This is a genomic window from Streptomyces fumanus (assembly GCF_014655295.1).
Taxonomy (GTDB): domain Bacteria; phylum Actinomycetota; class Actinomycetes; order Streptomycetales; family Streptomycetaceae; genus Streptomyces; species Streptomyces fumanus.
This window is the reverse complement of sequence record NZ_BNBI01000007.1, coordinates 1-113817: the sequence shown is the minus strand read 5'-3', so window position 1 is coordinate 113817 and position 113817 is coordinate 1. Positions and strand designations below refer to the sequence as shown.

Genomic DNA, 113817 nt, shown 5'->3' with positions numbered 1-113817 from the left:
TGCGGTCGGTGCCCCGCGCTTCGGTTCTCACGCCGCCTCCTCGAAGAAGTCGGGGAGGACGTCGCGGGACCGGCCCAGCGCGTCGAGCGCGGCGCCCGCCGCACCGACACCGCTGCGGACCGCACTCTCCATGGTCGCGGGCCACCCGGTGGCGGTCCACGCTCCGGCCAGGTACAGGCCGGGTGCCTTGGTGCGGGCGCCGGGCCTCAGCCGTCCGACGCCGGGGGCGGGGGCGAACGTCGCGGTGCGCTCCCTGGTCACGAAGAAGTCCCTCACCTCGGCGCCCCGGGCGCGGGGCAGCAGCCTCTCCAGTTCGGGCAGGTAGCGCTCGCGCAGCACGGCCACGGGTTCGTCGATCTCGTCCTGGGCGGCCGACTGCGACACCGCCAGGTACTGGCCCTCGGTCAGGCCGGAGGCCCCGGTGCGGTCGAACACCCATTGCAGGGGGGTGCCCAGCGCGGTGAGGAACGGCGTGTTGAGCACCTGGCGGTCGTAGACCACGTGGACGTTGAGGATCGGCGCGTCGCCCATCCGCAGCAGCCGATCGGGGTCGTCCAGGACGCCGTCGGGGAGCAGTCCGTGCGCCTCGCGCTGGGGGACGGCGAGGACGACGGCGTCCGCGTCGATCCGCTCGCCGGGAACCTGAACGCTCCATCCGCCGTTCTCGTTGCGGGAGACGGAGGTGACGCGTGTACGGACCTCGGTACGGACGCCCGCGGAGTCGAGCGCCTTGCGGGCCAGCCGGTCGTGCAGTTCGCCCAGGGGTACGCGGGCCCAGCCGATGTCGGCCGCGCCCGGGTCGGACAGCAGACCGGTCTTGAACACCATCGCGGCGAGCCCCAGGGAGGCGTCGCCCGCGACCGCGTTGAGGGTGGCGACCCCGACCAGGTCCCACAGGGCCTCCACGGCCCGCGGCGACTGGCCGTGCGCGGCCAGCCAACCGCCGAAGTCCTGGGTGTCCAGGTCCGGATCGGCGAGGTCGAGCCCCTTCAGCGCGAGCGCGGCCCGGCCCACCCGGGCCCGGTCGGCGAGCGACAGGTGCGGATACGTGGCGAGGCTGCGCCCCAGGTGCAGGGGGACCGGCAGCGCGTCCCGGCGCAGCCGGCCCAGCCGCCGGCCCTCGGGCCGGGTCACGTCGACCACCGGCACGTCGAGCCGGTCCTGCAGCGGAGCGAGCGCGGTGCCCTCGATGCGGTCGAGGAACCAGCGGTAGGCGGTGCAGCAGCGCAGGTAGACGTGCTGGCCGTTGTCGACGGTCAGCTCGCCGCGCCGGAAGGAGAAGGCGAGCCCGCCGAGGCGGGGCCGGCCCTCCAGGAGGGTGACGCGGACGCCCGCGTCGGCGAGCGCGAGGGCGGCGGTGACGCCGGCCAGCCCGCCGCCGACGACGACGGCGTGTGCGCCGGGGCGCGCGGTGACGTCCGAGAGCGCTCTCCCGGGCCGCGTGCCGTTGTCGTGGGTCATCGTGCGCCCTTCCCCGCTCGGCGGCCGTGGTGAGTGAGCGTCGCCCGGTCGGCCGTCTCCGTCAGGGACGCGGGCGACCGGCGGAGGGTTGCCCGAGGTGTGTCCCCGGTTGTGTCGTCCTGGGCCGGATTGTCCATCAAGCGCGCCTCCTGACCGTCCGGCGCGTCACATGCCGGGCGTCCAGGCCGGACAGGCCGCGCACGGCGACGTACGCCTTCTCGCGGCCGGGCAGCGAGACCCGGCCGCGCAGCACGGCCTCCGGGTCGCGTTCGATGCGGTCCAGGAGTCGGCGGTAGATGCCGGCCATGGCGGCGACACAGGCGCCGCTGCGCCGGTCGAGCATGGGCAGCAGCCGGTAGCCCTCGGCGAACAGGGCGCGGGCCCGGCGCACTTCGAAGTGCACGAGGCCCGCGAAGTCGGAGCCCTCCGGTGGCCTCGGCCCGCTGAACCCGGCCGAGCAGCCGAATTTGGCGAGGTCGTCGGCGGGCAGATAGGTACGCCCGCCCTCGGCGTCCTCGCGGACGTCCCGCAGGATGTTGGTGAGCTGGAGGGCGAGGCCGAGCGTGTCGGCGTACTCGGGGGCGCGCTCGGCGCCGCGCGCTCCCGGTTCGGTGCCGAAGACGCCGAGCGAGAGCCGGCCGATGGCACCGGCCACGCAGCGGCAGTAGACCTTCAGGTCGTCCCAGGTCTCGTAGGTCTCGCCGCGCAGGTCCATCTCGACGCCGTCGATGAGTTCGTCCAGGCCGCCGAGCGGGATCGGGAAGCGCCGGGCGGCGTCCGTGAGGGCGACCGCGACCGGGTCGGTGTCGTCCTCCTCGACCGCGCCCTCGCGGATCCGGCCCAGCAGCGCCCGGGTCTCCTCCAGCCGGGCCGTCTTGACGTCGGCGGCGAGCGGGCCGTCGCCGATGTCGTCGACGCGGCGGGAGAAGGCGTACAGCGCCGACATCGCCCGCCGCTTGGGCGTGGGCAGCAGCCTGATGCCGTACGCGAAGTTCCGGGCCTGCTGTCCGGTGACGGTCTCGCAGTAGCCGTAGGCGGCGAGTACCGGCGCGGACGCGGGTTCTGACTCCACCGTCCGGATCACCCCTCTCCTCGCAGAATCAGGCCCGTCTCGCGCAGCAACTGCACCTTGCCGGGCTTGGGCGGGCCGGGAAGTACGTCGAAACCGGCGGCGGCGATCGCCCGGAGCGCCGCCCTGCCGCCCGCCACGAACCCCGCGAGCAGCAGCCGGAGCCTGCCGTGGACGCTCCCCACCAGGGGGGCGCCCTCGTCCAGGAGATCGCGGGCGCGTTGCGCTTCGTAGGCAATCAGGGCGCGCACCGACGCGCCAGCGCTTTTCGCGGCAAGGTCCGCCTCCCGGACGTGGAATCGCTTCATGTCCTCGGCGGGCAGGTAGATGCGGTCCCGGCCCAGGTCCTCGGCGACGTCCTGAAGGTGCTCGACGATCTGCAGGGCCGTGCAGATCGCGTCGGAGCGGCGGACCCGCTCGGGCGTCGAGGTGCCGGTGACGGCGAGGACCAGCCGGCCGACCGGGTTGGCCGACAGCTCGCAGTAGGCGAGCAGGTCGCCGTAGGTCTGATAGCGCCGGACCGACTGGTCCTGGCGGTTGGCGGCGATCAGACCGAGGAAGGGCTCGGGGGTCAGCGCGCGGCGGCGCACGGTGGGCCGCAGGCGCCGCAGGATCGGGTGGTGCGGGGTGCCGTCGAAGACCCGGCGCAGGTCGGCCTCGAAGGCGTCGAGGAGGGCGAGGCGGTCCTCGGCGCGGGTGTCGGGGACGCCGAGGAGGCGGGCGTCGGCGCCGCCGGGGGCCAGGTCGCCGTCGCCGATGTCGTCGACCAGACGGGCGAACCCGTAGACGGCCATGAGGTCGGCGCGCCAGTCGCGCGGGAGGAAGAAGGGGGCCACCGGGAAGTTCTCTCCGGCGGCCTTGTCGAGCGTGCCGCGCTCGGTGTCGGCGGCGCTCGCCGCGGGGGTGAGGGTCACGGGCGGCCGCCCGGGACGTGACCGGCACATGCTTCTCGGAGGTGGGGAGTTTCCGTAGCCATTGCCGTCACATCTCCCGTTCTACACTGCCTACCCAATACACACTATTTCGGACACGCCGCCCGGTGGCCCGCGCGGCAGCCCTGGCTGAGGGTGTCGGGCATTATCGCCCCATGTGCCGCGTTTCGGGACCGGTACAGCTTACGTTGTACAGCTCATCGAGCGACGCGGGGGGCGTTCGCACATCACAACAACACACCGATTGACTCCAAGATTCCTGTGCCGGACCGGAGTTGACGGTTCCTTTGCGCTAGCGCGGCTACCTGGCCGTGAACTTCTCGTACTCCTTGAGCACCTCGTCGGTGGGCCCGTCCATCCGCAGTTCGCCGCGCTCCAGCCACAGGACGCGGTTGCAGGTGTCACGGATCGACTTGTTGTTGTGACTGACCAGGAAGACCGTGCCGGCCTCCTTGCGCAGCTCGCGGATGCGGTTCTCGGAGCGCTTCTGGAACTTGCGGTCGCCGGTGGCCAGCGCCTCGTCGATCATGAGGACGTCGTGGTCCTTGGCGGCGGCGATGGAGAAGCGCAGCCGGGCCGCCATGCCGGAGGAGTAGGTGCGCATCGGCAGGGTGATGAAGTCGCCCTTCTCGTTGATGCCGGAGAAGTCGACGATGTCCTGGTAGCGCTCCTTGATCTGCTCGCGGGACATGCCCATGGCGAGGCCGCCGAGGATGACGTTGCGCTCGCCGGTCAGGTCGTTCATCAGCGCCGCGTTCACACCGAGCAGCGAGGGCTGGCCGTCGGTGTAGACCCTGCCCCGCTCCGCCGGGAGCAGGCCGGCGATGGCCCGCAGCAGGGTGGACTTGCCGGAGCCGTTGGAGCCGATCAGGCCGATGGCCTCACCCCGGTAGGCGACGAAGGAGACGCCCCGTACGGCGTGCACCTTGCGCACCCCGCGCTCCTCGCCCCGCTTGAGGATCCGGCTCAGGGCGGCGGTGGCGCTGCCCCTGCCGGTGCGGGCGCCGTTGACTCGGTAGACGATGTGCAGGTCGTCGGCGATGACGGTGGGGATGCGCTCGCCCCCGGGGCGCTCCTCCTGGGGCTGCTCAGCCACGGCCGTACCTCTCCTCCGCCTTCCAGAAGTACACGAAGCCGACCACCCCGGACAGCACCGCCCAGCCCAGGGCGAAGGCCCACACGTGCGGGGGCAGGTAGGAGGAGCCGTAGTCGTCGATCAGGGCGAAGCGGACCAGGTCCATGTAGATCGCGGCGGGGTTCCACTGCAGGACGTCGGCGAGCCAGCCCGGCACGTCCTTGCCGGCCAGCATGGCGGGGATGCTGAACATCACGCCGGAGGCGTACATCCAGGTGCGCATCACGAACGGCATCAACTGGGCCAGGTCGGGGGTCTTGCTGCCGGCCCGGGCGAAGATCAGCGCCAGGCCGGTGTTGAAGACGAACTGGAGCGCCAGGGCGGGCAGCACCAGCAGCCAGGACAGGCCCGGATAGCTGCCGAACGCGATCATGACGATGACCAGCACGATCATCGAGAACAGCAGTTGCTGGAGCTGCTGGAGGGCGAAGGAGACCGGCAGCGAGGCCCGGGGGAAGTGCAGCGCCCGCACCAGGCCGAGGTTGCCGGAGATGGCCCGCACGCCGGCCAGCACCGAGGACTGGGTGAAGGTGAAGACGAACACGCCGGTCACCAGGAACGGCACGTAGACCTCGTGCGGGATGCCGCGGCGGGCGCCGAGCAGCAGGCCGAAGATGAAGAAGTACACCGCCGCGTTCAGCAGCGGGGTGGCCACCTGCCAGAGCTGGCCCAGCTTGGCCTGGCTGTACTGGGCGGTCAGCTTCGCCTGGGAGAAGGCGATGATGAAGTGCCGCCGCCCCCAGAGCTGACGGACGTACTCGACGAGGGAGGGGCGGGCGCCGCTCACGGACAGCCCGTACTTGGCGGCGAGCTCGGCCGCCGTCAGGCCCTCGTCGGGTGACACGGGCTTGGTCAGGGCGACCGTGCCGTCGTGCGTTGTCTCACTCACTGGTGGAAACTTTCGTCTTCGGGAGGCTCGGCCCGTACGGGCCTGGGCGTGAGCGCCGTGGCCCGTGCCCGGGCCGCCCGGACGCTCGGGTACGAGCTTGTCAGATCACCGGGGGCCGGCCCAGTCGGGTCAGCCGCCACACCGTACGCCACTTCATCGGGCGGCGGGGTCCGCAGGGGGTGGCCCAGCCTTCCCGGAAGCCGCCGAACCAGGCTTTCAGCGCCGGGCGGGAGGGGCGGCGGGCCAGGGTGAGCAGCAGCCAGACGCCGAGGTAGACGGGGACCAGGGGGGCGGGCAGGTTGCGGCGGGCCAGCCAGACCCGGTTGCGGGCGACCATGCGGTGGTACACCGCGTGCCGGGAGGGCGCGGTCGTCGGGTGGTACAGCACCATGTCGGACCGGTAGTCGATCATCCAGCCCGCGTCCAGGGCCCGCCAGGCCAGGTCGGTCTCCTCGTGCGCGTAGAAGAACGCGTCCGGCAGGCCCCCGACCTCCTGGAAGACCCGGGTACGGACCGCGTTGGCGCCGCCGAGGAAGGTGGTGACCCGGGAGGAGCGCATCGGGTCGGCGGCGCGCAGCCGGGGCACGTGGCGGCGCTGGGTGACGCCGGTGTCCGGGTCGGCGATGCGGAAGCTGACGATGCCCAGCTCCGGGTCGGCGGCGAACGCCTCCCGGCACAGTTCGGCGGTGTCGGTGCGGGCGAGCAGGCCGTCGTCGTCGAGGAAGAGCAGGATGTCGACGTCCTGGCCGCCGGGGCCGAACGCCTCGATGCCGACGTTGCGACCGCCGGGGATGCCGAGGTTCTCGGGGACCTCGACGGTGCGCACGCCGTCGGGGACGTCGGGGACGGGCGAGCCGTTGCCGACGACGACGATCTGGACCGGGTCGCCGTCCTGCTTGGCGACGGAGTCGATCAGGGCGCGCAGCTCGTCGGGGCGGTTGCCCATGGTGATGATGACGGCGCCGACCTTCATGGGGCGGCTCATTTCAGCCTGCTGGAGGCGAGGACGGACACCAGGTGCAGCAGGGTCTGGAGCAGGGCGATGCCGGCCAGGACGGCGGTGCCCAGGCGGGTGAAGAACAGGTCGCCGCGGGCCGCGTCCACGATCGCCAGGACCAGGATCAGCAGGGACGCCTCGATGCCGAGGATGAGGCGGTGGAACTTCAGCGCGGCGGCGGCCCGGCGGGCCAGCGCCATGCCGGAGGAGCGCATCTCGGCGGCGGCCTCCTTGACCGGCTCCTTGCCGGCCTGGTGCCGGGCGACCTGGACCAGGTCGGTCTCGGCCTTGATCAATATGGCGCCGAGGGCGGCGAGGGTGCCGAGGAAGGCCCACAGCCAGTCGATCCGCCCGGTGCCCCACAGGTCGGCGGCGCGCAGGCCGAGGCCGACCAGGACGGCCGCGTCGGTGAGGTAGGCGCCGACCCGGTCCAGGTAGACCCCGCCGAGGGAGTACTGCTTCTTCCAGCGGGCCACCTCGCCGTCGACGCAGTCCAGCAGCAGGTACATCTGCACGCAGACCACGCCGAGCACGGCACCCGCGATCCCCGGCACCAGCAGGGCCGGGGCCGCGAGCACACCGAAGACGGTCATCAGGTACGTGAGCTGGTTGGGCGTGACCCGGGTGTTCACCAGGTAGCGGTCGACCCGCAGGGACACCTCACGCATGTAGAGGCGTCCCATCCAGTGCTCACCGCTGCGCCGGTCCTTCACCCCCGCGGGGTGCACGACCGGACGGAGTTCAGCTACCGATGGCCTTGACATAGTCGGCGTAGATGTCCTTGATCTGTGGGGTCTTGAGGTCGAGGTGTTCGAGGATCGTGTACCGGCCGGGGCGGGTCTGGGGAGCGAACTCCACCGCCCGGACGAACTCCTCCTGGGTGAAGCCGATCTCCTCCGGCAGCACCGGCAGTCCGTGCCGGCGCAGCACCGAGGCCATGCGGGCCGCTTCCTCGTGGGCGCCGCGCAGGTACATCGCGAAGGCCGCGCCGATCCCGCACTGCTCTCCGTGGGCGGCGGCGCGCTTGGGGTAGAGCAGGTCGAAGGCGTGGTTGATCTCGTGGCAGGCGCCGGAGGAGGGGCGCGAGTCGCCGGAGACGGACATGGCGATGCCGGTGAGGACCAGGGCCTCGGCCAGGACCTGGAGGAAGGCGTCGTCGCCGACGCCGCCGGGGTGGCGCAGCACCGCCTCGCCGGCCTGCCGGGCCATCGCGGCGGCGAGGCCGTCGACCTTCTCGCCCTTGACGCGGTGGGCGAGTTCCCAGTCGGCGACCGCGGAGATGTTGGAGATGGCGTCGCCGATGCCGGAGCGGACGAAGCGGACGGGCGCCTCCCGGATCACGTTGAGGTCGATGACGACCGCGATCGGGTTGGGCACGCCGTACGAGCCGCGGCCCGCGTCGTTGTCGAGGGTGGCGACCGGCGAGCACAGGCCGTCGTGCGCGAGGTTGGTGGCGACGGCGACCAGCGGCAGGCCGACCCGGGCCGCCGCGAACTTGGCACAGTCGATGATCTTGCCGCCGCCCAGGCCCACGACGGCGTCGTAGTGGCCGGCCTTTATGTCGCCGGCCAGCCGGACCGCGTCGTCGAGGGTGCCGCCGCCGACCTCGTACCAGGTGGCGCCGGGCAGCGAGGGGGCGAGGCGCTCGCGCAGCCTGGCCCCGGAGCCGTTGCTGACGGCGATGGCGAGCTTGCCGGACTGGGAGATCCGCTCGTCGGCGAGGACGCCCGCGAGGTCGTCGAGGGCGCCCGCGCGGATGTCCACGACGACCGGCGAGGGGATGAGCCGGGTCAGTACTGGCACGCGATCTCCCGTCCCCGGGCGAGATCGTCGTGGTTGTCGATCTCCACCCACGCGACCTCGCCGATCGGCGCCACGTCGATCCGGAAGCCGCGGTCGACCAGCTCCTGGTAGCCGTGCTCGTAGAACTGCTGGGGGTCGGTCTGCCAGACGGTCTTCAGCGCGTCGGCCAGCTCGGGCGCGGCGTCGCCCTCGATGAGGGTGACGCCGATGTACTCGCCGGTGGCCTCGGCGGGGTCCATCAGCTTGGTGATCTTCGTCATGTTCCCCTTGGCGGGGTCGACGACGACCTTCATCTCCTCGTCGGCCAGGGACTTCACCGTGTCCAGGGCGAGGATGATCTTCTTGCCGTCGCCGCGGGCGGCGAGCAGCGTCTTCTCGACGGAGACGGGGTGGACGGTGTCGCCGTTGGCGAGGATCACGCCGTCCTTGAGGGCGTCCCGGCCGCACCACAGGGAGTAGGCGTTGTTCCACTCCTCGGCCTTGTCGTTGTCGATGAGGGTGAGCTTGAGGCCGTACTTGGCCTCCAGCGCCGCCTTGCGCTCGTACACGGCCTCCTTGCGGTAGCCGACGATGACCGCGACCTCGGTCAGGCCGATCTCGGCGAAGTTGCCGAGGGTGAGGTCGAGGACGGTCGGTTCGCCTTCTATGCCCGCGGGCCCCACCGGCACCAGCGCCTTGGGCAGGCTGTCGGTGTAGGGGCGCAGGCGCCGTCCGGCGCCGGCCGCGAGCACGAGGCCGATCATGCGGTTTCTCCTTCATCGTGTACGGCGGGTGATCCGGCCCGGTGGGCGGAGACCCAGTAGCGGATGCTCTCGAAGAGCACCAGCAGGGCCACGGCCACGGCGAGCACCGTGAGCGCGGCCGTGAACCGCGGGGCGGTCAGCACCGCGGCCAGAACGGTGACGAGCAGGGTCCGCCCCTCGTGTCCCCCGATGGCCCGCACCAGCCAGGCCGGGGGTGCCCCGGCGCCGCCCCGGATGCGGTAGACCGTGTCGTAGTGATGGTAGGCGACGGCCGCCACCAGCCCGAAAGCCGCCGGAAGGGCTCCGTTCACGTCCGCCCGGGCCGCCAGCAGCAGGACGGTGAGGTACTCGGCGGCGCGGAAGAACGGCGGGACCAGCCAGTCGAGGGCGCCCTTGAGGGGCCGGGCGACGGCGGCGGCCGAGGTCAGGGCGTAGACGGCGGCGGCGAGGACCGGCCAGGGGGTGCCGAAGCCGGTGGCCGCGGCCGTGGCGACCACGGCGGCGCCGCCCGCCAGGGCCACTACCGGGGCGAGGCCGCCGGGCAGCCGGCGCGTCACCCGGGCCAGCCCTTCGGCGACGGGCCCGCTGTCCGCGAGGTCGGCCAGCGCGCGGGCGGCCCGGTCGGTGCGGCGGGCCTTGCTGTTCAGCGAGCGCAGGACCCGGCCGGCCGTGGTGTACGCGGCGGCGAAGGCGCAGCCGATCAGCAGCACCCAGAAGGTGATCCGGGGGGTGGTGACGGCGGTGAGGACGGCGATCAGCGCCCAGCGTTCGCCGATCGGCAGGACGATCATGCGGCGGACCCAGACCGTCCAGCCGACGCTGTCGAGCCTGCCGGACAGGGCGGCGGTGGGGCTGGCGTTGGCGGGGGCGTCGGTGCCCGTGACATGTGCCTCGTTGAAGGCGAAGTCGACCACGTGCCGGCAGGTCTGGAGGACCATCGCGCCGAGGGCGAGGGCCCATACGTCGTCGCCGCCGCGGGCCGCGCCGAGGGCGAGGCCGGCGTAGTAGGCGTACTCCTTGGCGCGGTCGAAGGTCGCGTCGAGCCAGGCGCCGAGGGTGGAGTACTGCAGCGAGTAGCGGGCGAGCTGGCCGTCGGTGCAGTCCAGCACGAAGGAGGCGATGAGCAGCACGCCGGCCGCGACGAAGCCGCCGCGGGTGCCGGTGGCCGCGCAGGCCGCCGCTATCAGGGCGGTGAGCAGGGAGGCGGTGGTGACCTGGTTCGGGGTCAGGCCGCGGCGGGCGCACCAGCGGGCGATGTAGCGGGAGTACGGGCTGATGCAGAAGGTGGTGAAGAAGCCGTCGCGGGCCTTGACCGCGGACTTCAGGCGGACTGCCTCGTCGTCGACGGCGGCGACGGCCTGCCGGGCCTCGTTGGCGGCCTGCGGGTCGGCGGGGACGCGGGCGACCAGGCTGCCCAGCTCGGGCCGGTGGACGGCGGCGCCGTCGGCGTCCAGGGCGGTGACGATCCGGTCGGTGAGGCTGCCGACCAGGGTGGTGCCCCCGGACGTCTCCTGGCGGGCGAGCGCGCGGGCCAGGGCCGGGCGGGCGGCCGGCTGGGCGGTCACGGCGCCGGGGATCGCGGCGAGCGGGAAGCGGGGGTCGGTGAGGCCGAGGCGCAGGGCGTGCACATGGCCGACGAAGCGGGCGTCGACCACGGCGACGCGCTCACCCCCGGGCACCGCGGCGAGGAGGGTCCCGGCGCCGGCGGCGTCGGCCGCGTGGCGGACCTCGAAGCCGAGCGCCCGCAGATCGGCCTCGATCGGCGAACCGGGCACCGGCTGACCGGTGAGGATGGCGGTCGACAACCGAACTCACTCCCTGGATGCCGACGCCGTGCGCGCCGGGCCTGTGCATGGTGGGGCGCCCGTGCCTGCGACACCCGGGCGGCATGTCGGCAGAGGCTATCGGATGACCACAACGTCGCGTTCACCGCCCGTTTGGCGGCCGGTCGACGCGGATTGCACGCACCTTTGCCGCGATCATCATCGGGGATCGGAGGCCCGGCCTCCAAACCGCGCGCCCAGAACGGGCATCGGGGGACATCGCGCCCCCGCGGACCGTGACGTGACCGGCGGCCGGCCGTGGTGGGGCCGCGGCGCGGTGCGGGCGGTCGCGTCGGCCGCGCGGGCGGCCGGGACGCTCGGGCGGCGGGCCCGGCGGGTGAGCGCCCGGCGCTCTGACCTGCGTAACGTTTTCGCAGGTCAGAGCAGATGACAACGGTGTTCAGCGTCGCGTTGCCGGATACCCCCCACCCGTAGTTGACTGGGCCACCCGGACGGACAGGGAAAGGCGGCGGCCATGGGGGCTGGGCACGATCACGGGCACGCGCACGGCGGGCCCCCGGGCGGTACGGCGACCGCCGCCTACCGGGGCAGGCTGCGGGCGGCGCTGGGGATCACGCTCACCGTGATGGTCGTGGAGATCGTCGGCGGGGTGCTGGCCGACTCCCTGGCGCTGGTGGCCGACGCCGCGCACATGGCGACGGACGCGCTGGGCCTGGGCATGGCCCTGCTGGCGATCCACTTCGCGGGCCGGCCGGCCACCGGGCGGCGCACCTTCGGATACGCCCGCGCCGAGATCCTCGCGGCGCTGGCCAACTGTCTGCTGCTGCTCGGGGTGGGCGGCTATGTGCTCTTCGAGGCCGTCGACCGGTTCGTCACCCCGGCCGGTACCGAGGGCGGGCTGGCCGTCTGGTTCGGCGTGGTCGGCCTGGTGGCGAACACGGTGTCGCTGGGGCTGCTGATGCGGGGCCAGGCCGAGAGCCTGAACGTGCGGGGCGCGTTCCTGGAGGTCGCGGCGGACGCGCTGGGCTCGGTGGCGGTGATCGTGGCGGCGCTGGTGATCGTGACCACCGGCTGGCAGGCGGCCGACCCGATCGCCTCGCTGGTGATCGGCCTGATGATCGTGCCGCGGACCGTGAGGCTGCTGCGGGAGACATTGGACGTGCTGCTGGAGGCGGCGCCCAAGGGCGTCGACATGGAGGAGGTGCGCTCGCACATCCTGGCGCTGGACGGGGTGGAGGACGTGCACGACCTGCACGCCTGGACGATCACCTCGGGGATGCCGGTGCTCTCCGCGCACGTGGTGGTCAGCTCCGAGGCGCTGAACGCGATCGGCCACGAGAAGATGCTGCACGAGTTGCAGGGCTGCCTGGGCGTCCACTTCGACGTGGAGCACTGCACCTTCCAGTTGGAGCCCGGCGGCCACGCGGAGCACGAGGCACGGCTCTGCCACTGAGACCGGCCCGCCCCGGACGGTTCCCGGACCGCGGCACCGGGCACGATTCACCTTCGGGGCCCTGGCCCGCGCGCCGCCCGGTGCCCTCCGCGCGCCGCCCGCGCGGGACATGCGGGCACCGTGAAGTGCCGGGGCCGCCGGGATCGTGCGGCACACTGGGGACGCGAGGACCGATGCGAAGGATGGGTATGCCGATCACACCTGCCACCGTGACGCACACCGCGTCGAACGGCTCCGCGGACGCGATTCTGCTGGAGCTGGTCGACGAGAACGGCGTGACGATCGGCACCGAGGAGAAGCTCGCCGCGCACCAGCCGCCGGGACGACTGCACCGCGCCTTCTCCGTGTTCCTGTTCGACGAGCGCGGCAGGCTGCTGCTCCAGCAGCGGGCGCTGGGCAAGTACCACTCCCCCGGTGTCTGGTCGAACACCTGCTGCGGTCACCCCTACCCCGGCGAGGCGCCCTTCGCGGCGGCGGCCCGGCGCACCCACGAGGAGCTGGGGATCTCCCCGTCGCTGCTCGCCGAGGCGGGCACGGTGCGCTACAACCACCCGGACCCCGCCTCGGGGCTGGTGGAGCAGGAGTACAACCACCTCTTCGTGGGCCTGGCGCAGGCCCCGCCGCGGCCCGACCCGCAGGAGGTCGCCGAGACGGTCTTCGTCACCCCCGCCGAGCTGGCCGAGCGGCACGAGCGGGACACCTTCTCCGCGTGGTTCATGACGGTGCTGGACGCGGCCCGTCCCGCGGTCCGCGAGCTGACCGGCCCGTCCGCCGGCTGGTGAGGGGACCCGGCTGGGGCTCGCCGGGCTTGAGCGGCAGGACGGCCCGGACCGCCTTGCCGCCGCCGGCGGTGCGGGCCACCTCGAAGGCCCCGCCGGCCTCCCGGGTGATCTCCCGGACCAGCAGCAGGCCCCGGCCGCCGGTCCGGCCGTGGTCCGCCTCCAGGGCGGCCGGCCGGTAGGGGTGGCCGTCCTCCACGGACACCCGCAGCCAGTCGGCGCCGACGGCGACCTCCACGGCGAGCTCCGGAGAGAGCACCGCCGCGTGCCGGACGGCGTTCGTGACCAGCTCCGAGACGATCAGGAGCAGCCCCTGCACCAGGTCGTCCGGGGCCGGCACGCCCTGCCGGCGCAGCAGGTCCCGCACGGTGTGCCGGGCCCGGGGGACGGAGGCGTCGACGGCGGGGGCGGTGAACCGCCACACGCCCTCGTAGGGCCCCGGAACCGCGGGTCCGGGGCCGCCGGGTCCGCGCCCGTCGTCGTGCATCGTCCGGTCGCCGCCCTCGCGCTCGCTCGCCGCCACAGCACCGAGTGTCGGTACCGCCTCGCTCCGCCCCGGCCCGCTGAGCACAAGTCGGCGCCTATCGAACGCTTCTGATCGTTGCGGTGTGCCAGGGCCGGTTGCCGGACCGATCCTGTCCCGGACGCGCCGGTCCGGCGGACTACTCCGGGGGTACGGATCCGGCGGCCCGGCCGCCCGGTTCCTCCCCCGGGCCGCCTTCCGCGGCGAGCCGGTCGGAGACCATCCCGACGATCCGCCGCCCGCCGAAGCCGGTCGCGATCAGCCCCAGCCCGTCGAAGAGCAGCGCCAGCGAGAAGAACGTACCGATGACGTACTGGCTGCCGCTCGGCCAGGAGATCAGCACCAGGACGCCGAGGAGCAGGTCGAAGGCGCCCAGCAGCAGCGTCCAGCCGAACTGCGGGCCGCGCACGATCACGCTGCCGACCAGCCGGAACAGCCCCGCGGTGAGGAACAGCAGGGCGGCGAACATGGTCAGCGCGGAGGCCGCCGCGTGCGGCTTGGTGACGACCACCACGCCGGCGGCGAGGTTGAGCGCCGCGACCACGGCGCCGAGCCAGAAGAAGCTGCCGCCGCGCGACTCGACGGCGTGCAGCAGCCCGACCACCCCGCCGACCAGCAGCAGCCAGCCGAACAGCAGCATCGAGGTGAGCGTGGCGACCCCGGTGTAGACGAGGCCGACCAGGCCGGCGAGCACCAGCAGCACGCCGAGGGCGGTGAGCCGGCCGAAGCCCCGGCTGAGCCGCGCGGCGCCGGGCGAGGACTTGGCGGACGTGGTCATGGGCTGCGCCTCCTCGGACGTCGTCCCCCACGGGGTACCCTCTGCGTTCCCTTCTGCCCGCGCTGCCCGGCGGCTACCGGCCCCGGCTTCCCGACCGGCCGGTAACATCCCGGCGCATGGAGCCCGAGCTGCGGCATCACCTCACCGGCGCGGTGGCCACCGTCGTCATCGACCGTCCGGCCAAGCGCAACGCCATGACGGCCGCGATGTGGCGGGCGCTGCCGCCGCTGCTCGACGCCCTGGCGGCCGACCCGGCGGTGCGGGCGCTGGTGCTCACCGGCGCGGGCGGGACCTTCTGCGCCGGGGCCGACATCGCCACGCTGCGCGAGGGGCCCGAGGAGGCGCAGCGCCTGGCGGTGGCCGCGGAGGAGGCGCTGGCCGCCTTCCCCAAGCCGACGCTGGCCGCGATCCGCGGGCACTGCGTGGGCGGCGGCACCCAGCTCGCCGCCGCCTGCGATCTGCGGTTCGCCGAGGAGGGCGCGCTGTTCGGGGTGACCCCGGCCAGGCTGGGCGTCGTCTATCCGGCCTCCGCCACCCGGCGGCTGGCCGCCCTGGTGGGCCCGGCCGCCACGAAGTACCTGCTGTTCTCCGGCGAGTTGATAGGCACCGGGCGGGCGCTGCGCACCGGGCTGGTCGACGAGGTGCTGCCCGCCGGGGAACTGGCGGAACGGGTCGAGGAGTTCACCCGGGTCCTGGTCTCCCGCTCGGCGCTGACCCAGGCCGCGGCGAAGGAGTTCGCGGACGGGCGCACCGGCCGGGACGCGTACTGGGCCGCCCAGGCGCGCGGCAGCGGCGACACCGCCGAGGGCGTGGCCGCCTTCCTGGAGTGCCGGGCGCCGCGCTTCACCTGGAACGGGCCGGTCTGATCCCGGCCAGGGCGTCGCGCACATACTGAGCGGTTGCTAACGTGCCCGGCATGACGACTGCCGCGATCGACCGGCGCCCGGGCCGCCGCTGCCACAACGCCCTCAACACGCTGCACTCGACGCACTACTTCTCCCCCGACCTCGACCGCGAACTGGGCGCGCTCGGGATCACCGACCCGCGGGCCGTGAACTTCGCGGCGCGGGCCGCCGCGCTGGGCCCGGTCGGCCCGGGCACGGTGACGGCGACCTTCTACAACTACAAGTACGACCTGGTCGCCCGGCACGTACCGGCCGTCTGGGAGACCGCCCGCCCGCCGGAGGTGCTGGCGGCACGCGCGCGTGCCGTCGACGCGACCCTGCGCCGCCTGCTGGGCGCGCGGGTCCTGGCCTCGGCGGAGCTGGCGGAGGCCGCCGAGCTGGCGCTGCGGGCCTGCGAAGCCTGTGCGCGCCCGGCCCGGCCGCTGTACTCCGCCCACGCCGACCTGCCGGTGCCCGAGGAGCCGCACCTGGCGTACTGGCACGCCGCCACCCTGCTGCGCGAGCACCGCGGCGACGGGCACCTCGCCGTGCTGACGGCCGCCGGACTGGACGGCCTGGAGGCGCTGGTGACGCACACCGCGACCGGCCGGGGTCTGGCCCCCAAGTGGGTGCTGCGCACCCGGGGCTGGTCCGCCGGCGAGTGGGACGCGGCGGCCGGGAGGCTGCGCGAACGCGGGCTGCTCGACGCCGACGGGGAGCTGACCGAGCGGGGCGCGGCGCTGCGCGCGGAGATCGAGGAGGAGACGGACCGGCTGGACACGGCCCCCTACGAGCACCTCGGCGCGGCGGGCGTGGCCCGGCTGACCGAACTCGCGACGGCCTTCGCGCGCACCGCGGTCGCCGCCGGCGCCTTCCCCGCGGACCTGTTCGGCAAGGGCTGACGGCGGGGCGGCGCGGGCCGGCCGGGCATGCCGGGCCGTTCCCGAGGTACCCGTACTGTGCCGGCCGACCGGCCGGCCAAGGACAAGGGAGGCTCTCGTGTTCCGTGCCATCGCAGACGTGCTGCGTCAGATCGGCGGCGCCGTCGCCACCGTCGTCACCCTGCCGTTCCGCGCCCTGGCCCGGCTGTTCGGCGGGGCGTCCGGTTCGGCCCGCGGCCACCGCGCCTGACCCGCCGGGCCCCCGTCCCGACCTGATCCCCGGTTGTCGGTGCGACCTGCCACAATTGCCGCGCAACCTCAGTGAGAAGGCGGTACGGGATCGTGACGACACCCGAGTCGATCGACACCAGGTCCATCGAAGGCAGGATCGCCGGGGAACTCGGCGTACGGGAGCGGCAGGTGAAGGCCGCGGTGGAGCTGCTCGACGGCGGCTCGACGGTGCCCTTCATCGCCCGCTACCGCAAGGAAGCGACCGAGATGCTCGACGACGCGCAACTGCGCGCGATCGAGGAGCGGCTGCGCTACCTGCGGGAGCTGGAGGACCGGCGGACGGCCGTGCTCGACTCGGTGCGCGAGCAGGGCAAGCTCACCGCGGAGCTGGAGGCCCGGATCCGCGGCGCGCAGACCAAGGCCCGCTTGGAGGACATCTACCTCCCCTACAAGCCCAAGCGGCGTACGAAGGCGCAGATCGCCCGGGAGGCCGGGCTGGAGCCGCTGGCCGAGGGGCTGCTCACCGACCCGTCCGTCCAGCCCCTCGCCGCGGCCGCCGCGTTCGTCGACGCGAGCAAGGGCGTGGCCGATCCGCAGGCGGCCCTGGACGGAGCCCGGGCGATCCTCACCGAGCGGTTCGCCGAGGACGCCGACCTGATCGGTGAGCTGCGCGAGCGGATGTGGCAGCGCGGGCGGCTGACCGCCAAGGTGAAGGAGGGCAAGGAGGAGGCGGGCGCCAAGTTCGCCGACTACTTCGACTTCTCCGAGCCGTTCACCGCGCTGCCCTCGCACCGCGTCCTGGCGATGCTGCGCGGCGAGAAGGAGGACGTCCTCGACCTGGTCCTGGAGCCCGAGGAGCCCACCGACGGGCCCTCCTCGTACGAGGGGATCGTCGCGCACCGGTTCGGCATCGGCGACCGCGGCCGGCCCGGCGACAAGTGGCTGCTGGACACGGTCCGCTGGGCCTGGCGCACCCGCATCCTGGTTCACCTCGGCATCGACCTGCGGCTGCGGCTGCGCACGGCCGCCGAGGACGAGGCGGTCGAGGTGTTCGCGGCCAACCTGCGCGACCTGCTGCTGGCCGCCCCGGCCGGCACCCGCGCCACGCTCGGCCTGGACCCCGGCTTCCGTACGGGCGTGAAGGTGGCCGTCGTGGACGCCACCGGCAAGGTCGTCGCCACCGATGTGATCCACCCGCACGTCCCCGCCAACCGGTGGGACGAGGCGATCGCCAAGCTCGCCAAGCTGGCGAAGGAGCACGCGGTCGAGCTGATCGCGATCGGCAACGGCACGGCCTCCCGCGAGACCGACAAGCTCGCCGGGGAACTGATCGCCAAGCACCCGGAGCTGAAGCTGACGAAGGTGATGGTCTCCGAGGCGGGCGCGTCCGTGTACTCGGCCTCCGCCTTCGCCTCCCAGGAGCTGCCCGACATGGACGTGTCGCTGCGCGGCGCGGTCTCCATCGCCCGCCGGCTCCAGGACCCGCTGGCCGAACTGGTCAAGATCGACCCCAAGTCGATCGGGGTCGGCCAGTACCAGCACGACCTGTCCGAGGTGAAGCTGTCCCGGTCGCTGGACGCGGTGGTCGAGGACTGTGTGAACGGCGTCGGGGTGGACGTCAACACCGCCTCCGCGCCGCTGCTCGCCCGGGTCTCCGGCATCACCTCCGGGCTCGCCGAGAACATCGTGGCGCACCGCGACGCGCACGGGCCGTTCCGGTCCCGCGGCGAGCTGAAGAAGGTCTCCCGGCTCGGTCCGAAGGCGTACGAGCAGTGCGCGGGCTTCCTGCGGATCCGGGGCGGCGACGACCCGCTGGACGCCTCCAGCGTGCACCCCGAGGCGTACCCGGTGGTCCGGCGGATGGTGAAGACCACCGGGCAGGAGGTCGCCTCGCTGATCGGGAACACCTCGGTGCTGCGGTCGCTGCGGCCGGCGGACTTCGTGGACGACACCTTCGGTCTGCCCACGGTCACGGACATCCTCAAGGAGCTGGAGAAGCCGGGGCGCGACCCCCGGCCGGCGTTCCGGACGGCCACCTTCAAGGAGGGCGTGGAGAAGATCTCCGACCTCGCGGCCGGGATGGTGCTGGAGGGGGTCGTGACCAACGTCGCGGCGTTCGGGGCGTTCGTGGACGTCGGTGTGCACCAGGACGGGCTGGTGCACGTGTCCGCGATGTCGAAGACGTTCGTGAAGGACCCCCGGGACGTGGTGAAGCCCGGGGACATCGTGAAGGTGAAGGTGCTGGACGTCGACATCCCGCGCAAGCGGATCTCGCTGACGCTGCGCCTGGACGACGAGGCGGCGGCCCGGGAGCAGCCCCGGGAGGGCCGGGGCAAGCGGGCCCCCAGGCAGCGGCCGGCCCCCGGCGGCAAGGGCAAGCCGGCGGCGCCCGCGGGCAGCGGGGCGATGGCCGACGCGCTGCGCCGGGCCGGGCTGGCCTAGCCGGGCCCGGGGGTCAGCGTTCCGTCACCTTGCCGTCGGTCACGTCGAGGTGGCGGGTCAGGCGGACCGTGCCGAGCATCCGGCGGTCGTGGGTGACGAGGAGGAGCGTGCCCTCGTAGGCGTCGAGGGCCGACTCCAGTTGTTCGATGGCCGGCAGGTCGAGGTGGTTGGTCGGCTCGTCCAGGACGAGGAGGTTGACGCCCCGGCCCTGGAGGAGGGCGAGCGCGGCGCGGGTGCGTTCGCCCGGGGAGAGGGTGGCCGCCGGGCGCAGCACATGGTGCGCCTTCAGGCCGAACTTGGCCAGCAGGGTGCGGATCTCGGCCGGTTCGGTCTCCGGGGTGGCCCGCTGGAACGCGTCGAGCAGCGCCTCGGGGCCGTGGAACAGCCGCCGCGCCTGGTCGACCTCGCCGAGCAGGACGCCCGAGCCGAGCGAGGCGTGCCCGGCGTCCAGCGGGACCCGGCCCAGCAGCGCGCCGAGCAGGGTGGACTTGCCCGAGCCGTTGGCGCCGGTGACCGCGATCCGGTCGGCCCAGTCGACCTGGAGGGAGACCGGGCCGAGCGTGAAGCCGCCGCGCCGCACCTCGGCGTCCCGCAGCGTGGCGACGACGGCGCCGGAGCGCGGGGCCGCCGCGATCTCCATCCGCAGCTCCCACTCCTTGCGGGGCTCCTCCACGGTCTCCAGGCGTTCGATCATGCGCTGGGTCTGGCGGGCCTTGGCGGCCTGCTTCTCGCTGGCCTCGCTGCGGAACTTGCGGCCGATCTTGTCGTTGTCGTCGCCCGCCTTGCGCCGGGCGTTCTTGACGCCCTTGTCCATCCAGGAGCGCTGCATCTGGGCGCGGTCCTGGAGGGCGGCGCGCTTGTCGGCGTACTCCTCGTACTCGTCCCGGGCGTGCCGGCGGGCCACCTCGCGTTCCTCCAGGTAGGCGTCGTAGCCGCCGCCGTAGAGGTTGATCCGCTGCTGGGCGAGGTCGAGTTCGAGGACCTTGGTGACGGTGCGGGCGAGGAACTCGCGGTCGTGGCTGACGACGACCGTGCCGGCGCGCAGGCCGGTGACGAACCGTTCGAGGCGTTCCAGGCCGTCCAGGTCGAGGTCGTTGGTCGGCTCGTCGATGAGGAAGACGTCGTAGCGGGACAGGAGCAGGGAGGCGAGGCCGGCCCGGGCCGCCTGGCCGCCGGAGAGGGCGGTCATCGGCTGGTCGAGGCCGACGGTGAGGCCGAGGGCGCCGGCCACCTCCTCGGCGCGCTCGTCGAGGTCGGCGCCGCCGAGCGCCAGCCAGCGTTCCAGGCTGGTGGCGTAGGCGTCGTCGGCGCCGGGCGCGCCGTCGACCAGGGCCTGGGTCGCGTCGTCCATCGTCCGCTGGGCCTCGGCGACGCCGGTGCGGCGGGCGAGGAACGCGCGGACCGTCTCGCCGGGCCTGCGCTCGGGCTCCTGCGGGAGGTGGCCGACGGTGGCGGCGGGCGGGGACAGGCGCAGCTCGCCCTGTTCCGGCGGGGTGAGCCCGGCGAGCATCCGCAGCAGCGTGGACTTGCCGGCGCCGTTGGCCCCGACCAGGCCGATCACGTCACCGGGGGCGACGACGAGGTCGAGCCCGGCGAACAGGGAGCGGTCGCCGTGGCCGGCGGCGAGGTTCTTGGCGACGAGGGTGGCAGTCATCAGGGCGTCGATCCTAGTGGGCGGCGCGGGGCCGGAGCGGACCGAGGCCGACCGGGCCGGGCCGGGTTGCCGTGCGGCGTCTTCCGCTACGGTCCGCGTGTGGAGAACGGACGGGACAGTGACGTCGTCGTGGTCGGCGGCGGGGTGATCGGGCTGACCACGGCCGTGGTCCTCGCCGAGCGCGGGGCCCGGGTGCGGGTGTGGACGCGCGAGCCCGCGGAGCGCACCACCTCGGCGGTGGCGGGCGCGCTGTGGTGGCCCTACCGGATAGCACCGCTGGAAGCGGCGCGGGCGTGGGCGCTGCGCTCGCTCGACGTGTACGAGGAGCTGGCCGGGCGGCCGGAGCGGACCGGTGTCCGTCTGGTCGAGGGGGTGCTGGGCGAGACCGGCCGGGACGAGGTCGACGGGTGGGCGGCGGCCCGGCTGCCGGGGCTGCGGGCGGCGACGGCCGGGGAGTACCGCGGGTCGGGGCTGTGGGCGCAACTGCCGCTGATCGACATGTCGATTCATCTGCCGTGGCTGCGGGAGCAACTGGCGGCGGCGGGCGGCTCGGTCGGGATCCGGGCGGTCGAGCGGCTCACGGAGCCGGCCGCGCCGGTCGTGGTCAACTGCACGGGGACCGGCGCGCGGGGTCTCGTACCGGACCCGTCGGTGCGGTCGGTGCGCGGGCAGGTGGTGGTGGTCGAGAACCCCGGCATCCGCACCTGGGCCGTCTCCACCGACCCCGCGAGCGGGGAGATGGCGTACGTCTTCCCGCACGGTGACCGTCTGCTGCTGGGCGGCACGGCGGAGGAGGACGTGTGGTCGCCGGAGCCGGACCCGGCGCGGTCGGCGGCGATCGTCCGGCGGTGCGCGGCACTGTGGCCGCAGATCGCCGGGGCGCGGGTGCTGGAGCACCGGGTGGGTCTGCGTCCGGTCCGGCACGCGGTACGGCTGGAGCGCGAGGTGCTGCCCGACGGGCGCCTCCTGGTCCACAACTACGGCCACGGCGGCGCGGGCGTCACGGTGGCCTGGGGCTGCGCGCGGGAGGCAGCGGGGCTGATCACCGGCTGACCCGGCGTGCGGTCGCGGCCGGCCGAGGCGGGGGGCCGGTCCGGTCGACGGCGTCGGGGACGGGGAGGGCCCGCTCCCCCGGCGGGTGGTCCGGCGGCCCCCGGGCGCCCCGGACCCGGTACGGGGCGGCGCGGGAGGCCGGTGGTCACCGGCTTTCCTGCGGGGGCGGTGGCCGCCGTGCCGGGAGGTGGCCCGGTCAGGGGTGGCCGTCCCGCGCGTCAGACTGACAGGCACGGGACCCTACGGTGCCCGGCTGTCCCGCAGCAGGGGGCCGCCCCCGGGGGCTACCGCGCGGACTTGCCGACCCGGTGCCGGATGCCGTACCAGCCGGCCACCAGCATCACCGCGACGACCGGGATGAGCAGCAGGGTCTTGCGGCCGACGTCGGGGTCGTTCCACATCATGCCGAGGCAGGCCAGCAGGAAGGCGACGGTGGCCAGCTCCGTGACCGGGCTGCCGCGCAGACGGAAGCGCGGGCGGGTGAGCAGGCCGGCCCGGGCGCGGCGGACGAAGACCAGGTGGCAGAGCATGATGATCACCCAGGTGGCGACGATGCCGAGGCAGGCCACGTTCAGCACGATCTCGAACGCCTGGCTGGGCACCAGGTAGTTCAGGCCGACGCCCAGGACGCAGATCCCGCAGGTCAGCAGGATGCCGCCGTAGGGGACCTGGCTGCGGTTCATCACCCGGGTGAACTTGGGCGCGGAGCCCGCCATCGCCATGGAGCGCAGGATGCGGCCGGTGGAGTACAGGCCGGAGTTCAGCGAGGACATCGCGGCGGTGAGCACGACCAGGTTCATCACATCGCCGGCCGCCGGGACGCCGATCTTCGACAGGACGGTGACGAAGGGGCTCTGGTCGCCCGAGTAGAGCGAGCCGGGCAGCAGCAGGGCCAGCAGGACGACCGAGCCGACGTAGAACAGGGCGACGCGCCACATGATGGAGTTCACCGCGCGCGGGACGACCTTGTGCGGCTCGGCGGTCTCGCCCGCGGCGACGCCGACCAGCTCCAGGGCGGCGTACGCGAAGATCACGCCCTGCATGACCAGGACGACCGGCATCACGCCGTGCGGGAAGACGCCGCCGTGGTCGGTGATCATGGCCAGGCCGGGGGTGTGGCCGCCCACCTCGTGCTGGGTGGCCAGCAGGAAGACGCCGACCAGCATGAAGGCGACCAGGGTGGCGACCTTGATGATCGCGAACCAGAACTCCATCTCGCCGAAGATCTTCACCGAGATGAGGTTCACGGCCAGCACCACGGCGAGCGCGATCAGGGCCAGCACCCACTGCGGGACCGGCGTGAACAGGCTCCAGTAGTGCGTGTAGAGGGCGATCGCGGTGATGTCGGCGATCCCGGTCGTCGACCAGTTCAGGAAGTACATCCAGCCGGCGACGTACGCGCCCTTCTCGCCGAGGAACTCGCGGGCGTAGGACACGAAGGAGCCGGAGGACGGCCGGTAGAGCACCAGCTCGCCCAGGGCCCGGACGACGAAGAAGGCGAAGACGCCGCAGACGAGGTAGGCCAGCGCGAGCGCGGGGCCCGCGTCGTGCAGGCGTCCGCCCGCGCCGAGGAAGAGGCCGGTGCCGATCGCGCCGCCGATGGCGATCATGTTGATGTGGCGGGCCTTGAGGTCCTTGCTGTAACCGGCGTCGCCCGCGTCCGCGGGCGTCCCGGTCGCCTGGGGGTGGTCGGCGACCTGTGCCGTGTCGACGGCGTCCTTGCTCACGGGTGGTTCCACTCTCTGGTGCGCCCGGGCGGGGTGCGCCCAGATCGTCCGTTCAGTGCCGTGACCCGTACCGCGTTCGACGGCACAGGCCACGGCAGCACCTTCCCACGGCGCGGCGTCCCCACGCGGTGGCCCATGTCACAGAGCGTGACTTCTCACATGATCCGCCGCCCGCCTTCACGCGGTGCACAAGTGGTGTCACAGCACTGGTGGTACAGCGATACTGCTGCACATGACGACCGACGCCGCGGAGAACACCGAGCCGGCCCTCACCATCGACGAACTGGCCGCGCGGGCCGGCGTCACGGTGCGCACGGTCCGCTTCTACGGCACCCGGGGCCTGCTGCCCCCGCCGGTGATCGGTCCGCGCCGGGTGGGGCGCTACGGCCGGGAGCACCTGGCCCGGCTGGCGCTGATCGAGGAACTCCAGCGCCAGGGCATGACGCTGGCCGGGATCGAACGCCACCTGGGGCGGCTCCCGCCCGGTCTGAGCGCGCACGACCTGGCGATCCACCGCGCGGTGGTCGCCTCCTGGGCGCCGGAGACGGTGGAGGCGGTCGACCGGGCGGAACTGGAGCGGCGGGCGGGCCGGCCGCTGTCCGGGGAGGACGTGGCGCGGCTCGCCGCGATGGAGGTGCTCACCCGCGACGGGGACGTCTTCCACGTCGACACCGGGCTGCTCGGGCTCGGTGTCGAACTGCTCGACGTCCCCCTGTCCCACGAGACGCTGCTCGCCGCCCGCGCCGCGCTCCTGGAGCACTCCCGGGCCGCCGCCCGGGAGCTGTCGCGGCTGCTGCGCGACGCGGTCGCCGAGCGGGACACCCGGGACGTGAGGTCCCTGTCCGCGCACATGCACCCGCTGGTGGTGCAGGCGCTGCTGACGAGCTTCCAGCGGTCGCTGCGCCAGGAGCTGCGGGAGTGGCTCGACGAGAGCGAGTGAGCGGCCTCAGCGGCCGTCGGTGAAGACCTCCCCGCGCTCGGCCTTCGCCACCAGCAGCGCGGGCGGCGCGAACCGCTCGCCGTAGCGGTCGGCCAGCTCCCGCGCGCGGGCGACGAAGCCCGGCAGCCCGCCCTCGTAGCCGTTGATGTACTGCAGGACGCCGCCGGTCCAGCCCGGGAAGCCGATGCCGAAGAGCGACCCGATGTTGGCGTCGGCGACGGAGGTGAGCACGCCCTCCTCCAGCAGCCGTACGGTGTCCAGCGCCTCGGCGAACAGCATCCGCTCCTGCATGTCCCGGAACGGGATCTCGTGGCCGGGCCGGGTGAAGTGCTCGCGCAGCCCGGGCCACAGGCCCGCCCGCTTGCCGTCCTCGTCGTACGCGTAGAAGCCGGCGCCGCCGCTGCGGCCGGGGCGGCCGAACTCGTCGACCATGCGGTCGATGACCGCCTCGGCGGGGTGCGCGGTCCAGGTGCCGCCCGCCTCCTCGACGGCCCGGCGGGTCTCCTGGCGGATCTTGCGCGGGAGGGTGAGCGTCAGCTCGTCCATCAGGCTGAGCACCTTGGCCGGGTAGCCCGCCTGGGCCGCCGCCTGCTCCACCGAGGCGGGCTCGATGCCCTCGCCGACCATGGCGACGCCCTCGTTGAGGAAGTGGCCGATCACCCGGGAGGTGAAGAAGCCGCGGCTGTCGTTGACGACGATCGGCGTCTTGTTGATCTGCCGCACCAGGTCGAAGGCGCGGGCGAGGGCCTCGTCACCGGTCCGCTCGCCCTTGATGATCTCGACCAGCGGCATCTTGTCGACGGGCGAGAAGAAGTGCAGCCCGATGAAGTCGGCCTGGCGTTCGACGCCCTCGGCGAGGGCGGTGATGGGCAGGGTGGAGGTGTTGGAGCAGAGCAGCGCGTCGGGCGCGACGACCTGCTCGATCTCCTGGAACACCTTGTGCTTGAGCGAGGTGTCCTCGAACACCGCCTCGATCACCGCGTCGCAGTTGGCCAGGTCGGCGGCCTCGGCGGTCGGGGTGATCCGGGCGAGCAGCGCGTCGGCCTTCTCCCGGGTGGTACGTCCCTTGGCGACGGCCTTGGCGCACAGCTTCTCGGAGTACGCCCTGCCCTTGACGGCGGCCTCCAGCGACACGTCCTTCAGGACGACGTCGATGCCCGCGCGGGCGCACGCGTAGGCGATGCCGGCGCCCATCATCCCGGCGCCGAGGACGGCTACCTTGCGGACCTGGCGGGGCTCGACGCCCTGGGGGCGGTTGGCGCCGGAGTTGACGGCCTGGAGGTCGAAGAAGAACGCCTGGATCATGTTCTTGGAGATCTGGCCGGCGGCCAGCTCCACGAAGTACCGGGCCTCGATGACCTGGGCGGTGTCGAAGTCGACCTGGGCGCCCTCGACGGCGGCGGCCATGATGCGGCGCGGCGCCGGGTAGGGGGCGCCGTTCGTCTGCTTGCGCAGGGTGGCCGGGAAGGCGGGCAGGTTGGCGGCGAACCGGGGGTCGCTGGGGGTGCCGCCGGGGATGCGGTAGCCGGGCCGGTCCCAGGGCTGGGCGGACTCGGGGTGGGCGTCGATGAAGGCGCGGGCCCTGGCCAGCAGGTCCTCGGGGCTGTCGGCGACCTCGTCGACCAGGCCGTTGTCGGCCGCGCGGCGCGGGGCGTACTGGGTGCCCTGGAGGAGGACCTTCAGCAGCGCGTCGGTGATGCCGAGCAGGCGGACGGTGCGCACCACGCCGCCGCCCCCGGGGAGCAGGCCGAGGGTGACCTCGGGCAGGCCGATCTTGGAGCCGGGGGCGTCCAGGGCGACGCGGTGGTGGCAGGCCAGGGCGATCTCGTAGCCGCCGCCCAGGGCGGCGCCGTTGATGGCGGCGACGACGGGCTTGCCGAGGGTCTCGATGCGGCGCAGGTTCCGCTTGACGGCCAGGCCGCCGTCGAAGAGCTCCTGGGCGGTGTCGGGGGTGACGCGGATCAGGTCGCGCAGGTCGCCGCCGGCGAAGAAGGTCTTCTTGGCGGAGGTGACGATGACGCCCCTGATGGTGTCCCGCTCGGCCTCCAGGCGGTCGGTGACGGCCGCGAGGGACTCGCGGAACGCCTTGTTCATGGTGTTGGCGGACTGGTCCGGGTCGTCCAGGACGAGGGTGACGACGCCGGTGTCGTCCCGCTCCCAGCGGATGGCGGTGGACTCGGTGCTCATGAGGGGGCGCTCCAGGTGATCCGTGTGGTCCGTGTGGTCCGTATGGCCCGTCGGGAGGGGGTCAGAGGCGTTCGACGACGGTGGCGATGCCCATGCCGCCGCCCACGCACAGGGTGGCGAGGCCGTACCGCTTGTCCTGGCGCTCCAGTTCGTCGACGAGGGTGCCGAGGATCATCGCGCCGGTGGCGCCGAGGGGGTGGCCGAGCGCGATGGCGCCGCCGTTGACGTTGACCTTGTCCAGGCTCAGGCCCATGTCCTTGACGAAGCGCAGGACGACCGCGGCGAACGCCTCGTTGATCTCGACCAGGTCGATGTCGTCGATGGTCAGCCCGGCCTTGGCGAGCGCCTTGCGGGTGGCGGGGGCGGGCCCGGTGAGCATGATGGTGGGCTCGGAGCCGGAGACGGCGGCGGAGACGATCCGGGCGCGCGGGGTGAGGCCGTACCGCTCGCCGGTCTCCTTGCTGCCGATGGCGACCAGGGCGGCGCCGTCCACGATGCCGGAGGAGTTGCCCGCGTGGTGGACGTGGTCGATCTTCTCGACCCAGTGGTACTTCTGCAGCGCCACGGCGTCGAAGCCGCCGAGTTCGCCGATGTCCGCGAAGGACGGCTTGAGCTTGGCGAGGGAGTCGGCGGTGGTGCCGGGCCGGAGGTGCTCGTCGTGGTCGAGGACGGTCAGGCCGCTGCGGTCCTTCACCGGCACGACGGACCGCTCGAAGCGGCCCTCCTTCCAGGCGGTGGCCGCCCGCTCCTGGGAGAGGGCCGCGTACTCGTCCACGTCCCGGCGCGAGAAGCCCTCGATGGTGGCGATCAGGTCGGCCCCGATGCCCTGCGGGACGAAATTCGTCGCGAGGTTGGTCATCGGGTCGTTGAACCAGGCGCCGCCGTCGGAGGCCATCGGCACCCGGGACATGGACTCGACGCCGCCCGCGAGGACCAGGTCCTCCCAGCCGGAGCGGACCTTGGCGGCGGCCAGGTTGACGGCCTCCAGACCCGAGGCGCAGAAGCGGTTCTCCTGGACGCCGGCCACGGTGTCGGGCAGCCCGGCGGCGATGGCGGCGATCCGGGCGATGTCGGAGCCCTGGTCGCCGACCGGGCCGACCACGCCCAGCACGATGTCGTCCACGGCGGCCGGGTCCAGGCCGGGGAAGCGGGCGCGGATCTCGTGGATGAGCCCGACGACCAGGTCGACGGGCTTGGTGCCGTGCAGGGCCCCGGTGGCCTTGCCGCGTCCGCGCGGGGTGCGGATCGCGTCGTACACATACGCTTCGGTGGTCACTGGCCGGCCTTTCGCTGAGGGTTCGGGGGGTCGAGGGCGGGGACGTCCCAGTCGCGGGCGACGGCCTCGGTGTCGGCGCCGGGCCGGGCGGGGCCGGTGCGGACGGCGGTCGGGGTCGCGGAGAAGCGGGGCGCGGGGGCGGGCTGGGGGCGGCCGCCGTGGTCGGTGAAGGTGGCGCGGGCGGCGAGGTGCGGGTGGTGCGGGGCCTCGCCGAGGGTGAGGACGGGGGCGACGCAGGCGTCGCAGTCCGCGAAGACGGCCGCCCACGCGTCCCGGGTGCGGGTGCGGAAGCGGGCGGCGATCGCCGCGCGCAGCTCGGCCCAGCGGGCGGGGTCGTCGCGGGGCGGGGCGGTGTCCGCGATGCCGAGCCGGTCCAGGAACTCGTCGTAGAACCGCTGTTCCAGGGCGCCGACCGCGATGTGGCGGCCGTCGGCGGTCTCGTAGGTGCCGTAGAACGGGCAGCCTCCGTCCAGCAGGTTGGCGCCGCGCCGGTCCTGCCAGTGCCCGGCCGCGAGCATTCCGTGGAGCATCGTGGTCAGGTGCGCGGTGCCGTCCACGACGGCGGCGTCGACCACCTGTCCGGTGCCGGTGGCCCGCGCGTGGTGCAGGGCGGCGAGGACGCCGACGACCAGGTAGAGGGAGCCGCCCGCGTAGTCGCCGAGCAGGTTGGCGGGGGCCGGCGGCGGGCGGTCGGGGTCGCCGATCAGGCCGAGGGCGCCGGTGAGCGCGATGTACCCGATGTCGTGGCCGGCCCGGGCGGCGAGGGGACCGTGCTGGCCCCAGCCGGTCATCCGGCCGTAGACCAGGCGGGGGTTGCGGGCGCGGCAGGGTCCGGGGCCGACGCCGAGGCGTTCGGCGACGCCGGGGCGGTAGCCCTCGATCAGGATGTCGGCGCGGGCGGCGAGGCCGAGGACGCGGGCGGGGCCGTCGGGGTCCTTGAGGTCGACGAGCACCGAGCGCTTGTTGCGGTTGGTGAGGTCGTGGGCCGGGTCGATGCCGAGCCCCGGGCCGCCGGGGCGGTCCACCCGGACGACATCGGCGCCGAGGTCGGCCAGGAGCATCGCCGCGAAGGGGCCGGGCCCGATGCCGGCCAGCTCGACCACGCGCACGCCGGTGAGCGGACCGTGCGGGGGCGTCGTCGCCGTGGTCATCGGGTCCCCAGTCTGTGACACCATCGATGTAACACCGGTGATGTTAGGAACGTGTTCCGGTCCGCACAAGGGTCGCGCCGGACCGAATGAGCAAGCGCTTGGCCAAGGATGCCGTACGGGGCCGCCGGTCCGCCCGCTCTCCTCACGCTAGCCGGGGGGACCGGTCACGGCGCGTGGGTACGGCCGGTCAGCGCGCCCACCGGGGGTCACGGCGCGTGCGGTGCGCCGCCACCGGGGGACCCGGTCGCGGCGCGTGCGGTGCGCCCGGTCAGCCCGCCCACCCGGCGATGGTCCAGATCATCCCGGCGAGCCAGCCCACGCCGGCGAGCACGGCGAGGAGCAGGCCGACCGTCACCGCCCCGGCGGGGCGGACGGCGCGGACGGGGGGCTTCGGGGCTCGGCGCGTGGTCATGCGGCCCACCCTGTCGGCCGGGGCGCGGACCGCACATCCGTACAGCTACTCAGACCGCACGGGTGGCCTCGCGCAGGGCCGCCCGGCACAGGGCGTCCGCCCGGCGGGTGGTCTCGGGCAGCCGGTAGGCGGGGGTGAGGGCGAGGGTGTGCGCGCAGGCGTTGTCCAGGCTCACCCGGTGGCCGACGGAGACGTAGACCGGCTTCACCCCGTCCCGGGTGCGCAGCGCGCGGCCGACCTCCTCGCCGTCCGCGAGCAGCGGGGCGGCGCTGCCGCGCGGCGCGGCCGGGTCCTCGTGGGTGAAGGCGAACGGGTTCTTGGCGACGCCGAAGACCGGCAGCCCGGTGAGCACGCCTAGATGGGCGGCGAGGCCGAACCGGCGCGGGTGGGCGAGGCCGTAGCCGTCGCAGACCACCAGGCCGGGCGGGACGGGCAGCGCCGCCAGGGCGGCGAGGACGGTCGGCAGCTCCCGGAAGGCCAGCAGGCCGGGCACGTACGGGAAGGAGATCCGGCCGACGGCGGTGGCCTCGGCGACGACGGCCAGGCTCGCCGCGTCCAGCACGACGGCCGCCGCGGCGACCACGTCGCGGGCGTCGTCGTAGGCCACGTCGACCCCGGTCACGTGCCCGGTGCCGGGCGGCGGGCCGGGTTCGTCGAGCACCAGCCGCGCGCGCAGTTCGTCCTGCACCGCGCGGGCGCGCTCCTCGGTGGTGGGCCAGCCCTCGGGGATCGGTACGGTCGTCATGGTGGCCCCGAGCCTACGGCCGACCCGGTGGGCGCGGGCCGCGAGGGCGGTTCACCCGGGTCCGCCGGGACCCGCCAGGGTCCGGCGATGTTCACTTCGGTGAACGGACCGTCAGGTTACGGACAAACAGCTCATCCCCCGCCCAACTGTCGGTGCTCGTGGTGCCGTTCGCGGCGCCCGGGGAGAGACATGTCACTCGGGCATCACGGGTGTGAATGAACGCGGTGACAGAGGTCACTCTGAGTTCGGGTGCACGGAACGGCTCCTTCCGTCGTCTCTCCCAGTGCGCCACATCGTCCGCTCGTCCGCCCACGCCCGTCCAGCCGTCACGAGGGAGCAAGGTGTTGTCCACCGTCATCGAGCAGCCCGTCGAGGCGCGTCTCGTCGCCGCCGCGCCCCGCATGCCGAACATTCCCGCCACGCTGCACTACGACCGGCGCGACCCGTTCGCCGTCCGGATGACCTTCCCGGCCCCCGCCACCCTGGAGAACGTGGAGGTCTGCTGGACCTTCTCGCGCGAACTGCTCATCGCCGGGATGCACGAGCCCGAGGGCCACGGCGACGTACGGGTCCGGCCCTACGGCTACGACCGCACGGTGCTGGAGTTCCACGCCCCCGAGGGCACCGCCGTGATCCACGTCCGCTCGGGTGAGCTGCGCCGCTTCCTGGAGGCCACCGGCGAGCTGGTCCCGGTCGGCCTGGAGCACCTCCACCTCGACCTGGACCACGACCTCGCGGAGCTGCTGCGCGGCACCCGCTGACCGGTCCCGCGCCGGGGGCGGGCTCAGCCCGCCGCCGGGACCGTCTCCCCGGTGTGCGCCGCGCGCACCGCCGCGCACAGCGTGCGCAGCACCGGCCGGGCGCCGGGCGCCCCCGCGCCCCGGTCGAGCAGCTCCGCCGTCCGGCCCGCCCCCGCCGCGCCCAGCCCGCGCACCCGTGCGGCGGCGGCCAGCACGGCGACGGCCGCGTCCCGGGCGGGCACCGCGCCGGCCGGCGCCGGGCCGTGCAGGCTCTCCCGCGCCCGCTCGCGCACCGACGCCACGACCTCCGGCCGCGCCAGGGCGTACTCCACGGACGGGAACACCCCGAGCACCCGCCGCTTCTCCGCGCGCAGGCACCCCTCCGCGACCAACTGCTCGCGGACCGCGTCGTAGGTGAGCCGGGCCCGCAGGTGCACCCAGGTCCGCCAGTCGTGCGGCAGTGACTCGCGGACCAGGTCGAGCAGCCCGTCCAGGACCGCGTCCCCGGTACGGGAGTCCAGGTCGAGCGGGGTGGCGATGCCGTCGTCGTCGACGAGCAGACCGCGCCGGGCCAGGTCGGCGAGGGCACCGGCGCGCACCAGGCGGTGCGGCGGCGGGGCGCCGGGCGCCAGCAGACACAGACGGGCCGGCAGCGAGAGCGAGCCGTGCGGCACGGGAGCCTCCTTCGGACACCGGGACCGGGCGGCAATCCGGTTGACACCCCTCACGGTCCCTCTTTACGGTGGTCGGGTCCTGTTGTCGTCGATCGGAGAAGGACGTTGCTCGTCTGAGGTCCTGAGTCACCGCCGCACACCGGTCAGGTGTGTGCGCCGCGTGCGACCTCGACGTTCGAGCCGTCCCCCCGACGAGCAGGGCTTCTGTCTTTCCTGGGCCCTCCTTCCCTCCGGGCTGAGCCACGGTCCGTCACGACGGTCGCCGTCCCGCGGTGTCTCGATACGCGTTTGCCCCTGACCGCACCACGCAACCGCGGAGGCCCCCGTGTCCGCTTCCCTGAGCTGTACCTCCCTCACCTTCACCTGGCCGGACGGCACCCCCGTCCTCGACGGCCTCGACGTCTCCTTCGGCCCCGGCCGGACCGGCCTGGTCGGCGTCAACGGGTCCGGGAAATCCACCTTGTTGAGGCTCCTCGCCGGTGACCTCAGCCCGACCGACGGCACCGTCCGCGCCCAGGGCGAGGTCGGCTACCTCCCGCAGAACGTCACCCTCGACACCGCCCTGCGCGTCGACGAGGCGCTCGGCATCGCCGACCGGCGGGCCGCGCTGCACGCCATCGAGGCGGGCGACGCGGCCGAGAAACACTTCGAGACCGTCGGCGACGACTGGGACGTCGAGGAACGCGCCCTCGCCACGCTCGGCGAGCTGGGCCTCGGCCACCTCACCCTGGACCGCACCGTCGGCGAGGTCTCGGGCGGCGAGTCGGTGCTGCTGCGGCTGGCCGCGCTGCTGCTGCGCCGGCCCGACATCCTGCTGCTGGACGAACCGACCAACAACCTCGACCTGTACGCCCGGCGCAGACTGCACGCCGCCGTCACCGCCTGGTCCGGGGTGCTGGTCGTGGTCAGCCACGACCGGAAACTGCTGGACCTGGTCGACCAGATCGCCGATCTGCGCTCCGGCGAGATCGTCTGGTACGGCGGCAACTTCTCCGCGTACGAGGAGGCCCTCGCCGTCGAGCAGGAGGCGGCCGAACGGATGGTCCGGGTCGCCGAGTCCGACCTGCGCAAGCAGCAGCGCGAACTGACCGAGGCCCAGGTCAAGCTGGCCCGCCGCAAGCGGTACGGCCAGAAGATGTACGACCAGAAGCGCGAACCGAAGATCGTCATGGGGGCGCGCAGACGCGCGGCCCAGGAGTCCGCGGGCAAGCACCGCATCCTGCACGAGGAGCGGCTCGCCGAGGCCAAAGAGCGCCTCGACGAGGCGGCGGAGGCGGTACGGGACGACGACGAGATCCGCGTCGACCTGCCGCACACCGCCGTCCCCTCGGGCCGGTCCGTGCTCACCCTGCGCGACCTGGAACCGGCCTACGGCGCCCGGCTGAGCGGAGGGCTCGATCTGTACGGCCCCGAGCGGATCGCGCTGGTCGGGCGCAACGGCGCGGGCAAGACCACGCTGCTGCGCACCATCGCCGGGGAGCTGGAGCCGCTCTCCGGCGAGGCGACGGCGCACGTGCCGCTGCGGTTCCTGCCGCAGCGGCTCGACATCCTCGACGGCGAGCTGTCCGTCGCGCGGAACGTGGCCCGGTTCGCGCCGGGCGCCACCAACAACCGGATCCGGGCGCAACTGGCCCGCTTCCTGTTCCGGGGCGCCCGCGCCGACCAGAAGGCGGCCACGCTCTCCGGCGGCGAGCGGTTCCGGGCGACGCTGGCCGCGCTGATGCTGGCCGAGCCCGCGCCGCAGTTGCTGATGCTGGACGAGCCGACCAACAACCTGGACATGGCGAGCGTCCGGCAGCTCACCACCGCCCTGGAGTCCTACCAGGGGGCGCTGCTGGTGGCCAGCCACGACCTGCCGTTCCTGGAGTCGATCGGCATCACCCGCTGGCTGCTGCTGGCGGACGGCGAACTCCGGGAGACCACACCGGAGGCACTGGCGGAACCCGCCTAGCCCGGAGGGCCGGTGCGCGCGGGGCCGGGTGGCGGCGGACAGGTGCCGTCACCCGGCCCCGCGCGCGTGGTCGCCGCCACGTCGGAACGCATGTGCGAATGCGCGACTGACGGGTACTCATCGCCCGTTCGGCGGGCTTTACACGCGCCTTAACTTACGGTGTCGTAACCTACGGATACGTAGCCTACGATTCCGTAGGTTCCCGGCACCGCTCGCCGGACGCTTTCCGCTCAGTCGCATGTCCCCCTGGAGTTTTCGTGACCCTTGCTTCCCCGCACCTCGGCAGCGCTTCCGCCTGGACCGACGCCCGGCTGCTGTACGCCCTGGAGGAAGTGGTCGAGAAGGAACTGAACCGGCACCTGGCGGTCGCCAAGGACTGGATGCCCCACGAGTACGTCCCGTGGAGCGACGCCCGCAACTTCCCCGGCTTCTTCGAGGACGGCGAGCCCTGGGAGAAGGAGCAGTCGCAGGTCACCGAGATCGGCCGGATCGCGCTGGTGGTGAACCTGCTGACCGAGGACAACCTGCCCAGCTACCACCACGAGATCGCCAGCCTCTTCGGCCGCGACGGCGCCTGGGGCACCTGGGTGCACCGCTGGACCGCGGAGGAGGGACGGCACGGCATCGTGATGCGGGACTACCTGCTCGCCTCCCGCGCGGTCGACCCGGACAAGCTGGAGCAGTTCCGGATGGCCCACATGAGCGAGGGCTTCGAGTCGGACAACAGCCACTCCATGCTGCACTCGGTCGCCTACGTCGCCTTCCAGGAGCTGGCCACCCGCATCTCGCACCGCAACACCGGCCACCAGTCCGGCGACCCGGTCTGCGACCGCATGCTGGCCCGCATCGCGACCGACGAGAACCTGCACATGGTCTTCTACCGCAACCTGCTCAAGGCGGCCTTCGAGATCGCCCCCGACCTGACCATGCGGGCGGTGCGGGACGTGGTGGTCAACTTCCGGATGCCCGGCCACGGCATCCCCGGCTTCGAGCGGGCCGCCGCCCAGATGGCCATCGGCGAGGTCTACAACCTGCGCATCCACCACGACGACGTGCTCCAGCCGGTGCTGCGCTTCCTGAAGATCATGGAGATCGACGGGCTCGGCCCCGAGGGCCTCAAGGCGCAGGAGGAACTGGGCCTGTTCATGAACGGCCTGGACGCCGAGGCCGCCAAGTTCGACGAGAAGCTGGCCGCCCGCAAGGCGCGGATGGCGGCCCGCGCCGCGGGCTGACCGCCGCCGCCCGCACCGCGCCCGGCCCCGGGGGTCAGGGCGCGGTGCGGCGCAGGGCCTGGCGTTCCTTCTCCGACAGCCCGCCCCAGACGCCGAAGCGCTCGTCGTGGGCGAGGGCGAACTCCAGGCAGGCGGAGCGGATCGGGCACAGCCCGCAGATCCGCTTCGCCTCGCGCACGGAGCTGCCGGGCTCGGGGAAGAAGAACTCGGCCCCGGTCTGCGCGCACAACGCCTGCTCCTGCCAGGTGAGATCGGGCGGCGTGATCGTGTCGAGGTACATGGACAGCATGGTGCCGGGCGGCGAAAAACGTTCGCTCAACGTCCGGTCAACGCCTGGTCCACGGCCTCCGGCCCCCCGATGGTCACCCGTTCGGCACCCGGGACGCACGGCGGCGCGCGGTACGGCGCCGGGCGGCGATTGTCAGTGGGCGGTGCGAGACTCGGCGGAGCAGGCAACGGGACCCTTCCGAGGAGGGCGAAGATGCTCACCACCCGATTCGTCACCGGCGCTCCGAACTGGATCGACGTCTCCACCCCGGACCTCGACGGCGCCGCCGCCTTCTACGGCGGCCTCTTCGGCTGGCGGTTCCACCCGGCGGACCCCGGTGCCGGGGGCGACGGCGTCTTCCGGTTGGACGGCGCCGCGGTGGCCGGGGGCAGCCGGGTCGGTCCCGGGCAGGGGCCGCCGTCCTGGACGGTGTACTTCGCCTCCCCCGACGCCGAGGAGAGCGCCAAGGCCGCCCAGCGGGCCCGGGGCCGGGTGCTGGTACGCCCGACCGCCGTCCCGGACCAGGGAGTACGGGCGGTCCTCGCCGACCGGGCGGGGGTGCCGTACGGCGTGTGGCAGGCGGGGCGGCGCGCGGGGCTGGACCGGGCCGGGGAGCCGGGCGCGCTGAGCTGGGTCGAGCTGTGGACGGCGGACATCGCGGCGGCCGCCGCGCACTACCACGCCGTGCTGGGGCTGGAGACCTCCGCCGCCGCCTTCCCCGGCGGCACCTACACCTGCGTCAACCCCGAGGGGGCGGGCGAGGACGGCGTGTTCGGCGGGGTCGTGCCGCTCACCGGCGACCCGGCGGAGACGGCCGCCCACTGGCTGCCGTACTTCGCGGTCACCGACACCGACGCGGCGGTGGCCCGCGCCCGCGAGCTGGGCGGCGCCGTCCACTTCCCGGCGACGGACGTGCCGGGTGCCGGCCGGCTGGCCCGGCTGGCCGATCCGTACGGGGCGCGCTTCGCGGTGCTCAGACCGGACCCGGCGGGGAGGTAGGGGACGCCTCCGGAGGCGAGAGCTGCGATCCCCGGGGTCCGTCAGGCCGAGGCCCGGCGGATCAGGGTGGTGGGCAGGACGGTGCCCGACAGGGGCGCGCCCGGCCCCCGTTCCCCGGTCGTGCCGTGGGTGCGCTCCGGTGCCTCCAGGCCCAGCAGCAGCCGGGTCATCAGGCGGCCCATGCGCTCGATGTCCTGACGGACCGTCGTCAGCGCCGGGTCGGTCTGCTCGGCGAGGGGCAGCATGTCGTCGAAGCCGACCACCGCCACGTCCTCCGGGACCCGCCGGCCCCGCTCGCGCAGCACCCGCAGGGCGCCCGCGGCGCTGAGGTCGTTGGCCGCGAAGACCGCGTCCAGCCCGGGGCACCGGTCGAGCAGCTCCCGCATCGCCCGCTCACCGCCGCCCGGCGTGAAGTCCCCGCGCGCCACCAGCCCCGGGCCGGCCGCCTGTCCCGCCGCGTCCCCGGACGCCGCCGGCCCCGGACCGGCCTCCCCCGCCGTGACCACGGACGCCACCTGACCCGGTCCGGCCTCCCCCACGACATCCCGGTACCCGGCCAGCCGGTCGGCCGCCGAGGTCTGGTCCAGGGGGCCGGTGATGTGCGCGATCCGGGTCCGTCCGAGCGCCACGAGATGCCGTACCGCGGCACGCGCGCCGCCCCGGTTGTCGCTGTCCACGTACCGGACCTCGCCGCCGCCGCCGTCGTCGTCCCAGCCCGGCCGTCCGCCGAACACGGTGGGCACCCCGGCCCGCCGGATCAGGGCGGGCAGCGGGTCGTCGAGGTGCAGGGAGAACACGAGCGCGCCGTCGACATGCCCGCCGGCGAGGTAGCGGGCGACCCGGGCGTGGTCCTCGCGGCCCTCGGTGAGCAGCAGCACGAGCTGGTTGTCGTGGGCGGTGAGTTCCTTGCTGATGCCGCGCAGTTGCAGGGCGAAGAAGGGGTCGGCGAAGACCCGGGACTCGGGTTCGGCGACGACCACGGCGACCGCGTCGTGCCGCCGGGTCACCAGGGATCGGGCGGCCTGGTTGGGGACGTAGCCGAGTTCCTCGACCGCGCGGCGGACCTTCTCCACCAGGGCCTCCCGGACGCCGGCGGCGCCGTTCACCACCCGGGAGACGGTGGCCCGCGAGACACCGGCCCGAGCGGCCACCGCCTCCAGCGTGGGACGCGGTGCGGTCTCGCTCACTGGGGCTCCTCCTCGGCGACTGCGGATCAGGATAGCCGCGGGCCGCCGGCGCCGAGGTGGAGGCGGAACGGTCAGTGGTGGTGCTCGTGCGGGTCGTAACCGGGAATCGTGCCGTCCGTCTTCTTCACCAGGAACAGGCCCACCATCCCCATGTCGGAGTGGCTCTGCACATGGCAGTGGTACATCCACGCCCCGGCGCCCACCCCCTCCCCCGCGATCACCTGGAAGCCGAAGGAGTCGGCGGGCCCGGTGATCTTGTTGTCGATGACCTGGCTGGGGTCGTCGGGGCCGGTGAGCAGGCCGGTGCGGTTGTCCGCCCAGCGGTGACCGTGCAGGTGGAAGGTGTGGTAGAACTCGCCGTGCGTGATCACGATGAACTCGACCCGGTCGCCCACGGTGGCCTCGAAGTCCGGCCCCGAGTGCGCGGGCCGGTTGTTGATCAGCATGTCGTTGAAGACGACCGTGTGCGTGGCGTCCGGCAGGATGTCGCCCTTGCGGCGCACGATCACCGGCCCGAACAGCCCCTTGCGCAGACCGCCGGTGCCGTGCTCGGTGCCCACCACATGGTCGTGGTAGTGCCAGTAGCCCGCGCTGCCCGAGCGCCAGGTGCCGTCCGCGCGCCGGCCCGGCTTGTGGGTGCGCCAGGTGTAGGTGCGGGTGTCGCCGGGCTGGACGTCGCTCTTGTTGAGCTTGGTGCCGTCGCTGGAGATCTCGTAGTCCAGGCCGTGCACATGCAGGCTGACCGGGACGTCCATGGTGTTCTCGAACTCGATGTGCGCGGTGTCGCCCTCGTTGAGCTCGATCAGCGGGCCGGGCACGGTCGCCTTGCCCTTCTCGAAGCCGTAGCCCATCTGCCCGTCGGGCAGCTTCTCGGCGTACATCTTCAGGTGCCGGACCTCGCCCCCGGCCGGGGCCGTCCGCACCGGGTCGGCGGGCGCGGGGGCCCCGGCGGACTCCGGCGCCAGCGACAGCGATGTCGCGACGGCCGCGCCGCCCAGCAGCACCCGCCGGTTGAAGCCGCGTCTGTCCATGCCGAACTCCCCACCCTGGTAAGGAATGTGCCATGCCGTCGCCGTGCCGTGCCGTGCCGTGTTGTGCTGTGTGGAACCTGTGCGACCGTAGCGGCCCTCGCGCCGTTTATCCACACTCAGGACAAAGTTCGTTCGATCCCGGTCATACCTATTGGCGAACCGTGCAAAGAGGTCTAGCTTCCTTGGCGCTGTTGCTGCGACCGAGGAGGGGTGGGTGACCGCGTGCGGTTCTCATCGCATCACGAGCCCGTGCACCACAGGTCCGTACGTCTGCGCAGACGGGCCGGGGCGGCTTCGCTGACCGCCGGGCTGCTGGCCGCGGGGCTGCTGTCGGCCCCAGCGGCCGGTGCCCGCCCGGCGCCGGACCCGTCACTGACAACGATGTCGATCAAGTCGCCGCCGGGCGGCGCCGAGGTACGCGTTCTGATCTTCTACGGCTCCGCCGCCTCCGGCGAGGAGTCCCCGGTGGTCGACGCCGGGATCGCGGCCATCGAGAAGATCGGGCTGTCCGGCCCGGCGGACCAGCGCTTCACCGTCACCGCCACCGACGACGCGTCGGTGTTCACCAACGAGAAACGGCTCGGCCGGTTCAACGCCGTCGTGTTCCTCACCGGCGGCGGCGATGTGCTGGACCCGGAGCAGGAGGCGGGCCTGGAGGCGTACATGGAGGCCGGCGGCGGCTTCCTCGGCATCCATGACGCGGCCCGCGCGGAGCCGTACTCGGACTGGTTCACCGGTCTGGTCGGCGCCCGCCCGGCGGCCGGGAGCCCGAGCGCCGTCCAGCGGGCCACCGTCGAGGTCGGCGACCGGCTGCATCCGGCCACCAAGGACCTGCCGGTGCAGTGGAAGCGGCCCGACAAGTGGCTGAACTGGCAGCGGAACCCCAGCGGTGACGTGCACACCGTCGCCCGGGTGCGCGAGTCGACGTACCAGCCGGGGTCGAGCGCCAACGGCTGGGACCACCCGGTCAGTTGGTGCCGGGACTACGACGGCGGCCGGTCCTTCTACACCGGCATGGGCGGCACGGTGTCCTCGTACGACGAGACCGACTTCCGCGCCCATCTGCGCGGCGCCCTGCTGTGGACCACCCGGCTCGTGCGGGCCGACTGCAAGGCCACCATCACCGGCAACTACAAGGCCGAGCGGCTCACCCAGCCCAACCAGCCCGGCCAGAACGACCAGATCGGCGAGCCGCACGGCATGGTCACCGCCCCCGACGGCCGGGTCTTCTACATCGGCCGGGGCGGCGCGGACTCCTCCCAGCCGGTGATCACCGACTGGAACGACCCGGACATCGGCAAGGGCAAGGGCCAGATCCACGTCTACGACCCGGCGACCAAGAAGGTCACGCTCGCCGGTGAGCTGACCGTCTTCGGCAACAAGGGCGGCGGCGACGAGCTGACCAAGGTCGAGGAGGGCCTGCTCGGCATCGAGCTCGATCCGGCCTTCGAACAGAACGGGTGGGTGTATCTGCACTACACACCCCACTCGCGGATCAACCGGGACACGCACATGGCCGAGCGGCGGGTCTCCCGCTTCACCCTCGACCGGGCCACGGACAAGCTGGACCTCGGCAGCGAGAAGGTGCTGCTGAAGTGGCCGGTGCAGATCCACAGTTGCTGCCACGCGGGCGGCGGAATGGCCTGGGACTCCAAGGGCAACCTCTACATCGCCACCGGCGACAACAACTCCAGCGGCTTCAGCGACGGCTACTCGGGCAACAACCCGGAGCCGAACTTCAAGGGCGTCTCCTTCGCCGACGCGCGCCGCACCGCCGGCAACACCAACAACCTCAACGGCAAGATCCTGCGCATCCACCCGGAGCCGGACGGCACGTACACGCTGCCCGAGGGCAACCTGTTCACCGGCAAGGAGACCGCCGAGGGCGGCGGCAAGACCCGCGGCGAGATCTACGTCATGGGCGTGCGCAACCCGGCCCGGATCTCCGTGGACAAGGCGACCGACACCCTCTACGCGGGCTGGGTCGGCCCGGACGCCGGCAGTCCCTCGCCGACCTGGGGGCCGGCCAAGTACGACACCTTCGCGGTGATCACCAAGGCGAGCAACCGGGGCTGGCCGTACTGCATGGGCAACAAGCAGCCGTACCGGGACCGGAACCTGCCGGACCCGTCGAAGCCGCTGGGCTGGTACGACTGCGACCACCCGAAGAACGAGTCGCCGAACAACGACGGCCTGGTCAACCTGCCGCCGGTGACCGGCAACAACATCTGGTACAGCCCGGACGGCGGCGGCCCCGACTTCCCGCGCGACGAGAACGGGGTGCCCTCGTACCGGAAGGAGGAGGCCACCTACAAGCTGCCGTGGCTCAAGGGCGGCGGGCAGGCCGCGATGGACGGGCCGGTCTACCGCTACGACGCCGCCGCCGACAGCGCGGTGAAGTGGCCGCGGTACTGGGACGGCAAGTGGTTCGTCGGTGACTTCTACGACGCCGACCAGCCGCGCAACGCGGTGCTGATGGACCCGGCGACGCAAGGCGACGGCGGACTGCCGGTGCACTCGGAGTCGCTGAAGAAGATCGTGCCGGTCGGCAACGACGGCATCAAGAACCTGATGGACTGGAAGTTCGGTCCGGACGGGTCGCTGTACGTGCTGGACTACGGGCGCGGCTTCTTCACCTCGGACGCCAAGTCGGCGCTGTGGCGGGTCACCTACACGGGCGGCGGGCCGACCCCGGCCGCCGGACAGTTGGCGAGGGGGACGCGGTGAAACGGCAGCGAAGCGTGTGGGCCGCCCTGCTGGCGGGCCTGCTGATGGTGCTCGGCCTGCAGACGACGGCCGTCGGGCAGCAGGCCGGCAGCTCCGCCCAGGCCGACCAGGTGCTCACCTGGACGGCGGGCAACGACATCACCCGGTACACGTCGGCGCCCCAGACGGCGGTGGCGGGTCCGGCCACGATCGTCTTCGAGAACAGCGAGGCGACCGGCAACACCACCGGGATGCCGCACACGCTCACCTTCGTGACCAGCGATCCCGCGTACAACAGCGACGTACAGCTCAACATCCTGGCCAACCCCTTCGACGACCAGGGCGGCAGGCACACCGCCGAGGTCACCCTCAGCCCCGGCCGCTACCTGTACCACTGCACGATCCCCGGCCACGGGGAGATGAAGGGCGTGCTGGTGGTCACCGAGGGCGGCGGCGAGGACACCACCGCGCCCGAGACGGCGGCGGAGGTGTCCGGCACCCGGAACGCGGCGGGCGCGTACGTCGGTTCGGCGAGCGTCGCGGTCAGCGCCACCGACGCGGGCTCCGGCGTGGACCGGATCGAGTACGCGATCGGCGCGGACGGCGCCTGGCAGCCGTACACCGCCCCGGTCGTGATCGACCAGGTCGGTGAGCACACCGTGCGCTACCGGGCGTTCGACAAGGCGGGCAACGCCGCCGCCGAGAAGAGCGTGACGTTCACCGTGGTGGCGCCGCCGACCGAGGACACCACCGCGCCGGAGACCTCGGCGACGGTGGACGGCGAGCGGAACGCCGACGGGGCGTACCTGGACATGGCGACGGTGACCGTCACCGCCTCCGACACCGGGTCCGGCGTCAACACCATCGAGTACGCGGTCGGGGACGGTGCCTGGCAGGCGTACACCGGGCCGGTCATGGTGCACCAGGTGGGCACCCACACCGTGCGCTACCGCGCCACCGACAAGGCCGGCAACGTGGCGGCGGCCAAGAGCGTGCAATTCACGGTGGTCGCCACGCCTCCGGAGGACACCACCCCGCCGGTGACCGGCGCCACCGTGGACGGCACCCGCAACGCGGACGGCGCGTACGTCGGCCGCGCCACGGTGACCGTCAGCGCCACCGACGACGGCGGCTCGGGGCTCGCGGGCATCGAGTACTCGCTGGACGGCGGCCCCTACCTGGCGTACACCGCGCCCGTGGTGGTGGACCGGGCCGGGCGGCACACCGTCGCCTACCGGGCGAGCGACAAGGCGGGCAACACCTCGGCGGCCGGCACCGTGAGCTTCACGGTGGTGGCCGGCGGCGGGGTCCCGGCGCCGCCCTGCCCGGAGTACGACGAGCGGCTGACGGTGATCGTCGGCACCGTCGACTCGGGCGTGCCCAACCGGGTGACGAACAACCGGTGCCGGATCGGTGAGCTGATCGAGGACGAGAAGGAGTGGACCTCCCACCAGCTCTTCCTCAAGCACGTACGGGAGGTGCTGGACGCCCTGCGCACCGAGGGCGTGATCGACGGGCGCGAGTACAGGGCGATCAACCAGGCCGCCCGCGCCTCCGGGATCGGCAAGCCCGGCCAGACCGAGGGCTACCGCACGATCCTGGACGGCACCCAGGAGTCGTTGGCCCGGTGGGAGCAGGTGGGCGGCGGTTCGTTCGGGCTGAACCCGGACGGGTCGATCACCTCCTCCGCCACCACCCCGGGCATGGGCATGCTGTGGTTCCCCGAGCGCAAGTACGGCGACTTCTCGCTGAAGCTCCAGTGGCGGGACGACGCCCCGGGCACCGGCAACGCCAACTCCGGGGTGTTCGTGCGCTTCCCGTGGGTCCACGACCACCCGGAGGAGTCGCGGCCGGAGTGGGTCGCGATCAAGTACGGGCACGAGATCCAGGAGTTCGACAGCCCCACCGGCGACATGTACAAGACCGGGTCGGTGTACGGCTTCGACCGGGTCGGGCTCGCGGGCGCGGGGGTGACCCAGAAGGGCACCTGGAACGACTACGAGATCCGGGTGGTCGACCAGCACTACTCGGTGTACCGCAACGGCGTGCTGATCAACGAGTTCGACAACACCGGCGGCCAGGTCTTCGAGCCGCCGCGGTCGGACGACCCGGGCACCGACGGACGGCGGTTCGCCTCCGGTTACGTCGGCCTCCAGGTGCACAGCACGACGGACGTGGTCTCCTACCGGGACGTCCGGATCAAGGAGCTGTAGGGCGGGGCTTCCTCGCCCGGCTCGGCTGTACCCGCCTGGGTTCCCCCGGCATCTTCGGATACTCGGGCGGGTACGGCAGATCGCCGAGCCCGTGCTCGTGCTCGTCCCGCGTCGCCAGCTCCAGCAGGGCGTCGAGGGAGTAGGCGTGCTCGTCCATGTCCGCGTGCAGGTCGCCGAGTTCGGCGAAGCGCGCGGGCATGGTCGTGATGTCGAAGTCCGCCGGGTGCGCCACCCCCACCTCGTCCCAGGTCAGCGGCGCGGAGACGGGGGCGTGCGGGCGGGGACGGACGGAGTAGGCGGAGGCGATGGTGCGGTCCCGGGCGGTCTGGTTGTAGTCCACGAAGATCCGCTCGCCGCGCTCCTCCTTCCACCACTTGGTGGTGACCCGCTCCGGCATCCGCCGCTCCAGTTCCCGTCCGGCGGCGATGGCGGCCCGCCGCACCTGGGTGAAGGTCCAGCGCGGCTCGATGGGCACGAAGACGTGCAGCCCGCGTCCGCCGGAGGTCTTGGGCCAGCCGCGCAGCCCCCCGAACTCGTCCAGCACCTCCCGCAGTGCGTGCGCGGCCCGCACCGCGTCGTCGTAGTCGGTGCCGGGCTGCGGGTCGAGGTCGAGGCGGAGTTCGTCGGGGTGGTCGACGTCGCCGCGGCGGACCGGCCAGGGGTGGAAGGTGAGGGTGCCGTACTGGGCGGCCCACAGCACCGCGGCCTCCTCGGTGGGGCACATCTCGTCGGCGCTGCGTCCGCTGGGGAAGGTGATGTGCGCGGTGGGGATCCAGTCCGGCATCCCCTTGGGCGCGCGCTTCTGGTAGAACCACTCGCCGGTGATGCCGTCCGGGTAGCGCTCCAGGGTGGTGGGCCGGTCCCGCAGGGCGCGCAGGATGCCGGGGGCGACGGCCTGGTAGTAGCGGGCCAGGTCCAGCTTGGTGTAGCCGTGCTCCGGGAAGAAGACCTTGTCCGGGCTGGACAGCCGCACCGTCCGGCCGCCCGCCTGCAGTTCCACCGCTTCACCCATGCCGGCCACGGTAGGCCGACCGGGCATTCCCCGCACATCGGGCGATACCTCACGCATCCGGTCAGAATCGGACCATGGACCTCCCCGTGATGCCGCCCGTGAAGCCGATGCTCGCCAAGTCCGTGGCGTCGATCCCGCCGGGGATGCAGTACGAGGCGAAGTGGGACGGGTTCCGGGCGATCGTGTTCCGGGACGGGGCCGAGGTGGAGTTCGGCAGCCGTACCGGCAAGCCGCTGACCAGGTACTTCCCTGAGCTGGTGGCGGCGGTGCGGGAGCGGTTGCCGCAGCGGTGCGTGGTCGACGGGGAGATCGTGATCGCCCGGGAGGGGCGGCTGGACTTCGACGCGCTGACCGAGCGCATCCATCCGGCCGACTCCCGGGTGCGGATGCTGGCCGAGCGGACGCCCTCGTCGTTCGTCGCCTTCGACCTGCTGGCGCTGGACGGGGAGGCGCTGCTCGACGTGGGGCTGGCCGACCGGCGGGCGCTGCTGGAGCGGGCCCTGCGGGGGGTGCGCGCGCCGGTGCACCTGGCGCCGGCCACGACGGACATCGAGGTGGCGCGGCGCTGGTTCGAGCAGTACGAGGGGGCGGGCCTGGACGGGGTGGTGGCCAAGCCGCTCGATCTGCGCTACCGGCCGGACGAGCGGGCGATGTTCAAGGTCAAGCACGAGCGGACGGCGGACGTGGTGGTGGCCGGGTACCGCCTGCACAAGAGCGGCCCGGTGGTCGGCTCGCTGCTGCTCGGCCTCTACGACGACCGGGGCGTCCTCCAGCACGTCGGCGTCAGCGCGGCCTTCACCATGAAGCGGCGCGCGGAACTGGTGGCCGAGCTGGAGCCGCTGCGCCTGGACGACGTCTCCGGTCACCCGTGGGCGGCCTGGGGGGACGAGACCGCGCACGCGTCGGCCCGGCTGCCGGGGGCGCCGAGCCGCTGGTCGGGCAAGAAGGACCTGTCGTGGGTGCCGCTGCGCCCGGACCGGGTGGCCGAGGTGGCGTACGACCACATGGAGAACGGGGCGCGGTTCCGGCACACCGCCCGGTTCCGCCGCTGGCGCCCGGACCGCACCCCGGAGAGCTGCACCTTCGCCCAGTTGGCGGAGCCGGTCCGCTTCGACCTCGCGGAGATCCTGGCCCCGCCGTCCTGAGTCAGGGCTTCATCAGCACCTTGACCGCGCCGTCCTGCTTCTTCTGGAACATCTCGTACGCGTGCGGGGCCTCGGCGAGCGGCACCCGGTGGGTGGCGAAGTCGTGCACGCCGAGCGGGTCCTCGTCGGTGAGGTAGGGCAGGATGTCGTCGCTCCAGCGGCGCACGTTGGCCTGCCCCATCCGCATCTGGATCTGCTTGTCGAACAGGGTGAGCATCGGCATCGGGTCGGCCATGCCGCCGTACACGCCGGAGAGCGAGATGGTGCCGCCGCGCCGCACCAGGTCGATGGCGGTGTAGAGGGCGGCGAGCCGGTCGACGCTGAAGCGTTCCGCCATCGGGCCGCCGATCTTGCGGGGCAGCACCGCGGCCCCCTGCTGCACCAGCTTCGCCACGGCGCTGCCGTGCGCCTCGGTGCCGACCGCGTCGATCACGGCGTCGGGGCCGCGCCCGTCGGTCTCGTCGCGGATCGCCTGGACCAGTTCCTTCTCGCTGTCGAAGGACCGCAGGTCGTACGTCTCCACGCCGCGCTCGCGGGCCCGGCGCAGCCGCTCCGGCACCAGGTCCACGCCGAACACTCGTCCGGCGCCCTTGACCTGGGCGACCCGGCAGGCCATGTCGCCGATCGGGCCGAGGCCGAGCACGGCGACGGTGCCGCCCTGCGGGACATCGGCGTAGGCGACCGCCTGCCAGGCGGTGGGCAGCACGTCGGAGAGGTAGACGTACCGGTCGTCCGGCGGGCCCTCGGGCACCTTGATCGGGCCGTAGTGGGCCTGCGGGACGCGCAGGTACTCGGCCTGCCCGCCCGGCACCGCGCCGTACAGGCGGGTGTAGCCGAACAGCGGGGCGCCCATGCCCTCGCCGGTGACCTGGGTGGTCTCGCACTGCGTGGGCAGGCCGGTGCCGCACATGTAGCAGTGGCCGCAGGCGATCTGGAACGGCACCACCACCCGGTCGCCCGGCTTGAGGTTCGGCACCTCGGGGCCGACCTCCTCGACGATGCCCATCGGCTCGTGACCGAGGATGTCGCCGGGTGTCATGAACGGCGTCAGCACCTCGTACAGGTGCAGGTCGGAGCCGCACAGCCCGGAGGACGTCACCCGGATGATCGCGTCCGTCGGTTCCTGGATCGTCGGGTCGGGCACGTCCTCGACCCGTACGTCCCGTTTGCCCTGCCAGGTCACAGCCTTCATCGTGCCGCGCTCCCTCCGTCACCGTGCGCGTCGCTCCTTTGCGGCGCCCGGGTACCCGAGGCGTCCCCCGCCCAACCGTGATCACTGGTCCGATCAGCCGATCAGCAGTCGCGTATCAGAAGAAGTCGGGTATGGCCACACATGCGCCACAAGGCGCAGAATCGTGAACGAAGAAGGCGGGCGGGTGGTCGGGATGCGACACGCAGCACGGACGGTGCTGACAGCGGCGGTGGCGGCGCTGCTGGCGGCGGGCTGTACGACGGTGCCGGGGCGGGACGACGGTCGGGCGCCCGACCACTCCGGGCAGTCGGCGACGCCCTCGCCCACGCCGTCGGCGGCGCCGTCGCGGAAGGCGCGGGCCGCCGGGCCGCTCCTGGCGGTGAAGATCGACAACGTGCCGGCCGCCCGGCCGCAGACCGGCCTCGACGCCGCGGACGTGGTGTACGTGGAGCCGGTCGAGGGCGGACTGAGCCGCCTGATGGCCCTCTACGCGACCGCGCTGCCCGCCTCGGTCGGGCCGGTGCGCAGCGCCCGCGAGTCCGACCTCGAACTGCTGCGCCAGTTCGACGATCCGGTGCTCGCCTTCTCCGGCGCGCAGAAGAAGCTGCTGCCGCGCATCGCCGGTGCGCCGCTGCGCCCCCGGTCGCCCGAGGAGAACCCCCGCGCCTACGTCCGCGACGGCGCCCGGCCCGCCCCGCACAACCTGTATCTGGACCCCGGCGCCCTGCTGCCCTCGGCTCCGGGACCGGCGGCCCTGACCACCGGCTTCCGGTACGGCGCGGCCCCGGCGGGCGGTCATGCGGAGACCTCGCGCACGGTGCGCTACCCGGCGGCCCGGTTCACCTTCACCTGGTCGGCGGAGCGGGACGGCTGGCTGGTCGCCATGGACGGCGACCCGGCCGTCACGCCCGGCGGGAAGCGACTGGCGCCGGCGACCGTGGTCGTGCAGTACGTGGACGTGCGGGCGTCCTCGCTGCACGACTTCCGGGGCAACCACTCGCCCTACGCCGAGACGGTCGGCTCCGGGCGGGCGGAGGTGCTGCGCGGCGGCCGGGCGCACGCCGCGACCTGGCGGCGCGGCTCGGCCGAGGGCGGTACGGAGTTCACCGCGGCGGACGGCGGGCCGATGCGGTTCGCCGACGGTCAGGTGTGGGTGGTGTTCGCGGACGCGTCCTGACGCGCCCACGGGCCGGCGCGGGCCGGGTCGCGGACGTCCCCGTCAGCGGGGCGCCGCCACCGGCTCCGCCGGGTTGCGCAGCCCCTCCGCCGCGTCCGCGACCCGCTGGATGAGGTCGAAGAAGACGGCCTGTTCCCCGGCGGAGAGCGGGGCCAGGAAGACCTGGTTCATCCTGGCCGTGCGCACGGTCAGCTTGCGGTGCACGCGCAGCCCCTCGTCGGTGAGGCGGAGCAGGAAGCGGCGGCCGTCCCCCGGGTCCCGGACCTTGTCCAGCAGCCCGCGGCGGCCCAGCCGGCTGATCACCTCGGCGATCGTGGAGCGGTCCAGCCCGACCCGCTCCCCCACCGTGCGCTGGTCCAGGCCCGGTTCGGCGACGAGGGCGTTGAGGACGGCGAACTGCGGCGAGGTGATCTCCTCGGAGACCATCGTGTTCCACAGCAGGTAGTGCGCCTGCTGGAGCCGCCGGGCCAGGTGCCCGGGATGGGTGGCGAGATCCACCGCGGCCATGTGCGCTCCCGTGATCATATTCGTTGGTGCACTGAACGATACTCGGCCATCACCTCCCTGTCAGGGACCGGCGCATCTCACAAGACCCTGGTCAACTGGGTCTTGACGGCCACGCCCACCGGTGGCAGCGTGTGGGAAACCTCGCGGAAATACTCAGTGCCCTGACTAATTCAGCGGCAGGGCGCTCGTAGAGATGGGGCTTCTCGGATGGACAAGGTGGTGGCCACCGCCGCGGAGGCGGTGGCCGATGTGCCTGAGGGCGCATCGCTGGCGGTGGGCGGTTTCGGACTGAGCGGTGTGCCGAACGTACTGATCCAGGCGCTGTACGAGCGCGGGGTCGGCGGCCTGTCGGTGGTCTCCAACAACTGCGGCGCGATGGAGTCGGGCCTGGCGGTGCTGCTGGCCGCCGGCCGGATCGCCCGGGTGACGGGCTCGTACATCGGGGCCAACAAGGAGTTCGCCCGGCAGTACCTGGCCGGTGAGCTGGAGGTGGAGCTGATCCCGCAGGGCACGCTCGCCGAGCGGCTGCGGGCCGGCGGTGCCGGGATACCGGCGTTCTACACCCCGGCCGGGGTCGGCACCCAGGTCGCCGAGGGCGGGCTGCCCTGGCGCTACGACGGCGAGGGCGGGGTCGCGCTGGCCTCCCCGGCCAAGGAGGTGCGCGAGTTCGACGGCACCGAGTACGTGCTGGAGCGGGGCATCCGCACCGACTTCGCGCTGGTCCGGGCCCGCAAGGGCGACCGGCACGGGAACCTGGTGTTCAACAAGTCCGCCCGGAACTTCAACCCCCTGGCCGCCATGGCCGGCAAGGTCACCGTCGCCGAGGTCGAGGAACTGGTCGAGCCCGGCGAGATCGACCCGGACGCGGTGCACCTGCCGGGCGTCTTCGTGCAGCGGGTGATCGCGCTGACGCCGGAGCAAGCGGCGGACAAGAAGATCGAGAAGCGGACGGTCTCCGCCGCCCCGGCGCGAGGAACGGTGAACGACTGATGGCCTGGACCCGGGAAGAGATGGCCGCCCGCGCGGCCCGCGAGCTGACGGACGGCCAGTACGTCAACCTCGGCATCGGTCTGCCGACGCTGATCCCGAACTACCTCCCCGAGGGCGTCGAGGTCACCCTGGAGTCCGAGAACGGCATCCTCGGCACCGGCCCCTACCCGGCCGAGGACCGGGTCGACCCCGACCTGATCAACGCCGGCAAGGAGACCGTCACGGTGCTGCCCGGCGCCTCCTTCTTCGACTCGGCGCTCTCCTTCGGCATGATCCGCGGCGGGCACATCGACGTCGCGGTGCTCGGGGCGATGCAGGTCTCCGCCCGCGGCGACCTGGCCAACTGGGCCGTGCCCGGCAAGATGGTCACCGGGATCGGCGGGGCGATGGACCTGGTGCACGGCGCCCGCACGGTGATCGTGGTGATGACGCACACCGCCAAGGACGGCTCCCCGAAGATCGTCGAGGAGTGCGCGCTGCCGTTGACCGGCAAAGCCTGTGTGAACCGGGTCATCACCGACCTCGGTGTCCTCGACGTCACCGACGGCGGCCTGGTGCTGGTGGAGACCGCGCCCGGCGTCACCGTCGAGGAGATCACCGCCAGGACCGCCGCGAAACTGACCGTTGCCCAGGAGATCCAGTCGTGAACCCGGTTTACCTCGTCGACGCCGTCCGCACCCCGATCGGCAAGTACAACGGCTCCCTGGCGGGCGTCCGCCCCGACGACCTCGCCGCGCACACCATCCGCGAACTCCTCGCCCGCACCCCCGACCTGGACCCGTCCCGGATCGAGGACGTGTACTTCGGCAACGCCAACGGCGCCGGCGAGGAGAACCGCAACGTCGGCCGCATGGCCGCCCTCCTCGCGGGCCTGCCCACCTCCGTCCCCGGCGTCACCGTCAACCGGCTCTGCGCCTCCGGTCTGGAGGCGGTGATCCAGGCCGCCCGCGCCATCGCCCTCGGCGACGCGCACATCGCCCTGGCCGGCGGCGTGGAGTCGATGACCCGGGCCCCGTACGTGCTGCCCAAGAGCGACAAGCCGTTCCCGGCCGGGCACGCCGAGCTGTACTCCACCACGCTGGGCTGGCGCATGGTCAACCCCCGGATGGAACCGCAGTGGACGGTCCCGCTGGGCGAGTCGGCCGAGCTGATCGCCGAGAAGCACAAGATCGGCCGCGAGCAGCAGGACGAGTTCGCGCTCGCCTCCCACCTCAAGGCCGCGCGGGCCCAGGAGGCCGGCCTGTTCGACGCCGAGCTGGCGCCCGTCACCATCCCGCGGCGCAAGGGCGACCCGGTGGTCTTCGCCGCCGACGAGTCGGTGCGCCCCACTGCCTCCCTGGAGGCGATGGCCAAGCTGAAGCCGTCCTTCCGTACGGAGCACGGCACGGTCACCGCCGGGAACGCCTCGCCGCTGAACGACGGCGCCGCCGCCCTGCTCCTCGTCGACGAGGAGGGCCTGAGGGCCACCGGCCGCGAGCCGCTGGCCCGGATCTCCGCCACCGGCGTCTCCGCCCTGGACCCGCACTACTTCGGCCTGGCCCCCGTCGAGGCCGTCAACCGGGCCCTGGCCAAGGCCGGCAAGACCTTCGCCGACCTGGACGTGCTGGAGCTGAACGAGGCGTTCGCCGCCCAGGTGCTCGGCTGCGTCGCCGAGTGGCCCGAGTTCGACCCCGCGATCCTCAACCCGCAGGGCGGCGCCATCGCCCTCGGCCACCCCCTCGGCGCCTCCGGTGCCCGCCTCGCCGGCACCGTCGCCCACCAGCTCGCCCGCAAGGGCACCGGCACCGGCATCGCCACCCTCTGCATCGGCGTCGGCCAGGGCCTCGCCCTCACCCTGGAACGATAAGGAACCGGGAACCCCCATGACTCTCACCCAGCAGGACATCGACGCGGAGATCGCCGCCGAGCACGCCGCGTACGAGAAGCGGGTCGCCGCGGGCGCCCCGGTCGAGCACCACCCGCGCCGCGACTACGCGCCGTACCGCTCCTCGGTGCTGCGGCACCCGAAGCAGCCGCCGGTCAGCATCGACGTCACCAAGGACCCGGAACTGGTCGAGCTGGCCTCCCCCGCCTTCGGGGAGCGCGACCTGACCGCGGTCGACAACGACCTGACCCGGCAGCACGCGGGCGAGCCGATCGGCGAGCGGATCACCGTCTCCGGACGGCTCCTGGACCGGGCCGGCCGGCCGGTGCGCGGCCAGTTGGTGGAGATCTGGCAGGCCAACTCGGCCGGCCGCTACGCCCACCAGCGCGAGCAGCACGACGCGCCGCTGGACCCCAACTTCACCGGCGCCGGCCGCACGATCACCGACGACGACGGCTGCTACCGCTTCACCACGATCCAGCCGGGCCCCTACCCGTGGCGCAACCACGTCAACGCCTGGCGGCCGGCCCACATCCACTTCTCCGTCTTCGGCACCGCGTTCACCCAGCGGCTGGTGACGCAGATGTACTTCCCCAACGACCCGCTGTTCCCGTACGACCCGATCCTGCAGTCGGTGACGGACGACGCCGCCCGGCAGCGGCTGATCGCGACCTACGACCACAGTTTGTCGGTGCCGGAGTTCTCGCTCGGCTACCACTGGGACATCGTGCTCGACGGGCCGCACGCCACCTGGATCGAAGAAGGGCGCTGACCTGCCATGACGAAGATCGACACAAGCAGGCCGGAGAGCGTGCTGCCCACCCCGTCGCACACGGTCGGCCCGTTCTACGGATACGCGCTGCCCTTCCGCGGCGGCGAGGACATCGCCCCGCAGGGCCACCCGGACACGGTCACCGTGCACGGGTACGTCCTCGACGGCGCCGGCCGGCCGCTGCCGGACGCGCTGATCGAGCTGTGGGGCCCGGACCCGGACGGCAACCTGCCGACGGCCGACGGCTCGATGCGCCGGGACCCGGCGGCGGGCACGTATCTGGGGCGCAACGGCGTGGAGTTCACCGGCTGGGGCCGGATCCAGACCGACGCCGACGGGCACTGGTACGCGCGCACGCTGCGGCCCGGGGCGCGCGGGCGGAACGCGCCGTACGTGAGCGTGTGCGTGTTCGCGCGGGGACTGCTCACCCACCTGTTCACCCGGATCTACCTGCCCGGCGACGACGCGGCGCTGGCCGCCGACCCGCTGCTCGCCCGGGTGCCCGACGGGCGGCGCGCCACGCTGATCGCGGCCGAGGAGCGGCCGGGCACGTACCGTTTCGACATCCGCCTTCAGGGCGAGGGCGAGACGGTCTTCCTGGAGTACCAGTGACATCCGACGCCACCGACACCAGCCTGCTCGCCCCCGGGTGGACGGGCTCCCCGGCCGCCGAGGCGACCGGCAACCGCGCGTATCTGCGGGCGCTGCTGGACGCGGAGGCGGCGCTGACCCGCGCCCAGGCCACGCTGGGCCTGGCGCCCGAGGCGGCGGCGACGGCGGTCACCGAGGCCGCCGACCCGGACCGCTTCGACCCGGTCTCGCTCGCCGAGCGGGCGCGCGGCGGCGGCAACCCGGTGATCCCCCTGGTCGCCGACCTGACGAAGGCGGTCGGCGAGGAGTACGGCCCGTACGTGCACCGGGGGGCGACCAGCCAGGACATCATGGACACGGCCACCATGCTGGTCGCCGTGCGCGCCCTGGCGCCGGTCCTCGCCGACCTCGCCCGCACCGAGCGGGCGCTGGCCGCGCTGGCCGCCGCGCACCGGGAGACCGCGATGCCGGGGCGGACGCTGACCCAGCACGCCGTGCCGACCACCTTCGGGCTGAAGGCGGCCGGGTGGCGGTCGCTGGTGCTGGACGCCCGGGACCGGGTCGCGGCCGTCCGCGCGGGCCTGCCCGCCCAGTTGGGCGGCGCCGCCGGCACCCTCGCCGCGTTCGGCGCGTACGGCGCCGGGGACCCGACCGCGCTGCCGGGGGCGTACGCCCGTGAACTGGGCCTGGCGGAACCGCTGCTGCCGTGGCACACGCTGCGCACACCGGTCGCCGACCTCGCGGGCTGCCTGGCGTTCACCGCCGGGGCGCTGGGCAAGATCGCGGCGGACGTCCTCGCGCTCGGCCGGACCGAGACCGGCGAGCTGGCGGAGGGCAGCGGCGGCGGCTCGTCGGCGATGCCGCACAAGGCCAACCCCGTACGGTCCACGCTGATCGCGGCGGCGGCCCGGCGCGCACCGCAGCTCGCGGCGGTGCTGTACGGCGCGCTGGCCGCCGAGGACGAGCGGCCGGCCGGTGCCTGGCACGCCGAGTGGGAGCCGCTGCGCGACCTGCTCCGGCTGACCGGCGGCGCGGCCCGCGACGCCGCCGACCTCACCGAGGGCCTGAGCGTGCGCCCCGAGGCGATGCGCGCCCACCTCGGCCTCACCCACGGCCTGATCGTCTCCGAGCGGCTCTCCGCCGAACTGGCCCCGCTGCTCGGCCGCGCCCGCGCCAAGGCCCTCCTGACCGACCTGGCCCGGCGCACCTACACCGAGGGCCGGAGCCTCGGCGACCTCCTCGCCGAGGTCCCGGAGCTGACGGACGTGGACCTCGACGCCCTCACCGACCCCGCCCGTTACACCGGCAGCGCCGCTGCCCTGACCGACCGCGCACTGGAGCGACGTTGACCCTGCTCAATCACCGTACGGAAGGCCCCGCCACCGCTCCCCCGCTGCTGCTCGGGCCCTCGCTGGGCACCTCGTACGCCCTGTGGGACAAGGTGGCGCCCGAGCTGTCCATCGGGCACCGGGTGGTCCGCTGGGACCTGCCCGGGCACGGCGGTTCGGCGGCCGGCCTGATCGCCCCGGGCGCGACCGTCGGCGACCTGGCCGGCCTGGTGCTGGCGCTGGCCGACTCGCTGAGCGCGGAGCGGTTCGCGTACGCGGGCGTGTCGCTGGGCGGGGCGGTCGGCCTGCACCTGGCCGCCCACCACCCCGAGCGGCTCACCTCACTGGCGGTGATCTGCTCCTCGGCCCACTTCAACGGCTCCAAGCCCTGGCGGGAACGGGCCGAGCTGGTACGCCGGGAGGGGCTGGCGAAGCTCGCGGAGAGCGCGAACGACCGCTGGTTCACGCCCGGGTTCACCGTCCCCGAGCTGGTACGGGACCACCGGGAGGCCGACCCGGAGGCGTACGCCGCCTGCTGCGACGCGCTGGCCGCGTTCGACCTGCGCGACCGGCTCGCCGGCATCTCCGTGCCCACGCTGCTGATCGCCGGCCGGGACGACCCGGCGACCCCGCCCGCGCACCTGCGGGAGATCGCCGACGCGGTGCCGGACGCCACCTTGGTGGAGATCCCGGGCGCCTCCCACCTGGCGCCCGCCGAACGCCCCGAGGCGGTGCTCACCGCGCTGCGGAGCCACTTCGGCGGGGGTGCCAAGCGGGGCATGGCGGTCCGGCGGGAGGTGCTCGGCGACGCGCACGTGGACCGGGCGCAGTCCCGGCAGACCCCGTTCACGGCCCGGTTCCAGGACTTCATCTCGCGCTACGCCTGGGGCGAGATCTGGACCGACGAGACCCTCTCGCGCCGGGAGCGCAGCCTGATCACGCTGACCGCGCTGGTCGCCCACGGGCACTACGAGGAGCTGGCCATGCACGTCCGCGCGGCCCGCCGCAACGGACTCACGCCGGACGAGATCGGCGCCGCGCTGCTCCAGACGGCGGTGTACTGCGGCGTCCCGGCGGCCAACTCGGCGTTCGCCACGGCGCAGCGGGTGCTGGCCGAGGAGGACGGTGCCTAGGTGTTTCCTTCGGATCATACGGTCGCGGCTTGCTGAAACGTTGTCTGAGCGCGTGCTGCCGGGGCCCCGGTCTCAAGGAAGGTCCGGCGGAAAACGCCAGCTCGGGACATGGCCTTTGACCTGTCATGTCAGAGCGTGTCCTTCGACCTGTGTTCGGAGTGGAACGAGGCGGCCATCAGGGCGGCGGCGAACGACGGCACCGCGTCCTCGCCACACCGGGGACGTGCTCACCGTAGACGGCCCGGTCCGCAGCGATCGAGCGCGGCACGAACCCGGTTGAGGCCCTCCCCTCTCCAGTGGTCCCGGTCGGGCATCTGGTCGTCCCGGCGCCAGCGCCAGGCGGAGAACAGCGCCCAGTTCAGGGCGCGGCACCGGTGGATCAGGTCCTGGTCGGCCCCCGCGTAGTGCTGTCCCACGTCTTCGGGCGCATGGGCGAGGTCGAACTCGACCGGCCCACGGCAGCAGGTGGCGAGGTCCACGAAGAGCGGCCCTCTCCTCGTGTTGAGGAGGTTGCCCGGGTGAGGCTCGCCGTGCAATAGCTGGTCGTCGGTTGTGGCGCTGCTGATCGCGGCGCTCAGTCCACTGAGCGTGTCGCTGAGGAAAGACCGGTCGGAAGCGGGCAGTTCGGGAGACCGCTTCGGGTCGTCGACTTCTCTCAGTGCCACGGCGACTCGGTCGGTGACATGCGGTGCGTCCAGATCGATCCGCCGCAGGGCGGCATGATGCCGCAGGAACACGTGTGCGTAGTCGGCCGGCGCGATCTGCGATCCCACGGGTTCGTAGTAGGTCCAGAGCGAGAGAGCGAAGGCATCACGCACATGGACCCGGGGTTCGACCCGACGCTGCAGCTCGGCCACCGGCGTGCCGACGCCGGTGAGCCGGCGAGCGACTTCCACTTCGAACTCGGAATCCGCCAGGTGCCCCAACGGTGCGACCCGAACCAGAACATCGCAAGGAACCAGGCGGAGCACAACGCGGTCCGAGTTGTGGACGACGATCGCATCGTCGGCCTGAAGGCCCAGCTCCGAAGCGGTCGCCCGTCCTGCCGCGACCGCGCGGTGGAGTTCCGATGGCTCCATACCGTTCTCCCTCATGGTCGAGTCACACATGTCCGGGGTCGGCGGCGATGCCCCCGATGTGTTCGTGATGTCGAGCGGGAACGGCTGCGGCCGTCAGTTTAGGGCCGCCACGGCGCGCAGGGCCGTCTCCGCTCGGGTCGCCAGGCCGTCGGCGCCGCAGGTGCGGGCGAGGGCCAAGGCGTGGTTGAGGTCCTCCGCCGAGCGGGCGGCGATGCCGTACTCGACGCGGGCGGCGGCGTGCTCGTACTGGCACGGTGAGGCTTCCAGGTGGGCCACCGCCTCGGCGGCCAAATCGACCGCGCGCCGGCCGGTCGCCAGGGCGGCGGCGCAGCGCAGGGCCTCGCCCTTCGCGGTGGCGGTGCCGAACCGCTCGGCCCGGCGGCGGGCGTCGGAGAGCAGCCGGGCGGCGCGGGCCGGGTCCTGCGGCGCGAGGGCGCGGGCGAGGTCGACCGCCCAGGGGACCACCACCGGGTTCAGGTGGCCCCGCGCGGCGGCGGCCTTCTCCGCGTCCTCCAGTTCGTTGACACCGTCCTCGGTGCGGCCGACGGCGAGCAGCAGTCTGCCCCGGACGGAACGGGGGTCGGGCAGCACGATCGTGGACGGGTACGGCGGGGCGAAGTCGTACTGCTCGGCGACGGCCCAGGCTTCCTCGACCCGGCCGCGGGCGAGCAGCGTGTCGACCAGGTTGCAGGTCGCCGACCAGTACAGCGGCAGGCCCCGGCCGACCCGCTCGGCCAGCCGCAGCGACTCCCGCAGGGACGCCTCGGCCGCGTCGAGCCGGCCCCGCCGGCGCCGGCCGAGCCCGATGTAGGCGTGGGCGAGGGCGAGGTGGCCGCCGCTCCAGCCCGCCGTCTCGTACGCGCGCAGGGCCTCGGCGAAGAGTGCCTCGGCGCGGTCCAGACGGTCGGTGTAGGCGTAGGCGCTGGCCAGCATCATCAGCAGTTCCAGGCCCCACTCGGTGTCGGTCCAGCCGAGGCCCGGCGCGAGGCGGCCGTCGACCAGGGCGCGGTCGCACAGGGCGGCGACCTCGTCGGCGTCCTCGCCGTGGGTCATGGCGTCGAAGGCGCGCAGGATCAGCAGGGCGCGTTCGGCGTTGTCCCGGCCGGTGCAGGTGCGGGCGAGCGCGGCGAGGCGCTCGGAGCGGCCGGGCGAGACGTCCTCACCGGCGTGGATGCCCTCCCACATGTACTGCACCGCCCGGAGCCGCAGGTGGGCGGGGCCGGGCGGATGCAGCGCGGCCTCGGCCTCGACGGTGCGGACGGCCTCCTCCAACTGGTCGTTGTGCAGCAGGGCCTGGGAGAGGCGGACCACGGCGTCGACCCGGGCGTCGCCTTCCAGACCCGGCATGTCCAGGGCGGTGCGCAGGTGCCGGATGGTCGTGGCGGGCGCGGTGAGCAGGGTGGCGCAGCCCAGCTCGTACAGCACGTGGGCGTGGGCCTCGGGCGGCGGCGGCTCCTCCAGGGCCCGTTCCAGGCAGCGGCGGGCGGCGTCGGGGGCGCCGACGGCGAGGTGCTCGCGGGCGGCCTCGCGCAGTTGCTCCACGAGTTCCGCGTCGTCGTCCGGGTGGACCTGGAGCAGATGCCGGGAGGCCGCGGCGGCGCCGAGCCCGGACGGAGTCGGTGACGAGCTGGGCGGCTATGCCGTGCATGGCGCGGCGCAGCGCGTCGGGTATGGACTCGTAGACCGCGGTGGCGATCAGCGGGTGGACGAACTCCAGGTCGTCGGCGCCCTGTCCGGTGGCCGGGTCGGGTTCGGTGAGGATGCGGGCGCCGCGCAGCAGTTCGGCGCAGCGCACGGCCTCGGCGCGGTCCAGGGTGGCGAGCCGGGCCACCATGTCGATGGTGATGCCGGTGCCGAGGACGGCGGCGGCCAGGGCGAACTTGGTGGCGTGCATGCCGAGTTCCTCCAGGCGGGCGACGAGGCCGCCGCCGCGCGCGGCGCGGTTCAGCTCGCGCAGCTCCGGGGCGTTGGCCTCGACGGGTCCGAGGCCGCTGTCGCGGACCTTGGCGAGGAGTTCGACGGTGTCGTAGGGGTTGCCGCCGGTGACGGCCCACACCTCGCGGCAGAACGGGGCGTCGGCGCCGGGGCCGAGGGTGGCCCGGGTCAGGCCGGCGGTGGCCTCGGGGGTGAGGACGCTGAGCGTGGCGGTGCGGGCGTCGGTGGCGCGGACCGCCGCGTCGAGGTACCGGGCGCTGTCCTCGGTGACGTCGTCGGGGCGGTAGGCGATCACGACCAGCACGGGCAGGTCCCGCAGGTGCTCGGCCAGCGCGGCGAGCCAGCGCAGCGTCTCCTGGTCCGCCCAGTGCACGTCGTCGACGAGCAGCACCAGCGGGCCGTCCCGGTCGGTGAGCCCGCGGACCACGGCGACCAGGCCGTCGCACACGCCCTGCGGATCGGCCTGCCGCTCGCCGGGCTCGGCGATGCCGAGGGCGGGGCCGGCGATGTCGTACCAGTCGCCGAGGTGGTCGCGGGCGTCCTCGGGGTGCAGGGTGATCAGCGCGGGCTGGAGCAACTGCCGTACCACGTTGTACGGGACGCTGCGCAGGGTCTCGCCGCCGCGTGCGGACCAGACCGGGAGGTCGCGGGCCTCGGCGGTGCGGCGGGTCTCGGCCAGCAGCGCGGTCTTGCCGAGGCCGGCCTCGCCGCGCAGGGCCAGCAGGGCGCCGGGGGACGAGGGGTCCGCGCAGAGGGCGTCGACCGCCCGCGTGACCGCGGCGATCTCGGCGTCGCGCTCCCACAGGGAAGCGGAGGCGGCGACCGGGGGCCGTACCTCTGTCATCCTGCTACCTCCCCTAGTCGCCCGGATGACGTACCGCCGCCGAGCCTAGCCGTCCGGGCGTCGCGGTGGCGTGTTGACGTCATATGTCTTGCCTTCCCGGGTGACATGGGGTAGCGGGGCGCGGACGGGGGTGCCGGGGTCCCCAACGGCACTTTTTTCGGCGCCTCTTGGCGGACGGCCGGAGGCGTCTTCTCCGTGGTGGGCGGGGGTGCGGGCGGGTCGGACCCGGGGGCGGGCCCGGTCCCTCTCATACGGCTTTCACCGACGCCTCATACGGTGGGGACATGACGCAGGAGACTCCTCCCGGGTGGTACCCGGACCCCGGGCAGAAAAGTGACGGTCCCGCCACCGAGCGCTGGTGGGACGGCAGGGCGTGGACGGACCGGGTCCGCCCTGCGGGGACTCCGCCGACGGCGACGGCGGCGGGGGACACGGGCGAGGCGGCGCCTTCGGACGGCGCGATGCCTTCGGCTGGCGCCGCCGGTGGGGGTGGGGCCTCGGGTGCAGACGGGTCCGCGGGTACGGACAGGTCCGCAGGTACCGACGGGTCCGCAGGTACGGACAGGTCCGCGGGTACGGACGGGTCCGCGGGTACGGACGGCGCCTCCGCCGCACCGGACGGGCGAGCGCCCGGACCGGACGCGGGCGCGGGCGCGGGCGCGCCGCCCGCGCAGTCGTGGGCCTCCCCGCAGCCGCCTCCGGCGCTTCCCTACGGCCAGCCACCGGCCGCCCCCGGGCAATCCCCGGCCGCCCCGGGCCAGCAGCCGTCGCAGCCCGGGTACTTCGAGCCGTACCCCAGCGGCGGCACGGCGGGACAGCCGCCGGTCTACCCGGGCTACGGCGCCTACCCGGGCTACCCGGCCCAGCCGCCCGCGAAGAAGCGGCGGGGGGTGCGGACCGGAATAGCCGTGGCCGTGGCGGCCGTCGTGCTGGCGGGCGTGGGCGTCGGGGTGACCGTGGTGGCCAACGACGACGGCGACGGCTCGGGCAACGACCGGGCCGCCTCGCCGCAGCAGACCCAGGGCGGCCCCGGCGGCGGCGGGGGCGGGCCGGAGAACCCGTTCGGCGGCAACGGAGGCGGGGGCAACGGAGGCGGCGGGAACGGCGGCGGTGGGAACGGCGGCCAGGACGGGCAGTCGCCCGGCCCCCGGCAGTCGGAGCCGCCGAAGATCGAGAGCGGTTCCGTGCCGGACGCCGTCAGCGGCATCAGCCTGCCGGTGCCGGACGGCTGGTACGGCCAGGAACTCACCGTCGGCGCCCAGCTCTCGTCGAAGCAGAGCTACAAGTGCCCCGGCGACACCTCCGCCACCTGCACCAAGGGCGGCGCCTACTCGGCACCCGCGATGGTGCTGGGCACCAAGGGCGACACCGCCGAGGAGGTCGCGAAGGCGGACATCGCGGCGAACGCCGAGGAGTCCTACGGCGGCAAGAGCTACGGTTCGATCACCTCCCACGAGGTGCTGTCCTCCAAGGCGGTCACCGTCGCCGGGCAGAAGGGCTACCAGGTCCGCTGGAAGGCCGTCACCAGCAAGGGCGCCGACGGTTACGTCGAGTCGCTCGCCTTCCCCTCCCCCGCCAACCCCGACCGGATCGTGGTCGTCCGGTTCGGCGTCGACGTGGGCGAGAAGCAGTCCGTCATCGACGAGATCACCAACGGCATCAAGAAGTCGTCGGCCGGCACCGGCAGCGGACAGGACGTGTAACTCCTGCCCTAGGGACACCACCGGGGCCGACGACCGTGAGACGGCCCCGGTGGCTTCAACGACGGTCACGAGCCGCGCGCGGCACCAGCGGTGCGTCCATCGGCCACGCCGTCTCCTGATCCGCCAGTACGTGCACGCCTGCCGCGATCAGACGCGCCACCGTCAGCGGCGCGCACAGCTCGCCGACGGAGGCCATCGGCACGGACCAGTACGAGGCGATGCCGTGCTCCGGGAACCGGGTCGCGGACGGGTGCGGGACCCCCAGGTAGGCGTTGCGGCCGAGGCATTCGACGTCGTCCTTGCGCCAGTCGTCGGCGGCGTCGTGCCAGGTGCGCGGGACGCTTGCCGGGACGAGGACGTAGTAGCGGGGGCCGTGCATGTCGCAGATCACCGGGCTGCCGTCGAGGGCGTCGGCGAGGAAGGCGTCGGCGTCCGTCGGGTCGGTGCTGGCGGCGAGGGCCTGGACGAGCCGGCCGGGAAGGCGGATCGCGGAGAACAGGTCGCCGAGGGGGAACAGGGCGACTCCGTGGCGGATCCACTCGGTGCGGGCGTGCCGGGGTGAGGGGTGGGTGGACAGCAGCCACGCCTCGACGGTGAGTTGCCGGTCGGCGGTGGTGTGCGCGAGGGCGCCCGGTTCTGCCTCGACTCGCTGTGCGGCCGGGAAGTCGCGGTCCTCGGGTGTGCTCGGCATGACGGGTGCCTCCACGGCGGGTGTGCTGTGTCTCACACACGCGACCGTAGGGTCTCCGACCAGCTCGGAACAGGCACGTTCCGTGACCGTCGCGCCCCTTCGCGCTCGGCGACGGACACGGAACGTAGCCGTCAGTGAGTGCCGAAGAAGGCGGCCAGCTCCCGTTCCCGCGAGGTGATCCGTCGCCGCTTGCTCTTCCGTAACGCGTCATGGAACGTGTCCGCCGCCATCCGCTGATGCCTCAGCCACTCCGGGGTCTCCCGCATCAACGACCACAGGATCCCCGTGGCCTCGTCGGGCGACCTCGTCAGCAGATGCGCCTGGGCCACATCCAGCAGATGTCGCCGCATGAACAGGCGTCCTTGCCTGCCCGAAGCGACCGGCAGGCGCTCCGACAGACGCAGCACCCGGTCCGGGCGGTCGGCCACCAACTGGTTCTCGATCCCCTGGAACGCGACCGTACGCCAGTCGAACCGCCCCCACGACGACACCGCCACCGCCTGCCCGGTTCCCAGCGCGGCACCCGCCGTACGGCCGAGCCGCAGGATCTCCCGCGCCTCCGCCGGACGGTTGTTCCGCGCGGCCGCCGCGCTGCCGTGGATCAAGAGCTTCCCCCACGCCCCCAGCGTGTGCCGCGTCGCCCGGGAGATACGCGGTTCCACCGCATCCGCCGTCGCGATGCTCACCTGCTCGGCCTCGTCCAGGCGCCCCTGACGCATCAGCAGCCAGCCCTGCTGGTACACGGCCGCCGCGACGCCCTCCATGTCGCCCACCTGCACGGCGTCGGCGATCGCGTCCCGCAGCGCTGTGTGCGCGAGGTCGTAGGCCCGGACCTGCGTGAGGTAGCGGCCGGCCATCTGGAGCACGTCGGACCGGATACGGAGGGCCTCGGCATGCTCCGTACCGTTGTCGAAATGAGCGACCGCGGCGTGGGTGGCGTGGACCAGGTCGGGGAGGACCCGGGCCACGTAGCCGTACTGGTCGCGGTGGTAGGCCGTGCCGACCTCGGCGGCGGTGGAGCGGAGCCGCTCCAGATCGGGCTCCGTGCCGACGGGGCAGGTGAGGCGCCCGGAGAAGGTGACCGGTGGTGCGATGGCCTGCCGAAGCGGCATCAGGTCGAGGTTGTCGTCGTCCCGGCGCGTGGTGGCGTGCGGGGCGCCCGATTCGAACAGGGCGCTCGTACGGACGCCGAGGGCACGCGCGAGCGCGTGATAGGTGTCGAGGCGTGCGACCCCGCCCCTCTCGATCTTCTTCACCACGCCAAGGCTGAGACCTGCTCGTTCGGCGAGGTGCTCCTGCGTGAGGCCGGCCGTGAGGCGCAGTTCCTTGAGGTGGGCTCCCGGGTGGGGCCGGGCCGTGTCTGCGGGCTCGGTCATGCTGGGCTCCGTTCTGACCTGGAGACTCAGAACGCTACTCCGCTCCGGCGGCGGAGGATCGACGGTTGTGCCCCCTGCGCCTGGGGTGCTTCGTGTGCCGGCCGGGTGGGCCGCCCCTCCGCTCAAGGGGTGGCCCACCCGGCCGGGGGGTGCGCGCCGCCCCCGTCCCCACGGTGCGGCGCGGACAGGTCACCGTCCAGTCATCCCATGGACGGCGGCCTGCGTCTTAGGTGAGGCCCAGGGCGGGCAGCACCACGGCCTCCACGAAGCGGACCAGGTAGTCACCGTCGGCGTACTCGCCCTCGATCACCGGCCTGACCCGCAGGACGCCGAACATCTGGGCCGGTACGTACTCCAGCGCCGGGTGGTCGGCGGGGACCTCGCCCCGCTCGACGCCGCGCCGCAGGATCTCCCGCAGCGAGGCGATCTCCGGTTCCACGATCGCCTCGTGCAGCGCCAGCTTCAGCTCCGGGTCCTGGACGACCGCGTGGCCGAGCGCCTGGAGCAGCCGGCTGTCCTTGCCGGACCACTCCCCCGCCGCCCGGGCCGCCTGCCGCAGGTCCTCGGCGAGCGAACCGGTGTCGATGCCCGCGAAGCGTACCTGCCGGCGTGAGCGCAGGGCCGCCGCCACGAACTGCGGCTTGGTCTTCCACTGCCGGTAGAGCGTGGACTTGCTGCACCGGGTGCTGGCGGCGATGCCCTCCATCGTCACGGCGTCGTAGCCGCACTCGCGGATCTGCTCGACGACCGCGTCGAAGAACTCCTGCTCACGCTCGGGCGTCAGCTTGGAGCGGCGCGAGGCCCCGGCCGGCTCCGGCCGGTCGTCCGCGGCCCGCGGCGTCGTCATCGGTGCTGCCCCTCGCTCGGATCCGGATGCGGCGGTCAAGCCCGTAACTCCCCCCGTGGGTCAAGTGTGTCATCAGCCATCGATACGCCAGTGTACCGGTACCCGGGCGTATCGGTACACTGACGTATCGGAACGAAATCGTATCGATGAGTCAGATCACCGCACGCACCACCGTCAGCGAAGGGGCCGGGGGATGAATGCCCGCACCGAGCCTGCAGAAGCGGAAACGGAGCCGGACGCACCGGCCCGTCCGCCACTGGTCCGAGAACTCCTGCTCGTAGCGGGACTCTTCCTCGTCTACAAGTTCGGGCGGCAGCTCGCGACCGGCCACACCGCGGAGGCGTTCGGCAACGCCCGGCACGTGTGGCACCTGGAGCGGTGGCTGCACCTGCCCGGGGAGGGCGCGGTCCAGTCCCTGCTGCTCCACGGTGACGTGCTGGTGCACGTGGCGAACACGTACTACGCCACCGTGCACTTCCCGGCCACCGCCGGCTTCCTCGTCTGGCTCTATCTGCGCCGGCCCGTGCACTACGTGTGGTCCCGGCGGGTACTGGCCGCGGTGACCGGCGCGGCGCTGGTGCTGCACCTGGCCTTCCCGCTCGCGCCGCCCCGGATGCTGGGCGCGACCGGGCTGGTGGACACCGCGCGGGTGTACGGGCCGTCGGTGTACGGGCCGCCGCGCACGGACTCGCTGTCGAACCAGTTCGCCGCGATGCCGTCGCTGCACTTCGGCTGGGCCCTGATGGTGGCGATCGGCCTGATCGCCGCCACCCGCTCCCGCTGGCGCTGGCTGTGGCTGCTGCATCCGCTGCTGACCCTGCTGGTGATCGTCGGCACCGCGAACCACTACTGGCTGGACGTCCTCGTGGCCTCCGCGCTGCTCGGCCTCGCGCTGGCGCTGATACGGGTGCCGCGCCGCGCCCGGGCCACGGCGCCGCCGCCCGGACCGCCCCGCTGGGCGCGCGAGCCGCGGCCGGCCGAGCGGCGCCGCCTGGTGGGGGCGGGCCGATGAGCGCCGCCCTGGTCGCCGTGGTCCTGTCGCTGGTCTCCGCCGTCGCCTACGCCGCCGCGGCCGTCGCCCAGGAACGGCTGGCCGCCCGGCGTCCGGGCACCGGCCTGGCGAAGCTGCTGGCCGGCGGCGCCTGGTGGTGGTCGGTGACGCTGAACGCGTCGGCCGCGCTGCTGCACGTGGTGGCCCTGAAGTACGGCCCGCTCACCGTGGTGCAGCCGCTGGGCGCGCTGACCCTGGTGGCGGCGGTGCCCCTGGGGGCGCGGCTCGCGGGCCGCCGGGTCGGCTCGGTGGAGTGGCGGGGCACCGGACTGACCCTGCTCGGGCTGGGCGCGCTACTGCTCACGGCCTCCGGTCCGGCCCCCGACGACGTGCTGAGCGGGCCGGAGGCGCTGGCGGTGTCCGGGGTGACGGCGGTGCTGATCGGCACGCTGTCCCGGCCCGGGGCGCGGCCGGGGCTGCGGCACGCCACCGCGTCCGGCGTCGCCTCCGGGGTCGCCTCGGCGCTCACCCAGACGGTGACGGTGGCCGCGACCGACCGTTCGGGTCCACTGCTCAGTGTCCAGGTCGTCGGGGTGGCGGTGCTGGTGGCGGCCTTCGCGGTCGGCGGGCTGCTGCTGTCGCAGACGGCGTACCGGGGCGGCCTCGGCGCGCCGCTGGCGGTGGTGACGCTGGCCAACCCGGTGGCCGCCGCGGTGATCGGCGTCGCCCTCCTCGGCGAACGCCTCCGCGGCGGCGCGGCCGGTGTCCTGCTCGCCCTGACCGGCGCGGCGCTGGCCGCCTGGGGCGTACTCCTGCTGACCCGGGCGACCCCGCGGGCCGCGCCCGAGTCCCAGCCCGGCACCGCGACGCCGCAGTCCGTGTTCGACGCCGTGACGCCGCAGTCCCCACCCGGCACCGCGACGCCGCAGTCCGTGTTCGACGCCGTGACGCCGCAGTCCCCGCCCGGCACCACGACGCCCCCGCCGCCCCCGGCACCGGACCAGTCGCCGGTCACCGCACCGCACCGCGTCGTCCTGCCGGGCCCCACGCCCGCGCCGGTCCCGGCGCCCGCGTCGACCGCCGTCGCCGCCCCGCTCCCCCTTCCGAGGCAGCAGCCGCCCAGGCAACCGGAGCCGGGGCGGCTCACCGCGCTGTAGCGCCCCGTCGTCAGTCCGTGACGATCGCCGGGTCGCTCACCCCCGGCCGCCCGTTCTCCACATGGCCGGCGAAGCGCCGCAGGAAGGTCGGGTCGGTCTCGGAGGTGACCGTCAGGTCGTACCAGCGGTGGCTCGCCGTGAGGTCGACGGTGTGGCGGACGGTGGCGCCGGGGCGCACGGTGATGGTCCGGCGCCGGCCGCCGTACGCGTCGGCGAGGCGGAGGCGGACCGTGCGGGAGCCGCGGTGGGTGAAGGTCAGCTCGATGTCGTCGCGCACGTGCCGCGCGGTGACCTCGGGCGCGGTGGTGCCGGCGGCGGCGCGGAAGGCGCGCAGGAAGCCGTTCGGGCCGTGCACGGTGAGGTCGTGGACGCCGCCGGAGTGCGCCGCGTTCCAGGTGTCCGAGATCCGCTTGCCCGCCTCGGTGGTGTACGTCCAGGGCCCGTCCGTGCGGTTGCCGGAGGTGACGAGGAACGCGGCGCCGGCCTGGGCGCCGGAGGCGAAGGTGAGCGTCAGTTCGCCGGTCGCCGGGTCCGCCGAGCCGTCGACCAGCGGCGCGTACCGCAGCGGCCGGGCGGGGCGCAGGCCGCGCTCCTGCCGGGGCATGTCCGGGTCGGCCGGGGGCGTCGGGCGGTAGTCGGGGTGGCGGTCGCGGTCCTGCGGCGCGTACTCACCGGTGCCGGGCAGCCGGGCCGGTGAGCTGTCCTTGCGCGAGAAGTCGAAGGCCGAGGTCAGGTCGCCGCAGATGGCCCGCCGCCACGGGGAGATCTGCGGTTCGCGCACCCCGAAGCGGCGTTCCATGAAGCGCACGATCGAGGTGTGGTCGAAGGTCTCGGAGCAGACGTAACCGCCCTTGCTCCAGGGCGAGACGACCAGCATCGGCACCCGCGGGCCCAGTCCGTAGGGGCCGGCGGCGTAGCGGGAGCTGCCCGGGAAGACGTCGAGGGAGACGTCGACCGTGGAGCGGCCCCGCGCCTCGGAGGTGGGCGGCAGCGGCGGTACGACGTGGTCGAAGAAGCCGTCGTTCTCGTCGTAGGTGATGAACAGGGCCGTCTTCGCCCACACCTTGGGGTTGGAGGTGAGCGCGTCCAGGACCTGGGCGATGTACCAGGCGCCGTAGTTGGACGGCCAGTTGGAGTGCTCGGAGAACGCCTCGGGCGCGGCGATCCAGGACACCTGCGGCAGCCTGCCGGCCTTCACGTCGGCGCGCAGCAGGTCGAAGTAGCCGTCGCCGTTCTTGACGTCGGTGCCGGTGCGGGCCTTGTCGTACCAGGGGTCGCCCGGCCGGGCATTGCGGTACTTGTTGAAGTACAGCAGGGAGTTGTCGCCGTAGTTGCCGCGGTAGGCGTCGGGGATCCAGCCCCAGGAGCCCTCGGCGTCGAGGCCGTCGCCGATGTCCTGGTAGACCTTCCAGGTGATCCCGGCCCGCTCCAGGCGCTCGGGGTACGTCGTCCAGTCGTAGCCGAGTTCGTCGTTGCCGAGGACCGGGCCGCCGCCCTTGCCGTCGTTGCCGGTGTGGCCCGACCACATGTAGTAGCGGTTGGGGTCGGTGGAGCCGATGAACGAACAGTGGTAGGCGTCGCACACGGTGAACGCGTCGGCGAGGGCGTAGTGGAAGGGGATGTCCTCGCGGGTCAGGTACGCCATGGTGGTGGTGCCCTTGGCGGGCACCCACCGGTCGTACTTGCCGCCGCGGTACGCCTGCTGCCCGTCGGGCCAACTGTGCGGCAGGCCCTCCAGGAACTGCATGCCGAGGTCGTCGGCGTCCGGGTGGAAGGGCAGCACCTCGGTGCCGTCGGCCTTGGTCTGGTGCCAGACGGACTTGCCGCTGTCCAGGGTGACCGGCCGCGGGTCGCCGAAGCCGCGGACGCCGCGCAGCGCGCCGAAGTAATGGTCGAAGGAACGGTTCTCCTGCATGAGGACGACGATGTGCTCGACATCCTCGATCGACCCGGTGCGGTGGTTGGCGGGGAGCGCGGCGGCCCGCTCGATGCTCGCCGACAGGGCACTGAAGCCCGCGGTGGCGCCCGCGAGCTGGAGGAATCGTCGCCGGTTGACTTCGGGCATGGGAACTGGCCTCTCGCCTGGGGGGTTGTTCGGCGGCCGGTGATCGTGCCGGGACGCGCGCAAGGAGTGTTCCAGGGGCACGGAACGGCAGGGAAGGGCCGGATGGCGCCCGTGTGAAGCTCGCCCGTACGCCGGGTGGGGGCGCGCGGGCGTACACCTGTGCCGGGGCCGCCGACCGGCCTGCGGAGCCGTGGGGGCTGAACCGTTTCCCCGCTCACACCGTTGTCGCTGTCGTGCACAGCGCGGGGCGGGGGCCGGCCGACGGCTCCGCCCCGTCTTCCGAGAAGGGGGAGTTCCCATGAAGCGCATCGCACGACGGGCCGTGCTGGCCGGGCTGTCGTCCGCCGCCCTGCTGACGTCGCTCAGCCTCGGGGCGACGAACGCCGCCGCGATCAACGAGGTGCCCTGCGGGTCCGAATTCCTGAAACTCCAACTGCACTACAGCGGTGGCGGCTGGTTCGACCGGTGCTACGCCAACGCGGGCCAGGTCACCCTCGACACTTCCGGCAGCCTCTGGGTCACCAAGATCGAGACCGGGAACAACATGATGCAGTGGTACGGGGACGGGCGGTGGCAGCCCGCGGTACCGATCGCCAAGTGGACGACGTACACCTGGCCCAGCTTCCCGGACGGGGTCAAGATCGAACGCATCAACATCACCGCGAACGTCCACTGAGGCGGGGACGGGGACCAAGGGGTTTCCGTCCCACGGAGGGTGTGGGCGGGGCGGAGGCGGCGTCGTCATGGCGGTCCCGACGGCCGACCCGGGGGCCTTGAGGGAGGACGGCCTCCTCAGCCCCGCGCGAGGCCGTCCTGACGCGTCTGCAGCACCGGTGCGAGCTGCCGTGCCGCGTCGGCGCCCTAGGCCGAGCGCACGTCGGCCAGGAGGGCGTCCGGGAGGGCCGGGACGTCGAGGTCCGGAAGGCCGGCGCGGGCGAGGCGTACCCCGCGCTCACCGAGCGGGTGACCCAGGTGCCCACCTCGGTAAGGACCTCCTCCCGCCCACGGCCGGTGCGTTCCAGCAGCAGGGCGGCCTCGTACTCGTTCGTGAACAGCCAAAAGGTTGGCGATCCGGTCGTGGAGCGACTGGTCCGCGAACCGGCCGGGGAAGACCATGAGATGGTCCGTGGCGATGGATCCGGTCACCGCGATACGCACGTCGGTGCTCCTGTCGAAGGGGGACGGGGTCAGAGTCCGGCCACTGTCCGGAGCCGGTCGGTGCGGTCGGTGCGTTCCCAGGTGAAGTCCGGCAGCTCGCGGCCGAAGTGGCCGTAGGCCGCGGTCCGGGCGTAGATCGGGCGGAGCAGGTCCAGGTCGCGGATGATGGCGGCCGGGCGGAGGTCGAAGACCTCGTCGATGGCCTGCTCGATCTTCTCCGTCCCGACCTTGTGGGTGCCGAAGGTCTCCACGAAGAGGCCGACCGGCTCGGCCTTGCCGATCGCGTACGCCACCTGCACCTCGCAGCGCGAGGCGAGCCCCGCGGCAACGACGTTCTTGGCGACCCAGCGCATCGCGTACGCCGCCGAACGGTCCACCTTGGAGGGGTCCTTGCCGGAGAAGGCGCCGCCGCCGTGCCGGGCCATGCCGCCGTACGTATCGATGATGATCTTGCGGCCGGTGAGGCCGGCGTCGCCCATCGGGCCGCCGATCTCGAAGCGGCCGGTGGGGTTGACCAGCAGGCGGTAGCCCTCGGTGTCCAGCTTGATGCCCTCGTCGAGCAGGGCCTTCAGCGCCGGCTCCACCACGGACGCGCGGATGTCGGGGGCCAGCAGCGAGTCCAGGTCGATGTCGGAGGCGTGCTGGGAGGAGACGACGACCGTGTCCAGACGGACCGCCTTGTCGCCGTTGTACTCGATGGTGACCTGCGTCTTGCCGTCCGGGCGCAGGTAGGGGATGGTGCCGTTCTTGCGGACGTCCGACAGCCTTTGCGACAGGCGGTGCGCGAGGAAGATCGGCAGCGGCATCAGCGTCGGTGTCTCGTCCGTCGCGTAACCGAACATCAGGCCCTGGTCGCCGGCGCCCTGCTGGTCCAGCTCGTCCTCGTCGCCCTCGACCCGGGTCTCGTACGCCGTGTCGACGCCCTGCGCGATGTCCGGTGACTGGGCGCCGATCGCCACCGACACGCCGCAGGAGGCGCCGTCGAAGCCCTTCTTGGAGGAGTCGTAGCCGATCTCCAGGATCTTGCCGCGGACCAGGGACGCGATGTCCGCGTACGCCGTGGTGGTGACCTCTCCGGCCACCTGCACGAGGCCGGTCGTGATCAGTGTCTCGACGGCGACCCGCGACGAGGGGTCCTCCCGCAGCAGCGCGTCGAGGACGGTGTCACTGATCTGGTCAGCGATCTTGTCGGGGTGGCCTTCGGTCACGGACTCCGAGGTGAACAGGCGACGGGGCATGGCTCTCCACGGTCTCAGCGGATCAGGGGGCTGTCTTTCGCCATCATGTGCGGCCGCATGGGGCTGGGCCTCCATGAAAGGAGCGCCCGCCAGTGCATCGCTGGGAGACCGGTGGTTGCGTGGTGGGGCGGCGGGATCCAGGAGCCATCGCCCTCGGGCTGCCGTGCCGCTCCGGGCGTGATCGACGGCCCTCGCCTACGGACGGATCAGCTCCGTTCCGCTGTCGCCTCGAAGCCGCTCGGCAGGGGCGCGTTGAGCACGGCCAACGCCACCGATACGAGCAGCTCGCGCTCGGCGTCGGCGAGCCGGGGCGAGGGAGGTGTCGTGTCCGGCCCGGAGAGCAGGTCGGCCGCGGCGCCGGAGCGCTGCCGCATGGCGTGCATCGACATGATGCCCGCCCGCACCGCGCCGAGCGCGCATCTGCTGCGCAGTCTCATCGCCGGGTCGTCACCGCCGGCGACGAGCCGGTCGAGCCGGCCGAGCCGGCGGCCGAGGCCGTGACGGTCGACCATCACGCGCAGCGCGGTGGGCTCGGCGGCGATGGCCTGCAGCGTGCGACCGCTGTCGTCCAGCACGGAGATGATGCCGCGGACCAGCTCCTCCTGGCCGAGCCTGGCGCCCTCGGCCTGCTCGGCGAACCGGTCCAGGGCCTCCAGCACCGGGCCCACCAGAGCCGAAAGCAGCTCTTCCTTGGCCGGGAAGTGGTAGTAGAGCGCCGAACTGCTCATTCCGAGGTGTTGCGCGAGGTCGCGCATCGAGGTTCCGGCGTAGCCGTGCTCGGCGAACAGCGTGGTCGCGGCGTCGAGGATCCGCTGCCGGGTGACGTGGGCGGTACTTCCGGCGATCCGGGCCATCGGTCTTCCAACTCCCGTTCTGGGGCTCGGGAGGTGTCGCACATCGGTCGTGTCGTCACCTGGGCTCTGCCGGGCATGCTACCTTCGCAGGTATTAATCGATCGATCGATTGATTCCTTGGAGAGACATGGCCTCGCTGTCTCGCTGGTGCTTCCGGCACCGCCTCCTGGTTCTCCTGCTGTGGGTGCTGGCGTTGGGCGGGATCGCCGTGGCCGGCCAGGCCGCCGGCGCCGCTTACGCGAACGTGTTCACCGTCCCCGACACCGAGTCGGACAAGGCACAGGACCTCGTCGAGTCCGCTTTTCCCGAACGAGCCGGTGACATGGACACCGTCGTCTGGCGCGTGACCGACGGAAGCGTCCGGGACGCCGCGGTACGCGACCGGCTGTCGGCGTCACTCGGCAGGATCAGCCGGCTCGACACGGTCGGCTCGGTGACCAGCCCGTACTCCGCGGCGGGCGCCAGTCAGATCAGCCGCGACGGCCGTACCGCCTACGCCAGGATCACGTACACCAAGACGGCGCAGGAACTGTCGGTGGACGAGGCCGCCCGCGTGGTCGACCTGGCGAAGGAGGCCCGTACGGACGGGGTACGGGTCGAGGTGTCGGGGCCCGTCACGGAGAAGACCGAGGAGGGGCAGGCGGGCAACATCGCGGAAGTCGTGGGTCTGGTGGCCGCCGCGATCGTGCTCTACCTCGCCTTCGGATCGCTGCTCGCGATGCTGCTGCCGCTGATCAGCGCGGTGTTCAGCGTCGGCACCGGCGTCATGGCGATCGAGCTGCTGTCGCACGCCGCCGATGTGCCGGAACTGGCCGCCACCCTCTCGACGCTGATCGGCCTCGGCGTGGGGATCGACTACGCCCTGTTCATCATCACCCGCCACCGGCAGGGGCTGAAGGCGGGCCTCGATCCGGAAGAGGCCGCCGTGCGGGCCTTGAACACCTCGGGCCGCGCGGTGCTCTTCGCCGGCGGCACGGTCTGTATCGCGCTGCTCGGACTGCTCGCGCTGCGACTGGAGTTCCTCACCGGCGTGGCGATCGCCACCACCACGGTGGTGGTGCTCACCATGGCCGCGTCGGTGACGTTCATGCCGGCGCTGCTCGGATGGTGCGGACCGCGGGTGCTCAGCCGCCGGGAGCGGCGGCAACTGGCCGCGGAGGGCTCGGGTGAGGAGGAGCCGCGCGGACTGGCGGTCCGCTGGGCGGCGTTCGTCCAGCGCCGCCCGGGCGGGCTGCTGACCGCCGCCGTCGTCTTCCTCGCCGTCCTGACCGTCCCGTTCTTCTCGCTCCGGCTCGGCATCTCCGACCAGGGCAACCGTCCCGAGTCGAACACCACCCGCCAGGCGTACGACATGCTGGCGGACGGTTTCGGACCGGGTTTCAACGGGCCGCTGCAACTGGTCGCCGAAGTCGACGGCGAGGGCGACGCGGCGGCCCTGCGGCGACTCGCCGACACCGTACGGAACGACCCGGATGTCGCCTCGGTCGTGGCCCTGCCCGCACGGCCGGGTGCCAGGACGGCCGTGGTGCAGGCGATTCCGAAGACCGCCCCGCAGGACGAAGCGACCTCCGATCTCATCTCGCGGCTGCGCGACACGACGATCCCGGCCGCTGAGCGCGGCACGACGATGCGGGTCTACGTGGGCGGGCAGACCGCGACGTTCGACGACTTCGCCACCGTCATGCTCGGCAAGCTGCCGTGGTTCGTCCTGATCGTGGTGGCGCTCGGTTTCCTGCTGCTGCTCGTCGCCTTCCGCAGTCTGGTCATTCCGCTGACCGCCGCGGTGATGAATCTGCTAGCCGCGGCGGCCTCCTTCGGTGTGCTGGTGGCGCTCTTCCAGTGGGGCTGGCTCTCCGGGCCCCTCGGAGTCGGCGGGGCCGGACCGGTCGAGGCGTTCCTGCCGACGGTCATGCTCGCGGTGCTGTTCGGGCTGTCGATGGACTACCAGGTGTTCCTGGTGAGCCGGATGCACGAGGAGTGGGTGAGCTCCCACGACAACCGCAAGGCGGTGACCGTCGGGCTGACGAACACGAGCAGGGTCATCAACGCGGCGGCGCTCATCATGATCTGCGTGTTCTCGGCCTTCGTCTTCCGCGACGAGCGGATAATCTCCGAGTTCGGGGTGGGTCTGGCGGCGGCTGTGGCACTGGACGCCTTCGTCATCCGCACGATGCTGGTACCCGCGGTGATGCGGGTCCTGGGCACCGCCAACTGGTGGCTGCCCGGCCGGCTCGACAAGCGTCTGCCGCACCTGGCCGTCGAACCGGCGGGCACGACCCCGTCTCCCCCGTCCTCACCCCCCGCGCAGACGAACGCCCCGGATCTCTCGGCGAACTGACGGCGGGCCGGTCCGCCCGGACCGTCAGCGGCGGGGCCCGCTGGGGGATCGGTGGTGAACGGCTCGTTCCGCTGCTGGTGACGGCCGTCCGATGCACGCCAGCGGGCCGCGATGCGGCGCTGCGAGCATCACGTCGCAGGTGGACCCGTACCGGAGGAGCGCAGATGTCGTCCCAGTTGTCGTTGTCGCAATCGGCTCCCGTCGGTGGCAGCCGTATCCGCGGCGTCGGAGCGTACCGGCCCGCGCGCGTCGTCACCAACGAGGAGATAGCCCCCCGGATCGGGGTCGCACCCGAATGGATCGCGCGCCGGTCGGGTATCCGCACCCGGCGGTTCGCCGGACCGGACGAGCCGCTCGCGGCGATGGCGGCCACCGCCGCGGAGCAGGCCCTGGCCTCGGCGGGGATGTCGGCCGACGACGTGGACTGCGTCCTGGTCGCCACCATCAGCCATCTCCTCCAGATGCCCGCGCTCGCGGTGGACGTGGCGCACCGGCTCGGCGCGGACCGGGCCGCGGCCTTCGACATGTCGGCGGCCTGTGCGGGGTTCTGTCACGGCGTCGCGATCGCGGACACCATGGTCCGGTCCGGTACGGCCCGCAATGTGCTGCTGATCGGGGCGGACCGGATGACGGACGTGGTGGACCCGGACGATCCGGCCACCGCCTTCCTCTTCGCGGACGGCGCCGGCGCGGTGGTCATCGGCGCCTCCGAGACGCCGGGCATCGGCCCGGTGGCCTGGGGCGCGGACGGCGAGCGGATGGATGCCATCACCATGACCGGACGGTGGACCCCTGAACTCCGTCAGAAGGCCGAGCTGCCGTGGCCGTACCTGTGCATGACGGGCTGGAAGGTCTTCCGGTGGGCCACCGAGACGATGGGCCGGGCGGCGCGTGACGCCGTCGCCCGCGCCGGCCTCACCCCTGACGAACTGTCCGCCTTCATACCGCATCAGGCGAACGAGCTGATCACCGACGCCCTCGCCAAGGACCTCGGACTGCGCGAGGACGTGGCCGTCGCCCGGGACATCGTCGACAGCGGGAACACCTCCGGTGCCTCGATCCCGATGGCGATGGAACGCATGCTCGCCTCGGGCGAGGCCAGGTCCGGGGAGGCGGCGCTGCTCATCGGATTCGGCTCGGGGCTGGTGCACGCCGGCCAGGTCGTGCTGCTCCCCTGATCTCCCCGGGCGTGCGACCGCGCCCCCTACCGAGGTTCGCTGGCGGTCCGCTGGTGCCCCGCCCACCAGCCTCTGACCAGCGGGTTCCGGAAGTATCCCACGGTAACCAGCCACGCTCACACGCGAACTCGGAGTGCCTTGTATGAATCTGACCCTCACCGGCAAGCACGCGCTCGTCACGGGCGGCAGTCGGGGCATCGGGCGGGCCATCGCGCTGGCCCTCGCCCGGTCGGGTGCCGGCGTCCTGGCCTGCCACCAGAACGCGAGCGCACAGGCGGACCAGTTGGCCACCGAACTGAAGAAGATCGACGGTGACCACCATCTGCTGCAGGCCGATGTCAACGACCCGGGTGACGTCGATCGCCTGGTGGAGGAGGCGAGGAACCGGTACGGGTCGCTGGACATCGTCGTGCACAACGCCGGCGTGATCAGCCACGTCCCGCTGCCCGAGCTGGAGCCGGCCGAGTGGCACCGGGTGCTGGACACCAGCCTGACCGCGGCCTTCACGGTGGTGCAGAAGACGCTTCCGCTCTACGGCGAACGGTCCTCCGTCATCCTGATCGGGTCGCGCGCCGCGGCCCACGGCATTCCCCTGCGGAGTCACTACACCGCGGCGAAGGCCGGCTTGGAGGGGTTCGCCCGCTCGGCCGCGAAGGAGCTGGGCGGCCGGGGGGTGCGGATCAACGTGATAGCTCCCGGGGTGATCGACAGTGACGACACCCAGCAGATCCCTGCCGAGCGGCGCGCACAACTCGTCGCCCGCTACAGCGCGATGACGGCGCTCGGACGGCTGGGCGCGACGGAGGAGATCGCCGGCGTCGCCCTCTTCCTGGCGAGCGATCTGTCGTCCTACCTGACGGGGCAGACGGTCAACGTGGACGGGGGAATCTGATGCACACGGCCGTGTCGCGCCGACGGAACGCATGGCTGCGGCACGGCCCCCGTCCCACCCTTGCGTCTTCCGCGTCTCGCACGTCGTGTTCCCGGCATGGCCACCGGCCGCGGTCAGTTCCCGGCCAGCCGTTGCAGCGCGTAGGCCCGGGCCAGTTCGTGGACGAAATAGCCCAGCGGGCCGTCCTTGCTGCTGATGGTCTGGAGCAGATGCCGCTCGGCGAGGCGGGCGAGCAAGCCCTCGGCGGTCATCAGGTCGCAGCCGAGCTGAGCCGCGGCCTGCTCCGCGGTGAAGGAACCGTCGGACCACGCCGCCAGCAGTTGTACGGCCAGCCGGTCGCGCTCCTCCAGCCGCCAGAATCCTGCCTGGTAGGAGGCGCGCAGGTCGAGACCGGGGAGGCTGCACTCCTCCAGCCGGCGGCGGGGATCCGCGAGCCGCTCGGCGAACCGGCCGAGCGACCAGTCCGGCAGTCGGCGCAGCCGGGTGCCGACCGCGCGGAGCGCGAGCGGAAGTCCTCCGCAGAGCTGGATGATCCGGTCGACCGCGAGCGGGTCCTCCGAGGCCCGTTCCAGTCCGATGATGGAGGTGAGGAACTGGTGGGCCTCGTCGTCGGGGAACGGGTAGAGGAGTGCCAGCTCGGAGCCTGCCAGTCCATGCGCAAGGCTGGTGACGATCACCGCGCAGTCCCCGCTGCCCGGCAGCAGCGGCTTGACCTGGGACGCGGCCACGGCGCAGTCGAGGAAGAGGAGCAGCGACCGGGAGGCGCAGCGGCTGCGGAACAGCTCGCCAGCCTCGTCGATGTCGTCGGGGAGAGCGGAGCGCTGCTCACCGAGCGCGGTGAGGAAACGGCGCAGCACGGTGCGGGGATGCAGCGGTTGGGTGCTGTCGCCGCGCAGATCGACGAAGAGCTGACCGTCGGGGAACTGGTCGCGCACGCGGTGCGCGAGCCGGGTGGCCAGGGTCGTCTTGCCGACGCCCGGCATGCCGGTGATCCACGCGACGGACAACGGGGCGGACGGTGAACGGTACTCGGTGAGGTGTCTCTCCAACCGGGCGAGCACTTCCTTGCGTCCGGAGAAATCGGCTATGTCGGGCGGGAGTTGAGCGGGAGTCGGCACGGACGGAACCGGCAGCGCCGGACCGTTCGCATACGTTCCGAACGCGTCCGCCATTCGGGTGCCGGCGGCCTCCGGCAGCTCATCGTCTCCGTCGTCGGCGACCGCGGTGCGCCGGGCCACGGTGTCGATGCCGTCCAATACGGTCCCCGCCGGGCGCAGTTCCAGTTCGGGTGAGGGCTCGGCCTCCAGGTGCAACTCGGGTTCCGCCGCCAGCACGGCGTTGTGCAGCCGGGCCAGCGTGGGCGATGGCTCCAGGCCCAGTTCGTCGATCATGTTCCGGCGGAAGGTCTGGTACATCTCCAGGGCTTCGTGGCGGCGGCCCGAGCGGTACAACGCGATCATGAGCTTGGCGTGCATCCCCTCGTCGAGGGTATGGGTGGAGCACAGCGTCTTCAGCTCGCTGATCAACTCGCGGTGCCGGCCGAGCTGAAGCTCGGCCTCGAGCCGCAGCTCCATGGCGCGCATCCGGCGTTCCTGGAAGCGCACGATCTGGACGCCGAGCTGACGGCCGGTTTCCACGTCCACCAGCGGGGCGCCGCGCCAGTAGGCCAGAGCGTCCCCGAGCACACCGGCCGCGGTCCGCGCATCGCCGCCGTCGAGCGCCTTCTGGCCCAAGCCGACCAGCTCGTCGAAACGGTGCGCGTCGAGGGCGTCGGCCGGCATGTCCAACTGGTAGCCGTTCGGTTTGGTGTGCAGCGAGACCCGGCCTCCATCGACCACGTCGAAGACGCCTTTGCGGATCTTGTAGATGTACGAGTGGAGAGTGGCGAGCGCGCTCGCGGGAGGCCGGCTTCCCCATAACTCGTCAATCATCTGGTGTACACCTACGACTCGATTGTCGGACACCAGTAAGAGGGCCATCAACTGACGTAACTTCGGCGCGTTCGGCGTGAGTTCTCGTTCTTTACTGTCGGTCACCTCCAGAGGACCGAGCACACGGAAGAGTACGTCGGTTGCGAAGTGCGTCCCCATGGCTTCCCCCTACTGAGAGCTCTGCCTCAGCCGCCGCCTCCCCTCCGGATGAAGGACCTAGAGGGACGAGCAACTCCCACCTGGCGGAGTGATTGATTCCACAACCACCGCACGAGAGTATTCGACCTGAAGATGAGTCGAGGCTAGCGACAGTCGAAGCGTCGAGAATTTCACGAGCATGTCAGAAGAATAAACTATCAGGGGCAAGCGGCTGAGTTCTCCTGTCACTGTCGACGGCATATGCGGGCTGGTACACGTCGGCCGGAATAGAGTTCAAACCTGCATCCAATTCGTGGACGATCGACCTTCCAGCATTCGGACAAAGGAGGCGACCGGTCACCATCTTGAACAGTGCGCATCCACAGGAACACAACCCTGTCATGCACATGGCCGCAGCACGCGTCGAGCACGGCCAGAACTCCCGTTACGCGGTCCTCAGGGCCCGCATACCCGGAGCGCAACTGTCCCGGAGCTCGGACAGTTGCTCCGGCGGCAACCGCAGCGCGGCACCGACCCGGGAGGATTCGATCAGGGATTCACCGGCTTCCAGCCACTCGTCGTCGGGGTCGACGCCGATGAATTCGGCCAGCCGAACGAGTTCGGCCCTTGGATTCCGGACCATGTCCTCGTACGCGAGCGTGGTGCGCGCGTCATCCGGCACCTGCGACAGGTACTCCACTCCCTCGATGATCCACTGCGACCACATATCGCCGAACTGGGCCAACGGCACCTGGCGGTCCAGCACCAGAGCGGGGTCGAACCGTTCACTGAGCAGCATCTCGACCATTTCCGGCGGCAGTTTGACGAGATGCTCCGGGGTCAGCTCCTGCGGGGAGGACACGCCGACCCGCTGAAGGATGTCGTGCAAGAACGACATCGCTCGGTAACCGGGATGACGGCTCATGGACAGGGCGCAGTCCGGGCCGTCCCGGAACTGATGGACGAACTTGGCGTAGGGGAATGCCTTGCGCAGGGCGGGGATCCATTGCAGCGAATACCCGGATCGTTCGACCGCGACGCGCCGGCCGAACCGGGCTGCCAACAGGGCGAAGAGGTCCTGGTAATGCTGCGCGACCGGCCGGTGGGGCCACGACGACACCTGCGGCTCGAGCTCGTCCAGCAGGCCGTCAGGATCCTCCGTGAGGTGCGGCAGCACCATCAGGGACAGGGCGGGGATTCCGGTTTCGGCGGAATAGCGTCCAGGGCGCTGTGGATAAAGGAATTCCGGCGGCACTATGCCGCTGCGTAACAGCTTGGTGTAGATCATGTGCGGGCCGACCAGGATCCTCCAGAATTCTTCGCCGGTCAGCGGGTTCTCCGGCATGGCCCAGGGGCCGAGTGACGCGAGGAGTTCATTGAGGCTGAGGATGTCCGGATGAAGATTGAGAATATGGGAGAGAACGGTTGAACCGCTCCGGCCGGTTCCGACGACGAAAGTGATGGGCATCATGCTGGTCATACCTCCGTAGGGGAACGTTCCTGTACCGCCGCGGTCCGGCTTCGCGGCGCGACCGACAGGGAGCACCCCGCGGAACAGGGCACTCCCTTCAGGACATCACCGCCGACCGGGCCACCTGATCCCGCACTGAAGCCCACGGCTCATGAGGAACCGCGGTTCACTCCGAGTAGGCGTCGACCACGTCGTAGACGACGAAGGGCATCCGCGCCGGACGGGAATCGGCGAACTCGCGCACCGGCGCCGTCTGCCCCTTGTGCCGGGCACCCTGTTCCCACGCCGTGAACGCGTCCCGGCCCTCCCACTCGCTCAGCACAGCGAAACGTTCCGGCTCGTGGAGGCTGCGGAGCAGTTCGTTGCGCAGCAGGCCGGGCGTACCTTGCAGCGCCTTGCTGGATTCGTGGTACGCCCGCACCAGTCTTTCCACCGCCTCCGGGCCCTGCTGCTCAGTCACCCGGAGGAAGTTGACCACACGAACCGTGCCCCGCCCGGCGCCGGCGCTCACCGGTCCGCGGCTTTCGTCATCTCGGCGACGACATCGGTGGTCACCATGGAGCCCTTCGTCCGGAACGGCTGCAGCCTGCTCCGATGCCCGACGTGCTGCTCGCTGCGCTCGAACGCGCGGAAACGCTCTTCGTCGGTCCAGTCGCTGATGATGTAGTAGACGCCGGGCTCGTCGTGGCTGCGCATGAGCCACTGGCCGAGGTTGGCGGGCTGGCCGGTGATGACCTCTCCTATCTCCCGCCACGTGTCCTCGAACTCCTTCTCCTTGCCTTCGGCGATCTCGGCGCGCAGCAGCACGCGGAAGACCGGTCCGCGCTCGCCGCTCGCCGCCGGCTTTCCCTCCACGCTGTCGTTCCCTTCGTCCAGGGCGGAGCCGGCGCGGGCCCGCGCCGCCTCTTCGACCAGTTTCTTGATGCGGGCCATTTCCTTGGCCGTCTGCCGGTTCAAGTGGTCCTCGGCACCGGAGTCGTCCACGGGTGCGGACGGCTTCATGGTGAATTCCTGGATCCACCGCATGCGGACGCCGTTCGGTTCCTCCGTGTACTCCCAGCGGATGTTCATGTACTCGAACAATCCGTTGTCGAGTCGGCGCGCGGTCACCGTACGGTTCTCGGGATCGAGTGTCCGCTCGGAGACCCAGCTCCACTGCGTGCCGTCTTCGTCCGGTTGTGTCGTCAGCCGGAACCGGACGGTGTCGCGCTCGACGGCGAGCACTTCCGACTCGGCGTACTCGGCGAACAGCACCGCCCACCGGGAGACATCGTTGGTCATCTCCCAGACCAGGTCCATGGGGGCGTCGATGACGACGGAGTTGTCGGTGCGGCCGGCCACCTCAGGCCGCCTCTTCCAGCAGCCCGTTGACGTAGTCGAGGATCTGCCGAGGAGTCTCCATCTCCTCCATGGCCGCGTCCGGTACGCGCACCTGGAACTCGTCCTGGATCTGGGTGACGACTTCCAGGACCGCCAGCGAGTCGACGCTCAGATCGGTGAACCGCGTGTCGAGGGCCTCCTCGGTCAGGGTCGACGTGTCCGCGGACTCGCCCTGGGTGGCCCGCATGATCTCGATCAGCTTCTCCACGCTCAGTGTGCTCACGATCGCTCCCTCGTCGGGTGGGTCGGTTCGGGTGACCACGGGTCTTCCTCGGGGCCCGTGGTGCGGGACGGGTCCGTCCAGGGGTTCAGGCCGCGGCGCGCAGCACCACGGCCGCGTTGAAGCCGCCCACGCCCCGGGCGCAGACCAGCGCGTTGCGGATCGGCAGCTCCCTCGGCTCGGTCCGGACCAGATCCAGCGGGCAGTCCAGGGCGAGTACGTCGACGTGCGGGGTGGGCGGCACCACGCTGTCGCCCATGGCCAGCAGGGCGGTCGCGACATCGAGGGCCGCGCCGCCCGAGTACATCCGCCCCGTCCCGGTCTTCGGCACGGTGACCGGCACCCCGTACGGGCCGAAGACCTCGGTCAGCGCTTCGCCCTCCGCGCGGTCCAGGTCCGGTGTTCCGCAGCCGTCCGCGAAGACCACGTCGATGTCGCCCGGGGCGATCCGGGCGTCGTCCAGGGCATGGCGGATCGCCCGGCCGAGGGTCGGGCCGCGTCCGGAACCGGGGGCGGGGTCGAAGGTCGCCGCGTAGCCGACGATCTCGCCGTAGACGCGTTCGGCACCGCGTCGAGCCGCGTCCTCGCGCCGCTCCATGATCATGATGGCGCCGCCCTCGCCGGGCACATAGCCCGCGGCACGCTCGTCGAAGGGCAGGTAGGCGGCCGTCGGGTCCGCCACCCGGCTGAGCAGCCCGGTCGCCAACTGCGCGACCATGCAGGCGGGGGAGAGCGGCGCATCGGTGCCACCGGTGACGGCGATGCGGGCACCGCGCCGCAGTTGCCGCCGGGCGTGCCCGATGGCGTCCAGTCCCCCGGCCTGCTCGGTGGCGATCAATCCGCAGGGGCCGCGCAGACCGTGGTGGATGGAGAGCTGCCCGGTGGTGGCGGCGTAGAACCAGGCCACCGACATGTAGGCGCTCACCCGCATGGGGCCGCCGCTCCACATCTTCTGGAGTTCGTGCTGGCCGTACTCGACGCCCCCCGAGGAGTTCGCGGTGACCACGGCCCGCTCGTACTCGGGGAAGTCGGCCAGGTCGACCCCGGCGTCGGCCAGTGCCATGTTCGTCCCGGCGAAGGCGAAGTGCGTCATCCGGTCGGTCTGGGCGAGCAGCTTGGACGGGACATGGTCGGCCGCCTCGAAGTCGTCGACCTGACCGGCGAGTTGCGTCGTGTAACCGGACGGGTCGAAGCGGCGGATCCGGTCGATGCCGCTCTTGCCCGCGAGCGTGGTGGCCCAGTACTCGTCCAGGCCGACGCCCGTGGGCGCCACCACGCCCAGACCGGTGATCACCGTCATCGCTTGCTCCTCGGGGAGATCAGTACGACCGCGCTCTGGAAGCCGCCGAAGCCGCTTCCGACGCTGAGCACCACGTCGGTGGGGTGCTCGCGCGCCTCGCGGGGGACGTAGTCGAGATCGCACTCGGGGTCCGGTGTGGTGAGGTTCGCCGTCGGCGGCACCACTCCGTGCTCGATGGCGAGCGCGGAGGCGGCCACCTCGATCGCGCCGATGGCGCCCAGGGAGTGGCCCACCATCGACTTGATCGAGCTGACCGGTACGCGGCGGGCGTGGTCCTTCAGACTTCGCTTGAAGGCGGCTGTCTCGTGCCGGTCGTTCTGCCGGGTGCCCGATCCGTGTGCGTTGACGTAGTCGATGTCCTCGGCCGAGATGCCGGCCTGCTCGATCGCCCGGTCGATGGCCTCGGCGAGTTCCCGGCCATCCGGCTTCAGACCGGTCATGTGATAGGCGTTGGCGCGTCCGGCGTAGCCGGCCACCTCGCAGTAGATCCGCGCGCCGCGTCGTACCGCCCGCTCCTTGGTCTCCATCACGAAGACCGCGGAGCCCTCCCCCAGCACCAGCCCGTCCCGCTCGCGGTCGAAGGGGCGGCACGCCTGCGCGGCGTCGTCGTTGCGGGTCGAGGTCGCCTTGAGCGAGTCGAAACAGGCCACCGTGATCGGCGAGATCGGGGCGTCCGTGGCACCGCCGATCACGACGTCCGCGGACCCCTCCTCGATCAGTTGCGCGGCATGGCCGACCGCGTCGAGCCCGGAGGTGCAGCCGGTCGACACCACCGCCGTCGGGCCCTCGGCGCCGACCCGGCGGGCGACCTCCACGCCGGCGGTGCTGGGTATCACCGCGCCGTACAGGTGCCGTACGCCGTACTCCTGGTCGCAGAGCCACTTGCGGCCGCCGTCGCTGATGACGACGTACTCCTCCTCCATCATCATCGTGCTGCCGACCGCGTTGCCGATGGTGACGCCGGTGCGCGCCGGGTCCAGGTCGCCCTCGCCGACCCCCGCGTCCGCGAGTGCCTCCCCGGTGGCGGCCACGGCCATCTGCACCGCCCGGTCCATCCGGCGTATCTCCTGCGGCGTCAGTCCCAGCGAGGCCGGGTCGAAGTCGCACTCCGCGGCTATCCGGCACCGGAATCGCCGCGGGTCGAACAGGGTGATGCGGCGGGTGGCCGTGCGGCCCGCCGTCACCGCGGACCAGAAGGCGCGGGTGCCGACGCCGCCCGGGGCGATGACGCCCATGCCGGTGATGACGGCGCGTCGTTCAGGTCTCATCGGGATCGTCCTCCTCCGTGTCGACGTGCCCCAGCTCCGGTCGGGGCGCGAGCGGGCAGGAATGGAAGACGACGAACGTCGGCACGGTGCCGTCGTTGAGCATCTTGTGCCGGGTCATGCGCGGGATGAGGATGCCTTCTCCGGCCGTCACCCGGTGTACGTCCTTGCCGTCCGTCGTCACCTCCAGCGCGCCCTGCACCACGTACATGAACTCGTCCGAGTACGGGTGGTAGTGCTCCCTGATCCGCTCGCCGGCCGCCAGCAGCCCGGTGCCCATGAAGCCGCTGGCCACCCCCGTCGTCGCCGGACCGAGCACGATCCGCAGATCGCCGCCGTGCCGGGGACTCGACGGGACGTCGGCCGCGGCGACCTTGGTCACCCGCGGCTCCGCCGTACCCGTCGGCCGGCCGGCCGGCGCCTCGGCGGCCATCAGCCGGCCTGCCAGGAGTAGAACGGCCGCGCCATGGCGTGCTTGGGCTCGGACCACTGCGGGTCGTACGCGGTGATGAACGGGAGCAGCGCTTCGTGCAGTTCCTGGAAGAGCGGGTGCTCCCGTGCCGCGTACAGCTTCGCCGTGGGGTCCTCATCGGCCTCCACGAGGTGCATGTACAAGTCGTGGAACTGGAAGAGGGTGCGCCGCCGCGCGCCGATCAGGTGTGGCAGCTCCGTACTGTCCGACCAGCGGAACAGGTCCGCGACCTTGTCGGCATCCTCGGGTTTCATCCGCGCCACGATCAAAGTGCGGTGCATTCCGCCTCCCGGCAGTCCGATTTTGTGAGCAACATGTGAGTCGCCTTCCGTCTTTGCGCATCGTGCGTCCTGCGCCTGGCGGCCCACTGGTCGCGGCCGGTCGTCCTCCACCAGCGCGCCGACAGCGACCTACCAGTGCCCTCGGTCAATGTCGGGGCCGACAGCACCTGGAGACCGCATCGATCGCGAGGCCATTCATGACCGTTTCGCAAGCGGCCGGGGACGCCGGCATCCGGAGGCTGGGGGAGCTGGCTTTCGCGGCCGGCAACGCGGCCGCCCTCCAGACAGCCACCCGGATGAAGATCCCCGACATGATCGACGACAAGCCCGTCCCGGTCGAGGAGCTCGCCGACCAGGCGGGCCTCGACCCCGATCTGCTGTACCGACTGCTGCGCGCCCTCACCACCTGCGGCGTCTTCGAGGAGGTCGGCGAGCGGAGCTTCGCGCACACCGCCGCGTCACTGCCGCTGCGCGAGGACTCCCCCGACGGCATCCGCAACCTCGTCCTGTGGATCGGCGCGCCGTGGACCTGGCGGGCCTGGCCGCTCCTGCAGGAGGCGCTCACCACCGGCAAGTCCGTCATCCCGTCGATCTTCGGCAAGGAGTTCTACGACTACCTGCGGGAGGACGCGCCCGACGACGAGCAGTTGTTCGCACGGGCCATGACGGACTCCAGCGTCCGCAGCTCCGACATCGTCGCGCGGACCATCGATCTGACCGGCGTCGGAAAGGTCGTCGACATCGGCGGCGGCCAGGGCCTTCTGGTGCGCACCCTGCTCGACCGGTTCCCGTCCCTGCACGGCGTGCTCTTCGACTTCGAACAAGTCGTGGCGGGCGCCCACGAGGACATCGCCGAAGGCGGCCGACTGGCGTCCCGGGCCACCCTCATGCCGGGCAACTGCCTGGAGTCGGTTCCGGTCGAGGCGGACGTCTACATCTTGAAGAACCTCCTGGACTGGCCGGACGAAAGCTCCCGTGCCGTGCTCCGCAACATCGCCGCCAGCGCTCCGCCCGGAGCCCGAGTGATCATCATCGACAGCCTGGTGGACGCCCACCCGGACGAGATGCGGATCACCACCATGCTCGACCTCTTCCTGCTGATGAACGTCGGCGGGCAGAAGCACGGTCTGGCCGGCTTCGAGAAACTGTTCGCGGAGACCGGCATCGAGAAGCAGAGCGTGCGGACCGTCCCGGGCACGCTGCCGCGACTGCACCTGGTCGAGGGCCTGCTGCACCGGGGGTGAGCGCTCCCTGCGGCCCGGACGACCTGGCCCCCGCTCCCCCACGGACGGCGAGGACCGGGCCGCAGGGAGGCGGCACGGAAGCGTCTGTCCCCTGCGAGGCGGGGACAGGCGCTTCCGCATGCCGGCCGGCGCACGGGCGCCGCACCGGCGGGGCTGGAGGTCGGGGCGCTCAAGGCCGCGGACACGGCACAGCCGTCCGCACGGACCACCAGGGCGGTAGCGCCTGGCGCCAGACGGTGGCGCGGCCACCGGCCGGATTCCCCCGCACCGCCCGGCACTCCCGGCCCGACGTCGACCACCGAGAGTTCCGGAGGCAACCGTCCATGAGCAAACCCGGTGTCGCGGTACCGGCCGTGCCCGTCCCCCTCCTCCTGCCGCCCCTGCCCACCCCGGCCGAGTCGACGTCGCTGGCCGGACGGCGCATCGTCGTCATCGGCCAGGGCGGCTCCGCCCGTGCCGTCGCCGCGAAGCTCGGCGCTCATGGCGCCACGGTCGCCCTGCATCCACCGGGCCGTCCGATCCAGGGCGGTGCCCGCGAGCGGCCGGACGGCGTTCTCGTCCTGCTCCCCAGAACGGCCGGAAACGCCGCCGCGTCCGACGCCGTCGCCACGGCCGTGCGCCTCTCGCCGCACTGGCTGCTCGTGCTCGCCCCGGGCACGGATCCCGCCGAGGCGGGACGGGCGGCCCTGGCCCTCGACGGCTGACGCCCGGAACAGGGCCCTGAACAGGCCCTGTGCAGAAGCTCTTCCGCCTGGCAGAAGCCGCCTTGCCAAGCCGGTGCGAGGCTCACGACCCTGAGTCCGACCACGGCACGCGGGGCGACGGCGCCCCGCCGACAGGGACGGGACACCCATGCCGCACATGACCGCCTTCGCCAGGAACCAGTGGTACGTCGCCGCCTACGCCCACGAGGTCGGCCGGGAGCTGCTCGGCCGGACGGTGCTCGGGGAGCCGCTCGTGCTGTACCGGAGCGAGGAGAGCGGCACACCGGTCGTGCTGCACGACCGGTGCGTGCACCGCCGCTTCCCGCTCTCCGAGGCGCCGACACGGCTCGACGGCGACCGGGTCGTCTGCGGCTACCACGGGTTCACGTACGACACGACCGGCACCTGTGTGTACGTGCCGGGCCAGAAGCGGGTGCCGCGCACCGCGCGGGTCGCCTCCTACCCGGTGGCCGAGCGGGACTCACTGGTGTGGGTGTGGATCGGGGACCCGGCGCTCGCCGACCCCGGCGCCATCCCGCGCGCCCGGCACCTGGACTCCCCCGGCTGGGTCACCGTCCGGGGCATGGAGCCGATCGACGCGGACTACGGGCTGCTGGTCGACAACCTCCTGGACCTCTCGCACGAGACCTATCTGCACGGCGGGTACATCGGCACCCCCGAGGTCGCCGAGACACCGATCACCACGGAGGTCGACGAGGGCGCGGGCGTCGTCCGCGTCAGCCGGCACATGGACGACGCCGAGTGCCCGCCGTTCTACGCCAGGTCGACCGGCATCAGCGGCCGGATCTCGCGCTGGCAGGACATCGAGTACCACGCCCCGTGCCTGTATCTGCTGCACAGCCGGGTCGCGCCGGTGGGGGTGCTCCCGGAGGCGGACGGCAGCGACCCGGGCGGCTTCCACACCGAGATCACGTACGCGATCACCCCGTCCGCCGAGGGCAAGGTGTACGACTTCTGGGCGGTCTCCCGGGACTGGGCGACCAAGGACGCCGAGGTCACCGAGTTCCTCCGGAAGAACAACCACACCGTCGTGATGCAGGACGTCGACGCCCTGAACCTGCTCCAGCGCACCCTGGGCACCGAGCGCGCCGGCTACCAGGAACTCAGCATCAACATCGACACCGGCGGCCTGGCCGCCCGCCGCATCCTGGCCCGCCTGGTGCGGGAGGGCGACCAGCCCGCGGAGCCCGCCCGATGACCGCCACCGGCGAGGTCTACCGCGTCGACTGGCTGCCGGGCACGGACACCCTGCACGGCACCTGCCACTGCGGCGCCGAGCACCGCGCCGAGGACCCGGTGGCGATGTGGGAGTGGCTGCTGGACCACCCGCACGGACCCGAACCCCGAGGAAACGGTCGATGACCCCGTACGAAGCCGGACTCGTCGTCGCGGACGCCCGCCCGGCCGCCGACGGTGTGCGGGTGCTGACCCTGCGCCACCCGCTCGGTGAGCCGCTGCCCGAGTGGACGCCCGGCGCCCACCTCGACCTGCTGCTCGCGCCGGGCCTGGAGCGGCAGTTCTCCCTGTGCGGCGACCCCGCCGACCGCGAGGTGTGGCGGGTCGCGGTGCTGCGCGAACCGGCCGGGCGGGGCGGCTCGGCGTACGTGCACGAGAAGCTGGCGCCGGGCGCCGAAGTGCGGGTGCGCGGGCCGCGCAACCACTTCCCGCTGGAACCCGCCCCGCGCTACCGGTTCGTGGCCGGCGGCATCGGCATCACCCCGATCCTGCCGATGCTGGCCGCCGCCGAGGCCGCGGGCGCCGAGTGGACCCTGCTGTACGGCGGGCGCAGCCGCGCCTCCATGGCGTTCACCGGGGAACTGGCGGCCTACGGCGACCGGGTCACGCTCGCCCCCGAGGACGAGACCGGGCTCCTCGACCTCGCCGCCGTCCTCGACCGCCTGCCGCCGGACACCCTCGTCTACTGCTGCGGCCCCGGGCCGCTGCTGGACGCGGTGGAGGAGCGGTGCCCGCCGGAGGTGCTGCGCACGGAGCGGTTCCGGCCCGAGGAGCGGCCGGCGGGCGAGGACGCGGAGTTCGAGGTCGTCCTCGCCCGCAGCGGCCGCAGCGTCACCGTGCCGCCGCGGGTCTCCGTCCTCGACGCGGTCCGCGCCGCCGGGGCCGAGGTGCTGTACTCCTGCACCGAGGGCACCTGCGGGACCTGCGAGACCGAGGTCGTCGAGGGCGTCCCCGACCACCGGGACTCGGTGCTCACCGAGGAGGAGCGGGCGGCCGGGGAGACCATGCTGATCTGCGTGTCCCGGTGCCGGGGGAAACGGCTCGTACTGGATCTGTGACCCCCGGCACCGTCGCGCAGGCGGTCAGGACAGGTACGCCTCCACCTCGCTGAACTGGGCGGCCGGCCAGCCGGTGTTGCCGGTGACGTGCAGGCGCAGGTAGCGGAGGCTGCCGGTCACCGGGACGGTCACCGTGTTGCCGGTGGCCGGGTCGAAGCGGTACTCCTTCGACGCGACGAGCGTGGAGTACGCCGAGCCGTCGGTGCTGCCCTGCACCGACAGCGTCTGGGTACGGGCGCCCCAGGCGGCCTGCGGCGGCAGCTTCAGCACCAGCCGCCGTACCGGCTCGGTGCCGCCGAGGTCGATGGTGAGGGACTGCGGGAAGGCGTTGTTGGCCGACTCCCAGTAGGTGTGGGCGTCGCCGTCGACGGCCTTGCCGGGCGTGTAGACGTCCTGCGAGCCGGTGGCGGTGGCGGCACGGCCCCTGGCCAGGTTGCGGGTGGGGTCGGGGCCGGGGTCGCCCTGCCCCGGGCGCGGCCAGGTCGAGCAGTCCGACCAGGTGCTGCTCCAGCCCGAGTTGCCGCCGCCGTCGGTGAGCGTGAAGGTGCCCGAGCCCGCCGGGAAGGGGCAGTTGTAGACGCCGGCGGCGCCGACCCCGGTGGCGGTCACGTTGCGGAAGGTGGCGGCGCCCGGCGCCTCGGCCTGCACGACGACCGTGCCGGTCCGGTTCACGGTGGCGCCGTCGACGGTGGTGTTCTTCGCCGCGAAGCCGCGCCCGCTGCCGGAGACGAACTCGAAGGCGCTGTACGGGCTGTCGGTGATCGTGGTGCCGGTGATCCGCACCTGGGCCTCGATGGCGCTGTCGTAGGAGTCGACGCGCAGCGCGCCCATCGGGTGGTTCCAGTTGGGGTTCATCGCACCGGTGCGGACCAGGGTGTTGCCGTCGACGGTGATGGTGCCGGCCAGCGGGTGGAAGGGGTCGAGGAACTTCTGGTTGGAGATGGCGATGCCGCTGCCGAGCGCGTTGGTGTCGGCGACCAGGTTGCCGCGGACGGTGATGTCGGTGCCGCCGTAGACGGCGATGCCGTTGGCCAGGTTGGGCTGGCTGACGGTGTTGTTCTCGAAGCTGCTGTTCACGTCCGGCGCGTTCAGCGACCACATGGCGAGCGCGTCGTCGCCCTGGTTGCGCAGGAAGTTGTTGCGGACCTTCACGCCCCGGGCGTTGCCGTTGAGGTTGAGGCCGTCGGCGGTGGTGTCGAGGATGCGGTTGTTCTCGACGACCAGGTTGTCGTTGGTGCCGGTGAGCCACAGGCCGACCTTGAGGTGCTGGAGCCACATCCCGGAGACGGACGAGTTGGGCCCGAGGGAGCCGTTGACGAAGTTGTCGGGGCTGGAGTCGACGCGCTCGGTGACCTCGCCGATCACCGCGAAGTCCCTGATGCGGACTTGGCCCGCGGAGTTCGACTGGTCGATGAAGCGGGAGGCGCGGACCACCGAGTGCCAGGCCCCGGCGCCCTGGAGGGTCACGTTCTCCACGCCGCTGAGGGACGAGGTGACCCGGTACTCCCCCGGCGGTATCCACACCGTGCCGCCCCGCGCGGCGGCGATGGCCTCCCGGAACGCCTGCGTAGAGTCGCCCTGCCCGGTGGGGTCGGCGCCCTTGTCGGTGACGGAGACCGAACCGGCGGGCCTGCTAGCCGCAGCCCCGGCCTGCTCGAAGTCGGCGACATCCACGGTGACCTGCGTGTTCACCGCCTCGAAGGCGACCTTGTCCCCGGGCTGCGCGGTCTGCCCGAGCAGCAGCCGGGCGTTGTCGTACAGGTGGTGGGTCCTGGAGCCGGTGATCCACGGGGTGTCGACGTAGGAGTACTTGGAGGTGACGGGGAGGGTCCGGGCGAGCTTCTCCCCGTTGACGTAGACGTTCATCGCGCCGGACTGCCCGTCGGGGACGCTGTAGGCGACGGTCACGGCGTCGGCGGTCCGGGGCACGGTGAACTCCACCCGCTGCCCGGCCCCGAGCCGCACGGCCTGCCGCCCCGACGCCTCCGAGGCGAGGGTGCCCTGCGTGTAGTCGGGCCCGATCTTCGTACCGCTGGTGACGGCGGCTTCCGCCTCGACGGAGGTGAAGGGGAGGGTGGCTCCGGCGGCAGCGTGTGCGGGGCCGGGAGAGAGCGCGACGAGGCCGCCGGCGGCGAGCGCGACGACCGAGACGAGCTGAGCGGATCTGGCGAGTGACATGTTCGGTTCCCTTCAAGTGGGGGTCAGGGATGCGCGCCCCCTCCAGGGGCGCGGGGCTGTGTCGATGTGCGGCTCCGCCGCGCGGGCGCGATCAACCACAACGCACCCGCGGACTCACGACCGCCGCAACCACACCGCCGCATCCGACGGCAACCGCCCGTCCGAGTCGAGCGGCACACTGCTCAAGAGCACCCGGCGGTACGACGGAAGCGACACGGATTCGCCGGAAAGGTTCACCACCACGGCCACCCCACCCCGGTCGAACGCGAGCACCCCGTCGGGAGCCGGCAGCCACGACAACGGCCCGTCCCCGAAGACCGACCGCAGCCGGATCGCCGCGCGGTACAGGGCGAGCATCGACCCGGGGTCGGCCGCCTGGAGGTCGGCCGCGTACGCGCCCCACCCGGCGGGCTGCGGCAGCCACGGCTCCGTCCGGGATCCGAACCCCGCGTACGGCTCGTCCGCCGCCCACGGCAGCGGCACCCGGCAGCCGTCCCGCCCGGGGTCGACCCCGCCGGACCGGGCGTGCATCGGGTCCTCGATCCGGTCGAGGGGTATGTCGGCCTCGGGCAGCCCGAGTTCCTCGCCCTGGTAGACGTAGACCGCGCCGGGCAGCGCGAGGGAGAGCAGCGCGGCGGCCCGCGCCCGCCGGGTGCCGAGGGCGGGATCGCTGGGTACGCCGAAGGTCTTCGTGGCGAAGTCGAAGCCGGTGTCGGCCCGCCCGTACCGGGTCACCGTGCGGGTGACGTCGTGGTTGCAGAGCACCCAGGTGGCGGGGGCTCCCACGGGGGCGTGTTCGGCGAGCGTGGTGTCGATGGCGGCGCGCAGCCCGTCCGCGTCCCAGGGGCAGGTCATGAAGGAGAAGTTGAAGGCGGTGTGCAGTTCGTCCGGGCGGAGGTAGCGGGCGAAGCGCTCGGTGTCGGGCAGCCACACCTCTCCGACGAAGATCCCCCCGTACTCGTCGGCGACGGCCCGCCAGGAGCGGTACACGTCGTGGAGTTCGTCGCGGTCGACGTAGGGGTGCGGGTCGACGCCCTCGGTGAAGTCCGGCAGCGCGGGGTCCTTGACCAGCAGGGCGGCGGAGTCGATGCGGACGCCGGCCACCCCGCGCTCGAACCAGAAGCGCAGGATGTCCTCGTGTTCCTGGCGGACGGCCGGGTGCTCCCAGTTGAGGTCGGGCTGCTCGGGGGCGAACAGGTGCAGGTACCAGTCGCCGTCGGGCAGCCGGGTCCAGGCGGGGCCGCCGAACTCCGAGCGCCAGTCGTTGGGCGGGAGTTCGCCGTGCGGGCCGCGTCCGGGGCGGAAGTGGAACAGCTCCCGCTCGGGACCTCCGGCGAGGGCGGCGCGGAACCAGGGGTGCTGGTCGGAGACGTGGTTGGGGACGATGTCGACGATGGTGCGGATGCCCAGTTCGCGGGCCTCGGCGATGAGTTTCTCGGCCTCGGCGAGGGTGCCGAAGGCGGGGTCGACGGCCCGGTAGTCGGCGACGTCGTACCCGCCGTCCTTCATCGGGGAGAGGTACCAGGGGGTGAACCAGAGGGCGTCGACGCCGAGTGCGGCGAGGTAGGGCAGTTTCGCCCGGACGCCCGCGAGGTCGCCGGTGCCGTCGCCGTCGCCGTCCGCGAAGCTGCGGACGTACACCTGGTAGATGACGCCGGAGCGCCACCAGTCGGCGGACCGGGCAGGGGTGGGCTGTCCCACGGTGGGTGCCTTTCTTCTCGGCGGGGGCGCTTCTCGGGAGGGGCGTTGCCGCGCGGGGAGGTGCGCGCGGGGGGTGGGCGTCAGCCCTTGGTGCCGCCCGCGCTGATGCCGGCGATGATGTGCCGCTGGAAGACCAGGAACAGCGCGACCATGGGGATGCTGGCGATCACCATCGCGGCGACGAGCACGGTCAGCGGGATGTTCTGCGACAACTGCACCAGCGCCACGCTGATCGGCTGCCGGTCGGTGTCGGAGAAGACCATCAGCGGCCACAGGAAGTCCTGCCAGACCGCGACCAGCGCGAAGATCGACACCACGCCCAGCACCGGACGGGACAGGGGCAGCACGATCGACCACAGCACCCGCAGCCTCCCGGCGCCGTCGATCGCGGCGGCCTCCAGCACGTCCCGGGGGATCTGGTCGAAGAACCGCTTGAGCAGGTACAGGTTGAAGGCGTTGGCGACGGCCGGCAGCCAGATCGCGAGCGGGTCGTTGAGCAGCCCCAGGTCGGCGACGGTCAGGTACTTCGGCACCACCAGGGCCTGGGCGGGGACCATCAGCGTGGCCAGGATGCCGCCGAGGATCACCTTGCCGAAGGCCGGCCGCAGCTTGGACAGGGCGTACGCGGCGGCCGTGCACAGCACGAGCTGGCACAGCCAGGCGCCGGCCGCCTGCACCACCGTGTTCCCCAGGTGGACCGGCAGCCGCATCAGCTCCCAGGCGTCGGTGAACCCGCTGGTGTGCCACCGCTCGGGGACGACGGTGGGCGGGGTGCGGGCCACCTCGTCCGGGGACTTCATCGCGCCGGTGACCATCCAGTACACGGGGAAGAGGAAGGCGAGCGCGAACAGCAGGACCACACCGGTGAACACGGCCCAGTAGACGGCCTTTCCGCGCGGCCGGGCCAGGACGGCCGGGGACACCAGGGTACGGGTGGCACTCATGCGTCCTCCCCGTCGGAGCGGGTGAGCCGGAGGTAGGCGGCGGAGAACGCGCCGAGCAGCAGCAGGAGCATGACGCTCAGCGCGCAGGCGCCGCCGAAGTCGTTGTAGAGGAAGGCGTACTTGTAGATCAGGTACAGGACGGTGACGGTGGCGTTCTCCGGGCCGCCGCCGGTGATGACGAACGGCTCGGTGAAGACCTGCATCGTCGCGATGATCTGGAGGAGCATCAGCATCAGGATCACGAACCGGGTCGCCGGGACCGTGACGTGCCGGACGCGCTGGAGCAGACTCGCGCCGTCCAGTTCGGCGGCCTCGTACAGCTCGCCGGGGACGGACTGGAGGGCGGCGAGGTAGATCAGGACGGTGCCGCCCATGTTGGCCCAGGTGGCGACGAGGACCAGGGAGACCAGTGCGGTGTCGGCGCCGTTGGACCAGTTCGAGGTGGGCAGGTGCAGGAAGCGCAGCGCCTCGTTGGCGAGGCCGGCGCCGGGGTCGTAGAACCACTTCCACAGCAGGGCGCTGACCACCGGCGGGATCATCACCGGCAGGTAGACCACGACCCGGAAGAACGCCTTGGCGTGCCGCAGTTCGTTGAGGACCAGGGCGAGGACGAAGGGGACCGCGAAGCCGATGAGCAGCGCCAGCACGGTGAAGGTGAGGGTGTTGCGCCAGGCGTCGGCGAACTCCGGGTCGTGCAGGATGCGGGTGAAGTTGGCGGTGCCGACCCACTCGGCCTCCGCGCCCGGGGTGTACTTCTGGAAGGCGATGACCACCGCGCGGATCGCCGGGTACCAGGAGAACAGCGCGAAGCAGAGCACTCCGCCGAGCAGGAAGGCGTAGGCGCGGCCCTGGTCGGCGAGGCGGCGCCGCCACGGGTGCGGTCTCGGGGGCGGCGTCCGCACCGGACGGACCTCGACGGCCTCGGCCGGGCGTCGTTCAGCCGTCTTCATCGCCGGTCAGCCCCGGGCCAGGATGCTGTCGATCTTCCCGGAGGCGTCTTCGAGGAGCCGGTCGATGTCCGCGTCCTCCTTGGTGAGGACGGCGGAGACGACGCCGTCGAGGACGGAGTAGATCTGCTGGGCGTGCGGCGGCTCGATCTTCATCTCCAGGCTCTGGTTGCCGTCGAGGAAGGGCCGGTAGTTCTCCACCGGGACATTGGCGTTGGCCTTCTTGACCCGCTGGTCCTCGGCGTCGGCGGCGCCGGTGAACAGCCGGGGCTCGGGCAGGCCCACCGGGGCGTCCTTGCTCCTGGCGCGGGCGTAGTCGCCGAGGAAGCCGTCCCCGGGGGTGAGGAACATGTGGTCGAGCCACTTCAGTCCGGCGCGGATCTGCTCGGGACTGGCCTTCTTGTTGACCATGTACCCGTCGCCGCCGATGAGGGTGGCCTCGCCACCGGGCATGGGGGCCAGCGCGAGGTCCTTGTAGTTCCCGCCCTTCTCCTTGACCAGGATCGGGATGTTGTCGGGGGCGGCGAGGTACATGCCGAGCTTGCCCGAACCCATCATCTGCTGCACGTCGTTGATGACCAGGAGCTGCTTGCTGCCCATGGAGTCGTCGGTCCAGCGCATGTCGTGCAGGGTCTGGAGGACGGCGCGGCCCTCGGGGGTGTCGACGGTGGCCCGCTCGCCGTCGGCGCTCACCACCTCGCCGCCGCGTGAGTACAGCTCGGCGGTGAAGTGCCAGCCGCCCTGGTTCTGGGCGCTGTAGTCGGCGTATCCCACGGTGCCGTCGCCGAGGGCGGCGATCCTCTTGGCGGCCGCGCGGACCTCGTCCCAGGTGGCCGGGGGGTCGTCCGGGTCGAGGCCGGCCTTCTCGAACAGGGCCCTGTTGTAGATCAGGCCCATCGAGTAGCCGGTGCGCGGGATGCCGTAGACCTTGCCGTCGACGGTGTAGATGTCCCGCAACTGCTTCTGCAGGGTGCCGTAGCTCTTCAACTCCTTGACGTACGGCGTGAGATCGGCCGCCTGGCCGATGTCGACGACGTGCCGGGCGTCGGTGAAGTACGTGTAGAAGACGTCCTCCATCTGCCCGCCGGCGAGCTTGGCGTCGAAGGTCTTGGGGTCCTGGCAGGGGAAGGCGTCGTGCGGGACGACGTCGATGTCCGGGTTGGCCTTCTCGAACGCGGCGATGTCCGCCTCGAAGAACTGCCGGTCGGTGCGGGCGCTCTTGGGCGGCATGCAGTTGACCGTGATGCGGGTCTTGCCGCTCGCGGAGCCGTCGTCGCCCGACCCGCAGGCGGAGACGGCCAGGGCGAGCGAGCAGACGCTCAACGCGGCGAAGGTACGGCGGAACCCGGTGCGTGACATCGATGACCCCTTAGGGACAGGAGCGGTGGGCGCCGCACACTCAAGCACCGGCACCACCGGTCCGCAAGATGTCACGCAGAATCTGTAATTATGCGACAGCCGGGCGGATCTTCGGGACGCCTCACTGCCGGGGGGCTTGCGCGGTGGAGCCGCGGACCACCAGCTCGGGCTCGAACAGCAGCTCCTCGGCGGCCACCGAACCGCCGCCGATCTGCGTGTTCAGCAGCTCCACCACGGCACGGCCCATGGCCTCGATGGGCTGGCGGACGGTGGTCAGCGGCGGTTCGGTGCAGTTCATCAGCGCGGAGTCGTCGTAGCCGACGACCGAGATCCGCCCGGGCACGTCGAGGCCCTTGCGCCGGGCGGCCCGGACCACGCCGAGGGCGAGGGGGTCGCTGGCGCAGATGAAGCCGGTGACGCCCCGGTCGATCAGCCGGGCGGCCGCCGCGTGACCGCCCTCGATGGAGAACATGGCGCGGGCCACGTGCTCGTCGGGCAGGTCGCCGAGGGAGCGGGCGGCGGCCAGCTTGCGCCGGGACGGCAGGTGGTCGCCGGGGCCGAGCACCAGCCCGATCCGCTCGTGGCCGAGGGAGGCGAGGTGCCGCCACGCCTGCTCGACGGCGACGGCGTCGTCGCAGGAGACGCCGGGGAAGCCGAGGTGCTCGATGGACGCGTTGACCAGCACCACCGGGATGTTGCGCTCGGCGAGCCGCTCGTAGTGGCCGTGCGGCGCGTCGGCCTGGGCGTAGAGCCCGCCGGCGAAGACCACGCCGGAGACCTGCTGCTGGAGCAGCAGATCCACGTAGTCGGCCTCGGAGACGCCGCCCTTGGTCTGGGTGCACAGCACCGGGGTGAGACCCAACTGGGCCAGCGCCCCGCCGATGACCTCGGCGAACGCCGGGAAGATCGGGTTCTGCAGCTCGGGCAGGACCAGGCCGACCAGCCGGGCGCGCTCGCCGCGCAACTGGGTGGGGCGCTCGTAGCCGAGGACGTCCAGGGCGGAGAGCACCGCCTGCCGGGTGGCCTCGGAGACGCCGGGTTTGCTGTTGAGCACCCGGCTGACCGTGGCCTCGCTGACCCCGACCTTCTTCGCCACCTCAGCAAGTCGTCGCGTCATGGCCGCAAGGGTAGCGCAAGAAATGCAAGCCGTTTGCGTAACGGGGTGCGGTGTTGGGCGGTCGGCCGGGGGGCGGGGTCAGTCGGCCGGCGGAAGGTCAGCCGGTGAACGGAAGGTCGGCCGGTGAGCGGTCGTGAGGCCCGGTGGGCGTCGGGTCAGCCGGCCGGTGGGACCACGCGCAGGTGGGCCGCGCCGCGCCGGGGCCCGCGCTCGCGGACGGGGGCGCGGCGCGCCTCGTGCGCCACCAGCGTCTGCCGGGTGTACCCGAGCCGCGCGAGCGACCTGGGCGTCTCCACCACGACCCGGCACTCGGTCACCCCCGGCCGGGCGTCGGGGTGGAGCAGCGGCCGTACCGCGCCGTCGTGTTCGACGGCCGTCTCGCCGACCGCGCGGACCCAGTGCGGCAGCCCCTGCCGGTAGGCCGCCTCCATGATCGGGTCCTGGGCGATGTCCCGGCGGATCGCCTGCAGCCCGGGATCGTGGCCGTGCGCCTCCAGGGTGGCCGCGAAGTGCGCCAGCATCGGCAGGCACCAGCTCGGCTCGTGCTCCCCGAGGACGGTGGGGGCGTCCGGGTGGAAGAGGACGAAGCGCAGGAAGTTGTCGCCCGGCATGGCCGTCGGATGCGGCCCGACCCGCCGGAAAAGTGTCCGGAAGGCACCGTTGGCCAGGACCACGTCCCAGCGGTGGTCGACGACGAACGAGGGATGGGGGACGGCGTCCAGGTAAGCGGCGTAGTCCTGCAGATACGCCCGGGCCTCGGGGGTCGCGGGCGCGGGCCGCGGTGCCGACCGCTGCCCTCCTGCCTGAAATGCCATCGGGAGGTCACCCCTCTTGCCTATGCGGCCTTCACGCGGCGCCCCGATCCTGCTGCTTCGCCGCGAGTCATGTCAACTATCGTGGCATTTCATGCCGGTTGACGGCTGAAATTGGCCACAGTTGTGGCGAGACCTGGATGCGGGTTCGGCTGTCGGGCTACTCTCCGGGAAGTTCACGGCAACCGCTTCGCTTGTGAGAAGCCTGTGAGTCCTGTGAGAGACGTAGGAGATCTGTCGGTGACGGCTGGCTTCGAGGATCCGGGCACCACGCCGACGGCCGCGCTGTCGTCCGCGGTCTCCCGTGTCTCCGCGCTCGCCGACCGGCTCGGCGTACCGCACTCGGAGGTCTTCGACACCGCCCGGCTCTCCGTCGCCTCCGGTGTCCCCGAGGCCGTCGTCAAGGCCCTGCTGAACGGCCGGCCGGCCGGTGAGCCCGATGTGCAGACCCGGTTCGTGCAGCGGCTGGACCTGCTGCGCCGCACCCGGCTGAAACCCAACGGCCGCCGCTACACCCAGCAGGAGATCGCCGACGGCGCCGGGATGTCCCGGCAGCAGGCGGGCGCGCTCATCAACGGCGACCGGCGTCCCACCATGGAGCACTGCGACGCCATCCAGCGCTTCTTCCGGGTGCACGCCGGGTTCCTCACCGCCGAGGACCCGGAGGCGCTGGCCGGGGCGCTGCTCCACATCGAGCAGGAGCTGCACCAGAAGCTCGCCGACCGGGAGCGGGCGGCGGCCGGGCCCGCCGACGACCCGCTGGAGAAGCTGCTCCAGGACCACGGCGTCCGCGGAATCGCGTGGCGGGCCGCCCAGTTGCCCACCGACCAGCACCGCGACAAGGTCGCCGAGTGGCTGGACATGCTCCTGGAGAGCGTCAAGCGGCCCGAGTCGTGAGCCTGGGGAGAGATATTGGGCATCGGTAGGGACATGCGCCGCCTCTGCGGCGAACTGGTCGCTGAACTGACGCTTCCGGTCCCGGCACCGCCCGCCGATCTGTACGCCGCGCTGTGCGGGGCGATGAGCCGGCGCCGCGGCCGTCCGCTGCTGTTCCGTACCGCCGCCTTCCCGCCCGGCACCGCCAGCGGCCTCTGGGTGGACCTGACCGACCGGGACCTGGTGGTCGTCGAGGAACGCACCGCGCCCGACCACCAGTTGGTCATCCTCGGGCACGAGCTGTGGCACCTGTGGGCCGGACACCGCGGCCACCCCGTCGGCGGCGCCGCGACCGCCGCCCGGCTGCTGGCCGGGGACCTGGACGAGGAGGCCCTGCGGGCCACCGTCCGGGCGGTCGCGGCGCGGTCCCGGTTCGACGAGACGGACGAGCAGCAGGCCGAGAGCTTCGGGCTGCTGCTGGCCAGCAAGTGCCGTACGCTGCTGGCCGGTTCGGCGCTGCGCGGGCCGGTGCAGCGGGACCACCTGGCGGGGCGGATCGAGGCGTCGCTGGGGTATCTGGGCTGAGCCGGTACGGGGGGCGCGTCCGGCGTGGCGCGCCCGGCCGGGCCGGATTGTCAGTGGTGGGCGGCAAGCTGGAGGGGTGGCGCCGCCGTGCGGGGCGGTGCCCTTCGCCTACGTCGAGACGGGGAGAGCCGACCGATGACCACCGCCGTGCTGACCGACCGTGAACGCACCGCCGTCCGGGCCTACCTGCGGCTGCTGCACACCGTGCGCGCCGCCTTCGACACCCCGGCCGGGCCGTCGGAGGCCCCGCGCCCGCCCGTCATCCCGCCGTCCGTCCTCGCCGAGGCGGAGCAGGCGCTGGCCGCGGCGGGACTGAGCGGCAACGAGGAGGAGTTCTTCCGGCTGCTGGCGAGCTGGTGCCCACGGCCGCCCGAGCCCTGGACCTCTAGTCCTGACCTTGAGCCCTGACCTTGAGTCCTGGGCCTTGGGCCCTAAGCCTTGGGCTCTGGGCCTCGCGCCCTGGGCCTTGGGCCTTGAGCCCCGGGCGGACCGGCGGATCAGACGGGCGGCGCCGGGATGGTGATCGCCGTCGTCAGCAGGCCGTCGCGGGCGGCCCAGCGGCCGTCGAAGTGGGTCAGGGTCCGGTCGCCCACCCGCGGCCCGGGCACCAGCAGGGCGGCCCGGAAGGTGCCGCCGCCCGGGTCGCCGGGGTGGACGGTGAACTCAATGTCGGCCTCGCTGAAGTCCAGCCACCGCCGGGTGAGCGGGAACCACGCCTTGTAGACCGACTCCTTGGCGCTGAACAGCAGCCGGTCCGCGTGCACCCGCGCCCCGTCCGCCGTCAGCTTGCGCAGCCGCTCGGCCTCGGCGGGCAGGGCCACGGCGTCCAGCACGCCCTCCGGCAGCGGCGCGTCCCGCTCGGCGTCGATGCCGATGGAGGCCAGGTCGGCGGCGCGGGCCAGGGCGGCGGCGCAGTAGCCGTCGCAGTGGGTCATGCTGCCGACCAGGCCGGGCGGCCAGCCCGGTGCCCCGCGTTCGCCGGGCAGCACCGGCTGCGGCGGCACGCCCAGCTTCTCCATGGCCCGCCGGGCGCAGGACCGGACGGCGGTGAACTCCCGGCGGCGCTTGGCGACCGCGCGGGCGATCAGCGCCTCCTCCTCCGGGTACAGCGGCGCATGTCCGGTGGTGTCATGGCCGTGGGCCGCGACGGCGGCGACCGTGTCCGGCAGCAGTTCCTCGATCACCGGGTCCCGTCCTCCCTGTCCCCGCCTCGTGACGCCCTCACGAGATCACAGGGCGGGGCCGCGCGACAAGACCGCCGGGACCCTCGCGGACGGGGGCCGCGATCCGTAACACGCGCGTTGCACGGGGCCGTCCCGGACCCCCTATGATCGCCCCGACACCACCGCCCGCGGACTCCTTCCACGCGCAGAGCGGTGCGGTGTCCCTTCATCCCCCCTGGCCGGGCACGGCCGACCGAGTCCTGCCCGCGACCCGTGAAAGGCGGCCTGCATGGTCTCTCGCGTACGCGTCTGGCTCAACCGCACGTACGCGGAGAACGTGTTCTTCATGGACCAGCTCCGGAGAAATCCGGACGGCCGGGCCGTCGAGATCCACGCCACCCACGGCGACCCCGACTCCCCCGTGCTGGCCGCCGCCGACACCGCCGAGCTGGAACCGGCCGACCTGTCCCCGGCGGCGTACGCCGAGTACGCGCTGGACCAGTGCCGGCGCCGGGGCATCGACGTGTTCGTGCCGCGGCTGCACCAGGCGGCGGTCGTGGCGCACCGCGCCGAGTTCGAGGCGGCCGGTACGGCGCTGCTCGCCCCGCCGCCGGAGGCGGTGGCCGTCTTCCGGGACAAGGTGGTCGGCTACGAGGCGGCGCAGGCGATCGGCGTACCCGTACCGCCGTGGTGGCGGGTCCGGACCGCCGACGAACTGGTGGCCGCCGTCGAGGAGTTGGAGGCGTCCGGGCACCGGGCCTGCTTCAAGCCGGCCTCCGGCGCGGGCGGGGTCGGGTTCCGGGTGGTCACCCGGTCGCCGTTCTCGCTGGCCCACCTGTCCGGGTTCCCCTCGCCGCAGGTGCCGCTGGAGCTGGCGGTGGCGGCGGTGCGGGAGGCCGGGGCGCCGGTCGACTGGCTGGTGATGCCGCGACTGGAGGAGCCGGAGGTGTCGGTGGACTGCCTGACCGGCACCGACAACCGGGTACGGCTGGCGGTGGGCCGGACCAAGAACGGCCGCCGCCGGGGCTTCACCCTCGACGAGCGGTGGACCGGGCCGGCCCGGCGCCTGGCGGAGGGCTTCGGGCTGCACCACCTGTCCAACATCCAGTTCCGGATGTACGGGGACCGGCCGGTGCTGATGGACGTCAACACCCGTCCGGCGGGCGGGCTGCACCAACTGTCGCTGTGCGGGGTCAACGCCCCGTGGGCGGCGGTGCGGCTGGCGCTCGGGGACGACCCGGGGGAGATCGTGCCGCCGTTCCTGGGCCCGGACTACGCGGTGGTCTCCGGGACGCGCCCGCTGCGGCCGGCCTCCCCGGCCCACCCGTGGCCGGACCCGGCACCGTCCACGGCGGCGGCCGTACCCTCCCCGCCCCGCCCGGCGGACCGGCTCCCGGCCCCGGCGGTCACCGACCCGGCGGCCCCGCTGCCCGGCTAGACCGGCGGCCGGGCTACCGGAGGTAGGCGAGGCCCGGGTGGGCTGCGGTGTAGCCGTCGAGGAGCCGGCGGGCCACGGTGACCGAGTCGACGAGGGGGTGCAGGGCGAACGCGGTGACGGCCCGCTCCCGGGAACCGGCGTCGGCCGCCGCGAGGACCTCCCGCTCGACGGCCTTGACCGCGCAGACCAGGCCGGTGGCGTGGCCGGGCAGCGGGTCCACGGCGACCGGGTGGGCGCCGTCGGCACCGACCAGGCAGGGCACCTCGATCACGGCGTCGGCGTCGAGGACGGGGAGGGTGTGGCGGTTGCGGACGTTGAGGATCAGGGTGGTGCGCTCGCCCCGGGCGATGGCCCGCATCAGGGCGAGGGCGACCTTCTCGTAGCCGCCGGAGAGGTCGTCGTCGTCGCGTTCGCCGGCGCCGGCCGCCTCCCGGTTCTCGGACATGTAGGTGGCCTCGCGTTCGGCGCGGGTGCGTTCCCACAGGGCGAGGGCGGAGACGTCCGGGTCGCCCGCCGCCGCGTAGAAGCCGGCCTGCTGGTCGCGGAGGAAGGCGCCGCGGGTGCGCTCGGCCCGCTGGTAGGCGCGTACGGTCTCGCGGTTGAAGTAGTAGTAGTGCAGGTACTCGTTGGGGATCGCGCCGAGGGCGCGCAGCCAGTCGGGGCCGAAGAGGCGGCCCTCCTCGAAGGAGCCGAGCAGGGCGGGGTCGGCGAGCAGGCGCGGGAGTTCGTCGCGGCCGGCCACGCGCAGGCCGCGGACCCAGCCGAGGTGGTTGAGGCCGACGTAGTCGATCCACGCCTGGTCGGGGCGGACGCCGAGGACGCGGGCGATGCGGCGGCCGAGGCCGACGGGGGTGTCGCAGATGCCGATGACGCGGTCGCCGAGGTGGCGGGACATGGCCTCGGTGACCAGTCCGGCGGGGTTGGTGAAGTTGATGACCCAGGCGTCGGGGGCGAGCCGGGCGACCCGGCGGGCGATGTCGGTGGCCACGGGCACGGTCCGCAGGCCGTAGGCGATGCCGCCGGCGCCGACCGTCTCCTGGCCGAGGACGCCCTCGGCGAGCGCGACCCGTTCGTCCTCGGCGCGTCCGGCGAGGCCGCCGACGCGGATCGCGGAGAACACGAAGTCGGCGCCGGTGAGCGCCTCGTCCAGGTCGGTGGTGGCGGTCACCCGGGGCGCGTCGGGCACCCCGGCGGCCTGTTCGGCCAGGACCCGGGTGACCGCGGTGAGCCGGGCCGGGTCGAGGTCGTGCAGCACGACCTCGGTCACCCGGCCCTCGGCGCGGTCCCCGAGCAGCGCCCCGTACACCAACGGCACCCGGAATCCGCCGCCGCCCAGAATCGTCAGCCTCACACCCGCACCTCTCCGCCCGTCACCCGGCCCCCCGCGCCTCCGCCCGCCGCCGGTGAGCCGTCCGTCCGTACTTCGCTTCTTCCGCCGCCGATGATGACACGCCGGGGGGACCCGCACGCGGTACGGGCCTGCACGTACCGGACCGGACCGGAGCGGCACGGCCCTACGCGGACCGGACCGGCGCGGACCGGAAGACCCGCGCCGTAAGAACCGGTGCGGAACGGGCGGTCATCCGCTCCGCCCCCTCCCGCCGCGTCGCCCGGCGGCCTACCCTTCCCCCGACCCGCCCGCCGACCCGGAAGCCCCGTGGATGACCGCCCGTTCCGCGCCCGACCGCCTGCTGGCGGTGCTCGCCGCCTTCGACCACGAGCATCCGGCGCTCTGCCTGACCGACATCAGCCGGCGGGCCGGGCTGAGCCTGACCACCACGCACCGGCTGGTCGGCGCGCTCACCGCGTGGGGCGCGCTGGAGCGGGACGGCGCGGGCGTCTACCACGTGGGGCTGCGGCTGTGGGAGCTGGCGGCGCTCGCCCCGCGCGGGCTGGCGCTGCGGCAGGTCGCCCTGCCCTACCTGGAGGACCTGTACGAGGCGACCCACGAGAACGTGCAGTTGGCGGTGCGGGACGGCACCGAGGTGGTGTACGTCGAGTGGCTGTCGGGGCGGTCCGCGGTCGGCGTGCACATCCGGGTCGGGGCGCGCTGGCCGCTGCACGCCACCGGGGTCGGGCTCGCGCTGCTGGCGCACTGCGGGCCCGAGGTACAGGAGGCGTACTGCGCGGGTCCGCTCGCCGCGTTCACGCCGTACACGCTCACCGACCCGGTACGGCTGCGCCGGGTGCTGGCCGAGGTGCGGCGCACCGGCACGGCGGTGAGCGACCGCCAGGTCACCGACGACGCGCTGTCGGTGGCGGCACCGGTGCGCGCGGCGGACGGCACGGTGACCGCGGCGGTCTCGGTGGTCGTCCCGCACGACGCGGCGCGGATACCGGTGCTGGGCCCGGCGGTCCGCCTGGCGGCCCGCGGCATCTCCCGCGCCCTGGGCTGGCAGCCGGACGGGGCGGAGAGCCGGGGCGCGGCGAGGTAGAAGACGCCCCCGGGGTACGGGGACCGGCGGGGTAGGGAACGCTCCGCGGGTACGGGTCCCTGCGGGCACCCGAGAGCACCCCCACCCACCCCTCAGCACCCCTCAAACGCCCGTTCTGCCACATTTCTCACAACCCCACCCCACCCCGAACCAGGCCACACAGCCCGCACCCAGATATATGGTGCAGACTGCACGCACCCCGACCAATCCCCGGAAAGGCCCGCGCCGTGAGCACCCCCCGCATATCCGACCCGCAGGACGCCGCACGGGGGCGGTGGTCCCGGCGAGGTGTCCTGGGCGCCCTGGGCGCCGTGCCGGCCGCCGCGGCCCTGGCGGCGCTGGGCGGCGTTACCGCGCGGGCCGCCGAGGGCACGGCGGACCCGGCCGTCGAGACCTTGGTGGCGTCCGTCACGCCCCAGGACGGCGGCACCTACGGCGTCGGGATGCCGGTGTCGGTGACCTTCTCGCACGCGGTGACCCGCAAGGCGGCGGTCGAGCGGGCGATCACGGTCACCGCCGACCCGGAGGTGGAGGTCGCCGGGCATTGGTTCGGCGACACCCGGCTCGACTTCCGCCCGAAGAAGTACTGGGCTCCCGGCACGACGGTCGCCGTCTCCCTGGACCTCGCCGGTGTGCGCGCGGGCGAGGGCCTCCACGGCGGCCGGTCCCAGAGCCTCGCCTTCCGGATCGGGCGGTCGCAGATCAGCACCGTCGACCTGGCGGCCGGGCGGATGACCGTCGTCCGCGACGGCCGGAAGAGTGCCGCCTACCCCGTCACCGGCGGTGACGCCGACCACACCACCTGGTCCGGGATCATGGTGATCAGCGAGCGGCTGACGCAGACCCGCATGGAGTCCTCCACGGTCGGCCTGGGCCACGAGTACGACATCCCGGACGTGCCGCACGCCCAGCGGCTGACCACCTCCGGCACCTTCCTGCACGGCAACTACTGGACCTCCCCCTCGGTGTTCGGGCACGACAACACCACGCACGGCTGCGTCGGCCTGCGGGACGCGCAGGGCGGCGAGGACGGGACGACGGACGGCTCCGCGTTCTACGACGGTTCGCTGCTGGGCGATGTGGTGATCGTGAAGAACTCCGGCGAGCGGACCGTCGACCCGGCCAACGGCCTCAACGGCTGGAACCTGTCCTGGACGAAGTGGCGGGCCGGCAGCGCCCTGTGACGTCCGGGGGGCCCGGCGGCTTCACTGCGTGAACTCCCGTGCGGCGGGGGGTCTTTCTCGGTTTCACCTCTTGACGGAGCGGGGCCCGGAGAGCACATTGGCGGCACTCTGAGAGCGCTCTCAGAGCAGGTCCGGAGTGGCTCCGGGCCTGCTCGGCGCGCGCTCGGAGTGTGCTCATCTCCCCTCCGTACCGAGAGGCACCCCCACATGAGAGAACCCTCCGGCACCTCCCCGAGACGGCGTCCGCTGCGCCGTGCGCTGGCCGCCGCCGTCGGCGCGCTCGGCCTCGCGCTGGCCGCCGGCACGGTCGCCGCCCCCACCGCGGCCGCCTCCGCCCCCACTCCCCCCTCCGGGTGGACCCGGGTCTTCCTCGACGACTTCGACGGCCCGGCCGGTTCCGGCGTGAACACCGCCAACTGGCAGTACGCGACCGGCACCTCGTACCCGGGCGGCGCCGCCAACTGGGGCACCGGCGAGGTCGAGACGATGACGTCCAGCACCAACAACGTCGCCCTGGACGGCAACGGCAACCTGCGCATCACCCCGCGGCGCGACGCCTCCGGCAACTGGACCTCGGGCCGGATCGAGACCAACCGCACCGACTTCCAGCCCCCGGCCGGCGGCAAGCTGAGCGTCGAGGCACGCATCCAGATGCCCAATGTGACCGGCGCCGCCGCCAAGGGCTACTGGCCGGCGTTCTGGATGCTGGGGTCGCCGTTCCGGGGCAACTACTGGAACTGGCCGGGCGTGGGCGAGCTGGACATCATGGAGAACGTCCAGGGCCTGAACACCGTGTGGGCCACCATGCACTGCGGCACCAACCCGGACGGCCCGTGCAACGAGACGACCGGCATCGGCGGTTCGACCTCCTGTCCGGGCTCCACCTGCCAGTCCGGCTTCCACACCTACCGCATGGAGTGGGACCGCTCCACCAGCCCCGAGCAGATCCGCTTCTCCGTCGACGGCGTCACCTACCACACCGTGCGCGCCGACCAGATGGACGCGGCGACCTGGTCCAACGCGACGAACCACGGGTTCTTCATCATCCTCAACGTGGCGATGGGCGGCGGCTTCCCGGGCGCCTTCGGCGGCGGCCCGGACGGCGGCACCGAGCCCGGCCACCCGATGGTCGTCGACTACGTGCAGGCCGCGACGGCCGGCGGCGGCACCGGCCAGCCCGGCAACCGCGACGCCTACGGCACCATCCAGGCCGAGTCCTACGACGCCCAGTCCGGGGTGATGACCGAGGCCACCTCCGACTCCGGCGGCGGGCAGAACCTGGGCGCCCTGGCCAACGGCGACTGGGTGCTCTACAAGGGCGTGAACTTCGGCTCGAACGCGGCCCGGCAGTTCAGCGCCCGGGTGGCCAGCGGCGCGGCGAGCGGCGTGAGCGGGCTGGTGGAGGTGCGGCTGGACAGCCGTACCAGCGCGCCCGTCGGCAGCTTCGCGGTGGGCAGCACCGGGGGCTGGCAGTCCTGGCGGACGATCCCGGCGAACATCTCCGCCGTGACCGGCACCCATGACGTGTATCTGACGTTCACCAGCGGCCAGCCGGCCGACTTCGTCAACGTCAACTGGTTCACCTTCGGGCACTGAACCCCGTACCCGAGGAGGGGGCCGCGCGAGGCGCGCGGCCCCCTCCGCCGTACTCAGCTCAGGTCGGCGCGGAACGCGGCCGGCGTCTGGTCGGTGTGCTGGTGGAAGAACTTGGAGAAGTTCGCCGCGTCGGGGAAGCCGACCGCCGCGCCGACCCGGCCGATCGGCAGGTCGGTGTGCGCGAGCAGCCGTTTGGCCTCCAGGATCACCCGCTTGTCGATGAACGCCTTGGGCGTCTCGCCGGTCGCGGCGCGCACCGCGCGGACCAGGGTGCGGCGGGAGTAACCGAGCGCGTCGGCGTAGGCGCTGACGCTGTGGTTGGTGGCGAAGCCGCGCTCCACGGCGTCCCGGAACAGGGTGAAGGTGGTGTCGCCCGGACCGGCCGCCTCCCGCGTCGCCGCGGAGTTCGCCGCGAGGTGGGCGAGGCGGAGCAGGAACGCGGTCAGCGAGTGCCGCAGCACCGAGGTGTGCAGGCTCAGCGGCAGGGTGGTGGCGTCCTCGTACTCGCGGCGCAACTGCTCCAGGGACGCGGTCAGCCCGGCGAGCTGCGCCGGGTCGGGGCGGAGCAGCGGGGGCAGGTCGTAGCGGTAGAGGCCGGTGGCCTCCACGGTGGCGCGGGGCAGGAAGCCGGGCTGCATGGTCAGCGCCGTTCCGCGGTACTCGTGCTCGGGCGAGAAGCGGTGGACCTGTCCCGGGCGGATCCACAGCAGGTCGCCCGCGGCCGCCTCGTACTCGGCGAAGTCGATCATGTGGCGGACCGGGCCGCCGGTGAAGAGCATGACGACGTGGAAGTCGATGCGGTGCACCCGGTGCAGCGGGGCACTGGAGTGCCAGGTGCGGCCGGTGCCCATGGGGCCGACCTGCATGCCGACGCCGAGGACGCTCAGCTCGACCGGGAAGGGGAAGGTTCTGATCCCGCCGCCGTCGCCGCCGTCTTGGTGGTGTTCGTCCGCCATGTCCTTCTCGTACCGTCCCGCTCGGGCGCGCGGCGCCCGAGGTGTGTCCCAGTTTCACCACAGGCTGGCACACGATGACCTTCACTCTCAAAAGTCAGACTTTTAAGTTCGAACACGTCAGAGCAACGATCACGCTTCTATCGAGGATTTCTTGAAGATGAGCACGCATACCGCGGACCGCTTCACATGGACCGAACTCGACCGGCGTGCCGTCGACACCGCCCGTGTTCTCGCGGCCGATGCCGTCCAGAAGGTCGGCAACGGCCACCCGGGCACGGCCATGGCGCTGGCGCCGGCCGCCTACACGATCTTTCAGAAGGTGATGCGTCACGACCCGGCGGACCCCGAGTGGACCGGCCGTGACCGCTTCGTCCTCTCCCCGGGCCACACCTCGCTCACCCTCTACACGCAGCTCTACCTCGCCGGGTACGAGCTGGAGCTGGACGACCTGAAGGCGTTCCGCACCCACGGCTCCAAGACCCCCGGCCACCCCGAGTACGGGCACACCGCGGGCGTCGAGACCACCACCGGGCCGCTCGGCCAGGGCGTGGCCAACGCGGTGGGCATGGCGATGGCCGCCCGCTACGAGCGCGGTCTGTTCGACCCGGACGCCCCCGAGGGCGAGTCGCCGTTCGACCACACCATCTGGGCGATCGTCTCCGACGGCGACCTCCAGGAGGGCGTCTCCGCCGAGGCGTCCTCGCTGGCCGGCCACCAGAAGCTCGGCAACCTGGTCTTCCTCTACGACGACAACCACATCTCCATCGAGGGCGACACCGCCACCGCCTTCTCCGAGGACGTGCTCAAGCGCTACGAGGCGTACGGCTGGCACGTACAGCGCATCGAGCCCGCCGAGAACGGCGACGTCGACGTGCACGCCCTGTACGCGGCGCTGACCGCCGCCAAGGCGGAGACCTCCCGGCCGTCGATCATCGCGATGCGCACGATCATCGCCTGGCCCGCCCCGAACGCGCAGAACACCGAGGCCGCGCACGGCTCGGCGCTCGGCGACGACGAGGTGGCCGCCACCAAGCGGGTGCTCGGCTTCGACCCGGAGAAGTCCTTCGAGGTCGCCGACGAGGTCCTCGCGCACACCCGCAAGGCCCTGGACCGGGGCGCCGAGGCGCACGCCGCCTGGGACAAGCGCCTGGACAAGTGGCGCGGGGCGCGGCCCGAGCGGGCCGAGCTGTTCGACCGCGTGGTGGCCGGCCGGCTCCCCGAGGGCTGGGAGGACGCGCTGCCGGTCTTCGAGCCGGGCAAGGCGGTCGCCACCCGGGCCGCGTCCGGCAAGGTGCTCCAGGCGCTGGGCCCGGTGCTGCCCGAGCTGTGGGGCGGCTCCGCCGACCTGGCCGGGTCGAACAACACCACGATCGACAAGACCTCGTCGTTCCTGCCCGAGGGCAACCCGCTGCCCGAGGCCGACCCGTACGGCCGTACCGTCCACTTCGGCATCCGCGAGTTCTCCATGGCCGCGGAGATGAACGGCATCGCGCTGCACGGCAACACCCGCGTCTACGGCGGCACCTTCCTGGTCTTCTCCGACTACATGCGCAACGCGGTGCGCATGTCGGCGCTGATGCAGTTGCCGGTGACGTACGTGTGGACGCACGACTCCATCGGCCTGGGCGAGGACGGCCCGACCCACCAGCCGGTCGAGCACCTGGCCGCGCTGCGCGCCATCCCGGGCCTGAACGTGGTCCGCCCGGCCGACGCCAACGAGACCGCCACCGCCTGGGCCGAGATCCTGCGCCGGCACTCCACCGACCCGGCCCCGCACGGCCTGGCCCTGTCCCGGCAGGGGCTGCCGACCTACCCGCCGAACCCGGACGCGGCCAAGGGCGGCTACGTCCTGGCGGACGCCTCCACCGGCACCCCGGACGTGATCCTGATCGCCACCGGCTCCGAGGTGCAGCTCGCCGTCGCCGCGCGGGAGCTGCTGGAGGCCGAGGGCACCGCCACCCGGGTGGTGTCGATGCCGTCCGTGGAGTGGTTCGAGCAGCAGCCGCGCGCGTACCGCGAGAGCGTGCTGCCGCCGTCCGTGAGGGCCCGGGTGGCCGTCGAGGCCGGCATCGGCCTGACCTGGTACCGGTTCGTCGGCGACGCGGGACGCATCGTCTCCCTGGAGCACTTCGGTGCCTCCGCCGCCGCCGGGACCCTCTTCGCCGAGTACGGCTTCACCGCCGAGAACGTCGCCGCCGCGGCCCGGGAATCCGTCGCCGCCGCCCGCGGTTGATCGCAACGCCAGAAAGAAGATGATGATCACTGTGAACCGAACCACCGCGACCGCGGAGCCGCTCCGGCGCCTGGCCGCCGAGGGCGTCTCCGTCTGGCTGGACGACCTGTCCCGCGGCCGGATCGCGTCGGGCAACCTGGCCGAGCTGATCGAGACGAAGCACGTCGTCGGCGTCACCACCAACCCCTCCATCTTCCAGGCCGCCATCGGCTCGGGCGAGGGGTACGAGGAGCAGCTCGCCGACCTGGCGGTGCGCGGCGTCACCGTCGACGAGGCGGTGCGCATGATGACCACCGCCGACGTCCGCGCCGCCGCCGACGTGCTCACCCCGGTGTACGAGGCCACCGGCGGCCGGGACGGCCGGGTCTCCATCGAGGTCGACCCGCGGCTGGCCCACGACACGGCGGCCACCGTCGCCGAGGCCAAGCAGTTGGCCTGGCTGGTCGACCGCCCCAACGTGATGATCAAGATCCCGGCGACCCGGGCCGGTCTCCCGGCGATCACCGAGGTGATCGGCGCCGGCATCAGCGTCAACGTCACGCTGATCTTCTCCCTGGAGCGCTACCGCGAGGTGATGGACGCCTACCTCGCCGGTCTGGAGAAGGCGCGGGCCGCCGGGCACGACCTGTCGGCCGTCCACTCGGTCGCCTCCTTCTTCGTCTCCCGCGTCGACAGCGAGATCGACAAGCGGCTGACGCTGCTGGGCACCGACGAGGCCCTCGCCCTCAAGGGCCGGGCCGCCCTGGCCAACGCCAGGCTGGCCTACGAGGCGTACGAGGAGGTCTTCGCGGGCAGCAGGTTCACCGCCCTGGCGGGCACCGGCGCCAACCGGCAGCGCCCCCTGTGGGCGTCCACCGGGGTGAAGGATCCGGCATACCGGGACACCCTGTACGTGGAGGAGCTGGTCGCTCCCGGCACCGTGAACACGATGCCGGAGGCCACCCTGGACGCCGCCGCCGATCACGGTGTCGTCCAGGGCGACACGGTCACCGGCGGCTACGCCCAGGCGCGGGCCGACCTGGCGGCCGTGGAGAAGCTGGGCATCTCCTACGACGAGGTGGTGGAGCAGTTGGAGCGCGAGGGCGTCGCCAAGTTCGAGGCGGCCTGGCAGGAGCTGCTCGACGCGGTGACGAAGTCCCTGATGAGCAAGGGAGTTGACGGGGAATGAGCGAGGAGCTTCCCGACCCGAACGCGGGCGAGAACAAGGCCACGAAGGAGGCCAAGGAGACCCGGGACGCCCAGGAGGCCGCAGGTACCGTGGCCGCGGAGGCACCCCGGACCGAGGCCGGGGCCGCGGACGGGGACGCGCCCCGGGCCCAGTCCCAGGACGGGGAAGGCGAAGGGGACGGGGACGAGCCCCCGGCCCGGACCCCGGCGCCGGCCGCGGCGTCCGACTGGAGCAATCCGCTGCGCGACCCGCAGGACCGCCGGCTGCCCCGGATCGCGGGCCCCTCCGGTCTGGTCATCTTCGGCGTCACCGGCGACCTGTCCCGTAAGAAGCTGATGCCGGCCGTGTACGACCTGGCCAACCGGGGCCTGCTGCCGCCGGGCTTCTCCCTGGTGGGCTTCGCCCGCCGGGACTGGGAGGACCAGGACTTCGCCGAGGTGGTCCACCAGGCCGTCAAGGAGCACGCCCGCACCGAGTTCCGCGAGGAGGTCTGGCAGCAGCTCTCCGAGGGGATGCGGTTCATCCCGGGCGACTTCGACGACGACAACGCCTTCGAGCAGTTGCGCAAGGCCGTGGACGAGCTGGACGCCTCCCGGGGCACCAGCGGCAACTACGCCTTCTACCTCTCGGTGCCGCCGAAGTTCTTCCCCAAGGTGGTCCAGCAGCTCAAGAAGCACGGTCTCGCGGACGCCCCCGAGGGCTCCTGGCGCCGCGCCGTCATCGAAAAGCCGTTCGGGCACGATCTGGCGAGCGCCCAGGAGCTGAACGCGCTGGTGCACGACGTGTTCGAGCCGGACCAGGTCTTCCGCATCGACCACTACCTGGGCAAGGAGACGGTCCAGAACATCCTGGCGCTGCGCTTCGCCAACCAGATGTACGAGCCGATCTGGAACCGGTCCTACGTCGACCACGTGCAGATCACCATGGCCGAGGACATCGGCATCGGCGGCCGGGCCGGCTACTACGACGGCATCGGCGCCGCCCGGGACGTCATCCAGAACCACCTCCTGCAGTTGCTCGCCCTCACCGCGATGGAGGAGCCCGCCGCCTTCGACGCGGAGTCGCTGCTCACCGAGAAGCTGAAGGTGTTCCGGGCGGTCCGGCTGCCGGACGACCTGGGCCGGCACACCGTGCGCGGACAGTACGCGGCCGGCTGGCAGGGCGGCGAGAAGGTCATCGGCTACCTGGAGGAAGAGGGCATCGACCCGGCCTCCACCACCGACACCTACGCGGCGATCAAGGTCGGCATCGACAACCGCCGCTGGGCCGGGGTCCCCTTCTACCTGCGCACCGGCAAGCGGCTGGGCCGCCGGGTCACCGAGATCGCGGTGGTCTTCCAGCGCGCCCCGCACTCCCCCTTCGACACCACCGCCACCGAGGAACTGGGCGAGAACGCCATCGTCATCCGCGTCCAGCCGGACGAGGGCATGACGGTCCGCTTCGGCTCCAAGGTGCCCGGCACCTCGATGGAGATCCGGGACGTGTCGATGGACTTCGCGTACGGCGAGTCCTTCACCGAGTCCAGCCCGGAGGCGTACGAGCGCCTCATCCTGGACGTCCTGCTGGGGGACGCCAACCTGTTCCCCCGTCACCAGGAAGTGGAAGAGTCCTGGCGGATCCTCGACCCGGTCGAGGAGTACTGGGCCACGCACGGCAGGCCCGCGCAGTACCCCTCGGGAAGCTGGGGCCCCGAGGAAGCCGACGAGATGCTCGCACGAGACGGACGGAGCTGGCGCAGGCCATGAGGATCGACCTGACCGACACCACGGCAAGCAAGGTCAACAAGGCGCTGGTCCAGGGCCGCCGGGCCATCGGCACCCCGGCCGTGGGCATGGTCCTGACGATGGTCATCGTCACGGACGAGGAGAACGCCTACGACTCGATCAAGGCGGCCGAGGAAGCCTCCCACGAGCACCCCTCGCGCACCCTGGTCGTCATCAAGCGGCACGCCCGCAACCCGCGCGACCGGCACAACTCCCACCTCGACGCCGAGGTCCGGGTCGGCTCCGAGGCCGGCACCGGCGAGACGGTCGTGCTGCGCATGTACGGCGAGGTGGCCGAGCACGCCGACTCGGTCGTGCTGCCGCTGCTGCTGCCGGACGCCCCGGTCGTCGTGTGGTGGCCGGTGGACGCCCCCGACAACCCCGCCAAGGACCCGCTGGGCGCGCTCGCTCAGCGCCGGATCACCGACCTGTACGCGGTCGAGAACCCGATGGAGACGCTGCGCAAGCGCCAGCGCACCTACGCGCCCGGCGACACCGACCTGGCCTGGACCCGGCTGACGCTGTGGCGCTCGATGCTGGCCGCCGCCCTGGACCAGGCCCGCGCGGAGGTGACCTCGGCGACGGTGGAGGCCGAGGCCGACAACCCGGCCGCCGAGCTGCTCGCCCGCTGGCTGGAGGCCCGGCTCGGCGTCACCGTGGACCGGGTGGTCAGCGACGGCCCGGTGGTCACCGCGGTGCGGCTCGGCACGGCCGGCGGCGAGATCGTCATCGACCGGCCCGAGGGCCCGCTGGCCACCCTGTCGCTGCCCGGCCAGCCCTCGCGCAGCCTGGCCCTGAAGGTCCGTTCCACCGCCGAACTCATCGCCGAGGAGCTGCGGCGCCTCGACGCGGACGAGATGTACGCCATCGCCCTGCGGGGCGAGGCCACCGAGGAGACCCCTGTCCATGTCTGACACCCCCGAGCTCACCCGCCGTCCCGAGTGGACGGCCCTGGAGGACCACCGCGCCGAGGCGCTGCTCCACCCGGACCTGCGTGAGCTGTTCGCCGCCGACCCCTCCCGCGCCGAGCGGTACGTGGTGCGCGTCGGCGACCTGCGGATCGACTACTCCAAGAACCTCGTCACCGACGAGACCCTCGCCCTGCTCCAGGAGCTGGCCAAGGCCACCGACGTGTTCGGCCTCAGGGACGCCATGTTCGAGGGCCGGAAGATCAACGTCACCGAGGACCGGGCGGTGCTGCACACCGCGCTGCGCGCCCCGGCCGACGCGGTGATCGAGGTCGACGGCGAGAACGTGGTGCCGAAGGTGCACGCCGTCCTGGACCGGATGAGCGACTTCGCCGACCGGGTGCGCTCCGGCGAGTGGACCGGCCACACCGGCAAGCGCATCCGCACCGTGGTCAACATCGGCATCGGCGGCTCCGACCTCGGCCCCGCGATGGCCTACGAGGCGCTGCGGGCGTACACCGACCGCTCGCTGGGCTTCCGCTTCGTCTCCAACGTGGACGGCGCCGACCTGCACGAGGCGATCCGCGACCTGGACCCGGCCGAGACGCTGTTCATCGTGGCGTCCAAGACGTTCACCACGATCGAGACGATCACCAACGCCACCTCGGCCCGCTCCTGGCTGCTGGCCGGGCTGGACGGGGACGAGAAGGCGGTCGCCAAGCACTTCGTCGCCCTGTCGACCAACG

General features: G+C 72.7%; 99 protein-coding genes and 4 pseudogenes. 48 read left to right on the top strand and 55 right to left on the bottom strand.

Annotated elements, in window-relative coordinates:
- Positions 1 to 27: 27 nt before the first annotated feature.
- From hpnE to IE316_RS16890, 11 genes are all read right to left on the bottom strand, one after another.
- The gene (gene hpnE, locus IE316_RS16935) at positions 28 to 1461 is read right to left on the bottom strand and encodes a hydroxysqualene dehydroxylase HpnE (protein ID WP_190205193.1); all 1434 of its coding nucleotides are present in this window, start codon (positions 1459 to 1461) and stop codon (positions 28 to 30) included.
- Positions 1458 to 1598, bottom strand: coding sequence for a DUF6380 family protein (locus IE316_RS36255; RefSeq protein WP_351057022.1), 141 nt, complete (start codon positions 1596 to 1598; stop codon positions 1458 to 1460). The genes hpnE and IE316_RS36255 overlap by 4 nt, the downstream gene beginning before the upstream one ends.
- Entirely contained in the window at positions 1598 to 2545 is a 948-nt protein-coding gene (hpnD, locus tag IE316_RS16930; RefSeq protein ID WP_190205192.1) for a presqualene diphosphate synthase HpnD, read from the bottom strand. Before hpnD ends, IE316_RS36255 begins: the two co-directional genes overlap by 1 nt.
- Positions 2542 to 3474 (bottom strand): squalene synthase HpnC, encoded by a 933-nt coding sequence (hpnC, locus tag IE316_RS16925; RefSeq protein WP_190205191.1) that lies wholly within the window; start codon positions 3472 to 3474, stop codon positions 2542 to 2544. Before hpnC ends, hpnD begins: the two co-directional genes overlap by 4 nt.
- A 289-nt stretch (positions 3475 to 3763) precedes the next feature.
- Entirely contained in the window at positions 3764 to 4558 is a 795-nt protein-coding gene (locus tag IE316_RS16920; RefSeq protein WP_190205190.1) for an ABC transporter ATP-binding protein, read from the bottom strand.
- Positions 4551 to 5486 carry an ABC transporter permease gene (locus tag IE316_RS16915; protein WP_190205189.1) on the bottom strand — a complete coding sequence of 312 codons (936 nt, stop codon included), beginning with the start codon at positions 5484 to 5486 and terminating at the stop codon, positions 4551 to 4553. Before IE316_RS16915 ends, IE316_RS16920 begins: the two co-directional genes overlap by 8 nt.
- A 100-nt stretch (positions 5487 to 5586) precedes the next feature.
- Positions 5587 to 6459 carry a glycosyltransferase family 2 protein gene (locus IE316_RS16910; protein WP_190205188.1) on the bottom strand — a complete coding sequence of 291 codons (873 nt, stop codon included), beginning with the start codon at positions 6457 to 6459 and terminating at the stop codon, positions 5587 to 5589.
- An 8-nt stretch (positions 6460 to 6467) separates the two neighbouring features.
- Positions 6468 to 7247 (bottom strand): CDP-alcohol phosphatidyltransferase family protein, encoded by a 780-nt coding sequence (locus IE316_RS16905; RefSeq protein ID WP_190205187.1) that lies wholly within the window; start codon positions 7245 to 7247, stop codon positions 6468 to 6470.
- The gene (locus IE316_RS16900; protein ID WP_190205186.1) at positions 7225 to 8286 is read right to left on the bottom strand and encodes an iron-containing alcohol dehydrogenase family protein; all 1062 of its coding nucleotides are present in this window, start codon (positions 8284 to 8286) and stop codon (positions 7225 to 7227) included. Before IE316_RS16900 ends, IE316_RS16905 begins: the two co-directional genes overlap by 23 nt.
- A complete protein-coding gene (locus IE316_RS16895; protein ID WP_190205185.1) occupies positions 8274 to 9029 on the bottom strand; it encodes a phosphocholine cytidylyltransferase family protein in 756 nt (251 codons plus the stop codon). The genes IE316_RS16900 and IE316_RS16895 overlap by 13 nt, the downstream gene beginning before the upstream one ends.
- The gene (locus tag IE316_RS16890) at positions 9026 to 10834 is read right to left on the bottom strand and encodes a DUF5941 domain-containing protein (protein ID WP_190205184.1); all 1809 of its coding nucleotides are present in this window, start codon (positions 10832 to 10834) and stop codon (positions 9026 to 9028) included. Before IE316_RS16890 ends, IE316_RS16895 begins: the two co-directional genes overlap by 4 nt.
- 493 nt (positions 10835 to 11327) lie before the next feature.
- Here IE316_RS16890 and IE316_RS16885 point away from each other — a divergent pair, with 493 nt between their 5' ends.
- Both IE316_RS16885 and idi read left to right on the top strand, forming a co-directional pair.
- Positions 11328 to 12266, top strand: a complete 939-nt coding sequence (locus IE316_RS16885) for a cation diffusion facilitator family transporter (protein WP_190205183.1) — start codon at positions 11328 to 11330, stop codon at positions 12264 to 12266.
- 188 nt (positions 12267 to 12454) lie between these two features.
- Positions 12455 to 13048, top strand: a complete 594-nt coding sequence (idi, locus tag IE316_RS16880) for an isopentenyl-diphosphate Delta-isomerase (protein ID WP_190205182.1) — start codon at positions 12455 to 12457, stop codon at positions 13046 to 13048.
- Here idi and IE316_RS16875 read toward each other — a convergent pair.
- Both IE316_RS16875 and IE316_RS16870 read right to left on the bottom strand, forming a co-directional pair.
- Positions 12981 to 13532, bottom strand: coding sequence for an ATP-binding protein (locus IE316_RS16875; RefSeq protein ID WP_190205409.1), 552 nt, complete (start codon positions 13530 to 13532; stop codon positions 12981 to 12983). The genes idi and IE316_RS16875 overlap by 68 nt on opposite strands.
- 175 nt (positions 13533 to 13707) lie before the next feature.
- Positions 13708 to 14346 (bottom strand): HdeD family acid-resistance protein, encoded by a 639-nt coding sequence (locus IE316_RS16870; protein ID WP_190205181.1) that lies wholly within the window; start codon positions 14344 to 14346, stop codon positions 13708 to 13710.
- A 116-nt stretch (positions 14347 to 14462) separates the two neighbouring features.
- On the opposite strand from IE316_RS16870, the gene IE316_RS16865 reads away from it, so the two are divergent.
- From IE316_RS16865 to IE316_RS16855, 4 genes are all read left to right on the top strand, one after another.
- Positions 14463 to 15212, top strand: coding sequence for an enoyl-CoA hydratase/isomerase family protein (locus IE316_RS16865; protein WP_190205180.1), 750 nt, complete (start codon positions 14463 to 14465; stop codon positions 15210 to 15212).
- 50 nt (positions 15213 to 15262) lie between these two features.
- Complete coding sequence (locus IE316_RS16860) at positions 15263 to 16132, top strand: SCO6745 family protein (RefSeq protein WP_190205179.1); 870 nt, start codon at positions 15263 to 15265, stop codon at positions 16130 to 16132.
- 97 nt (positions 16133 to 16229) lie between these two features.
- Positions 16230 to 16361 (top strand): LPFR motif small protein, encoded by a 132-nt coding sequence (locus tag IE316_RS35960; RefSeq protein WP_268257645.1) that lies wholly within the window; start codon positions 16230 to 16232, stop codon positions 16359 to 16361.
- A 92-nt stretch (positions 16362 to 16453) separates the two neighbouring features.
- Positions 16454 to 18784 carry a Tex family protein gene (locus IE316_RS16855; RefSeq protein ID WP_190205178.1) on the top strand — a complete coding sequence of 777 codons (2331 nt, stop codon included), beginning with the start codon at positions 16454 to 16456 and terminating at the stop codon, positions 18782 to 18784.
- Between the two features lie 13 nt (positions 18785 to 18797).
- Here the strand turns inward: IE316_RS16855 and IE316_RS16850 are convergent, their stop codons facing one another.
- Positions 18798 to 20438, bottom strand: coding sequence for an ABC-F family ATP-binding cassette domain-containing protein (locus tag IE316_RS16850; RefSeq protein ID WP_190205177.1), 1641 nt, complete (start codon positions 20436 to 20438; stop codon positions 18798 to 18800).
- A 99-nt stretch (positions 20439 to 20537) separates the two neighbouring features.
- On the opposite strand from IE316_RS16850, the gene IE316_RS16845 reads away from it, so the two are divergent.
- Positions 20538 to 21491 (top strand): FAD-dependent oxidoreductase, encoded by a 954-nt coding sequence (locus IE316_RS16845; protein ID WP_190205176.1) that lies wholly within the window; start codon positions 20538 to 20540, stop codon positions 21489 to 21491.
- Between the two features lie 284 nt (positions 21492 to 21775).
- Here IE316_RS16845 and IE316_RS16840 read toward each other — a convergent pair whose 3' ends face one another.
- On the bottom strand, positions 21776 to 23218 hold the full coding sequence (locus IE316_RS16840; RefSeq protein WP_190205175.1) for an amino acid permease: 1443 nt from the start codon (positions 23216 to 23218) through the stop codon (positions 21776 to 21778).
- 232 nt (positions 23219 to 23450) lie between these two features.
- On the opposite strand from IE316_RS16840, the gene IE316_RS16835 reads away from it, so the two are divergent.
- Positions 23451 to 24158, top strand: a complete 708-nt coding sequence (locus tag IE316_RS16835; RefSeq protein WP_190205174.1) for a MerR family transcriptional regulator — start codon at positions 23451 to 23453, stop codon at positions 24156 to 24158.
- 6 nt (positions 24159 to 24164) lie between these two features.
- Here the strand turns inward: IE316_RS16835 and IE316_RS16830 are convergent, their stop codons facing one another.
- The 5 genes from IE316_RS16830 to IE316_RS16810 form a co-directional block, all read right to left on the bottom strand.
- Positions 24165 to 26345, bottom strand: a complete 2181-nt coding sequence (locus IE316_RS16830; RefSeq protein WP_190205173.1) for a 3-hydroxyacyl-CoA dehydrogenase NAD-binding domain-containing protein — start codon at positions 26343 to 26345, stop codon at positions 24165 to 24167.
- A 61-nt stretch (positions 26346 to 26406) separates the two neighbouring features.
- Positions 26407 to 27621 carry an acetyl-CoA C-acetyltransferase gene (locus tag IE316_RS16825; protein ID WP_190205172.1) on the bottom strand — a complete coding sequence of 405 codons (1215 nt, stop codon included), beginning with the start codon at positions 27619 to 27621 and terminating at the stop codon, positions 26407 to 26409.
- Positions 27618 to 28772, bottom strand: coding sequence for a CaiB/BaiF CoA transferase family protein (locus IE316_RS16820; RefSeq protein WP_190205171.1), 1155 nt, complete (start codon positions 28770 to 28772; stop codon positions 27618 to 27620). The genes IE316_RS16825 and IE316_RS16820 overlap by 4 nt, the downstream gene beginning before the upstream one ends.
- A gap of 268 nt (positions 28773 to 29040) precedes the next feature.
- The gene (gene mmpA / locus IE316_RS16815; protein WP_190205170.1) at positions 29041 to 29184 is read right to left on the bottom strand and encodes a morphogenic membrane protein MmpA; all 144 of its coding nucleotides are present in this window, start codon (positions 29182 to 29184) and stop codon (positions 29041 to 29043) included.
- 49 nt (positions 29185 to 29233) lie between these two features.
- On the bottom strand, positions 29234 to 29929 hold the full coding sequence (locus tag IE316_RS16810; protein WP_190205169.1) for an endonuclease V: 696 nt from the start codon (positions 29927 to 29929) through the stop codon (positions 29234 to 29236).
- A gap of 344 nt (positions 29930 to 30273) precedes the next feature.
- Here IE316_RS16810 and ssgD point away from each other — a divergent pair, with 344 nt between their 5' ends.
- A complete protein-coding gene (gene ssgD, locus IE316_RS16805; RefSeq protein ID WP_190205168.1) occupies positions 30274 to 30690 on the top strand; it encodes a spore wall synthesis regulator SsgD in 417 nt (138 codons plus the stop codon).
- Positions 30691 to 30713: 23 nt separating this feature from the next.
- Here ssgD and IE316_RS16800 read toward each other — a convergent pair whose 3' ends face one another.
- Complete coding sequence (locus IE316_RS16800) at positions 30714 to 31343, bottom strand: GOLPH3/VPS74 family protein (protein ID WP_190205167.1); 630 nt, start codon at positions 31341 to 31343, stop codon at positions 30714 to 30716.
- A gap of 325 nt (positions 31344 to 31668) precedes the next feature.
- On the opposite strand from IE316_RS16800, the gene IE316_RS16795 reads away from it, so the two are divergent.
- Complete coding sequence (locus IE316_RS16795) at positions 31669 to 33294, top strand: ABC-F family ATP-binding cassette domain-containing protein (protein ID WP_190205166.1); 1626 nt, start codon at positions 31669 to 31671, stop codon at positions 33292 to 33294.
- Between the two features lie 257 nt (positions 33295 to 33551).
- Positions 33552 to 34526: an acyl-ACP desaturase gene (locus IE316_RS16790; RefSeq protein WP_190205165.1), complete on the top strand. Its 975-nt coding sequence runs from the start codon at positions 33552 to 33554 to the stop codon at positions 34524 to 34526.
- 34 nt (positions 34527 to 34560) lie between these two features.
- On the opposite strand, the gene IE316_RS16785 is transcribed toward IE316_RS16790, so the two are convergent.
- Positions 34561 to 34806, bottom strand: a complete 246-nt coding sequence (locus tag IE316_RS16785) for a WhiB family transcriptional regulator (protein WP_190205164.1) — start codon at positions 34804 to 34806, stop codon at positions 34561 to 34563.
- 201 nt (positions 34807 to 35007) lie between these two features.
- On the opposite strand from IE316_RS16785, the gene IE316_RS16780 reads away from it, so the two are divergent.
- A complete protein-coding gene (locus IE316_RS16780) occupies positions 35008 to 35793 on the top strand; it encodes a VOC family protein (protein ID WP_190205163.1) in 786 nt (261 codons plus the stop codon).
- Between the two features lie 41 nt (positions 35794 to 35834).
- Here IE316_RS16780 and IE316_RS16775 read toward each other — a convergent pair whose 3' ends face one another.
- Both IE316_RS16775 and IE316_RS16770 read right to left on the bottom strand, forming a co-directional pair.
- Positions 35835 to 36980, bottom strand: a complete 1146-nt coding sequence (locus tag IE316_RS16775; RefSeq protein ID WP_190205162.1) for a LacI family DNA-binding transcriptional regulator — start codon at positions 36978 to 36980, stop codon at positions 35835 to 35837.
- A gap of 71 nt (positions 36981 to 37051) precedes the next feature.
- The gene (locus tag IE316_RS16770; protein ID WP_190205161.1) at positions 37052 to 38011 is read right to left on the bottom strand and encodes a multicopper oxidase domain-containing protein; all 960 of its coding nucleotides are present in this window, start codon (positions 38009 to 38011) and stop codon (positions 37052 to 37054) included.
- Positions 38012 to 38260: 249 nt separating this feature from the next.
- On the opposite strand from IE316_RS16770, the gene IE316_RS16765 reads away from it, so the two are divergent.
- Both IE316_RS16765 and IE316_RS16760 read left to right on the top strand, forming a co-directional pair.
- The gene (locus IE316_RS16765; RefSeq protein WP_373311218.1) at positions 38261 to 40738 is read left to right on the top strand and encodes a ThuA domain-containing protein; all 2478 of its coding nucleotides are present in this window, start codon (positions 38261 to 38263) and stop codon (positions 40736 to 40738) included.
- 14 nt (positions 40739 to 40752) lie between these two features.
- Positions 40753 to 42930, top strand: a complete 2178-nt coding sequence (locus IE316_RS16760; RefSeq protein WP_190205407.1) for an OmpL47-type beta-barrel domain-containing protein — start codon at positions 40753 to 40755, stop codon at positions 42928 to 42930.
- Here the strand turns inward: IE316_RS16760 and ligD are convergent.
- Entirely contained in the window at positions 42917 to 43942 is a 1026-nt protein-coding gene (gene ligD, locus IE316_RS16755) for a non-homologous end-joining DNA ligase (RefSeq protein WP_190205160.1), read from the bottom strand. The two genes, IE316_RS16760 and ligD, sit on opposite strands and share 14 nt — an antisense overlap.
- Before the next feature lie 74 nt (positions 43943 to 44016).
- Between ligD and IE316_RS16750 the strand changes: the two genes are divergently transcribed.
- A complete protein-coding gene (locus tag IE316_RS16750) occupies positions 44017 to 45087 on the top strand; it encodes an ATP-dependent DNA ligase (protein WP_190205159.1) in 1071 nt (356 codons plus the stop codon).
- A gap of 1 nt (position 45088) precedes the next feature.
- On the opposite strand, the gene IE316_RS16745 is transcribed toward IE316_RS16750, so the two are convergent.
- On the bottom strand, positions 45089 to 46279 hold the full coding sequence (locus tag IE316_RS16745) for a zinc-dependent alcohol dehydrogenase (RefSeq protein ID WP_190205158.1): 1191 nt from the start codon (positions 46277 to 46279) through the stop codon (positions 45089 to 45091).
- A gap of 193 nt (positions 46280 to 46472) precedes the next feature.
- Between IE316_RS16745 and IE316_RS16740 the strand changes: the two genes are divergently transcribed.
- Complete coding sequence (locus tag IE316_RS16740; RefSeq protein ID WP_190205157.1) at positions 46473 to 47456, top strand: DUF3048 domain-containing protein; 984 nt, start codon at positions 46473 to 46475, stop codon at positions 47454 to 47456.
- Between the two features lie 42 nt (positions 47457 to 47498).
- Here the strand turns inward: IE316_RS16740 and IE316_RS16735 are convergent, their stop codons facing one another.
- Positions 47499 to 47963 carry a MarR family winged helix-turn-helix transcriptional regulator gene (locus IE316_RS16735; protein ID WP_190205156.1) on the bottom strand — a complete coding sequence of 155 codons (465 nt, stop codon included), beginning with the start codon at positions 47961 to 47963 and terminating at the stop codon, positions 47499 to 47501.
- A 207-nt stretch (positions 47964 to 48170) separates the two neighbouring features.
- On the opposite strand from IE316_RS16735, the gene IE316_RS16730 reads away from it, so the two are divergent.
- From IE316_RS16730 to pcaDC, 7 genes are read left to right on the top strand one after another with little or no spacing between them, the layout of a single operon-like run.
- Positions 48171 to 48953 carry a CoA transferase subunit A gene (locus IE316_RS16730; protein WP_190205155.1) on the top strand — a complete coding sequence of 261 codons (783 nt, stop codon included), beginning with the start codon at positions 48171 to 48173 and terminating at the stop codon, positions 48951 to 48953.
- A complete protein-coding gene (locus IE316_RS16725; protein ID WP_190205154.1) occupies positions 48953 to 49600 on the top strand; it encodes a CoA transferase subunit B in 648 nt (215 codons plus the stop codon). Before IE316_RS16730 ends, IE316_RS16725 begins: the two co-directional genes overlap by 1 nt.
- Positions 49597 to 50799 (top strand): thiolase family protein, encoded by a 1203-nt coding sequence (locus IE316_RS16720; protein WP_190205153.1) that lies wholly within the window; start codon positions 49597 to 49599, stop codon positions 50797 to 50799. Before IE316_RS16725 ends, IE316_RS16720 begins: the two co-directional genes overlap by 4 nt.
- A 16-nt stretch (positions 50800 to 50815) precedes the next feature.
- Entirely contained in the window at positions 50816 to 51589 is a 774-nt protein-coding gene (pcaH, locus tag IE316_RS16715) for a protocatechuate 3,4-dioxygenase subunit beta (RefSeq protein WP_190205152.1), read from the top strand.
- A gap of 6 nt (positions 51590 to 51595) precedes the next feature.
- Positions 51596 to 52201: a protocatechuate 3,4-dioxygenase subunit alpha gene (gene pcaG / locus IE316_RS16710; RefSeq protein ID WP_190205151.1), complete on the top strand. Its 606-nt coding sequence runs from the start codon at positions 51596 to 51598 to the stop codon at positions 52199 to 52201.
- Positions 52198 to 53529: a 3-carboxy-cis,cis-muconate cycloisomerase gene (gene pcaB / locus IE316_RS16705; protein ID WP_190205150.1), complete on the top strand. Its 1332-nt coding sequence runs from the start codon at positions 52198 to 52200 to the stop codon at positions 53527 to 53529. The genes pcaG and pcaB overlap by 4 nt, the downstream gene beginning before the upstream one ends.
- Entirely contained in the window at positions 53526 to 54641 is a 1116-nt protein-coding gene (gene pcaDC, locus IE316_RS16700; RefSeq protein WP_190205149.1) for a bifunctional 3-oxoadipate enol-lactonase/4-carboxymuconolactone decarboxylase PcaDC, read from the top strand. The genes pcaB and pcaDC overlap by 4 nt, the downstream gene beginning before the upstream one ends.
- Before the next feature lie 227 nt (positions 54642 to 54868).
- Here the strand turns inward: pcaDC and IE316_RS16695 are convergent, their stop codons facing one another.
- Positions 54869 to 55720 (bottom strand): phosphotransferase, encoded by an 852-nt coding sequence (locus IE316_RS16695; protein WP_190205148.1) that lies wholly within the window; start codon positions 55718 to 55720, stop codon positions 54869 to 54871.
- A gap of 93 nt (positions 55721 to 55813) precedes the next feature.
- A pseudogene (locus tag IE316_RS16690) lies at positions 55814 to 58499 on the bottom strand (ATP-binding protein).
- Positions 58500 to 58783: 284 nt separating this feature from the next.
- Here IE316_RS16690 and IE316_RS16685 point away from each other — a divergent pair.
- Together IE316_RS16685 and IE316_RS16680 are read left to right on the top strand one after the other, a co-directional pair.
- Positions 58784 to 58900 (top strand): annotated as a pseudogene (locus IE316_RS16685) (DUF2510 domain-containing protein); the annotation flags it as partial.
- A 60-nt stretch (positions 58901 to 58960) separates the two neighbouring features.
- Complete coding sequence (locus tag IE316_RS16680) at positions 58961 to 60202, top strand: hypothetical protein (protein ID WP_373311230.1); 1242 nt, start codon at positions 58961 to 58963, stop codon at positions 60200 to 60202.
- A gap of 55 nt (positions 60203 to 60257) precedes the next feature.
- On the opposite strand, the gene IE316_RS16675 is transcribed toward IE316_RS16680, so the two are convergent.
- The 3 genes from IE316_RS16675 to IE316_RS16665 form a co-directional block, all read right to left on the bottom strand.
- Positions 60258 to 60893 (bottom strand): hypothetical protein, encoded by a 636-nt coding sequence (locus IE316_RS16675; protein ID WP_190205147.1) that lies wholly within the window; start codon positions 60891 to 60893, stop codon positions 60258 to 60260.
- 131 nt (positions 60894 to 61024) lie between these two features.
- A complete protein-coding gene (locus IE316_RS16670; protein WP_190205146.1) occupies positions 61025 to 62269 on the bottom strand; it encodes a helix-turn-helix domain-containing protein in 1245 nt (414 codons plus the stop codon).
- 226 nt (positions 62270 to 62495) lie between these two features.
- Positions 62496 to 63116, bottom strand: a complete 621-nt coding sequence (locus IE316_RS16665) for a TetR/AcrR family transcriptional regulator (protein WP_190205145.1) — start codon at positions 63114 to 63116, stop codon at positions 62496 to 62498.
- 193 nt (positions 63117 to 63309) lie between these two features.
- On the opposite strand from IE316_RS16665, the gene IE316_RS16660 reads away from it, so the two are divergent.
- Together IE316_RS16660 and IE316_RS16655 are read left to right on the top strand one after the other, a co-directional pair.
- Positions 63310 to 64128 (top strand): phosphatase PAP2 family protein, encoded by an 819-nt coding sequence (locus IE316_RS16660; protein ID WP_190205144.1) that lies wholly within the window; start codon positions 63310 to 63312, stop codon positions 64126 to 64128.
- Positions 64125 to 65264: a DMT family protein gene (locus IE316_RS16655; RefSeq protein ID WP_229910420.1), complete on the top strand. Its 1140-nt coding sequence runs from the start codon at positions 64125 to 64127 to the stop codon at positions 65262 to 65264. Before IE316_RS16660 ends, IE316_RS16655 begins: the two co-directional genes overlap by 4 nt.
- Before the next feature lie 10 nt (positions 65265 to 65274).
- Here IE316_RS16655 and IE316_RS16650 read toward each other — a convergent pair whose 3' ends face one another.
- The gene (locus tag IE316_RS16650; RefSeq protein WP_190205143.1) at positions 65275 to 67329 is read right to left on the bottom strand and encodes a phosphocholine-specific phospholipase C; all 2055 of its coding nucleotides are present in this window, start codon (positions 67327 to 67329) and stop codon (positions 65275 to 65277) included.
- Between the two features lie 298 nt (positions 67330 to 67627).
- Between IE316_RS16650 and IE316_RS16645 the strand changes: the two genes are divergently transcribed.
- Positions 67628 to 68005, top strand: coding sequence for a beta/gamma crystallin domain-containing protein (locus IE316_RS16645; RefSeq protein ID WP_190205142.1), 378 nt, complete (start codon positions 67628 to 67630; stop codon positions 68003 to 68005).
- Positions 68006 to 68388: 383 nt separating this feature from the next.
- On the opposite strand, the pseudogene IE316_RS36250 reads toward IE316_RS16645, so the two are convergent.
- The 3 genes and pseudogenes from IE316_RS36250 to IE316_RS16635 all read right to left on the bottom strand — a co-directional run.
- Positions 68389 to 68487 (bottom strand): annotated as a pseudogene (locus IE316_RS36250) (carbohydrate kinase family protein); the annotation flags it as partial.
- Positions 68488 to 68516: 29 nt separating this feature from the next.
- Positions 68517 to 69725, bottom strand: coding sequence for a methionine adenosyltransferase (gene metK, locus IE316_RS16640; protein ID WP_190205141.1), 1209 nt, complete (start codon positions 69723 to 69725; stop codon positions 68517 to 68519).
- A 206-nt stretch (positions 69726 to 69931) separates the two neighbouring features.
- Positions 69932 to 70579 carry a TetR/AcrR family transcriptional regulator gene (locus tag IE316_RS16635; RefSeq protein WP_190205140.1) on the bottom strand — a complete coding sequence of 216 codons (648 nt, stop codon included), beginning with the start codon at positions 70577 to 70579 and terminating at the stop codon, positions 69932 to 69934.
- Between the two features lie 127 nt (positions 70580 to 70706).
- On the opposite strand from IE316_RS16635, the gene IE316_RS16630 reads away from it, so the two are divergent.
- From IE316_RS16630 to IE316_RS16620, 3 genes are all read left to right on the top strand, one after another.
- Entirely contained in the window at positions 70707 to 72917 is a 2211-nt protein-coding gene (locus tag IE316_RS16630) for an MMPL family transporter (protein ID WP_190205139.1), read from the top strand.
- A 164-nt stretch (positions 72918 to 73081) separates the two neighbouring features.
- On the top strand, positions 73082 to 74095 hold the full coding sequence (locus tag IE316_RS16625) for a beta-ketoacyl-ACP synthase 3 (RefSeq protein WP_190205138.1): 1014 nt from the start codon (positions 73082 to 73084) through the stop codon (positions 74093 to 74095).
- Between the two features lie 142 nt (positions 74096 to 74237).
- Complete coding sequence (locus IE316_RS16620) at positions 74238 to 74987, top strand: SDR family oxidoreductase (protein ID WP_190205137.1); 750 nt, start codon at positions 74238 to 74240, stop codon at positions 74985 to 74987.
- Positions 74988 to 75100: 113 nt separating this feature from the next.
- Here the strand turns inward: IE316_RS16620 and IE316_RS16615 are convergent, their stop codons facing one another.
- From IE316_RS16615 to IE316_RS16575, 9 genes are all read right to left on the bottom strand, one after another.
- The gene (locus IE316_RS16615) at positions 75101 to 76918 is read right to left on the bottom strand and encodes an AfsR/SARP family transcriptional regulator (RefSeq protein WP_351056919.1); all 1818 of its coding nucleotides are present in this window, start codon (positions 76916 to 76918) and stop codon (positions 75101 to 75103) included.
- Positions 76919 to 77501: 583 nt separating this feature from the next.
- The gene (locus IE316_RS16610) at positions 77502 to 78536 is read right to left on the bottom strand and encodes a sulfotransferase family protein (protein WP_229910418.1); all 1035 of its coding nucleotides are present in this window, start codon (positions 78534 to 78536) and stop codon (positions 77502 to 77504) included.
- Positions 78537 to 78693: 157 nt separating this feature from the next.
- Positions 78694 to 79005, bottom strand: a complete 312-nt coding sequence (locus tag IE316_RS16605) for an antibiotic biosynthesis monooxygenase family protein (protein ID WP_268257643.1) — start codon at positions 79003 to 79005, stop codon at positions 78694 to 78696.
- 29 nt (positions 79006 to 79034) lie between these two features.
- Positions 79035 to 79868 carry an SRPBCC family protein gene (locus tag IE316_RS36095; protein WP_190205134.1) on the bottom strand — a complete coding sequence of 278 codons (834 nt, stop codon included), beginning with the start codon at positions 79866 to 79868 and terminating at the stop codon, positions 79035 to 79037.
- A gap of 1 nt (position 79869) precedes the next feature.
- Positions 79870 to 80130, bottom strand: coding sequence for an acyl carrier protein (locus IE316_RS16595; RefSeq protein WP_229910416.1), 261 nt, complete (start codon positions 80128 to 80130; stop codon positions 79870 to 79872).
- 85 nt (positions 80131 to 80215) lie between these two features.
- Positions 80216 to 81427, bottom strand: a complete 1212-nt coding sequence (locus IE316_RS16590; RefSeq protein WP_190205133.1) for a ketosynthase chain-length factor — start codon at positions 81425 to 81427, stop codon at positions 80216 to 80218.
- On the bottom strand, positions 81424 to 82695 hold the full coding sequence (locus tag IE316_RS16585) for a beta-ketoacyl-[acyl-carrier-protein] synthase family protein (protein WP_190205132.1): 1272 nt from the start codon (positions 82693 to 82695) through the stop codon (positions 81424 to 81426). Before IE316_RS16585 ends, IE316_RS16590 begins: the two co-directional genes overlap by 4 nt.
- Positions 82685 to 83074 carry a cupin domain-containing protein gene (locus tag IE316_RS16580; RefSeq protein ID WP_229910415.1) on the bottom strand — a complete coding sequence of 130 codons (390 nt, stop codon included), beginning with the start codon at positions 83072 to 83074 and terminating at the stop codon, positions 82685 to 82687. The genes IE316_RS16585 and IE316_RS16580 overlap by 11 nt, the downstream gene beginning before the upstream one ends.
- A 50-nt stretch (positions 83075 to 83124) precedes the next feature.
- Positions 83125 to 83445, bottom strand: coding sequence for a TcmI family type II polyketide cyclase (locus IE316_RS16575; RefSeq protein WP_190205130.1), 321 nt, complete (start codon positions 83443 to 83445; stop codon positions 83125 to 83127).
- Between the two features lie 197 nt (positions 83446 to 83642).
- Between IE316_RS16575 and IE316_RS16570 the strand changes: the two genes are divergently transcribed.
- The 5 genes from IE316_RS16570 to IE316_RS16550 all read left to right on the top strand — a co-directional run bounded on the left by IE316_RS16570 (position 83643) and on the right by IE316_RS16550 (position 87708).
- Positions 83643 to 84689, top strand: coding sequence for a methyltransferase (locus IE316_RS16570; protein WP_190205129.1), 1047 nt, complete (start codon positions 83643 to 83645; stop codon positions 84687 to 84689).
- A gap of 323 nt (positions 84690 to 85012) precedes the next feature.
- Positions 85013 to 85393, top strand: a complete 381-nt coding sequence (locus IE316_RS16565; RefSeq protein WP_190205128.1) for a hypothetical protein — start codon at positions 85013 to 85015, stop codon at positions 85391 to 85393.
- A gap of 148 nt (positions 85394 to 85541) precedes the next feature.
- A complete protein-coding gene (locus tag IE316_RS16560; RefSeq protein WP_190205127.1) occupies positions 85542 to 86612 on the top strand; it encodes a Rieske 2Fe-2S domain-containing protein in 1071 nt (356 codons plus the stop codon).
- Positions 86609 to 86776 carry a hypothetical protein gene (locus IE316_RS16555; protein ID WP_190205126.1) on the top strand — a complete coding sequence of 56 codons (168 nt, stop codon included), beginning with the start codon at positions 86609 to 86611 and terminating at the stop codon, positions 86774 to 86776. The genes IE316_RS16560 and IE316_RS16555 overlap by 4 nt, the downstream gene beginning before the upstream one ends.
- Positions 86773 to 87708 (top strand): PDR/VanB family oxidoreductase, encoded by a 936-nt coding sequence (locus IE316_RS16550; protein WP_190205125.1) that lies wholly within the window; start codon positions 86773 to 86775, stop codon positions 87706 to 87708. The genes IE316_RS16555 and IE316_RS16550 overlap by 4 nt, the downstream gene beginning before the upstream one ends.
- 24 nt (positions 87709 to 87732) lie before the next feature.
- Here IE316_RS16550 and IE316_RS16545 read toward each other — a convergent pair whose 3' ends face one another.
- From IE316_RS16545 to IE316_RS16515, 7 genes are all read right to left on the bottom strand, one after another.
- Positions 87733 to 89886: a discoidin domain-containing protein gene (locus tag IE316_RS16545; protein WP_190205124.1), complete on the bottom strand. Its 2154-nt coding sequence runs from the start codon at positions 89884 to 89886 to the stop codon at positions 87733 to 87735.
- Positions 89887 to 90000: 114 nt separating this feature from the next.
- Positions 90001 to 91587 carry a glycoside hydrolase family 13 protein gene (locus IE316_RS16540; RefSeq protein WP_190205123.1) on the bottom strand — a complete coding sequence of 529 codons (1587 nt, stop codon included), beginning with the start codon at positions 91585 to 91587 and terminating at the stop codon, positions 90001 to 90003.
- Between the two features lie 80 nt (positions 91588 to 91667).
- Entirely contained in the window at positions 91668 to 92531 is an 864-nt protein-coding gene (locus IE316_RS16535) for a carbohydrate ABC transporter permease (RefSeq protein WP_190205122.1), read from the bottom strand.
- Complete coding sequence (locus IE316_RS16530; protein WP_190205121.1) at positions 92528 to 93481, bottom strand: carbohydrate ABC transporter permease; 954 nt, start codon at positions 93479 to 93481, stop codon at positions 92528 to 92530. The genes IE316_RS16535 and IE316_RS16530 overlap by 4 nt, the downstream gene beginning before the upstream one ends.
- Positions 93482 to 93487: 6 nt before the next feature.
- A complete protein-coding gene (locus IE316_RS16525; protein WP_190205120.1) occupies positions 93488 to 94837 on the bottom strand; it encodes an ABC transporter substrate-binding protein in 1350 nt (449 codons plus the stop codon).
- Positions 94838 to 94958: 121 nt separating this feature from the next.
- Complete coding sequence (locus IE316_RS16520) at positions 94959 to 95954, bottom strand: LacI family DNA-binding transcriptional regulator (RefSeq protein WP_190205119.1); 996 nt, start codon at positions 95952 to 95954, stop codon at positions 94959 to 94961.
- 155 nt (positions 95955 to 96109) lie between these two features.
- A complete protein-coding gene (locus IE316_RS16515; RefSeq protein ID WP_190205118.1) occupies positions 96110 to 96769 on the bottom strand; it encodes an MmyB family transcriptional regulator in 660 nt (219 codons plus the stop codon).
- A gap of 237 nt (positions 96770 to 97006) precedes the next feature.
- Between IE316_RS16515 and IE316_RS16510 the strand changes: the two genes are divergently transcribed.
- The 3 genes from IE316_RS16510 to IE316_RS16500 all read left to right on the top strand — a co-directional run bounded on the left by IE316_RS16510 (position 97007) and on the right by IE316_RS16500 (position 98635).
- Positions 97007 to 97663, top strand: coding sequence for a helix-turn-helix domain-containing protein (locus IE316_RS16510; protein ID WP_190205117.1), 657 nt, complete (start codon positions 97007 to 97009; stop codon positions 97661 to 97663).
- Between the two features lie 33 nt (positions 97664 to 97696).
- Entirely contained in the window at positions 97697 to 98227 is a 531-nt protein-coding gene (locus IE316_RS16505) for a toxin-antitoxin system, toxin component (protein WP_190205404.1), read from the top strand.
- A 135-nt stretch (positions 98228 to 98362) separates the two neighbouring features.
- Positions 98363 to 98635 (top strand): hypothetical protein, encoded by a 273-nt coding sequence (locus IE316_RS16500; protein WP_190205116.1) that lies wholly within the window; start codon positions 98363 to 98365, stop codon positions 98633 to 98635.
- 89 nt (positions 98636 to 98724) lie between these two features.
- On the opposite strand, the gene IE316_RS16495 is transcribed toward IE316_RS16500, so the two are convergent.
- Positions 98725 to 99411 (bottom strand): 4'-phosphopantetheinyl transferase family protein, encoded by a 687-nt coding sequence (locus IE316_RS16495; protein WP_190205115.1) that lies wholly within the window; start codon positions 99409 to 99411, stop codon positions 98725 to 98727.
- A gap of 268 nt (positions 99412 to 99679) precedes the next feature.
- Between IE316_RS16495 and IE316_RS16490 the strand changes: the two genes are divergently transcribed.
- Positions 99680 to 100828 (top strand): ATP-grasp domain-containing protein, encoded by a 1149-nt coding sequence (locus tag IE316_RS16490; protein WP_190205114.1) that lies wholly within the window; start codon positions 99680 to 99682, stop codon positions 100826 to 100828.
- A gap of 13 nt (positions 100829 to 100841) precedes the next feature.
- On the opposite strand, the gene IE316_RS16485 is transcribed toward IE316_RS16490, so the two are convergent.
- The gene (locus IE316_RS16485) at positions 100842 to 102179 is read right to left on the bottom strand and encodes a 6-phospho-beta-glucosidase (RefSeq protein ID WP_190205113.1); all 1338 of its coding nucleotides are present in this window, start codon (positions 102177 to 102179) and stop codon (positions 100842 to 100844) included.
- Positions 102180 to 102489: 310 nt separating this feature from the next.
- On the opposite strand from IE316_RS16485, the gene IE316_RS16480 reads away from it, so the two are divergent.
- The 3 genes and pseudogenes from IE316_RS16480 (at position 102490) to IE316_RS16470 (ending at position 106043) form a co-directional block, all read left to right on the top strand.
- Positions 102490 to 103263, top strand: a complete 774-nt coding sequence (locus tag IE316_RS16480) for an IclR family transcriptional regulator (protein ID WP_190205112.1) — start codon at positions 102490 to 102492, stop codon at positions 103261 to 103263.
- A 389-nt stretch (positions 103264 to 103652) separates the two neighbouring features.
- Positions 103653 to 104447, top strand: a pseudogene (locus IE316_RS16475) (L,D-transpeptidase); the annotation flags it as partial.
- A 207-nt stretch (positions 104448 to 104654) separates the two neighbouring features.
- Positions 104655 to 106043 carry a glycoside hydrolase family 16 protein gene (locus IE316_RS16470; RefSeq protein ID WP_190205110.1) on the top strand — a complete coding sequence of 463 codons (1389 nt, stop codon included), beginning with the start codon at positions 104655 to 104657 and terminating at the stop codon, positions 106041 to 106043.
- Positions 106044 to 106096: 53 nt separating this feature from the next.
- Here IE316_RS16470 and IE316_RS16465 read toward each other — a convergent pair whose 3' ends face one another.
- Positions 106097 to 106999 carry a helix-turn-helix transcriptional regulator gene (locus IE316_RS16465; RefSeq protein ID WP_190205109.1) on the bottom strand — a complete coding sequence of 301 codons (903 nt, stop codon included), beginning with the start codon at positions 106997 to 106999 and terminating at the stop codon, positions 106097 to 106099.
- 157 nt (positions 107000 to 107156) lie between these two features.
- Here IE316_RS16465 and tkt point away from each other — a divergent pair, with 157 nt between their 5' ends.
- From tkt to IE316_RS16440, 5 genes are all read left to right on the top strand, one after another.
- Entirely contained in the window at positions 107157 to 109232 is a 2076-nt protein-coding gene (gene tkt / locus IE316_RS16460) for a transketolase (RefSeq protein ID WP_190205108.1), read from the top strand.
- A gap of 22 nt (positions 109233 to 109254) precedes the next feature.
- On the top strand, positions 109255 to 110400 hold the full coding sequence (gene tal / locus IE316_RS16455) for a transaldolase (protein ID WP_190205107.1): 1146 nt from the start codon (positions 109255 to 109257) through the stop codon (positions 110398 to 110400).
- Positions 110397 to 112145, top strand: coding sequence for a glucose-6-phosphate dehydrogenase (gene zwf / locus IE316_RS16450; protein ID WP_190205106.1), 1749 nt, complete (start codon positions 110397 to 110399; stop codon positions 112143 to 112145). The genes tal and zwf overlap by 4 nt, the downstream gene beginning before the upstream one ends.
- Positions 112142 to 113077, top strand: coding sequence for a glucose-6-phosphate dehydrogenase assembly protein OpcA (opcA, locus tag IE316_RS16445; RefSeq protein WP_190205105.1), 936 nt, complete (start codon positions 112142 to 112144; stop codon positions 113075 to 113077). The genes zwf and opcA overlap by 4 nt, the downstream gene beginning before the upstream one ends.
- Positions 113070 to 113817: phosphoglucose isomerase-related protein (locus tag IE316_RS16440; RefSeq protein ID WP_506005150.1), on the top strand; the 748-nt coding region annotated here is incomplete at its 3' end. The genes opcA and IE316_RS16440, both read left to right, overlap by 8 nt.

Coding starts and splice junctions, on each gene's coding strand:
- pcaG (WP_190205151.1), top strand. CDS start 51,596: ATGACGAAGATCGACACAAGCAGGCCGGAGAGCGTGCTGCCCACCCCG.
- IE316_RS16570 (WP_190205129.1), top strand. CDS start 83,643: ATGACCGTTTCGCAAGCGGCCGGGGACGCCGGCATCCGGAGGCTGGGG.
- ligD (WP_190205160.1), bottom strand. CDS start 43,942: ATGGGTGAAGCGGTGGAACTGCAGGCGGGCGGCCGGACGGTGCGGCTG.
- IE316_RS16750 (WP_190205159.1), top strand. CDS start 44,017: ATGGACCTCCCCGTGATGCCGCCCGTGAAGCCGATGCTCGCCAAGTCC.
- IE316_RS16565 (WP_190205128.1), top strand. CDS start 85,013: ATGAGCAAACCCGGTGTCGCGGTACCGGCCGTGCCCGTCCCCCTCCTC.
- IE316_RS16770 (WP_190205161.1), bottom strand. CDS start 38,011: ATGGACAGACGCGGCTTCAACCGGCGGGTGCTGCTGGGCGGCGCGGCC.
- IE316_RS16740 (WP_190205157.1), top strand. CDS start 46,473: ATGCGACACGCAGCACGGACGGTGCTGACAGCGGCGGTGGCGGCGCTG.
- metK (WP_190205141.1), bottom strand. CDS start 69,725: ATGCCCCGTCGCCTGTTCACCTCGGAGTCCGTGACCGAAGGCCACCCC.
- tal (WP_190205107.1), top strand. CDS start 109,255: ATGATCACTGTGAACCGAACCACCGCGACCGCGGAGCCGCTCCGGCGC.
- IE316_RS16785 (WP_190205164.1), bottom strand. CDS start 34,806: ATGTACCTCGACACGATCACGCCGCCCGATCTCACCTGGCAGGAGCAG.
- IE316_RS16635 (WP_190205140.1), bottom strand. CDS start 70,579: ATGGCCCGGATCGCCGGAAGTACCGCCCACGTCACCCGGCAGCGGATC.
- IE316_RS16660 (WP_190205144.1), top strand. CDS start 63,310: ATGAATGCCCGCACCGAGCCTGCAGAAGCGGAAACGGAGCCGGACGCA.
- IE316_RS16520 (WP_190205119.1), bottom strand. CDS start 95,954: ATGACGCGACGACTTGCTGAGGTGGCGAAGAAGGTCGGGGTCAGCGAG.
- IE316_RS16860 (WP_190205179.1), top strand. CDS start 15,263: ATGACGACTGCCGCGATCGACCGGCGCCCGGGCCGCCGCTGCCACAAC.
- IE316_RS16545 (WP_190205124.1), bottom strand. CDS start 89,886: ATGTCACTCGCCAGATCCGCTCAGCTCGTCTCGGTCGTCGCGCTCGCC.
- IE316_RS16875 (WP_190205409.1), bottom strand. CDS start 13,532: ATGCACGACGACGGGCGCGGACCCGGCGGCCCCGGACCCGCGGTTCCG.
- IE316_RS16490 (WP_190205114.1), top strand. CDS start 99,680: ATGGTCTCTCGCGTACGCGTCTGGCTCAACCGCACGTACGCGGAGAAC.
- IE316_RS16850 (WP_190205177.1), bottom strand. CDS start 20,438: ATGACTGCCACCCTCGTCGCCAAGAACCTCGCCGCCGGCCACGGCGAC.
- IE316_RS16525 (WP_190205120.1), bottom strand. CDS start 94,837: ATGTCACGCACCGGGTTCCGCCGTACCTTCGCCGCGTTGAGCGTCTGC.
- IE316_RS16620 (WP_190205137.1), top strand. CDS start 74,238: ATGAATCTGACCCTCACCGGCAAGCACGCGCTCGTCACGGGCGGCAGT.
- IE316_RS16625 (WP_190205138.1), top strand. CDS start 73,082: ATGTCGTCCCAGTTGTCGTTGTCGCAATCGGCTCCCGTCGGTGGCAGC.
- IE316_RS16555 (WP_190205126.1), top strand. CDS start 86,609: ATGACCGCCACCGGCGAGGTCTACCGCGTCGACTGGCTGCCGGGCACG.
- IE316_RS16680 (WP_373311230.1), top strand. CDS start 58,961: ATGCCTTCGGCTGGCGCCGCCGGTGGGGGTGGGGCCTCGGGTGCAGAC.
- IE316_RS16905 (WP_190205187.1), bottom strand. CDS start 7,247: ATGTCAAGGCCATCGGTAGCTGAACTCCGTCCGGTCGTGCACCCCGCG.
- IE316_RS16560 (WP_190205127.1), top strand. CDS start 85,542: ATGCCGCACATGACCGCCTTCGCCAGGAACCAGTGGTACGTCGCCGCC.
- IE316_RS16590 (WP_190205133.1), bottom strand. CDS start 81,427: ATGACGGTGATCACCGGTCTGGGCGTGGTGGCGCCCACGGGCGTCGGC.
- idi (WP_190205182.1), top strand. CDS start 12,455: ATGCCGATCACACCTGCCACCGTGACGCACACCGCGTCGAACGGCTCC.
- IE316_RS16865 (WP_190205180.1), top strand. CDS start 14,463: ATGGAGCCCGAGCTGCGGCATCACCTCACCGGCGCGGTGGCCACCGTC.
- mmpA (WP_190205170.1), bottom strand. CDS start 29,184: ATGACCACGCGCCGAGCCCCGAAGCCCCCCGTCCGCGCCGTCCGCCCC.
- IE316_RS16515 (WP_190205118.1), bottom strand. CDS start 96,769: ATGGCATTTCAGGCAGGAGGGCAGCGGTCGGCACCGCGGCCCGCGCCC.
- IE316_RS16465 (WP_190205109.1), bottom strand. CDS start 106,999: ATGGCGGACGAACACCACCAAGACGGCGGCGACGGCGGCGGGATCAGA.
- IE316_RS16550 (WP_190205125.1), top strand. CDS start 86,773: ATGACCCCGTACGAAGCCGGACTCGTCGTCGCGGACGCCCGCCCGGCC.
- IE316_RS16610 (WP_229910418.1), bottom strand. CDS start 78,536: ATGACCAGCATGATGCCCATCACTTTCGTCGTCGGAACCGGCCGGAGC.
- IE316_RS16675 (WP_190205147.1), bottom strand. CDS start 60,893: ATGCCGAGCACACCCGAGGACCGCGACTTCCCGGCCGCACAGCGAGTC.
- opcA (WP_190205105.1), top strand. CDS start 112,142: ATGAGGATCGACCTGACCGACACCACGGCAAGCAAGGTCAACAAGGCG.
- IE316_RS16820 (WP_190205171.1), bottom strand. CDS start 28,772: ATGACCACGGCGACGACGCCCCCGCACGGTCCGCTCACCGGCGTGCGC.
- IE316_RS16615 (WP_351056919.1), bottom strand. CDS start 76,918: ATGATTGACGAGTTATGGGGAAGCCGGCCTCCCGCGAGCGCGCTCGCC.
- IE316_RS16910 (WP_190205188.1), bottom strand. CDS start 6,459: ATGAAGGTCGGCGCCGTCATCATCACCATGGGCAACCGCCCCGACGAG.
- IE316_RS16500 (WP_190205116.1), top strand. CDS start 98,363: ATGACCACCGCCGTGCTGACCGACCGTGAACGCACCGCCGTCCGGGCC.
- IE316_RS16835 (WP_190205174.1), top strand. CDS start 23,451: ATGACGACCGACGCCGCGGAGAACACCGAGCCGGCCCTCACCATCGAC.
- IE316_RS16630 (WP_190205139.1), top strand. CDS start 70,707: ATGGCCTCGCTGTCTCGCTGGTGCTTCCGGCACCGCCTCCTGGTTCTC.
- IE316_RS16735 (WP_190205156.1), bottom strand. CDS start 47,963: ATGGCCGCGGTGGATCTCGCCACCCATCCCGGGCACCTGGCCCGGCGG.
- zwf (WP_190205106.1), top strand. CDS start 110,397: ATGAGCGAGGAGCTTCCCGACCCGAACGCGGGCGAGAACAAGGCCACG.
- IE316_RS16665 (WP_190205145.1), bottom strand. CDS start 63,116: ATGACGACGCCGCGGGCCGCGGACGACCGGCCGGAGCCGGCCGGGGCC.
- IE316_RS16810 (WP_190205169.1), bottom strand. CDS start 29,929: ATGACGACCGTACCGATCCCCGAGGGCTGGCCCACCACCGAGGAGCGC.
- IE316_RS16530 (WP_190205121.1), bottom strand. CDS start 93,481: ATGAAGACGGCTGAACGACGCCCGGCCGAGGCCGTCGAGGTCCGTCCG.
- IE316_RS16655 (WP_229910420.1), top strand. CDS start 64,125: ATGAGCGCCGCCCTGGTCGCCGTGGTCCTGTCGCTGGTCTCCGCCGTC.
- IE316_RS16480 (WP_190205112.1), top strand. CDS start 102,490: ATGACCGCCCGTTCCGCGCCCGACCGCCTGCTGGCGGTGCTCGCCGCC.
- IE316_RS16830 (WP_190205173.1), bottom strand. CDS start 26,345: ATGAGCACCGAGTCCACCGCCATCCGCTGGGAGCGGGACGACACCGGC.
- IE316_RS16650 (WP_190205143.1), bottom strand. CDS start 67,329: ATGCCCGAAGTCAACCGGCGACGATTCCTCCAGCTCGCGGGCGCCACC.
- IE316_RS16870 (WP_190205181.1), bottom strand. CDS start 14,346: ATGACCACGTCCGCCAAGTCCTCGCCCGGCGCCGCGCGGCTCAGCCGG.
- IE316_RS16725 (WP_190205154.1), top strand. CDS start 48,953: ATGGCCTGGACCCGGGAAGAGATGGCCGCCCGCGCGGCCCGCGAGCTG.
- IE316_RS16645 (WP_190205142.1), top strand. CDS start 67,628: ATGAAGCGCATCGCACGACGGGCCGTGCTGGCCGGGCTGTCGTCCGCC.
- IE316_RS16695 (WP_190205148.1), bottom strand. CDS start 55,720: ATGGAGCCATCGGAACTCCACCGCGCGGTCGCGGCAGGACGGGCGACC.
- pcaH (WP_190205152.1), top strand. CDS start 50,816: ATGACTCTCACCCAGCAGGACATCGACGCGGAGATCGCCGCCGAGCAC.
- IE316_RS16535 (WP_190205122.1), bottom strand. CDS start 92,531: ATGAGTGCCACCCGTACCCTGGTGTCCCCGGCCGTCCTGGCCCGGCCG.
- tkt (WP_190205108.1), top strand. CDS start 107,157: ATGAGCACGCATACCGCGGACCGCTTCACATGGACCGAACTCGACCGG.
- IE316_RS16745 (WP_190205158.1), bottom strand. CDS start 46,279: ATGAAGGCTGTGACCTGGCAGGGCAAACGGGACGTACGGGTCGAGGAC.
- IE316_RS16470 (WP_190205110.1), top strand. CDS start 104,655: ATGAGAGAACCCTCCGGCACCTCCCCGAGACGGCGTCCGCTGCGCCGT.
- IE316_RS16670 (WP_190205146.1), bottom strand. CDS start 62,269: ATGACCGAGCCCGCAGACACGGCCCGGCCCCACCCGGGAGCCCACCTC.
- IE316_RS16895 (WP_190205185.1), bottom strand. CDS start 9,029: ATGATCGGCCTCGTGCTCGCGGCCGGCGCCGGACGGCGCCTGCGCCCC.
- hpnE (WP_190205193.1), bottom strand. CDS start 1,461: ATGACCCACGACAACGGCACGCGGCCCGGGAGAGCGCTCTCGGACGTC.
- IE316_RS16885 (WP_190205183.1), top strand. CDS start 11,328: ATGGGGGCTGGGCACGATCACGGGCACGCGCACGGCGGGCCCCCGGGC.
- IE316_RS16575 (WP_190205130.1), bottom strand. CDS start 83,445: ATGCACCGCACTTTGATCGTGGCGCGGATGAAACCCGAGGATGCCGAC.
- IE316_RS16505 (WP_190205404.1), top strand. CDS start 97,697: ATGCGCCGCCTCTGCGGCGAACTGGTCGCTGAACTGACGCTTCCGGTC.
- hpnC (WP_190205191.1), bottom strand. CDS start 3,474: ATGTGCCGGTCACGTCCCGGGCGGCCGCCCGTGACCCTCACCCCCGCG.
- IE316_RS16780 (WP_190205163.1), top strand. CDS start 35,008: ATGCTCACCACCCGATTCGTCACCGGCGCTCCGAACTGGATCGACGTC.
- IE316_RS36255 (WP_351057022.1), bottom strand. CDS start 1,598: ATGGACAATCCGGCCCAGGACGACACAACCGGGGACACACCTCGGGCA.
- IE316_RS16730 (WP_190205155.1), top strand. CDS start 48,171: ATGGACAAGGTGGTGGCCACCGCCGCGGAGGCGGTGGCCGATGTGCCT.
- IE316_RS16585 (WP_190205132.1), bottom strand. CDS start 82,695: ATGAGACCTGAACGACGCGCCGTCATCACCGGCATGGGCGTCATCGCC.